This is a genomic window from Variovorax sp. Root411 (assembly GCF_001425205.1).
In the GTDB taxonomy this organism is placed as follows: Bacteria; Pseudomonadota; Gammaproteobacteria; order Burkholderiales; family Burkholderiaceae_C; genus Variovorax.
In genome coordinates, this window is sequence record NZ_LMDW01000001.1 from 619,321 (window position 1) to 730,043 (window position 110,723).

Annotated in this window: 113 protein-coding genes and 4 tRNA genes (2 of these 117 only partly in view); 73 read left to right on the plus strand and 44 right to left on the minus strand. The window is 67.0% G+C overall.

Features of this window, described 5'->3' with window-relative positions; translation table 11 throughout:
• The 12 genes from leuB to ASC92_RS02820 form a co-directional block, all read right to left on the minus strand.
• Positions 1–220, minus strand: the 5' portion of a protein-coding gene (gene leuB / locus ASC92_RS02765; RefSeq protein WP_056510068.1) for a 3-isopropylmalate dehydrogenase. Its footprint begins 869 nt before the window's first position; 220 of the gene's 1,089 nt are visible here — the first part of the coding sequence; the start codon lies at positions 218–220; its stop codon lies off the left edge, out of view.
• Positions 221–257: 37 nt separating this feature from the next.
• Positions 258–908, minus strand: a complete 651-nt coding sequence (leuD, locus tag ASC92_RS02770; RefSeq protein ID WP_056510071.1) for a 3-isopropylmalate dehydratase small subunit — start codon at positions 906–908, stop codon at positions 258–260.
• Positions 909–925: 17 nt separating this feature from the next.
• Positions 926–2,347, minus strand: a complete 1,422-nt coding sequence (gene leuC / locus ASC92_RS02775; protein ID WP_056510074.1) for a 3-isopropylmalate dehydratase large subunit — start codon at positions 2,345–2,347, stop codon at positions 926–928.
• Positions 2,348–2,392: 45 nt separating this feature from the next.
• Positions 2,393–3,346, minus strand: a complete 954-nt coding sequence (locus ASC92_RS02780; RefSeq protein ID WP_056510076.1) for a LysR substrate-binding domain-containing protein — start codon at positions 3,344–3,346, stop codon at positions 2,393–2,395.
• A 116-nt stretch (positions 3,347–3,462) separates the two neighbouring features.
• Positions 3,463–3,603, minus strand: coding sequence for an entericidin A/B family lipoprotein (locus ASC92_RS02785; RefSeq protein ID WP_056510077.1), 141 nt, complete (start codon positions 3,601–3,603; stop codon positions 3,463–3,465).
• Positions 3,604–3,724: 121 nt separating this feature from the next.
• Positions 3,725–5,035 carry a citrate synthase gene (gltA, locus tag ASC92_RS02790; RefSeq protein WP_056510080.1) on the minus strand — a complete coding sequence of 437 codons (1,311 nt, stop codon included), beginning with the start codon at positions 5,033–5,035 and terminating at the stop codon, positions 3,725–3,727.
• 24 nt (positions 5,036–5,059) lie between these two features.
• A complete protein-coding gene (locus ASC92_RS02795) occupies positions 5,060–5,374 on the minus strand; it encodes a succinate dehydrogenase assembly factor 2 (RefSeq protein WP_056510082.1) in 315 nt (104 codons plus the stop codon).
• 23 nt (positions 5,375–5,397) lie between these two features.
• A complete protein-coding gene (locus ASC92_RS02800) occupies positions 5,398–6,099 on the minus strand; it encodes a succinate dehydrogenase iron-sulfur subunit (RefSeq protein ID WP_056510083.1) in 702 nt (233 codons plus the stop codon).
• Positions 6,100–6,115: 16 nt separating this feature from the next.
• Positions 6,116–7,924, minus strand: coding sequence for a succinate dehydrogenase flavoprotein subunit (gene sdhA, locus ASC92_RS02805; protein ID WP_056510086.1), 1,809 nt, complete (start codon positions 7,922–7,924; stop codon positions 6,116–6,118).
• Between the two features lie 7 nt (positions 7,925–7,931).
• Positions 7,932–8,297 (minus strand): succinate dehydrogenase, hydrophobic membrane anchor protein, encoded by a 366-nt coding sequence (gene sdhD / locus ASC92_RS02810; RefSeq protein ID WP_007830510.1) that lies wholly within the window; start codon positions 8,295–8,297, stop codon positions 7,932–7,934.
• 13 nt (positions 8,298–8,310) lie between these two features.
• Positions 8,311–8,757 (minus strand): succinate dehydrogenase, cytochrome b556 subunit, encoded by a 447-nt coding sequence (gene sdhC / locus ASC92_RS02815; protein WP_056510088.1) that lies wholly within the window; start codon positions 8,755–8,757, stop codon positions 8,311–8,313.
• Positions 8,758–8,990: 233 nt separating this feature from the next.
• Positions 8,991–9,749: a GntR family transcriptional regulator gene (locus ASC92_RS02820; RefSeq protein ID WP_056510090.1), complete on the minus strand. Its 759-nt coding sequence runs from the start codon at positions 9,747–9,749 to the stop codon at positions 8,991–8,993.
• Between the two features lie 185 nt (positions 9,750–9,934).
• On the opposite strand from ASC92_RS02820, the gene ASC92_RS02825 reads away from it, so the two are divergent.
• The 5 genes from ASC92_RS02825 to ASC92_RS02845 all read left to right on the plus strand — a co-directional run bounded on the left by ASC92_RS02825 (position 9,935) and on the right by ASC92_RS02845 (position 15,963).
• Positions 9,935–10,921, plus strand: coding sequence for a malate dehydrogenase (locus ASC92_RS02825; protein ID WP_056510093.1), 987 nt, complete (start codon positions 9,935–9,937; stop codon positions 10,919–10,921).
• Between the two features lie 14 nt (positions 10,922–10,935).
• Positions 10,936–11,718 carry a trans-aconitate 2-methyltransferase gene (gene tam / locus ASC92_RS02830; RefSeq protein WP_056510095.1) on the plus strand — a complete coding sequence of 261 codons (783 nt, stop codon included), beginning with the start codon at positions 10,936–10,938 and terminating at the stop codon, positions 11,716–11,718.
• Complete coding sequence (locus ASC92_RS02835) at positions 11,715–12,713, plus strand: HpcH/HpaI aldolase/citrate lyase family protein (protein WP_056510098.1); 999 nt, start codon at positions 11,715–11,717, stop codon at positions 12,711–12,713. The genes tam and ASC92_RS02835 overlap by 4 nt, the downstream gene beginning before the upstream one ends.
• Positions 12,714–12,749: 36 nt before the next feature.
• On the plus strand, positions 12,750–13,301 hold the full coding sequence (locus tag ASC92_RS02840) for a hypothetical protein (RefSeq protein WP_056510100.1): 552 nt from the start codon (positions 12,750–12,752) through the stop codon (positions 13,299–13,301).
• Positions 13,302–13,377: 76 nt separating this feature from the next.
• Entirely contained in the window at positions 13,378–15,963 is a 2,586-nt protein-coding gene (locus ASC92_RS02845) for a bifunctional aconitate hydratase 2/2-methylisocitrate dehydratase (RefSeq protein ID WP_056510102.1), read from the plus strand.
• Between the two features lie 119 nt (positions 15,964–16,082).
• On the opposite strand, the gene ASC92_RS02850 is transcribed toward ASC92_RS02845, so the two are convergent.
• Positions 16,083–16,709, minus strand: a complete 627-nt coding sequence (locus ASC92_RS02850) for a DUF2827 family protein (protein WP_414820388.1) — start codon at positions 16,707–16,709, stop codon at positions 16,083–16,085.
• On the opposite strand from ASC92_RS02850, the gene ASC92_RS02855 reads away from it, so the two are divergent.
• From ASC92_RS02855 to ASC92_RS02870, 4 genes are all read left to right on the plus strand, one after another.
• Positions 16,654–17,847: a YadA family autotransporter adhesin gene (locus ASC92_RS02855; protein WP_235505649.1), complete on the plus strand. Its 1,194-nt coding sequence runs from the start codon at positions 16,654–16,656 to the stop codon at positions 17,845–17,847. The genes ASC92_RS02850 and ASC92_RS02855 overlap by 56 nt on opposite strands.
• A gap of 83 nt (positions 17,848–17,930) precedes the next feature.
• A complete protein-coding gene (locus ASC92_RS02860) occupies positions 17,931–19,082 on the plus strand; it encodes a DUF2827 domain-containing protein (protein WP_056510104.1) in 1,152 nt (383 codons plus the stop codon).
• The gene (locus tag ASC92_RS02865; protein WP_056510107.1) at positions 19,079–20,227 is read left to right on the plus strand and encodes a DUF2827 domain-containing protein; all 1,149 of its coding nucleotides are present in this window, start codon (positions 19,079–19,081) and stop codon (positions 20,225–20,227) included. The genes ASC92_RS02860 and ASC92_RS02865 overlap by 4 nt, the downstream gene beginning before the upstream one ends.
• 8 nt (positions 20,228–20,235) lie before the next feature.
• Entirely contained in the window at positions 20,236–20,850 is a 615-nt protein-coding gene (locus tag ASC92_RS02870; protein ID WP_056510109.1) for a hypothetical protein, read from the plus strand.
• A 15-nt stretch (positions 20,851–20,865) separates the two neighbouring features.
• Here the strand turns inward: ASC92_RS02870 and ASC92_RS02875 are convergent, their stop codons facing one another.
• A complete protein-coding gene (locus ASC92_RS02875; protein WP_056510111.1) occupies positions 20,866–21,711 on the minus strand; it encodes a helix-turn-helix domain-containing protein in 846 nt (281 codons plus the stop codon).
• A gap of 233 nt (positions 21,712–21,944) precedes the next feature.
• Between ASC92_RS02875 and ASC92_RS02880 the strand changes: the two genes are divergently transcribed.
• The 6 genes from ASC92_RS02880 to ASC92_RS02905 all read left to right on the plus strand — a co-directional run bounded on the left by ASC92_RS02880 (position 21,945) and on the right by ASC92_RS02905 (position 29,126).
• The gene (locus ASC92_RS02880) at positions 21,945–24,809 is read left to right on the plus strand and encodes an aconitate hydratase (RefSeq protein WP_056510113.1); all 2,865 of its coding nucleotides are present in this window, start codon (positions 21,945–21,947) and stop codon (positions 24,807–24,809) included.
• A gap of 6 nt (positions 24,810–24,815) precedes the next feature.
• The gene (locus ASC92_RS02885; protein WP_056510115.1) at positions 24,816–25,277 is read left to right on the plus strand and encodes a metallophosphoesterase family protein; all 462 of its coding nucleotides are present in this window, start codon (positions 24,816–24,818) and stop codon (positions 25,275–25,277) included.
• A 151-nt stretch (positions 25,278–25,428) separates the two neighbouring features.
• Positions 25,429–25,731 carry a FeoA family protein gene (locus tag ASC92_RS02890; protein ID WP_056510118.1) on the plus strand — a complete coding sequence of 101 codons (303 nt, stop codon included), beginning with the start codon at positions 25,429–25,431 and terminating at the stop codon, positions 25,729–25,731.
• On the plus strand, positions 25,724–27,619 hold the full coding sequence (feoB, locus tag ASC92_RS02895) for a ferrous iron transporter B (RefSeq protein ID WP_056510119.1): 1,896 nt from the start codon (positions 25,724–25,726) through the stop codon (positions 27,617–27,619). The genes ASC92_RS02890 and feoB overlap by 8 nt, the downstream gene beginning before the upstream one ends.
• Before the next feature lie 27 nt (positions 27,620–27,646).
• Positions 27,647–27,937 (plus strand): DUF6587 family protein, encoded by a 291-nt coding sequence (locus ASC92_RS02900; protein ID WP_056510121.1) that lies wholly within the window; start codon positions 27,647–27,649, stop codon positions 27,935–27,937.
• Between the two features lie 4 nt (positions 27,938–27,941).
• Entirely contained in the window at positions 27,942–29,126 is a 1,185-nt protein-coding gene (locus ASC92_RS02905) for an FAD-dependent monooxygenase (protein ID WP_056510123.1), read from the plus strand.
• Between the two features lie 292 nt (positions 29,127–29,418).
• Here the strand turns inward: ASC92_RS02905 and ASC92_RS02910 are convergent, their stop codons facing one another.
• From ASC92_RS02910 to ASC92_RS02945, 8 genes are all read right to left on the minus strand, one after another.
• The gene (locus tag ASC92_RS02910; protein ID WP_056510124.1) at positions 29,419–30,657 is read right to left on the minus strand and encodes a hypothetical protein; all 1,239 of its coding nucleotides are present in this window, start codon (positions 30,655–30,657) and stop codon (positions 29,419–29,421) included.
• Between the two features lie 99 nt (positions 30,658–30,756).
• On the minus strand, positions 30,757–31,593 hold the full coding sequence (kynA, locus tag ASC92_RS02915) for a tryptophan 2,3-dioxygenase (protein WP_157608967.1): 837 nt from the start codon (positions 31,591–31,593) through the stop codon (positions 30,757–30,759).
• 17 nt (positions 31,594–31,610) lie between these two features.
• Entirely contained in the window at positions 31,611–32,096 is a 486-nt protein-coding gene (locus tag ASC92_RS02920; protein ID WP_056510128.1) for a hypothetical protein, read from the minus strand.
• A 13-nt stretch (positions 32,097–32,109) separates the two neighbouring features.
• A complete protein-coding gene (kynU, locus tag ASC92_RS02925) occupies positions 32,110–33,396 on the minus strand; it encodes a kynureninase (RefSeq protein WP_056510130.1) in 1,287 nt (428 codons plus the stop codon).
• Between the two features lie 10 nt (positions 33,397–33,406).
• Positions 33,407–34,060 (minus strand): arylformamidase, encoded by a 654-nt coding sequence (gene kynB / locus ASC92_RS02930; protein WP_056510132.1) that lies wholly within the window; start codon positions 34,058–34,060, stop codon positions 33,407–33,409.
• A 74-nt stretch (positions 34,061–34,134) separates the two neighbouring features.
• Positions 34,135–34,461 carry a YkgJ family cysteine cluster protein gene (locus ASC92_RS02935; RefSeq protein ID WP_056510134.1) on the minus strand — a complete coding sequence of 109 codons (327 nt, stop codon included), beginning with the start codon at positions 34,459–34,461 and terminating at the stop codon, positions 34,135–34,137.
• A gap of 34 nt (positions 34,462–34,495) precedes the next feature.
• Complete coding sequence (locus ASC92_RS02940) at positions 34,496–35,914, minus strand: sensor histidine kinase (RefSeq protein ID WP_056510136.1); 1,419 nt, start codon at positions 35,912–35,914, stop codon at positions 34,496–34,498.
• On the minus strand, positions 35,911–36,567 hold the full coding sequence (locus tag ASC92_RS02945) for a response regulator transcription factor (protein ID WP_056510138.1): 657 nt from the start codon (positions 36,565–36,567) through the stop codon (positions 35,911–35,913). Before ASC92_RS02945 ends, ASC92_RS02940 begins: the two co-directional genes overlap by 4 nt.
• A gap of 84 nt (positions 36,568–36,651) precedes the next feature.
• On the opposite strand from ASC92_RS02945, the gene ASC92_RS02950 reads away from it, so the two are divergent.
• The gene (locus tag ASC92_RS02950) at positions 36,652–38,604 is read left to right on the plus strand and encodes an alpha/beta hydrolase family protein (protein WP_157608968.1); all 1,953 of its coding nucleotides are present in this window, start codon (positions 36,652–36,654) and stop codon (positions 38,602–38,604) included.
• A 19-nt stretch (positions 38,605–38,623) separates the two neighbouring features.
• Here the strand turns inward: ASC92_RS02950 and argF are convergent, their stop codons facing one another.
• Together argF and ASC92_RS02960 are read right to left on the minus strand one after the other, a co-directional pair.
• Positions 38,624–39,589 (minus strand): ornithine carbamoyltransferase, encoded by a 966-nt coding sequence (gene argF, locus ASC92_RS02955; protein ID WP_056510143.1) that lies wholly within the window; start codon positions 39,587–39,589, stop codon positions 38,624–38,626.
• Positions 39,586–40,794 carry an aspartate aminotransferase family protein gene (locus ASC92_RS02960; RefSeq protein WP_056510145.1) on the minus strand — a complete coding sequence of 403 codons (1,209 nt, stop codon included), beginning with the start codon at positions 40,792–40,794 and terminating at the stop codon, positions 39,586–39,588. Before ASC92_RS02960 ends, argF begins: the two co-directional genes overlap by 4 nt.
• Before the next feature lie 161 nt (positions 40,795–40,955).
• On the opposite strand from ASC92_RS02960, the gene ASC92_RS02965 reads away from it, so the two are divergent.
• Entirely contained in the window at positions 40,956–41,279 is a 324-nt protein-coding gene (locus tag ASC92_RS02965; protein ID WP_056510147.1) for a DUF3579 domain-containing protein, read from the plus strand.
• Positions 41,280–41,426: 147 nt separating this feature from the next.
• Here ASC92_RS02965 and rpsT read toward each other — a convergent pair whose 3' ends face one another.
• Entirely contained in the window at positions 41,427–41,741 is a 315-nt protein-coding gene (gene rpsT / locus ASC92_RS02970) for a 30S ribosomal protein S20 (protein ID WP_007831346.1), read from the minus strand.
• A 119-nt stretch (positions 41,742–41,860) separates the two neighbouring features.
• Here rpsT and murJ point away from each other — a divergent pair, with 119 nt between their 5' ends.
• The 6 genes from murJ to ASC92_RS03000 all read left to right on the plus strand — a co-directional run bounded on the left by murJ (position 41,861) and on the right by ASC92_RS03000 (position 47,099).
• Positions 41,861–43,414 carry a murein biosynthesis integral membrane protein MurJ gene (murJ, locus tag ASC92_RS02975; protein WP_056510149.1) on the plus strand — a complete coding sequence of 518 codons (1,554 nt, stop codon included), beginning with the start codon at positions 41,861–41,863 and terminating at the stop codon, positions 43,412–43,414.
• A gap of 84 nt (positions 43,415–43,498) precedes the next feature.
• A complete protein-coding gene (locus tag ASC92_RS02980) occupies positions 43,499–44,350 on the plus strand; it encodes a SirB1 family protein (protein ID WP_056510152.1) in 852 nt (283 codons plus the stop codon).
• Position 44,351: 1 nt separating this feature from the next.
• A complete protein-coding gene (locus ASC92_RS02985) occupies positions 44,352–44,780 on the plus strand; it encodes a bleomycin resistance protein (RefSeq protein WP_056510153.1) in 429 nt (142 codons plus the stop codon).
• Between the two features lie 143 nt (positions 44,781–44,923).
• Positions 44,924–45,355 (plus strand): YciI family protein, encoded by a 432-nt coding sequence (locus ASC92_RS02990; RefSeq protein ID WP_056510155.1) that lies wholly within the window; start codon positions 44,924–44,926, stop codon positions 45,353–45,355.
• Between the two features lie 26 nt (positions 45,356–45,381).
• Positions 45,382–45,807 carry a YciI family protein gene (locus ASC92_RS02995; protein ID WP_056510157.1) on the plus strand — a complete coding sequence of 142 codons (426 nt, stop codon included), beginning with the start codon at positions 45,382–45,384 and terminating at the stop codon, positions 45,805–45,807.
• Positions 45,804–47,099 (plus strand): RNA polymerase sigma factor, encoded by a 1,296-nt coding sequence (locus ASC92_RS03000; RefSeq protein ID WP_056510160.1) that lies wholly within the window; start codon positions 45,804–45,806, stop codon positions 47,097–47,099. Before ASC92_RS02995 ends, ASC92_RS03000 begins: the two co-directional genes overlap by 4 nt.
• Positions 47,100–47,102: 3 nt before the next feature.
• Here ASC92_RS03000 and ASC92_RS03005 read toward each other — a convergent pair whose 3' ends face one another.
• The 5 genes from ASC92_RS03005 to purM all read right to left on the minus strand — a co-directional run bounded on the left by ASC92_RS03005 (position 47,103) and on the right by purM (position 51,543).
• Complete coding sequence (locus ASC92_RS03005) at positions 47,103–48,098, minus strand: GlxA family transcriptional regulator (RefSeq protein WP_056510162.1); 996 nt, start codon at positions 48,096–48,098, stop codon at positions 47,103–47,105.
• Positions 48,068–48,682 (minus strand): DJ-1/PfpI family protein, encoded by a 615-nt coding sequence (locus tag ASC92_RS03010; RefSeq protein WP_056511808.1) that lies wholly within the window; start codon positions 48,680–48,682, stop codon positions 48,068–48,070. The genes ASC92_RS03005 and ASC92_RS03010 overlap by 31 nt, the downstream gene beginning before the upstream one ends.
• 5 nt (positions 48,683–48,687) lie before the next feature.
• On the minus strand, positions 48,688–49,248 hold the full coding sequence (locus ASC92_RS03015) for an isochorismatase family protein (RefSeq protein ID WP_056510164.1): 561 nt from the start codon (positions 49,246–49,248) through the stop codon (positions 48,688–48,690).
• A 119-nt stretch (positions 49,249–49,367) separates the two neighbouring features.
• The gene (locus tag ASC92_RS03020; protein ID WP_056510166.1) at positions 49,368–50,450 is read right to left on the minus strand and encodes an AI-2E family transporter; all 1,083 of its coding nucleotides are present in this window, start codon (positions 50,448–50,450) and stop codon (positions 49,368–49,370) included.
• A 52-nt stretch (positions 50,451–50,502) separates the two neighbouring features.
• Positions 50,503–51,543 carry a phosphoribosylformylglycinamidine cyclo-ligase gene (purM, locus tag ASC92_RS03025; RefSeq protein ID WP_056510168.1) on the minus strand — a complete coding sequence of 347 codons (1,041 nt, stop codon included), beginning with the start codon at positions 51,541–51,543 and terminating at the stop codon, positions 50,503–50,505.
• Positions 51,544–51,682: 139 nt separating this feature from the next.
• Between purM and hda the strand changes: the two genes are divergently transcribed.
• The 5 genes from hda to ASC92_RS03050 all read left to right on the plus strand — a co-directional run bounded on the left by hda (position 51,683) and on the right by ASC92_RS03050 (position 56,398).
• Positions 51,683–52,369, plus strand: coding sequence for a DnaA regulatory inactivator Hda (gene hda / locus ASC92_RS03030; RefSeq protein ID WP_235505650.1), 687 nt, complete (start codon positions 51,683–51,685; stop codon positions 52,367–52,369).
• 26 nt (positions 52,370–52,395) lie between these two features.
• Positions 52,396–53,994, plus strand: coding sequence for a polynucleotide adenylyltransferase PcnB (pcnB, locus tag ASC92_RS03035; RefSeq protein ID WP_056510170.1), 1,599 nt, complete (start codon positions 52,396–52,398; stop codon positions 53,992–53,994).
• Positions 53,995–54,143: 149 nt separating this feature from the next.
• The gene (folK, locus tag ASC92_RS03040; RefSeq protein ID WP_056511811.1) at positions 54,144–54,602 is read left to right on the plus strand and encodes a 2-amino-4-hydroxy-6-hydroxymethyldihydropteridine diphosphokinase; all 459 of its coding nucleotides are present in this window, start codon (positions 54,144–54,146) and stop codon (positions 54,600–54,602) included.
• 126 nt (positions 54,603–54,728) lie between these two features.
• Complete coding sequence (locus tag ASC92_RS03045; RefSeq protein ID WP_021006205.1) at positions 54,729–55,373, plus strand: DUF47 domain-containing protein; 645 nt, start codon at positions 54,729–54,731, stop codon at positions 55,371–55,373.
• Positions 55,374–55,387: 14 nt separating this feature from the next.
• The gene (locus ASC92_RS03050; RefSeq protein ID WP_056510172.1) at positions 55,388–56,398 is read left to right on the plus strand and encodes an inorganic phosphate transporter; all 1,011 of its coding nucleotides are present in this window, start codon (positions 55,388–55,390) and stop codon (positions 56,396–56,398) included.
• A 3-nt stretch (positions 56,399–56,401) separates the two neighbouring features.
• Here the strand turns inward: ASC92_RS03050 and ASC92_RS03055 are convergent, their stop codons facing one another.
• Both ASC92_RS03055 and ASC92_RS03060 read right to left on the minus strand, forming a co-directional pair.
• Complete coding sequence (locus ASC92_RS03055; protein ID WP_056510174.1) at positions 56,402–56,848, minus strand: TM2 domain-containing protein; 447 nt, start codon at positions 56,846–56,848, stop codon at positions 56,402–56,404.
• A gap of 7 nt (positions 56,849–56,855) precedes the next feature.
• Positions 56,856–57,380, minus strand: a complete 525-nt coding sequence (locus ASC92_RS03060) for a GNAT family N-acetyltransferase (protein ID WP_056510177.1) — start codon at positions 57,378–57,380, stop codon at positions 56,856–56,858.
• A 180-nt stretch (positions 57,381–57,560) separates the two neighbouring features.
• On the opposite strand from ASC92_RS03060, the gene rpsP reads away from it, so the two are divergent.
• The 8 genes from rpsP (at position 57,561) to ASC92_RS03100 (ending at position 63,700) form a co-directional block, all read left to right on the plus strand.
• Positions 57,561–57,824 (plus strand): 30S ribosomal protein S16, encoded by a 264-nt coding sequence (gene rpsP, locus ASC92_RS03065; RefSeq protein WP_056510179.1) that lies wholly within the window; start codon positions 57,561–57,563, stop codon positions 57,822–57,824.
• A 16-nt stretch (positions 57,825–57,840) separates the two neighbouring features.
• Positions 57,841–58,395 carry a ribosome maturation factor RimM gene (gene rimM / locus ASC92_RS03070; protein ID WP_056510181.1) on the plus strand — a complete coding sequence of 185 codons (555 nt, stop codon included), beginning with the start codon at positions 57,841–57,843 and terminating at the stop codon, positions 58,393–58,395.
• A gap of 16 nt (positions 58,396–58,411) precedes the next feature.
• The gene (trmD, locus tag ASC92_RS03075) at positions 58,412–59,158 is read left to right on the plus strand and encodes a tRNA (guanosine(37)-N1)-methyltransferase TrmD (RefSeq protein ID WP_056510183.1); all 747 of its coding nucleotides are present in this window, start codon (positions 58,412–58,414) and stop codon (positions 59,156–59,158) included.
• Between the two features lie 109 nt (positions 59,159–59,267).
• The gene (rplS, locus tag ASC92_RS03080) at positions 59,268–59,645 is read left to right on the plus strand and encodes a 50S ribosomal protein L19 (RefSeq protein ID WP_056510185.1); all 378 of its coding nucleotides are present in this window, start codon (positions 59,268–59,270) and stop codon (positions 59,643–59,645) included.
• 124 nt (positions 59,646–59,769) lie between these two features.
• On the plus strand, positions 59,770–60,510 hold the full coding sequence (locus ASC92_RS03085) for a CoA pyrophosphatase (RefSeq protein WP_056511814.1): 741 nt from the start codon (positions 59,770–59,772) through the stop codon (positions 60,508–60,510).
• 41 nt (positions 60,511–60,551) lie between these two features.
• Positions 60,552–61,553 carry a CobD/CbiB family protein gene (locus tag ASC92_RS03090; protein WP_056510187.1) on the plus strand — a complete coding sequence of 334 codons (1,002 nt, stop codon included), beginning with the start codon at positions 60,552–60,554 and terminating at the stop codon, positions 61,551–61,553.
• Between the two features lie 16 nt (positions 61,554–61,569).
• Complete coding sequence (gene hisC / locus ASC92_RS03095; RefSeq protein ID WP_056510190.1) at positions 61,570–62,661, plus strand: histidinol-phosphate transaminase; 1,092 nt, start codon at positions 61,570–61,572, stop codon at positions 62,659–62,661.
• A gap of 13 nt (positions 62,662–62,674) precedes the next feature.
• Entirely contained in the window at positions 62,675–63,700 is a 1,026-nt protein-coding gene (locus ASC92_RS03100; protein WP_056510192.1) for a hypothetical protein, read from the plus strand.
• Between the two features lie 12 nt (positions 63,701–63,712).
• Here the strand turns inward: ASC92_RS03100 and rsgA are convergent, their stop codons facing one another.
• The 3 genes from rsgA to ASC92_RS03115 form a co-directional block, all read right to left on the minus strand.
• Positions 63,713–64,663, minus strand: a complete 951-nt coding sequence (gene rsgA, locus ASC92_RS03105) for a ribosome small subunit-dependent GTPase A (RefSeq protein ID WP_056510194.1) — start codon at positions 64,661–64,663, stop codon at positions 63,713–63,715.
• Positions 64,664–64,675: 12 nt separating this feature from the next.
• Positions 64,676–65,029 carry a 4a-hydroxytetrahydrobiopterin dehydratase gene (locus ASC92_RS03110; protein WP_056510196.1) on the minus strand — a complete coding sequence of 118 codons (354 nt, stop codon included), beginning with the start codon at positions 65,027–65,029 and terminating at the stop codon, positions 64,676–64,678.
• 122 nt (positions 65,030–65,151) lie between these two features.
• Positions 65,152–66,405: a M48 family metallopeptidase gene (locus ASC92_RS03115; RefSeq protein WP_056510198.1), complete on the minus strand. Its 1,254-nt coding sequence runs from the start codon at positions 66,403–66,405 to the stop codon at positions 65,152–65,154.
• Positions 66,406–66,464: 59 nt separating this feature from the next.
• On the opposite strand from ASC92_RS03115, the gene orn reads away from it, so the two are divergent.
• From orn to ASC92_RS03145, 6 genes are all read left to right on the plus strand, one after another.
• Complete coding sequence (gene orn, locus ASC92_RS03120; protein WP_056510200.1) at positions 66,465–67,061, plus strand: oligoribonuclease; 597 nt, start codon at positions 66,465–66,467, stop codon at positions 67,059–67,061.
• 253 nt (positions 67,062–67,314) lie between these two features.
• Positions 67,315–69,225 carry a DEAD/DEAH box helicase gene (locus ASC92_RS03125; RefSeq protein ID WP_056510202.1) on the plus strand — a complete coding sequence of 637 codons (1,911 nt, stop codon included), beginning with the start codon at positions 67,315–67,317 and terminating at the stop codon, positions 69,223–69,225.
• Positions 69,226–69,436: 211 nt separating this feature from the next.
• Positions 69,437–70,510: an NAD/NADP-dependent octopine/nopaline dehydrogenase family protein gene (locus tag ASC92_RS03130; protein ID WP_056510204.1), complete on the plus strand. Its 1,074-nt coding sequence runs from the start codon at positions 69,437–69,439 to the stop codon at positions 70,508–70,510.
• Positions 70,500–71,504, plus strand: a complete 1,005-nt coding sequence (locus tag ASC92_RS03135; RefSeq protein WP_056510206.1) for a 3-hydroxybutyryl-CoA dehydrogenase — start codon at positions 70,500–70,502, stop codon at positions 71,502–71,504. Before ASC92_RS03130 ends, ASC92_RS03135 begins: the two co-directional genes overlap by 11 nt.
• Entirely contained in the window at positions 71,501–72,298 is a 798-nt protein-coding gene (locus ASC92_RS03140) for an alpha/beta fold hydrolase (RefSeq protein WP_056510208.1), read from the plus strand. Before ASC92_RS03135 ends, ASC92_RS03140 begins: the two co-directional genes overlap by 4 nt.
• The gene (locus ASC92_RS03145; RefSeq protein WP_056510210.1) at positions 72,295–73,179 is read left to right on the plus strand and encodes a quinone oxidoreductase family protein; all 885 of its coding nucleotides are present in this window, start codon (positions 72,295–72,297) and stop codon (positions 73,177–73,179) included. The genes ASC92_RS03140 and ASC92_RS03145 overlap by 4 nt, the downstream gene beginning before the upstream one ends.
• An 18-nt stretch (positions 73,180–73,197) precedes the next feature.
• Here the strand turns inward: ASC92_RS03145 and ASC92_RS03150 are convergent, their stop codons facing one another.
• On the minus strand, positions 73,198–73,680 hold the full coding sequence (locus tag ASC92_RS03150) for a MarR family winged helix-turn-helix transcriptional regulator (RefSeq protein WP_056510212.1): 483 nt from the start codon (positions 73,678–73,680) through the stop codon (positions 73,198–73,200).
• Between the two features lie 144 nt (positions 73,681–73,824).
• On the opposite strand from ASC92_RS03150, the gene ASC92_RS03155 reads away from it, so the two are divergent.
• The 22 genes from ASC92_RS03155 (at position 73,825) to ASC92_RS03260 (ending at position 99,009) form a co-directional block, all read left to right on the plus strand.
• On the plus strand, positions 73,825–76,011 hold the full coding sequence (locus tag ASC92_RS03155; RefSeq protein WP_056510213.1) for an indolepyruvate ferredoxin oxidoreductase subunit alpha: 2,187 nt from the start codon (positions 73,825–73,827) through the stop codon (positions 76,009–76,011).
• 99 nt (positions 76,012–76,110) lie between these two features.
• Positions 76,111–77,634 (plus strand): indolepyruvate oxidoreductase subunit beta family protein, encoded by a 1,524-nt coding sequence (locus tag ASC92_RS03160; RefSeq protein ID WP_268810460.1) that lies wholly within the window; start codon positions 76,111–76,113, stop codon positions 77,632–77,634.
• 16 nt (positions 77,635–77,650) lie between these two features.
• Complete coding sequence (locus ASC92_RS03165) at positions 77,651–78,643, plus strand: PDR/VanB family oxidoreductase (RefSeq protein WP_056510218.1); 993 nt, start codon at positions 77,651–77,653, stop codon at positions 78,641–78,643.
• 16 nt (positions 78,644–78,659) lie between these two features.
• A complete protein-coding gene (locus ASC92_RS03170) occupies positions 78,660–79,973 on the plus strand; it encodes an aromatic ring-hydroxylating dioxygenase subunit alpha (protein WP_056510220.1) in 1,314 nt (437 codons plus the stop codon).
• A gap of 119 nt (positions 79,974–80,092) precedes the next feature.
• Positions 80,093–80,575 (plus strand): aromatic-ring-hydroxylating dioxygenase subunit beta, encoded by a 483-nt coding sequence (locus ASC92_RS03175; protein ID WP_056510222.1) that lies wholly within the window; start codon positions 80,093–80,095, stop codon positions 80,573–80,575.
• Positions 80,576–80,582: 7 nt separating this feature from the next.
• Complete coding sequence (locus ASC92_RS03180) at positions 80,583–82,208, plus strand: AMP-binding protein (protein ID WP_056510224.1); 1,626 nt, start codon at positions 80,583–80,585, stop codon at positions 82,206–82,208.
• Entirely contained in the window at positions 82,205–83,377 is a 1,173-nt protein-coding gene (locus ASC92_RS03185) for a thiolase family protein (RefSeq protein ID WP_056510227.1), read from the plus strand. The genes ASC92_RS03180 and ASC92_RS03185 overlap by 4 nt, the downstream gene beginning before the upstream one ends.
• On the plus strand, positions 83,374–84,627 hold the full coding sequence (locus ASC92_RS03190) for an SDR family NAD(P)-dependent oxidoreductase (protein ID WP_056510229.1): 1,254 nt from the start codon (positions 83,374–83,376) through the stop codon (positions 84,625–84,627). The genes ASC92_RS03185 and ASC92_RS03190 overlap by 4 nt, the downstream gene beginning before the upstream one ends.
• A 15-nt stretch (positions 84,628–84,642) precedes the next feature.
• Positions 84,643–85,455 carry a cyclase family protein gene (locus tag ASC92_RS03195; protein WP_056510231.1) on the plus strand — a complete coding sequence of 271 codons (813 nt, stop codon included), beginning with the start codon at positions 84,643–84,645 and terminating at the stop codon, positions 85,453–85,455.
• Positions 85,456–85,594: 139 nt separating this feature from the next.
• On the plus strand, positions 85,595–86,329 hold the full coding sequence (locus ASC92_RS03200) for an SDR family NAD(P)-dependent oxidoreductase (RefSeq protein ID WP_056510234.1): 735 nt from the start codon (positions 85,595–85,597) through the stop codon (positions 86,327–86,329).
• Positions 86,330–86,381: 52 nt separating this feature from the next.
• Complete coding sequence (locus ASC92_RS03205; protein WP_056510236.1) at positions 86,382–87,548, plus strand: ABC transporter substrate-binding protein; 1,167 nt, start codon at positions 86,382–86,384, stop codon at positions 87,546–87,548.
• A 330-nt stretch (positions 87,549–87,878) separates the two neighbouring features.
• Positions 87,879–89,024 (plus strand): ABC transporter substrate-binding protein, encoded by a 1,146-nt coding sequence (locus ASC92_RS03210; protein ID WP_056510238.1) that lies wholly within the window; start codon positions 87,879–87,881, stop codon positions 89,022–89,024.
• Positions 89,025–89,047: 23 nt separating this feature from the next.
• Positions 89,048–90,367 carry an aromatic ring-hydroxylating dioxygenase subunit alpha gene (locus ASC92_RS03215; RefSeq protein WP_056510240.1) on the plus strand — a complete coding sequence of 440 codons (1,320 nt, stop codon included), beginning with the start codon at positions 89,048–89,050 and terminating at the stop codon, positions 90,365–90,367.
• Entirely contained in the window at positions 90,364–90,828 is a 465-nt protein-coding gene (locus ASC92_RS03220) for an aromatic-ring-hydroxylating dioxygenase subunit beta (protein WP_056510242.1), read from the plus strand. The genes ASC92_RS03215 and ASC92_RS03220 overlap by 4 nt, the downstream gene beginning before the upstream one ends.
• Before the next feature lie 40 nt (positions 90,829–90,868).
• Complete coding sequence (locus ASC92_RS03225) at positions 90,869–92,032, plus strand: ABC transporter substrate-binding protein (RefSeq protein WP_056510243.1); 1,164 nt, start codon at positions 90,869–90,871, stop codon at positions 92,030–92,032.
• Between the two features lie 34 nt (positions 92,033–92,066).
• Positions 92,067–93,122, plus strand: a complete 1,056-nt coding sequence (locus ASC92_RS03230) for a branched-chain amino acid ABC transporter permease (protein WP_056510245.1) — start codon at positions 92,067–92,069, stop codon at positions 93,120–93,122.
• Complete coding sequence (locus ASC92_RS03235; RefSeq protein ID WP_056510247.1) at positions 93,119–94,906, plus strand: ABC transporter permease subunit; 1,788 nt, start codon at positions 93,119–93,121, stop codon at positions 94,904–94,906. Before ASC92_RS03230 ends, ASC92_RS03235 begins: the two co-directional genes overlap by 4 nt.
• On the plus strand, positions 94,903–95,634 hold the full coding sequence (locus ASC92_RS03240) for an ABC transporter ATP-binding protein (protein ID WP_007831224.1): 732 nt from the start codon (positions 94,903–94,905) through the stop codon (positions 95,632–95,634). The genes ASC92_RS03235 and ASC92_RS03240 overlap by 4 nt, the downstream gene beginning before the upstream one ends.
• The gene (locus tag ASC92_RS03245; RefSeq protein ID WP_056510249.1) at positions 95,624–97,216 is read left to right on the plus strand and encodes an ATP-dependent acyl-CoA ligase; all 1,593 of its coding nucleotides are present in this window, start codon (positions 95,624–95,626) and stop codon (positions 97,214–97,216) included. The genes ASC92_RS03240 and ASC92_RS03245 overlap by 11 nt, the downstream gene beginning before the upstream one ends.
• A gap of 22 nt (positions 97,217–97,238) precedes the next feature.
• A complete protein-coding gene (locus ASC92_RS03250) occupies positions 97,239–98,015 on the plus strand; it encodes an SDR family NAD(P)-dependent oxidoreductase (RefSeq protein ID WP_056510251.1) in 777 nt (258 codons plus the stop codon).
• Complete coding sequence (locus ASC92_RS03255; protein WP_007831218.1) at positions 98,012–98,545, plus strand: MarR family winged helix-turn-helix transcriptional regulator; 534 nt, start codon at positions 98,012–98,014, stop codon at positions 98,543–98,545. The genes ASC92_RS03250 and ASC92_RS03255 overlap by 4 nt, the downstream gene beginning before the upstream one ends.
• 2 nt (positions 98,546–98,547) lie before the next feature.
• A complete protein-coding gene (locus ASC92_RS03260) occupies positions 98,548–99,009 on the plus strand; it encodes an acyl-CoA thioesterase (RefSeq protein ID WP_056510253.1) in 462 nt (153 codons plus the stop codon).
• A 5-nt stretch (positions 99,010–99,014) separates the two neighbouring features.
• On the opposite strand, the gene ASC92_RS03265 is transcribed toward ASC92_RS03260, so the two are convergent.
• Entirely contained in the window at positions 99,015–99,407 is a 393-nt protein-coding gene (locus ASC92_RS03265) for a hypothetical protein (RefSeq protein WP_056510256.1), read from the minus strand.
• A gap of 730 nt (positions 99,408–100,137) precedes the next feature.
• On the opposite strand from ASC92_RS03265, the gene ASC92_RS03270 reads away from it, so the two are divergent.
• The 4 genes from ASC92_RS03270 (at position 100,138) to ASC92_RS29185 (ending at position 100,941) form a co-directional block, all read left to right on the plus strand.
• Positions 100,138–100,214 (plus strand) — tRNA-Arg (locus tag ASC92_RS03270).
• Between the two features lie 39 nt (positions 100,215–100,253).
• A complete protein-coding gene (locus ASC92_RS03275) occupies positions 100,254–100,460 on the plus strand; it encodes a hypothetical protein (protein ID WP_056510258.1) in 207 nt (68 codons plus the stop codon).
• Between the two features lie 28 nt (positions 100,461–100,488).
• A tRNA-His gene (locus ASC92_RS03280) sits at positions 100,489–100,562 on the plus strand.
• A gap of 196 nt (positions 100,563–100,758) precedes the next feature.
• Positions 100,759–100,941 carry a hypothetical protein gene (locus ASC92_RS29185; protein ID WP_235505651.1) on the plus strand — a complete coding sequence of 61 codons (183 nt, stop codon included), beginning with the start codon at positions 100,759–100,761 and terminating at the stop codon, positions 100,939–100,941.
• An 85-nt stretch (positions 100,942–101,026) separates the two neighbouring features.
• Here ASC92_RS29185 and ASC92_RS28875 read toward each other — a convergent pair whose 3' ends face one another.
• Positions 101,027–101,494, minus strand: a complete 468-nt coding sequence (locus ASC92_RS28875; protein ID WP_162245696.1) for a hypothetical protein — start codon at positions 101,492–101,494, stop codon at positions 101,027–101,029.
• Here ASC92_RS28875 and ASC92_RS03290 point away from each other — a divergent pair.
• Complete coding sequence (locus ASC92_RS03290) at positions 101,478–101,930, plus strand: hypothetical protein (RefSeq protein ID WP_056510259.1); 453 nt, start codon at positions 101,478–101,480, stop codon at positions 101,928–101,930. The genes ASC92_RS28875 and ASC92_RS03290 overlap by 17 nt on opposite strands.
• A 51-nt stretch (positions 101,931–101,981) precedes the next feature.
• Here ASC92_RS03290 and ASC92_RS03295 read toward each other — a convergent pair.
• Positions 101,982–102,057, minus strand: a tRNA-Lys gene (locus ASC92_RS03295).
• A 139-nt stretch (positions 102,058–102,196) separates the two neighbouring features.
• Here ASC92_RS03295 and ASC92_RS03300 point away from each other — a divergent pair.
• A complete protein-coding gene (locus ASC92_RS03300) occupies positions 102,197–102,904 on the plus strand; it encodes an SDR family NAD(P)-dependent oxidoreductase (RefSeq protein WP_056510262.1) in 708 nt (235 codons plus the stop codon).
• A gap of 51 nt (positions 102,905–102,955) precedes the next feature.
• On the opposite strand, the gene ASC92_RS03305 is transcribed toward ASC92_RS03300, so the two are convergent.
• A tRNA-Ala gene (locus ASC92_RS03305) sits at positions 102,956–103,031 on the minus strand.
• Between the two features lie 87 nt (positions 103,032–103,118).
• Between ASC92_RS03305 and ASC92_RS03310 the strand changes: the two genes are divergently transcribed.
• The gene (locus tag ASC92_RS03310) at positions 103,119–103,985 is read left to right on the plus strand and encodes an alpha/beta hydrolase (protein WP_056511817.1); all 867 of its coding nucleotides are present in this window, start codon (positions 103,119–103,121) and stop codon (positions 103,983–103,985) included.
• A 16-nt stretch (positions 103,986–104,001) separates the two neighbouring features.
• Here ASC92_RS03310 and ASC92_RS03315 read toward each other — a convergent pair whose 3' ends face one another.
• Entirely contained in the window at positions 104,002–104,979 is a 978-nt protein-coding gene (locus ASC92_RS03315; protein ID WP_056510263.1) for a GMP reductase, read from the minus strand.
• Positions 104,980–105,185: 206 nt separating this feature from the next.
• On the opposite strand from ASC92_RS03315, the gene ASC92_RS03320 reads away from it, so the two are divergent.
• Positions 105,186–107,600: a UvrD-helicase domain-containing protein gene (locus ASC92_RS03320; RefSeq protein ID WP_056510266.1), complete on the plus strand. Its 2,415-nt coding sequence runs from the start codon at positions 105,186–105,188 to the stop codon at positions 107,598–107,600.
• Between the two features lie 36 nt (positions 107,601–107,636).
• Here ASC92_RS03320 and ASC92_RS03325 read toward each other — a convergent pair whose 3' ends face one another.
• The 3 genes from ASC92_RS03325 to ASC92_RS03335 are packed head-to-tail and all read right to left on the minus strand — an operon-like array spanning position 107,637 to position 109,962.
• Positions 107,637–108,464, minus strand: a complete 828-nt coding sequence (locus ASC92_RS03325) for a BPSS1780 family membrane protein (protein ID WP_056510268.1) — start codon at positions 108,462–108,464, stop codon at positions 107,637–107,639.
• A gap of 9 nt (positions 108,465–108,473) precedes the next feature.
• Complete coding sequence (locus ASC92_RS03330; protein WP_056510270.1) at positions 108,474–109,532, minus strand: homoserine kinase; 1,059 nt, start codon at positions 109,530–109,532, stop codon at positions 108,474–108,476.
• Positions 109,533–109,590: 58 nt separating this feature from the next.
• Positions 109,591–109,962, minus strand: a complete 372-nt coding sequence (locus ASC92_RS03335; RefSeq protein WP_056510272.1) for a hypothetical protein — start codon at positions 109,960–109,962, stop codon at positions 109,591–109,593.
• A 97-nt stretch (positions 109,963–110,059) separates the two neighbouring features.
• Here ASC92_RS03335 and polA point away from each other — a divergent pair, with 97 nt between their 5' ends.
• Positions 110,060–110,723: the beginning of a DNA polymerase I gene (gene polA, locus ASC92_RS03340; RefSeq protein ID WP_056510273.1), read on the plus strand. Its footprint extends 2,153 nt past the window's final position; only the first 664 of its 2,817 coding nucleotides appear in the window; its start codon is at positions 110,060–110,062; its stop codon lies off the right edge, out of view.

Consider the following 110,723-nt stretch of genomic DNA (forward strand, 5'->3'; position numbering starts at 1 on the left):
CGTACTTCCAGTCGCCGACCGCGCCGAACAGCACCGCGTCGGATTCCTTCGCGAGCTTGAGCGTCGAATCGGGCAGCGGATGGCCGTGCGCCTCGTAGGCCGCGCCGCCGACCAGCGCCGGCTCCATCTCGAACTTCAGGTCGAGCACATTGAGCACCTTGACGGCTTCCGCCACGATTTCGGTGCCGATGCCGTCACCTGGGAGAACTGCGATTTTCATAAGTTGATCTGAGGTTTGAATACGGAAATGCGGACGTTCAGGAAATCATCGTATGCGCGAGCCAAGGCTTCTGCGCCAGGCGCTCGGCCTCGAAGGCCTTGATCTTGTCCTTGTGGCGCAGCGTCAGGCCGATGTCGTCCAGTCCGTTGATCAGGCAGTACTTGCGGAAGGCCTGCACGTCGAACGCGAACTCGCCGCCGTCCGGCTTCACGACCACCTGGCGCTCCAGGTCGATGGTCAGCGAATAACCCGGGAAGGCGAAGGCCTCGTCGAACAACTGCGAGACCTGCGCTTCGGGCAGCACGATCGGCAGCAGGCCGTTCTTGAAGCTGTTGTTGAAGAAGATGTCGGCGTAGCTCGGCGCGATGATCGCGCGGAAGCCGAACTGGTCGAGCGCCCAGGGTGCGTGCTCGCGCGACGAGCCGCAGCCGAAGTTCTTGCGCGCCAGCAGCACCGAAGCGCCCGCGTAGCGCGGCTGGTTCAGCACGAAGTCGGGGTTCGGCTTGCGGCTGGCCGGGTCCTGGCCCGGAAAGCCGGCGTCGAGGTAGCGCCACTCATCGAACAGGTTCACGCCGAAACCGGTCTTCTTGATCGATTTGAGGAACTGCTTCGGAATGATCGCGTCGGTGTCGACGTTCTCGCGGTCCATGGGGGCCACGAGGCCCTTGTGCACGGTGAATTTCTGCATGTGAATCTCTTGTGGGTTCAGGCGAACGTACGGACGTCGACGAAGTGGCCGTGCACCGCGGCGGCGGCGGCCATGGCGGGGCTCACGAGGTGGGTGCGACCACCCGCGCCCTGGCGGCCTTCGAAGTTGCGGTTCGAGGTCGATGCGCAGCGCTCGCCGGGTTCCAGGCGGTCGGCGTTCATCGCCAGGCACATCGAGCAGCCGGGCTCGCGCCATTCGAAGCCCGCCGCCTTGAAGATCAGGTCGAGGCCTTCGCGCTCGGCTTGTTCCTTCACCACGCCCGAGCCGGGCACGACCAGCGCGAGCTTCACGTTCTTCGCGACCTTCTGGCCGAGCTTCTTCACCACGGCCGCGGCTTCGCGCATGTCCTCGATGCGGCTGTTGGTGCACGAGCCGATGAACACCTTGTCGATGAAGATGTCGTTCATCGCCTTGTTCGGCTCCAGACCCATGTAGACCAGCGCGCGCTCGATGGCGCCGCGCTTGCTGGCGTCTTTTTCCTTGTCGGGATCGGGCACGCGGCCGTTGATGTCGACCACCATTTCGGGCGAGGTGCCCCAGGTTACTTGGGGCGAAATTTGCGTGGCGTCGAGCTCGACCACGGCATCGAACTTCGCGCCCGGGTCGGACTGCAGCGTGCGCCAGTAGGCCACGGCCTGGTCCCACTCCACGCCCGCGGGTGCGAGCGGGCGGCCCTTCACGTAGGCGATGGTCTTCTCGTCGACCGCCACCAGCCCGGCGCGCGCGCCGGCCTCGATGGCCATGTTGCAGACAGTCATGCGGCCTTCCATGCTCAGGTCGCGAATGGCAGAGCCCGCGAATTCGATGGTGTAGCCCGTGCCGCCGGCAGTGCCGATCCTGCCGATGATGGCCAGCACGATGTCCTTGGCCGTGCAGCCCAAAGGCAGCTTGCCCTCGACCTTCACGAGCATGTTCTTCGCCTTCTTGCCGAGCAGCGTCTGCGTGGCCATCACGTGCTCGACCTCGCTGGTGCCGATGCCGTGTGCCAGCGCGCCGAACGCGCCGTGCGTGGAGGTGTGCGAGTCACCACAGACCACGGTCATGCCCGGCAGCGTCGCGCCCGACTCGGGGCCGATCACGTGCACGATGCCCTGGCGCCTGCTCAGGAACGGAAAGAACGCGGCCGCGCCGAACTCGGCGATGTTGTGGTCCAGCGTCGTGACCTGTTCCTTGCTGGTCGGATCGGCAATGCCTTCGTAGCCGCGCTCCCAGCCGGTGGTCGGCGTGTTGTGGTCGGCCGTGGCCACGACCGAGCTGATGCGCCACAGCTTGCGGCCGGCTTCGCGCAGGCCTTCGAAGGCCTGCGGGCTGGTCACTTCATGCACCAGGTGGCGGTCGATGTAGAGGATCGCGGTGCCGTCTTCCTCGGTGTGGACGACGTGTTCGTCCCAGATCTTGTCGTAGAGCGTGCGTGCCATGTCGGTCTCTTCTGTCTTTCGTGGGGAGGTGAATTGTCTTGTGTTCTATGCGGCGAGCGGTTCGGCTGCATTGGGGGCGCCCGCCGACGTGCGCAGATGGTTGACCAATGTGCGCGCGGCCACCGGCAAGGTGGAGAAGTCGCGTGCCACCAGCCGGATCTCGCGCCTGGACCAGGCGTCGTTCAGCGCCACGCTGCGCAGGCGGCTGCCGATGCCAGCCTGCAGCAGTTCGAATGCGCGCTGCGGCATCACGCCGATGCCCAGCCCGTTGTCGATCATGCGGCACATGGCGTCGAGGCCGGTCACGTGGATGCGCAGCTTGACGCTGCGGCCCGCCTCGAGCGCGGCCTGGTGCATGGCCACGTAGATCGAGCTGTTCGTGTGCAGGCCGACATGGTCGAAGTCCAGCGAAGCGGAGAAGTCGATCGGCTCCTGCGTGGCCAGCGGGTGCCCGGCCGGCACGATCAGCACGAGCCGGTCGTCGCGGTAGGGCAGCGTCTGCAGTTCGTGGGTGCCTTCGGGAATGTGGCAGATGCCGAGATCGGCCGCGCCTTCCTGGACCGCGCGCACCACTTCGTTGCTCAGATGCTCTTCGAGGTCGATCTTGATCGCGTCGTGCTCGCGCGTGAAGGCGCCGAGATCCTCGGGCAGGAATTGCACGATCGCCGAGATGTTGGCATGCACGCGCACATGGCCGCGCACGCCCTCGGCGTATTCGCTGAGTTCGCCCTGCATTTTCTCGAGGCTGTAGAGCACCGAGCGCGCATGGTGCAGCAGGCTCTCGCCCGCGGGGGAAAGATCGACACCGCGCGCGTGGCGGTAGAGCAGGGTGGTGCCGAGGGTGGCTTCCAGATCCGACAGCCGCTTGCTGATGGCCGAAGCGGCAATGAATTCGCGTTCCGCCGCCCGCCCGATGCTGCCGAGTTCGCAAACGGCCACGAAAAGCTGCAGCGACGTGAGGTCGATGCGCCGGGCGAAGTTGCGTTCGGAAGAGGTCATACGGGTTCTGGCATCTCATATGGAGATGGAAGCCCGTATTTTCCCCTTGTTTTCAGGTCCTGGTCATCGCGATGCGCGATGACATCACTGTCGTCGCGCGATGAGCGAAGGAGGCCTCACTGGTTCTTCTTGGGCGTGTTCTCCATTTTTTCCCCTGCCTTCTGCACGTCCTGGCCGGCTCCTCTCCAAGTGTTGCAACCCGACAGTGGCACGGCAAGCGTAAATGCGACAGCGAACAATGCGACGAGCGACTTCATGATGAAACTCCTTCGACTAAGTGCGTTGCAGGCTATCGCCGACTTCCCGGTGCCGGATGTCAGCCAAGACGCAAAAAAGCTGCCCGAGGGCAGCTTTCTGTCTTGAGCGCAAGCAGCGCGATCAGCGCTTGCCGATGGGCTGCACGTCGCGCTTGGGCGAGCCTTCGAACAGCTGGCGCGGGCGGCCGATCTTGTACTCGGGGTCGCCGATCATTTCGTTCAGCTGGGCGATCCAGCCGACCGTGCGGGCCAGTGCGAAGATCGCGGTGAACAGCGGCACCGGGATGCCGATGGCGCGCTGCACGATGCCCGAATAGAAGTCGACGTTCGGGTAGAGCTTGCGCGACACGAAGTACTCGTCTTCCAGCGCAATCTTCTCGAGTTCCTTGGCGAGCTTGAACAGTGGGTCCTGTTCCAGGCCCAGCTCGGTCAGCACTTCGTTGCAGGTTTCCTGCATCAGCTTGGCGCGCGGGTCGTAGTTTTTGTACACGCGGTGGCCAAAGCCCATGAGCTTGACGTTCGAGTTCTTGTCCTTGACCTTCTTGATGAACTCGCCGATCTTCTCCACGCCACCTTCCTTCTGGATGTCGTAGAGCATGTTGAGCGCCGCTTCGTTGGCGCCGCCGTGGGCAGGGCCCCAGAGGCAGGCCACGCCGGCCGCAATGGCCGCGAAGGGGTTGGTGCCCGACGAGCCGCACAGGCGCACGGTCGAGGTCGAGGCGTTCTGCTCGTGGTCTGCGTGCAGGATGAAGATGCGGTCGAGCGCGCGCTCGAGCACCGGGTTCACCTTGTACTCCTCGCACGGCGTGGCGAACATCATGTGCAGGAAGTTGCCCGCATAGCTCAGGTCGTTCTTCGGGTACATGTAGGGCTGGCCGACGGTGTACTTGTAGGCCATGGCCACGAGCGTGGGCATCTTCGCGATCAGGCGGATCGCGGCGATCTCGCGGTGCTCGGGATTGTTGATGTCCGTGCTGTCGTGATAGAAGGCCGACAGCGCACCCACGAGGCCGGTCATGATGGCCATCGGGTGCGCATCGCGGCGGAAGCCGCGCAGGAAGAACTGCATCTGCTCGTTCACCATCGTGTGGTTGGTCACGACCTTGGTGAAGCTGGCCTTCTTGGCGGCGTCCGGCAGTTCGCCGTACAGCAGCAGGTGGCAGGTCTCGAGGAAGTCGCAGTTGGTCGCGAGTTGCTCGATGGGGTAGCCGCGGTACAGCAGTTCGCCCTTGTCGCCGTCGATGTAGGTGATGGCCGATTGGCAAGCCGCCGTCGACATGAAGCCCGGGTCATAGGTGAACATGCCGGTCTGTGCATACAGCTTGCGGATATCGATCACGTCGGGACCGACGGTGCCCTTGTAGATCGGTAGCTCGACGCTGTCGCCGCCGTTGCTGAACGACAGCGTGGCCTTGGTATCGGATGCTTTCATTTCGGTTTACTTTCAGAGGTGGATTCAGGACGAAGGAGAGATTGCGGGGCGCTGCGCGCCGTCGGTGCGCATCAGCTGCAGCAATGCGACCACCTCGGCCCCGGCCCATTCGGGCTCGGGCTCCTTTCTGCGCAGAAGGAGGTCGAGGAGATCGTTGTCCGACAGGTCCATCAATGTCTCCATCGCTCCCGCCTGACCGACGGTCATGCGGGATTCGTGCCGCTCGAAGAAGCGGGCGATGAACAGGTCGTTCTCGAGCAGGCCGCGCCGGCAGCGCCACTTGAGCTTGCTCAGCGCGCGTTCGCTGAGCAGTTCTTCGGGGGCGGCGGCGGTTGGCATGGTGGGCTTCTTTGGCGAAAAGTTCAGATGGCGCGGCGCACCATCAGTTCCTTGATCTTGCCGATGGCCTTGGTCGGGTTCAGGCTCTTCGGGCACACGTCCACGCAGTTCATGATCGTGTGGCAGCGGAACAGGCGGTACGGATCTTCCAGGTTGTCCAGGCGCTCGGCGGTGGCTTCGTCGCGGCTGTCGGCGATGAAGCGGTAGGCCTGCAGCAGGCCGGCCGGGCCCACGAACTTGTCGGGGTTCCACCAGAAGCTCGGGCAACTCGTGGAGCAGCTCGCGCACAGGATGCACTCGTACAGGCCGTTGAGCTCGTCGCGCTCCTCGGGCGACTGCAGGCGCTCCTTCTCGGGCGGCACGCTGTCGTTCTGGAGGTACGGCTTGATCGAGTTGTACTGCTTGAAGAACTGCGTCATGTCCACGATCAGGTCGCGGATGACGGGCAGGCCCGGCAGCGGCTTGAGCACCACGGTGCCCTTGAGCGTGTTCATGTTGGTCAGGCAGGCCAGACCGTTCTTGCCGTTGATGTTCATCGCATCGGAACCGCAGACGCCTTCGCGGCACGAGCGGCGGAACGACAGCGTGGGATCTTGCGCCTTGAGCTTCATCAGGGCGTCGAGCAGCATGCGCTCATGGCCGTCGAGTTCGATCTCGATCGTCTGCATGTAGGGCTTGGCGTCCTTGTCCGGGTCGTAGCGGTAGATCTGGAATGTGCGCTTCATCGTATGTTCCTAATTTTTAGAATGTCCGGACCTTCGGGGGCACCGATGCGACCGTCAGGGGCTGCAGCTTGACCGGCTTGTACGAGAGGCGGTTGTCCGCGCTGTACCAGAGCGTGTGCTTCATCCAGTTGGCGTCGTCGCGGCCGAGCGGCGCGACCGGATCGTCGGCCGGGCGTTCGTAGTCTTCCACGGTGTGGGCACCGCGGCATTCGCGGCGGGCGGCGGCCGAGACCATCGTGGCCTGCGCCACTTCGATCAGGTTGTCGACTTCCAGCGCTTCGATGCGGGCGGTGTTGAACACCTTGGACTTGTCCTTCAGGCCGATGGCCTTGACGCGCTCGCGCACGGCGGCGATCTTGGTCACGCCTTCGTCCATCGAGGCCTGCTTGCGGAACACGGCGGCATGCTGCTGCATGACGGCGCGGATCTCGCCGGCCACGTCCTGGGCGTATTCGCCGGTGGTGGTCGACTCCAGGCGGTTCAGGCGCTCCAGCGTGCGGTCGGCCGCATCCTTCGGCAGGTCCTTGTGTTCCTTGAGCTTGTCGTTGAACTCGACGATGTGGTTGCCGGCCGCGCGGCCGAACACCAGCAGGTCGAGCAGGGAATTGGTGCCCAGGCGGTTCGCGCCGTGCACGCTCACGCAAGAGCATTCGCCCACGGCGTAGAGGCCGTTCACCACAGCGCTGTTCTCTTCGCCCTTCTGGATGACGACCTGGCCGTGGATGTTGGTCGGAATGCCGCCCATCTGGTAGTGGATGGTCGGCACCACGGGAATCGGTTCCTTGGTGATGTCGACGTTGGCGAAGTTGACGCCGATCTCGTACACCGAGGGCAGGCGCTTGTGGATCGTGTCGGCGCCCAGGTGGTCGAGCTTGAGCAGCACGTAGTCCTTGTTGGGACCGCAGCCTCGGCCTTCCTTGATCTCCTGGTCCATCGAGCGCGAGACGAAGTCGCGCGGTGCCAGGTCCTTCAGCGTGGGCGCATAGCGCTCCATGAAGCGCTCACCGTTGCTGTTCAGCAGAATCGCGCCTTCGCCGCGGCAGCCTTCGGTCAGCAGCACGCCCGCGCCAGCCACGCCGGTCGGGTGGAACTGCCAGAACTCCATGTCCTGCAGCGGGATGCCCGAGCGGGCCGCCATGCCGAGGCCGTCGCCGGTGTTGATGAAGGCGTTGGTCGAGGCCTGGAAGATGCGGCCCGCGCCGCCGGTGGCCAGCAGCACGGTCTTGGCCTGCAGGATGTGCAGGTCGCCGGTTTCCATTTCGAGCGCGGTCACGCCGACCACGTCGCCTTCGTCGTCACGGATGAGGTCGAGCGCCATCCATTCGACGAAGAACTGGGTGCGGGCCTCGACGTTCTTTTGATAGAGCGTGTGCAGCATCGCGTGGCCGGTGCGGTCGGCCGCGGCGCAAGCGCGCTGCACGGGCTTCTCGCCGTAGTTGGCGGTGTGGCCGCCGAAAGGACGCTGGTAGATGGTGCCGTCGGGGTTGCGGTCGAAGGGCATGCCGAAGTGTTCGAGCTCGTACACGACCTTGGGGGCTTCGCGGCACATGAACTCGATCGCGTCCTGGTCGCCGAGCCAGTCGGAGCCCTTGATCGTGTCGTAGAAGTGGTAGTGCCAGTTGTCCTCGCTCATGTTGCCGAGCGATGCGCCCACGCCGCCTTGTGCAGCGACAGTGTGCGAACGCGTGGGGAACACCTTCGAGAGCACGGCCACGTTGAGGCCGGCGCGTGCGAGTTGCAGCGAGGCGCGCATGCCGGAGCCGCCGGCACCGACGATCACGACGTCGAACTTGCGCTTGGTGATTTGTTCTTTTGTGTAGGTCATGGTGAGGTCAGATCTTCCAGAGCACTTGAATGGCCCAACCCGCACAACCGACAAGCCAGACGATGGTGAAAATTTGCAGGGCGAGGCGAATGCCGACGGGCTGGACGTAGTCCATCCACACGTCGCGCATGCCGACCCACACGTGATAGAGCAGGGCAGCGATCACGGAGAAGGTCAGCACCTTCATCCACTGCGCGGCGAAGATGCCGGCCCACAGGTCGTAGCCGATGGGGCCGCGCGAGAAGATCAGCTGTGCGAGCAGGATGATCGTGAAGAGCGCCATCAGGCCGCCCGTGATGCGCTGGCTGAGCCAGTCGCGCAAACCGTAATGAGCGCCGACGACGATACGCTTGGAGCCGTAATTCACAGACATGGTGGGCTCCTTCTCAGTACAGGCCGAACAGCTTGGCGCCGAGCACCAAAGTGAGCAGGATGCTCAGTGCCAGCGTGACGACGGCCGAGGTATGGCCGAACTCCTTGGTCACCGCGGCGTGGCTCACGTCCATCCAGAGATGGCGCAGGCCGGCGATGAAGTGGTGCAGGTAGGCCCAGATGAGCGCGAGCGCGACGAGCTTGATAAACCATCCCGGAACGAAGCCAAGGCCGCTGTTGAAGGCGGCCTTGAACCTGGCGAACGAATAGTCCGACGAGAGCGACGTGTCGAACATCCAGATGATGAACGGCAGCAGCAGGAACATCAGCACGCCGCTGACGCGGTGCAGGATCGACACGATGCCCGCCGGCGGCAGCCGATAGGTCGTGAGGTCCGTGAAGGCATTGATGTTGCGGAATTCGCGACGCGGTGGCCGGGGAGGGGTTGCAAGCTCTGTCATTGGGGGGATTGCTTTCGTGGCTTTGTGACTTGTTGGCTTGTTCTGAGAGCGAACGCTTTTGTTTCTTCTGCGGAAATGCAAACAACGCAAAATTCTATTGCAATGCACCATCGGGCAGCGGACGCGTGCGAGTCAGTGCACCGTTGCAGTCGGATGCTCTTGACTTCGCAGCGCTTCGCACGCGTTGTGTGCGCACGCTGGCGCACCGGTATCCGGCTTTCGTCTGCATCGGGTCAGCCCAACTGGTTTCTGTAGTGGTGGGTGTCGGTGCGATAGAGCCCGCGGCGAAGCTCCATCGGCATGTCATGGTAGGTGTGCGCCACGCGCTCCACGCTCAGCAGGGGCATCTGCGGTGTCATGTCGAGCAGCGCGGCCTGTTCGGCATCGGGCAGCACGGCGCGGATCTTTTCTTCGGCACGCACCATGCGCACGCCGAACTCCGTCTCGAACAGCGCGTACATCGGGCCGGGCCATGCGCGCAGCCGCTCGGCGGTGAGTCCCTTGAAGGGTGTGCCGGGCAGCCAGAGGTCTTCGAGGATGGTCGGCACGCCGCCGTAGGCGAGCACGCGCCGCACCTGCAGCACCGCGTCGCCCGTGCGCAGGCCGAGCGCGCGCGCCACGTCGGCCGATGCGCGCAGGCGTTTGCAATCGACGATGGTGCGCACCGCGGGACCCTCGGTGTTCGGGTCGCCGGCATCGGGCACGAGCTTGAGGAAGCGGTACTGCACATGCTGCTCGGCATGCGTGGCAACGAAGGTGCCCTTGCCCTGGCGGCGCACCACCAGGTTTTCGGCTGAGAGCTCGTCGATGGCCTTGCGCACCGTGCCCTGGCTCACGCGAAAGCGCACGGCCAGTTCCATCTCGCTCGGGATGGGCTCGCCCGGTTTCCACTCGCCCGCCTGCAGGCTCTGCAGGATCAGGGTCTTGATCTGCTGGTAGAGCGGACTGAAGGACGGCGTCGGGGGCTCGTCGAGTGGGGTGGGCGTGTTCATGGCAGCGGTGGGGTGCGCCTTGGCGGACCCCAGGAGGATATCTTATATAAGACATAAGATGAGGTTCATCGAATCGGCTTAAAATGCGGCCGGTCTCGCGCTGCGGGAAGGTATTCCGATCCCGCAGGACCCTGGCGCCCCACGAGAGCGCCAACACCGTTTTCATCACCTTCTGGAGTCTTCCCATGAGCAAAAAGCCCGTCCGCGTTGCCGTCACCGGTGCCGCCGGTCAAATCGGTTACGCCCTGTTGTTCCGTATCGCCTCCGGTGAAATGCTCGGCAAAGACCAGCCGGTCATTCTTCAGTTGCTCGAAATCCCCGACGAGAAGGCCCAGAAGGCGCTCAAGGGCGTGATGATGGAACTCGACGACTGCGCGTTCCCGCTGCTGGCCGGCATGGAAGCCCACGGCGACCCGATGACCGCCTTCAAGGATGCCGACTACGCACTGCTCGTCGGCTCGCGTCCCCGCGGCCCCGGCATGGAACGTGCCGAACTGCTGGCCGTCAACGGCGCCATCTTCACCGCACAAGGCAAGGCACTGAACGCTGTCGCCAGCCGCAACGTCAAGGTGCTGGTGGTCGGCAACCCCGCCAACACCAACGCCTACATCGCCATGAAGAGCGCGCCGGACCTGCCGCGCAAGAACTTCACCGCCATGCTGCGCCTGGACCACAACCGCGCTGCCAGCCAGATCGCCGCCAAGACCGGCAAGGCCGTGGCCGACATCGAGAAGCTCACCGTCTGGGGCAACCACTCGCCCACGATGTACGCCGACTACCGCTTTGCCACCATCAACGGCCAAAGCGTCGCCAAGATGATCAACGACCAGGAATGGAACGCCAACACCTTCCTGCCCACCGTCGGCAAGCGCGGCGCCGCCATCATCGAAGCGCGCGGCCTGTCGTCGGCTGCCTCGGCCGCCAACGCCGCCATCGACCACATGCGTGACTGGGCCCTGGGCACCAACGGCAAGTGGGTCACGATGGGCATCCCGTCGGACGGCCAGTACGGCATTCCGAAGGACGTGATGTTCGGCTTCCCGGTCACCTGCGAAAACGGTGAATACAAGCTGGTCGAAGGCCTCGAGATCGACGCATTCAGCCAGGAGCGCATCAACAAGACGCTCGAAGAGCTCGAAGGCGAACGCGCCGGCGTCGCCCACCTGCTGTAAGCAACTCCCGCAGCATGCTCGACTGGAACCCCGCGCTCTACCGTCGCTACGAGGACGAGCGCACCCGCCCCGCACAGGAACTCCTGGCGCGGGTGCCGCTGTCCGAAGCCGACCGCGTGGTCGACCTCGGTTGCGGGCCGGGCAATTCCACCGAGCTGCTGGTCCAGCGGTTCCCGAAGGCGCAAGTCCTCGGAACCGACAACTCCGAAGCCATGCTGGTCAGCGCGCGCGAGCGGCTGCCGCAGGCAAGCTTCGAGTTGAGCGACATCGCGACCTGGGCGCCGCAAGGCCAAGCGCCCGACCTCATTTACGCCAACGCATCCCTGCAATGGGTGCCCGATCACGAAAAGCTGATCCCGCGCCTGTTCGACGCGCTGGCCCCGGGTGGCGTGCTCGCCATCCAGATGCCCGACAACCGCCAGGAGCCCACGCATCGCCTGATGCGCGCGCTGGCGGCCGAAGCGCCGTGGGCCGAGCCCATCGGCGATGCCGACAGGCTGCGCACCATGCTGTTGCCGCTTGGCGGCTACTACGACCTGCTGGCGCCGCATGCCGCCAGCGTCGATGTCTGGCACACGATCTACCAGCACCGCATGGCCGATTCCGCTTCCATCGTCGAATGGGTGCGCAGCACCGGCCTGAAGCCTTTCGTCGACCGCCTGCCGGCCGACCTACAGGCGAGCTATCTCGCCGAATACCAGCGGCGCGTGGACGAGGCGTATCCCGCCCGCGCCGACGGCAGGCGGCTGCTCGCCTTTCCGCGCATGTTCATCGTGGCGCAAAAGAGCAAGGCATGACCCAAACCGCCCATCCCGCTGAAGTGCTGCTGGGTGCACAGGCTGGCGCCGTGACGCTGCCCGTGTGCGACCACTACAGCGGCGTTGAGGCGCGCATGAAGAAGAGCCTCACGCTCCAGGCCGAGATGGCCGAGGAGTTCGGCGCCTGCGTGTTCGACGTTACCCTCGATTGCGAAGACGGCGCACCCGTGGGCGGCGAGGCCGAGCATGCCGCGCTCGTTACCGAACTGGCGCTGGCCGCGAAACCCGGCATGCGCGTCGGCGTGCGCGTGCACCCCGTCGACCATCCCGCCTTCGCCGGTGACGTGGTCACCATTGCCGGCCGCGCCGCCGAGCGCCTGAGCCACCTGATGGTGCCGAAGGTCGAATCGGTGGCCGATGTGTTGCAAGCTGTCGCAGCGCTCGAGGCGGCGGATGCCGATGCATTGCCGCTGCACGTGCTGATCGAATCGCCGCTCGCCGTGCACAACGCCTTCGAGATTGCCGCCCATCCGCGCGTGCAGTCGCTGAGTTTCGGCCTCATGGATTTCGTCTCGGCGCATGCCGGCGCAATCCCCGCCGACGGCATGGGTGCGGCAGGGCAGTTCAGCCACCCGCTGGTGGTGCGCGCCAAGCTGGCCATCGCGTCGGCCGCACATGCCTACGGCAAGGTGCCGTCGCACTGCGTGGTGACCGAATTCAACAACACCGATGCCATGCGCACGGCGGCGCGCAAGGCGGCCGACGAATTCGGCTACACGCGCATGTGGAGCATCCACCCGAACCAGATCCGCCCCATCCTCGAGGCCTTTGCGCCGGACGAGGCGCAGATTCAGATCGCCTCACAAATCATTGCAAAAGCCGCGGCCGCGGATTGGGCTCCGACACAAATTGATGGCACATTGCACGACCGCGCGAGCTACCGCCACTTTTGGCAGGTCTTGACGCGTGCCCACGCAACAGGGCGCGCGTTGCCCCCCGAGGCGAAAGCCTGGTTTGCGCTCGCGGCCTCCTGAAACCACCCCTGAATCCAGCCTCAAGGAAACCCACACATGAAGAAAATTGCCCTGATTGCCGCTGTCGCGCTGGCGCTCCCTATCGCCACGATGGCCCAGGATGCAGCCAAGCCCGCCGCGAAGTCGGCGACGGCCAAGAAGACGCCTCCCAAGAAGCAGGTCACCCGCCGCGCTGCCAAGGCAGTGGAAGAAGTCACGCCCGTCAACACCGACACCGACGTGGCGCTCAACGAAGCCGACCTGGCCGTGGCCCAGCGCGTGTCGACCGGCCGCGCCCAGTGTGAACTCGGCGCCGACGTGACCGTCACGCCCGACGAGAAGAAGCCCGGCTTCTTCACCGTGACCACCAAGGGCCTGAAGTACCGCATGCACCCGGTCGAAAGCCGCACCGGCGCCATCCGCCTCGAAGACCCGCGCGCCGGTGCCATGTGGCTCCAGCTCGGCAACAAGTCGATGCTGATGAACCAGAAGGCCGGCCTGCGTATCGCCGACGAATGCCAGACGGCCGCCCAGGTCGCGTTTGCCGAAGAAATGAAGAAGAACCCGCCGAAGGCCCTTTTCGAAGGCGCCGACGGGGCCAAGAAGTAAGTAACGAAACGGCGTGCGGCGCGGCTCTTGCTTGCCGTGTCGCACGCCCGCCAGCCCAGTTTCCGGAGAAAAGAAGATGTTGCAAGCCTACGTTGACCATGTTGCCGAACGCGCCGCGCTCGGTATCCCGCCGCTGCCCTTGAGCGCGAAGCAGACCTCTGAAGCCATCGAGCTCCTCAAGAGCGCGAATGCCAAGGACGGTGCCTTCCTGCTCGATCTGCTCACCCATCGCGTTCCCGCCGGTGTGGACGATGCAGCCAAGGTCAAGGCCAGCTATCTCGCCGCCGTGGCCCACGGCACCGAGAAGAGCGAGTTCATCTCGCGCGCTCGCGCAACCGAACTGCTCGGCACCATGCTCGGCGGCTACAACATCAGCCCCATGATCGACCTGCTCGACGACGCCGAAGTCGGCGCCGTGGCGGCCGAAGGCCTGAAGAAAACCCTGTTGATGTTCGACCAATTCCACGACGTCAAGGAAAAGGCCGACAAGGGCAATGTGCACGCCAAGGGCGTGCTGCAGAGCTGGGCCGACGCCGAGTGGTTCACCAGCCGTCCCGAAGTGCCGAAGAGCATCACCGTCAGCATCTTCAAGGTGGCTGGCGAAATCAACACCGACGACCTGTCGCCCGCACCCGACGCGACGACCCGTCCCGACATTCCGATGCACGCGCTCGCGATGCACAAGAATGCGCGCCCCGGCATCGTGCCCGAGGAAGACGGCAAGCGCGGCCCGGTGAAGTTCATCGAAGACCTGCGCGCGCGCGGCCACCTCGTGGCTTACGCGGGCGACGTGGTCGGCACGGGTTCGTCGCGCAAGAGCGCCACCAACTCGGTGCTCTGGTTCACCGGCGAAGACATTCCCTTCGTGCCTAACAAGCGTTTCGGCGGCGTCTGCCTCGGCGGCAAGATCGCTCCCATCTTCTACAACACGATGGAAGACTCGGGCGCGCTGCCGATCGAGCTCGACGTGGCGCAGATGAACATGGGCGACGTGGTCGAGCTGCGTCCCTACGAAGGCAAGGCGCTGAAGGACGGCAAGGTCATCGCCGAATTCCAGGTCAAGAGCGACGTACTGTTCGACGAAGTGCGCGCTGGCGGCCGCATTCCGCTGATCATCGGCCGCGGCCTGACGACCAAGGCACGCGAGGCGCTGGGCCTGCCCGTGTCGACGCTGTTCCGCCTGCCGACCAGCCCGGTCGACACCAAGAAGGGCTTCTCGCTCGCGCAGAAGATGGTCGGCCGCGCCTGCGGCCTGCCCGAAGGCCAGGGCGTGCGCCCGGGCACGTACTGCGAACCCAAGATGACCTCGGTCGGCTCGCAGGACACCACCGGCCCGATGACGCGCGACGAGCTGAAGGACCTGGCTTGCCTGGGCTTCTCGGCCGACCTCGTGATGCAGTCGTTCTGCCACACGGCGGCATACCCCAAGAAGGTCGACGTCAAGATGCACCACGAACTCCCCGAGTTCATGGCCAACCGCGGCGGCGTGTCGCTGCGGCCGGGCGACGGCGTGATCCATTCCTGGCTCAACCGCCTGCTGACGCCCGACACCGTCGGCACCGGCGGCGACAGCCACACCCGCTTCCCCATCGGCATCAGCTTCCCTGCAGGTTCGGGGCTCGTGGCCTTCGCAGCTGCTACCGGCGTGATGCCGCTGGACATGCCTGAGTCGGTGCTCGTGCGCTTCAAGGGCAAGATGCAGCCCGGCGTCACGTTGCGCGACCTGGTCAACGCCATTCCGCTGTACGCCATCAAGGCCGGTCTGCTGACCGTGGCCAAGCAGGGCAAGAAGAACATCTTCTCGGGCCGCATCCTCGAAATCGAAGGCCTGCCCGACCTGAAGGTGGAGCAAGCCTTCGAGCTGAGCGACGCTTCGGCCGAGCGCTCGGCCGCTGGTTGCACCGTGCACCTGAACAAGGAGCCGATCGCCGAATACATCAACAGCAACATCACGCTGATGAAGTGGATGATTGCCGAAGGCTATACCGACGCGCGCACGCTGCAACGCCGCATCGCCGCGCAAGAGGCGTGGCTGGCCGACCAGCAACTGCTCAAAGGCGACGCCGACGCAGAATATGCCGCCGTCATCGAGATCGACCTCGCCGAGATCCACGAACCCATCGTGGCCTGCCCGAACGACCCCGACGACGTGAAGACGCTCAGCGACGTGGCCGGAGCCCAGATCGACGAAGTGTTCATCGGTTCGTGTATGACCAACATCGGCCACTTCCGCGCCGCGTCGAAGCTGCTCGAAGGCAAGCGCGACATTCCGGTCAAGCTGTGGATCGCGCCGCCCACCAAGATGGACGCACACCAGCTCACCGAAGAAGGCCACTATGGCGTGTTCGGCAATGCCGGTGCCCGCACCGAAATGCCGGGCTGCTCGCTGTGCATGGGCAACCAGGCGCAGGTGCGCGAAGGCGCCACGGTGATGTCGACCAGTACCCGCAACTTCCCGAACCGCCTGGGCAAGAACACGAACGTGTACCTGGGTTCGGCCGAACTGGCCGCCATCTGCTCGCGCCTGGGCCGCATCCCGACGCGCGAGGAATACATGGCTGCCACGGGCGTGCTCGATGCGTCCAGCGCGCAGATCTACCAGTACCTGAACTTCGACAAGATCGAGGACTACAAGGGTGTGGCGGACACGGTCGCGGCCTGATCTCTTTCGGTTCGCATCATGAAAAGGCCCCGCTTCGGCGGGGCTTTTTCATGGCCGGACGACAGGTTCAGGTCGGAGGTGGCTTCGGATGAAATCCGCATGCCGGGGGCGGAGGAGGCCTATCGGGCAGGGCGCTGCATCAGGCCGAGCAGCAGGGTGTTGTAGAGCTCGGTGGCCGCGGCGTTGCCGGGCAGATAACGATCGATCAGACCGCGCTGGCGCGCACGGTAGTCAGCCGCGTTGGCGTCGTGCGTGTCGATGGCTTCCAGCACGCGGGCACTGCCGCCGGCTACGTCGTTGCCTTCGTAGTAATAGCCGAGGTCCGCGCACAGGTGCGCGTTGTGAACCAGCGGATAGCCCTGCCAGCAGGTCTCGAGGTAGAAGTAGTTGAGCGGGTTCTCCCCCTGGTGCGAGACCACGATGTCCGTGTTCAGCGCCAGGAAGACCGGCGTTTCGTGCCGACCGAGGAACACCGCCTTGTGCTCGCGGACGAGGTCGAGCTGGTTCATCAGCGTGATGAATTCCATGTTCTCCCTGGCCAGCCGCTCGGCGTTGGTGACCTGCAGCAGTGCGATGGCGTCGGGCCGCGCGCGGTAGGCCAGTTCGGCGATCAGCACGGGGTAGAGGCAGAACTTCACCACATTGATGTTCGGCTCCATCACGCTCAGACGGCGCGGCCCGGCGTGCGGTGTGAGCAGCCTGTCGACGTCGACCTCGACGGGCCTGAGCACAGCAACCAGCGGCATTGCCAGCCTGTCGACCGGTGGCGGCAGCCTGTCGACCAGCCTGAGCACGACCAACGTCAACGTCAGCAGCCTGAGCACGTCGGTCAACAACATCTACAACACCGGCACCAAGTACTTCCATGCCAACTCGACGGCGGCGGATGCCCAGGCCTCGGGCCAGGAAGCCGTGGCGATCGGCCCGCAGTCGGTGGCCAGCGGCGCCAACTCGTTTGCTGCCGGCAACGGCGCCCGGGCCACGGCCGACGGCGCGGTGGCGGTGGGCTTCGGCGCCCAGGCCACGGGTGCGAACGCGATCGCCATCGGTACCGGAGCGCTGGCCACGGGCTCGCAGGCCATTGGTGTGAACTCCCGCGCAGGCGGCGGTGGCGTGGCGCTGGGCGACAACGCCGACGCAGGCGGTACGGCGCTGAGCCAGGCGCAGAACATCTCCAAGGGCACGGCCATCGGCTTCGGCGCCATCGTGCAGCAAAGCGGCGGCGTGGCGCTGGGCGCGGGCTCGGTGGCTTCCACCGCGGCAGGTGTGGCCGGCTACGTTCCGGGCAGCGCGACGGCGCAGCAGGCGGCGGCCATCAGGGCAACCACCAGCACGCAGGCCGCGGTGTCGGTGGGCGATGCGGCCTCCGGCCAGTTCCGCCAGATCACCGGCGTGGCGGCAGGTACGGCCGACAGCGACGCCACCAACGTGGCGCAACTGAGGGCCACGGCGAATGGGGTTGCGGCCAGCAGCGTGCAGTACGCGACCAACCCGGACGGCTCGGTCAACTACAACCAGGTCACGCTGGGCGCCGGCCAGGCCCCGGGCGGCACGCGCATCAGCAACGTGGCGCCGGGCGTGCTGCCGACCGACGCCGTGAACCTGAACCAGCTGAACCAGGTGCAGGGCCAGGTCGGCGACGTGGCGCGCATCGCCTACTCTGGCACGGCCATGGCCTTCGCGATGTCGGGTACCTACCTGCCGACGCTGTACCCCGGCGAAAAGACCGTGGGCGTGGGCCTTGGCAGCTACAAGGGCTACAGCGCCGTGGCGCTGACCTTCAAGGCGCTGTCCGACGACGGCAAGATGTCCTGGGGCGCGGGCCTGACGAGCACGGGCAAGGAATGGGGCGTCAACGCCGGCATCGGCTGGAAGTGGAAGTAAGCAAGCCGCTGAATCGCCCCTGACCGGGCGGCTCCCGTGCTGACGGTGCGGGAGCCGTTTTTTTTGATACACACTTCGCCCCCATGCGCATTGGTATTTCAGTCCTCACCCACGAGGGGCAGAACATCTGGGAAAACGGAATGGGGCAGAACGTCCTGTTTCTCGCCCGGTTGCTGCAACGCATCGAGTTCGTCGAATCCGTGACCCTGGTCGACGCCGGCGACCAGCCGAGCATGCCGCCCCAGGTCGACCTGGCCGCCATGGGCCTGGCTTTCGGGCGGGCCCGCGACCTGACCGATGCGCTGGACGTGGTCATCGAGATGGCCGGCGCGCTCGACGTGCAATGGCTCTCCTATTTCCGCGCATGCGGCGGCCGCGTGGTGTTCCATTGCGTGGGCCAGCCCTTCGCGGCGCTGGCCGAGCCGATCGTGTTCACCGACAAGGGCCACTTCAGCAAGCCCGGCCGCTGCGACGAGGTTTGGCTGCTGCCCAAGGACGCGGTGTTCGCGCCGATGATGCGCACCATGCACCGCTGCCCGGTGTTCGAGGTGCCGTATCTCTGGTCGCCGCAGTTCCTGGCCCAGCGCGTCGCGGAGGTCGAGGCCGCGGGCCACCGCTTCGGCTACACGCCGCGCACGGCCGAGCAGCCGGGGTTTCGCGTGGCGATCTTCGAGCCCAACATCTCGGTGGTGAAGTCCAGCAGCGTGCCCATGCTGATCTGCGACGGGGCCTACCGCGCCGACCCAACCGCCGTGGCCTCGATGCAGGTGCTCAACACCCTGCACGTCAAGGACCATCCGACGATGCTGTACCTGGCGAACTCGCTCGACATCGTGCGCCAGCACAAGGCGATCTTCCACGGCCGGCACGACTTCGCGGGCTTCATGGTGCAGTTTGCCGACGCGGTGGTTTCGCACCAGTGGCAGAACGACCAGAACTACAGCTACCTCGATGCGCTCTACGGCAACTACCCGCTGGTGCACAACTCGCCCTGGCTGCGCGATGCCGGCTACTACTACCCCGACTTCGACATCGCCGCCGGTGCCGCGCAACTGCTGCAGGCCGTGCGCAGCCACGACCGGCAGCTGGATGACTACCGCGCGCGCTCCCTGCGGGTCTTCGAGACGCTCGATCCGCTCCATCGGGCGAACGTCGACGGCTACGCGCAGCGCCTGCTGCAGCTGGCGGGCGGCAATGCCGCATTCCGTGCCGACGGCGTGAGGAGCGCCGCATGAGCGAAGCGCAGAAAAAGACCGCCATGCAGGCCAAGCTGAAGGTTGGCGTTTCCATCTTCATCCGCAAGGGCGAGCAGAGCCTGTGGGAGAACGGCGTCTACCAGAACTGCCTGTTCCTCGTGATGCTGCTGCTGCGTTCGCCGCGCGTGGAAAGCGCCGTGCTGGTGGCCGGCGGCGGCGACGGCGGTCCTGCGGATGCAACCAATTTCCTGGCCGACTCGCCGGTGCCCATCATCGACATGGCCACGGCCGCACAGGAGCTCGATCTCATGATCGAGATGAGCGCCCAGCTGGCCATGTCGTGGTCCGTGGCGTTTCGCGAACGCGGCGGCAAGATCGTCTCGATGCGCGTGGGCAACGACTACGTGATCGACATCGAGCGGATGATCTTCGACAAGCCGCACGGCCTGCTGGTCTCCGGCGCACCGTACGACGAGGTCTGGACGATCCCCGAGTACGAGGTGTCGTGCAAGCCCTACTTCGAGAGCACCTTCCGCGCACCGGTGCGGCTCATGCCTCACCTCTGGAGCCCGATGGTGCTGGAGCGCGCCATGGCCCGCGCGCCGCAAAGCCCGCCGTTTGCCTACGAACCCGGTCGCAAGCAGTGGCGCGTGGCCATCTTCGAGCCCAACATCTGCATGGTGAAGACGAGCTTCATCCCGATGCTCGGCTGCGAGGCGGCGCACCGCGCGCAGCCGCGGCTGATCGAGAAGATGTGGGTCTACAACAGCTTCCATCTGAAGGACAAGCCGCTGTTCGTCGGCTTCGCGCAGAGCCTGGACATCGTGCAGCACGGGCTGGCCGCCTTCGAGGGACGCTTCCCGGTCTACCAGGTGATGCCGGGCAAGATTGACGCGGTGTTCGCGCACCACTGGGAGAACGCGCAGAACTACCTCTACTACGAGGCCCTGTACGGCGGCTATCCGCTGATCCACAACTCGCACCTCATCGGCGACTGCGGCTACCGCTATCACGGCTTCGACTGCGAGGAGGGCGGCCGCGCGCTGCAGCGCGCCTTTGCCGAACACGACGCCGACCTGCCGGCCTACCGCGAGCGCGCGCGCCGCTTCATCGCCACGCTCGACCCCGAAGGCGAGGACAACGTGCGCACCTACACCGCCGCCATCGAAAACCTTTACGCATGAGGACCGGGATGAAGCCGACCCAACGATTCATCCGCCTGCTGCTCGCCGCCCTGTCGTGGCCCGCCGCCAGCGTCGCATTCGCGCAGGGCCTGCTGGTGCCCCAGGCGCCACCGGCGGCGCCGCAGGACACGCTCACGCGCGCGGCAACCAGCGTGGGCATCAAGCGCTGCCTGCCCGCCATCACGCGGCTTTCCTCGCTCACCGTGCAGGGCAGCCGCAGCCACGACGTGCTGCTCGACTGGGACCGCAAGCGCCCCGACGCCGGGCCGGTGTTCTCGCTGATCGGCATGGAGTTTCCGAACGCCGGCGTGGCCGCGTCGATCACCGCCATTCCCGACGACAGCGGCGCCTGCACCGTGTCGGCCGAGCGCATCTCGGTCGCGCCCTTCACCTGCGCGAGCGTGGGGCAGCAGGAACTCGCGAGCTACAAGATGACGCGGCTGCTGCCCAACTACGCGGTCTATACCGACGAGAAGGAGCCCACCTCGTCGGTCTCGCTGATCGATTCGCCGCCGGGCTGCCTGATCATCCGGCGCTATGTCGAATACGGCTGGCGGGACCCGGCCGCAGTTCCTGGCGCAGCCCCGGCCACTGCCGCGGGCCAGCCTCCGAAGAAGCGCTGAGCCAGTCGCAGGCTTTCAAGCCGTCGCCTGCGCCGCCAATGCCGTCAGCGCAGCAGCGGTCTGCTCATCGGCCGGGAAGAACGATTCCACCGCCAGTTCCTGCAGCGTGACGTCCACCGGCGTGCCGAAGATTGTGGTGGTGCTGATGAAGCTCAGCACCCCGTTCGGCGTCACGAACTGGATCGGCACCGCAATGGCCGACAGTGCCGTGTCGATGGCGGGCAGGTCGTGGCTGACCGCGGGTGGAGGGTAGGCCTCCAGTTCGTCATGCAATTCCTGCAGCACCGCGTCGCCGGTGGCGGCGATCTGCTGCTGCAGCCGTTCCAGCAGATGGGTGCGCCACTGCGCGAGATTGGCGATGCGCGCAGCCACGCCGTCGGGGTGCAGGCTCAGCCGCATCACGTTGATGGGCGCCTGCATCAACTCGGGCGCGGCGCCTTCCATCAGCATCGGCACCAGCGCGTTGTGCGCCACCAGGTTCCAGTGGCGGTCCACGGCCAGCGCGGGAAAGGGCTCGTGCCCCTTCAGCACCAGGTCGACAGCGCGGCGCGCGGCGGCCATCGCCGGATCGTCGAGCGAGCGCTGCCGGTACATCGGCGCAAAGCCCGCGGCCACCAGCAGTGCATTGCGCTCGCGCAGCGGCACCTCGAGCCGCTCGGCCAGTCGCAGCACCATCTCGCGGCTGGGCGCGGCGCGGCCGGTTTCCACGTAACTCAGGTGGCGGGTCGAGACCTCGGCTTCCTGCGCCAGGTCGAGCTGGCTCAGGCGGCGGTGGGTGCGCCAGTGCCGCAGGTGGGCGCCGAACGGGTCGCGCGCGCCGGGCTGGCTGGCCTTGGGTGGGTGGGAGCGGGTGGTGTTCATGGGGCTGCATTCTGGCGTGTCGGCGGCGCGGCGCGATGACCTCCCAGGTCATCGACGCGATACCCGGTGGCCGGAATCGCCGGCTCCGGCGCGGCAGGAATTCGCTCGCGGTGTAGCCACCCAGACCCCGAATCCGGAGACACCGGGGGCCGAGCTTTAGTCCCCTGACTACAGCGGCCGACATGGTTCCCTGATATCTTGAGGAGCTTCCACGAATCAACAGGAGTTCCTCCATGGCCAAAGCACCGGCGCATGCCTTTGCGTCCACCCTCAAGACCTTCAAGACCGCATCGGGCAAGTCCGGCAAATACTGGTCCCTGAAGGAGCTGGCCAAGCAGTACCCGACCATCGACCGCCTGCCGGTTTCCATCCGTATCGTGCTCGAATCGGTGCTGCGCAACTGCGACGGGCAGAAGGTCTCGGCCAAGCATGTCGAAGAGCTGGCCCACTGGGCGCCGAACGCCGAGCGCACCGACGAGATTCCTTTCGTCGTCACCCGAGTGGTGCTGCAGGACTTCACCGGGGTGCCGCTGCTGGCCGACCTGGCCGCCATGCGCAGCGTGGCCGCCAAGCTGGGCAAGTCGCCCAAGACCATCGAGCCGCTGGTGCCCGTCGACCTGGTGGTCGACCACTCGGTGATGGTCGACTACTACGGCACGCCCAAGGCGCTCGACCTGAACATGAAGCTGGAGTTCCAGCGCAACAACGAGCGCTACCAGTTCATGAAGTGGGGCATGCAGGCCTTCGACACCTTCCGCGTCGTGCCGCCGGGCTTCGGCATCGTGCACCAGGTCAACCTCGAATACTTCGCGCGCGGCGTCTACAAGAGCCCGGGCGACGCGAACGACGTGCCCACCTACTACCCCGACTCGCTGGTCGGCACCGACAGCCATACGACCATGATCAACGGCATCGGCGTGGTCGGCTGGGGCGTGGGCGGCATCGAGGCCGAGGCGGCCATGCTGGGCCAGCCGGTCTACATGCTCACGCCCGACGTGGTGGGCTTCGAGCTCACCGGCAAGCTGCGCGAGGGCGTCACGGCGACTGATCTCGTGCTGTACGTCACCGCGATCCTGCGGGCTGAGAAAGTGGTGGGCAAGTTCGTCGAATTCTTCGGCCCCGGCGCCGCTTCCATCGCCGTGCCCGACCGCGCGACCATCGGCAACATGGCACCCGAATACGGCGCGACCATGGGCTTCTTCCCGGTCGACGACATGACCGTGGCGTACTTCGAAGGCACCGGCCGCACCCAGGAAGAGGTCGAGCGCTTTGCCGCCTACTACAAGGCGCAGGGCCTGTACGGCATGCCCAACCCGGGCGACATCGACTACACGAAAATCGTCAGGCTCGACCTCGGCACCGTGTCCCCGAGCCTGGCCGGCCCGAAGCGCCCGCAGGACCGCATCGACCTTGGTCACCTTTCCACCAAGTTCTCGGAGCTGTACAGCAAGCCCAACGACGCCAACGGCTTCAACCAGCCGGCCGACAAGCTCAAGCTGCGCTACCCGCTGAGCGTGAACGGCGTGCGCGACGACGACGAAGCCGCGGCGCCGCCGCCCGGTGCGCCGCGCGACGTGGTCGAGATGGTGGCCAACCGCTCGACCCATGCCGCGGCACACACCAGCGCCACCGCACCGCCGGCGCCCAAAGGCGATGTCACCATCGGCAACGGCGACGTGCTGATCGCGGCCATCACCTCGTGCACCAACACCTCGAACCCGAGCGTGATGCTGGCCGCCGGCCTGCTCGCGAAGAAGGCGGTGGAGGCGGGGCTCACGGTCAAGCCGCACGTCAAGACCTCTCTGGCACCCGGCTCGCGCATCGTCACCGAATACCTCGAGAAGGCCGGCCTGCTGCCGTACCTCGAAAAGCTCGGCTTCTACCTCGCGGGCTACGGCTGCACCACCTGCATCGGCAACGCCGGCGACCTGACGCCCGAGATCAACGAGGCGATCACGAAGAACGACCTGATCGGCGCCGCCGTGCTGTCGGGCAACCGCAACTTCGAGGCGCGCATCCATCCGAACCTGAAGGCCAACTTCCTCGCCTCGCCGCCGCTGGTGGTGGCCTTCGCCATCGCCGGCAACGTGATGACCGACCTGATGACCGAGCCCGTGGGCAAGGGCCGGAACGGCAAGGACGTGTACCTGGGCGACATCTGGCCGACGCCGAAGGAAATCGACGAGAACCTGCGCTACGCGATGGATGCGAAATCGTTCCGCGAGAACTACGACAAGGTCAAGACCGACCCGGGCAAGTTCTGGAGCAGCATCGAGGGCACCAACGGCCAGGTGTACGACTGGCCGAAGTCGACCTACATCGCCGAGCCGCCGTTCTTCGAGGGCTTCAGGATGACGCCGCACGCATCGGACGCGGGCTTCAAGGGCGCGCGCGTCATGGCGCTGTTCGGCGACTCGATCACCACCGACCACATCTCGCCGGCCGGCTCCATCAAGGAAAGTTCGCCCGCGGGCATCTGGCTCAAGGCGCATGGCGTGGCCAAGGCCGACTTCAACAGCTACGGTTCGCGCCGCGGCAACCACGACGTGATGATGCGCGGCACCTTCGCCAACGTGCGCATCAAGAACCTCATGATTCCGCCGGACGCCAATGGCACTCAGGAAGAGGGCGGCGTCACGCTGTTCCAGCCGGGCAACGAGAAGATGTTCATCTACGACGCCGCCATGAAGTACATGGCGCAGGGCGTGCCGACGGTGGTGTTCGGCGGCGAGGAATACGGCACCGGCTCCTCGCGCGACTGGGCAGCCAAGGGCACGCAGCTGCTGGGCATCAAGGCCGTGGTGGCGCGCAGCTTCGAGCGCATCCACCGCGCCAACCTGGTTGGCATGGGCGTGCTGCCGCTGCAGTTCCGCGGCGCCGATTCGTGGCAGACGCTGGGCCTCGCTGGCGACGAGAAGATCGACGTGGTGATCGGTAGCGAGTTGAAGCCGCAGATGGACGTGAAGCTGGTCGTGCACCGCCCCGACGGCACGCACCAGGAGGTGACGGTGCGCCTGCGCATCGACACGCCGATCGAGGTCGACTACTACAAGCACGGCGGCATCCTGCCGTTCGTGCTGCGGCAGTTGCTGGAATAGCCCGGGGTGCTCCGCATCGGCCTCATTTCCGACACCCACGGGCTCCTGCGGCCCGAGGCCGTCGCTTTCCTGAGAGGCAGCGATTTCATCGTGCACGGCGGCGACATCGGCAGCGCCGGCATCCTCGAAGCGCTCGCGGCCATCGCGCCGCTGACGGCCGTGCGCGGCAACAACGACCGCGAGCCCTGGGCCGAGGCGATCGCTGAAACCGAACTGCTGGAGTTCGGCGATGTGCAGATCTACGCCATCCACGACCTCGCGCAACTCGGCATCGACCCGCCGGCGGCCGGCGTGCGCGTGGTCGTCTCGGGCCATTCGCACCAGCCGAAGATCGTGGAGCGCGGCGGCGTGCTGTACGTCAACCCGGGCAGCGCGGGCCCGCGCCGGTTCAAGCTGCCCATCGCCGTGGCCGAACTGTTGATCGACGGCGATGCCGTCACCGCACGCGTCGTCGAATTGGCCGTTTGAGCCCCGTACGGGCGACCGAACCCAGCGAAAACCCGCTGATTTGCCGGGCTTCCAGGCTTTTGAGGGGGTTGGTCAGGTTTTTGTGAGTGAGAATTGCTAGCATCTAGCCTTTGCTTACCGGCGCGCCCGATATTCCGGGCGTCATCTCACCGTGCGAACCACCGATTTCGGCGCAGCGCCGACCACCGCCGTCGCCCTGCGCCTCGACCAGCTTCCGAACAACCAGTGGGCGACCGTGCTCGACGTGGCGCGCCCCGAGGATGCGGACGGCCGCGAACTGGTCCTGCGCCTGACGGAAATCGGCTTCGTGCCCGGCGAGGCCGTGCGCATCGTCGCCAGCGGCATTCCGGGCCGCGAGCCGCTGGCGGTCCGCCTCGGCCACACCACCTTCGCGCTACGCCGCCACGAAGCCGCGCTGATCCATGTCACGCCCGGAGCCGCCAACCATGGTTGAAGCCGTCATCCAGGGCCCCGGCCGTCTCGCGGCCACTGCTCAGCCGGGCCGCATCGCCCTGCTGGGCAACCCCAACTGCGGCAAGACCGCGCTGTTCAACCTGCTCACCGGCAGCCGCCAGAAGGTGGCCAACTACGCCGGCGTGACGGTCGAGCGCAAGGAAGGCACGCTGCGCACGCCGTCGGGCCGCCGTGTGTTCGTGCTCGACCTGCCGGGTGCCTACAGCCTGAACGCACTGAGCGCCGACGAGGCCGTCACCCGCGACGTCGTCACCGGCCAGAGCAAGGAAGCCTTGCCCGACCTGCTGGTGTGCGTCACCGATGCCACCAACCTGCGCCTGAACTTGCGGCTGGTGCTCGAGGCCAGGCGGCTGGGCCTGCCGATGGTGGTGGCACTCAACATGACCGACATGGCCCGCAAGCAGGGCATCGCGGTCGACGCGGCGGTGCTCTCGCGCGAACTGGGCGTGCCGGTCATCGAGACGGTCGGCGTGCACACCGGTGGCGCGCAGGGCCTGCTCGAAGCGCTCGACACGCCCGTGGCCGCCGCTGCGCCGCAGCCCTGGCAGGCACCGGGCCTCGACGACGTGCTGGCCACGCAGCGCGAGGTGCGCCGCATCCTCGGCCTGGCGGTGAAGGAGCCGGCGGGCAGCCTCGCCACCAGCGACCGCATCGACCGCGTGGTGATGCATCCGCTGTGGGGCATGCTGGTGCTCGCCGTCACCATGTTCCTGATGTTCCAGGCCGTGTTCAGCTGGGCCAATGTGCCGATGGACGCCATCAAGGCCGGCACCGAGGGGCTGGGCAGCCTGCTCAAGGCGCACATGCCGGAGGGCATGCTGCAGAGCCTGCTGGTCGACGGGGTCATCGCCGGCGTGGGCGGCGTGATCGTCTTCCTGCCGCAGATCCTGATTCTTTTCCTCTTCATCCTCGCGCTGGAAGACTCGGGCTACCTGCCGCGCGCGGCCTTCCTGCTGGACCGCGTGATGGGCACAGTGGGCCTGTCGGGCCGCTCGTTCATTCCGCTGCTGTCGAGCTTCGCCTGCGCCATTCCCGGCGTGATGGCCACGCGCACCATCAGCAACTGGCGCGACCGCATCACGACCATCATGATCGCGCCGCTCATGACCTGTTCGGCGCGGCTGCCGGTGTATGCGCTGCTCATCGCTGCCTTCATTCCGGCGCGCACGGTGGGCGGCGTGTTCAACCTGCAGGGCGTGGTGCTGTTCGCGCTCTACGTGTTCGGCATCGTCTCGGCCATGGCCGTGGCCTGGGTGATGAAGCGCTTTCGCGACAGCACCTCGCAGTCGCCGCTGCTGATGGAGCTGCCTGCCTACCGCTGGCCGAACCCGCGCAACCTGGCGCTGGGGCTGTACGAACGCGCATGGATCTTCATCCAGCGCGTGGGCACGATCATCCTCACGCTGACGATCCTGCTGTGGTTCCTGTCGACCTTCCCCTCGCCGCCGGAGGGCGCGACCGGGCCGGCCATCCAGTACAGCCTGGCCGGCATGATCGGCCGCGGGCTGGAGCACATCTTCGCGCCCATCGGCTTCAACTGGCAGATCTCGATTGCGCTGGTGCCGGGCATGGCAGCGCGCGAGGTGGCCGTGGGTGCGCTCGGCACGGTGTACGCGCTGTCGGCCACGGGCGACGACGTGGCGGGGCAGCTGGAGCCGCTGATCGCGGGCAGCTGGTCGCTGGCTACCGCACTGTCGCTGCTGGTCTGGTACGTGTTCGCGCCGCAGTGCATCTCGACGCTCGCGGCCGTGAAGCGCGAGACGGGCTCGTGGAAGTACGTCTGGATCATGGCCGGCTACCTCTTCGCGCTGGCCTACATGGCGTGCTTCATCACTTACCGCGTTGCACTGGCACTGGGAGCGGGTTAAAACCCGCCACGAAAGGTTGAAGAAGAAATGGCACAGCAACTGATCGTCGGATTGATCGTCGCGGCAGCCGCGCTCTACGCGGTCTGGCGCTGGATGCCCGCGGGCTGGCGCCGCGGCGCGGCACGGAAGCTCGCGGCCGGTACGCACCGCGCGGGCTGGGTCGACGAAGCCCGCGCGAAGGAGCTGGCCGCCTCGCTGGCAAAGACCTCGGGCTGCGGCTCCTGCGACAGCTGTGGAAGCTGCGCTCCCAAGACTCCCCTGAAGCAACCCGAAGCCGACCAGGGCACCATCGCGCCGTCGTCCACGCACAGCCGCTGAGCCGATGCCCGCGCACATCCTCGTCGCCGGGGGCGGCATCGGGGGGCTGGCCACTGCGCTGGCGCTGTCCCGCCGACGGCACCGCGCCGACGTCTTCGAACAGGCCGCGGCCTTCGGCGAAATCGGCGCCGGCGTGCAGCTAGGCCCCAACGCCACGCGGCGCCTTCAGCAACTCGATCTGGGCTCCGGGCTCGCGGCCATTGCGGCGCGGCCCGACGCGCTCGCGGTGCACAGCGCCGAAAGCGGCTCGGAGCTGGCCCGCATGCCGCTAGGAGAGGTCATGCAGCAGCGCTACGGCGCTCCTTATTTCTGCGTGCATCGCGCCGACCTGCACGGCCTGCTGCTCGATGCCGTGCGCGCACGCGGTACTGGCACGCTCGTCACCGCGGCGCACATCACGCAGGTGGAAACCAGCGACGACCTTGTCTGCCTGTCGAGCACCGATGCGCGCGCCTGGGAAGGCGAAGCCGTCGTCGGGGCCGATGGCCTCTGGAGCATGGTGCGGCAGCAGCTCGACTCCGCGTCCGCCGCGCAGCCGCCGCGCGTCACCGGCCACACGGCGTGGCGCGCGCTGATCCGGCAGGCCGACCTGCCCGCCGCATTGCGCCGCGGGCAGGTCGACGTCTGGCTCGGCCCGCGCCTGCATGCGGTGGCGTATCCGGTGCGCGGCGGCGATTGGCTCAACGTGGTTGTCATCGCCGAGTCCGCCCCCGCCGGCGATGCGCGCGACTGGGACCAGGCCGGCAGCGTCGGCGCGCTGAAGCAGGCCATGGGCCGCAGCTGCGCCGGCCTGCAGGCGCTGCTCGATGCCATGCCCGGCTGGCGCGCATGGTCGCTTGGCGACCGGGCGCCCCTGACCGGCGCTGCTGACATGGCGCACGAGCGCGTCGCACTGGTGGGCGATGCGGCGCATCCGATGGTGCCGTACCTCGCGCAGGGCGCGGGCATGGCCATCGAAGACGCGGTGGCGCTGGCCGAGGCGCTGGGCGACGGCAGCGCCGCCGGCGTGCCCGCGGCGTTCGCGCGCTATGCCGAGGCGCGCTGGGCACGCAATGCACAGGTGCAGGCGCGCGCGCGCCGCAACGGCGAGATCTTCCACGCCACGGGCGCAGTGCGGTTGGGGCGCGACATGGCGATGCGCTTGTTGGGAGCAAAGCTGCTCGACCAGCCGTGGCTGTACGGCGGTTGATGCTTCTGCCCCCGGGTGTGTGCACAGGCCACCGGGTACTCCCCTCCGCGAATGTCCCCCGGCCTGCGGCCTCCTCCTTTATTTCGCTGCGGGGAGCACCCGATGCCCTGTGCACGAGGGCACGCTCTGGGTGCACCGCTGATCAACGACTGTTCTGTCCAACGATCACGCCGATGGGGTGCCTTTGCGCAGCGAAATAAAGGAGGAGCCCGAAGGGCGGGGGACATTCGCGGAGCAAGGTACCCCATCGGCGTGAGCGCGCGCACCAAGCGTCACGCACAGAGAGCCAGTTTCACAGCCGAAAGGTCTGCAGGTGCTCGATGCGCTCTGCAAGCCCTTCCTGTCCCAGGTAGTGGCCCTGCTTGCCGGCGAGGCTGGTCTTCAGTTCGAGCAGCATCGCATCGCGGTCCGCGGTGAAGGCCGGCTGCACGTCGATGCCCGCCCGCGCACAGGCATCAGCGATCAGGTGCGCGCTCGCGGGCGCACCGCAGGCCGCGCACTTGACGATGGCAGCCACGTTGGGCTCCGCGCCGTTGGCCAGCAGCGCGCTCGTGAGTTCGGGCGCGATCTGTCCGTCGATGTTGCGCAGTGCATCGGCCGCCACTGGCGCACCCGCACGCACCAGCGCCGCGGCTGCGGCGAAAGCGCCGTGCCCCACCGCGACGTCGGTCGCGAGCGCACTACCTTGCAGCGGCCCGTCGAAGTCCACGCCCGCGGCGGCGAGCTCGGCGACCAGCTCGGCATCGTCGGTCGCGATGGCATGGCGCAGGGCCACGCGCGCGAGCGAGGGCTGGTGGCGCAGCGTACCTTCGGCCAGCGGCGTGCGCCAGTCGGCCACGGCACGGGAATAGAAGGCGACCAGCTTGTCCATCAGGTCGAGATCGAGCCCGTGCTCCTCATGGCGGTCGTCGAGGTATTCGAGCAGCGTCTGCCCCGAGAAGTAGTCGCTGGTGGGAGCCAGCGGGTCTTCTTCCAGATGCAGAGCCGCGAAGGCGCCCATGAGGCCGGGTGCGATGGTGTTCACGCTGTCTTCGTGCAGCGCATGCGTCCATGCCGGCGGCAGGCCCTTCTTCCACGCGATGACCTGCCCGTGACCGGCGCCGGGCTCCACCACCGTGTAGATGCGGTCGGTGTATTCGAAGCCGCCGAAAGGCAGGTGCGTGAGCTTGCCGCTCCACGGGGCGCCGCCTTCTCGCGCGGCTTCCTCGGCCAGTTCGAGTTCGTGCGCGATCCAGCCCTGCAGGTCGTGGTAGCCGTCGCTGCCGTTCCAGAACAGCTCGTTCCAGCTGATGGATTCGAGATTGCCGTTCATCTCGAGCGACAGGTCGTAGTCGAGCCGCCCGCCCGCGGTCTGTTGCCACAACGCGAGCAGCGCCTCGGGGATCGAGCCCGCGCACTGGGCCTGCACGGCATCGATCTGCTGCCGCGGCATCGGCGGCTGTGCGTCGAAGATCACGCGGTCGGCGAACAGCACGACGCCATGTTCGCGCAAGGTGGAAAGCTCGTCGGGTGTGAACCGGATGTCGTTCATGGCGGTGGCCTCCGTTGTTTCCAAAAATGTAGCGCTTTGTGCCAGCGGAGCAATCCGGACCACCCCAGCTTTATTAGGGCGTTTGCGCGGCTTGAGCGGCTACAGATCGGTGCGCAACTTCCAGATCTCGGGAAACAGCACCACGTCGAGCATCTTGCGCAGGTAGCTCACCCCGCCCGTGCCGCCGGTGCCGCGCTTGAAGCCGATCACGCGCTCGACCGTCGTGACGTGGCGGAAGCGCCAAAGGCGGAATGCATCTTCGAGGTCGGTGAGCTTTTCGCCGAGCTGGTACAGGTCCCAGTGATCGTGCGGGTTCCGGTAGACCGTGAGCCACGCGGCTTCGACGCCGTCGCTCGCTTCGTAGGGCTGGGTCCAGTCGCGCTCGAGCCGGTCGGCGGGCATCGGCAGGCCGCGGCGCGCCAGCAGGCGCAGCGATTCGTCGTACAGCGAAGGCGCGCGGTAGGCCGCATCGACTTGCGCGAGCAGGTCGGCCCGGTGCGCATGCGGCTTGAGCATCGCGGCGTTCTTGTTGCCGAGTGCGAATTCGATGCAGCGGTACTGCGCGCTCTGGAAGCCGCTGGAGTTCGCCAGGTACGGGCGCATCGCCGTGTATTCAGGCGGCGTCATGGTCGAGAGCACGGTCCATGCGCTCACCAGCTGTTCCATGATGCGGCTCACCCGCGCGAGCATCTTGAAGGCGTCGGCCAGCTTCTCGCTGGCGACGCAGCTGGTGGCTGCGCGCAACTCGTGAAGCATGAGCTTCATCCAGAGCTCGCTGGTCTGGTGCTGCACGATGAACAGCATCTCGTCGTGCGCGGGCGAGAGCGGGTGCTGGGCGTTGAGGATCTCGTCGAGGTGCAGGTAGTCGCCGTAGCTCATGGACTTGCTGAAGTCCAGTTGCGCCTTTTCTTCGTGGACGATTTTTTCGGTGCTCATGATGTTTTGCTGGTTGGTCATCGCCAGACCACGGCGGTGTAGGAGGGGAGGCCCATGCCGGACTCTTTCCTGGGGTAGACGAAGCGCACGGCTTCGTCCTTGCGCTTGAACTGCTGGTAGGTTTCGCCGCCCGGGATGCGGCCCTTCTCGGCCGGCGCGTAGCCGGCGTCGCGCACTTCCTTCACAAGGCGATCGAAGGCGGCCTTGTCGGTCAGCGAGAGCTGGATGCTGTTCTCGCTGCCGCGGCTTTCCACATAGGTGGACTTCATGAGGTGCGTGGTCTGGCCGTCGACGAACTTCTCGTACTCGATCATGCTGACCTCGTCGGTCACGGTCTTGTCGGCATACGAGAAGCCTTGGCGCTTGACCTCCTGGCGGAAGGCGTCGGGCGACAGGACGACGAAGGCCTTCAGTTGCGGCAGCGTGAAGTTCGGCTGCTGTGCAAGGGCGGGGGCTGCCGCCATCAGCAGCGTGGCGGAAAGAGCGAACAATGCGTGTTTCATGATGCGGCGCCGCTCAGGTGACGGCGTTCTTGCGGTTGAACTCTTCGCGCTTCCACTCGCCCGTCTCGAGCACCTGCACGAGGTGCTCGACCGAGTTCCACACGTCCTCGAAGCCGATGTACAGCGGCGTGAAGCCGAAGCGCAGGATGTCGGGCATCTGCGAGTCGCCGGCGCGGTAGTCGCCGATGACGCCGCGCGCGATCAACGCCTGCACGATGGCATAGGCGCCTTCCTCGCGGCTCAGGCAGACCTGCGAGCCGCGTTGGGCGTGATCGCGTGGCGTGATGAGCGAGAGGCCCTGGCCGGCGCAACGTTCTTCCACCAGCTTGATGAAGAGATCGGTCAGCGCGAGCGACTTGGTGCGCAGCGCTGCCATCGCGCCGTGATCGCCGTTGAAAGCTTCGGCCGCGAGCACGGTGTCGAGCCCGCATTCCAGTCCGGCCAGCGCAATGATGGGCTGCGTGCCGCAAAGGTAGCGGCCCACGCCCGGCGCAGGGCGGTAGTGCGGCGTGAATTCGAAGGGCGCAGCATGGCCCCACCAGCCCGACAGCGGCTGCTCGAACTGGCCCGCATGCTTCGTGTGCACCCATGCGAAGGCCGGCGCGCCGGGGCCGCCGTTGAGGTACTTGTAGCCACAGCCGATCGCGTAGTCGGCGTTGCTCTCGTTGAGCGCGACCGGCACCGCGCCCGCGCTGTGCGCGAGGTCCCACACCGTGAGCGCGCCCGCGGCGTGCGCGGCGGCGGTGACGGCCTTCATGTCGTGCATCGCGCCGGTGCGGTAGTTCACGTGCGTCAGCATCAGCACGGCCACTTCTTCGGTCAGCACCGAATCCGGGCCTTGCAGTTCGCTCGCATCGATCAGCTTGAGCGTGAAGCCGCGCTCGCGGCACAGCGACTCGGCGATGTAGAGGTCGGTCGGGAAGTTGCTGCGTTCGCTCACCACCAGCTTGCGTCCGCTGTCCTTGTGCTGCGACAGCGCAGCGAACAGCACCTTGTAGAGATTGACCGAGGTGCTGTCGGTGCACACCACTTCGCCGGGCGCGGCGCCGATCAGTCGGGCCACCTTGTCGCCCAGGCGTTGCGGCAGGTCGAACCAGCTCGCGGTGTTCCACGAACGGATCAGGCCTTCGCCCCATTCCTTCGTCACGACTTCGGCGATGCGCGCCGCGGCGGCCGTGGGCATTACGCCGAGCGAGTTGCCGTCGAGGTAGAGCACGCCCTCGGGAATCGTGAATTGGTCGCGCAAGGCGCGCAGCGGGTCTTGCGCGTCGAGCGCGCGGCAGTCTGCAAGAGTCGTCATGGTGGAAGTTTCAGCGGGGGAGTTCGCGCAGCACGGCGCGAACGGGGGAGGCATCGGCGCTGACCAGCTTGAGCGGCAGGGCGATGAGTTCGTAGTCGCCCTCGGGCACGTCGTCGAGCACGAGGTTCTCCAGCACGCGCAGGTCGAGGCGGCGGATGCGTTGGTGGCTGTCCAGCGTCTTGCTGTCGGCCGGGTCGATGCTGGCGGTGTCGATGCCGATGAGCTTCACGCCCATGGCTGCGAGGCGCTCGACGGTGGCGGGGGCGTAGGCGGCAAGCCGAGGGTCCCATAGGTCCACCGGCATGGCGGTGTAGGTGCGCACCAGCACGCGCTGGGGCAGGGTGCTGTCGACGGCGTGGGAGATGTGCTCCCACTCGATCAGCGGGCCCGTGTCGATCGCATGGATCACGCGGCAGGGGCCGAGGAAGGGCGTGAGGTCGACGTTGCCGATGCTCTGGCCGGCGGGGTCGTAATGCAGCGGCGCGTCGGCGTGCGCGCCGACGTGGGGCGAGAGCTTGATCTCGCTGACGTTCACCGGGCAGTCCGGCGAGATGGTCGCTGCCCAGCGCTGCTGGTAGGGCGTGTCGCCGGGAAACACCGGCGTGCCTTCATGCACGGGCGGCGAGATGTCCCAGATCCGGGGGCGGGGTTGCTTTGAACGCATGGCGCGAAGTTAGCGCCCGGCGAGCGGTCGTGGTGTCGGTTATTTCCAACACCTTATGTGACGAGTTGAAGCCGTCAATGAAGCGACGACAGCACGGGCAGTCCGTGCCGGGCGCGCGCCCGCTCGCAGGCGTCGCTGCCGGCCTGCAGTTCGTGGCACGGATTGGGGCGCCATTCGTAGATGCCGCAGCCCACGGCCTGTCCGATCTTGCCGGTGAGCGCTGCGCAGCGCATGGGCGTGTGGTCGGTGCCGCGCATGCGGCAAATGGCGTCGTTCACCTCGACCGCGAGCCCGGACGGCACGCTGCCGCCGTTGTCGTCGAGCTCATGGACGCTGAAGTCGACGCGGTAGCTCGCGCAGCAGGCGCCGCATTGCTGGCATGGAGAGGTGGTGCGGCTCATCGCGTGATGGTAGCGGCGTGGTTCAAGGCGTCTGCTAGTCGCCCGCCCGTGGCAGGCGGACACGGAACCCCACGCCGCGCCCCTGCAGCCCGTCGACGATCTCGACGCTGCCGTCCAGGCGTAGCGCGGCCTGTCGCGCGATCGCCAGGCCGAGGCCGGCGCCGCTGGCGCGCGGCTCGGTGCCGCGGTGGAAGCGCTCGAAGACATGTTCGCGCTGCGAGGCCGCGATGCCGGGGCCATCGTCGCGCACTTCGAGCAGGAGTTGCCCGTCGGCATCGCGCAAGTCCACGGCGACCATGCTGCCCGGCACGCCATGGCGCAAGGCGTTGTCGACGAGGTTCTGGACGATCGACTCCAGCGCGCCCAGGTCGATGCGGCAGGGCAGGGCGTCCGGTGCATCGAGTGACAGTTCGCGCCCTTCGCGTATCGCGGCCTGGGCGGCTGGGCCGAGCAGCGCGCGCAGCCAATGCGCCACGTCGACGCGGCTTGCACTGCGCGGGCCGGCGCGGTCCAGCGCAGCCAGCTCGAGCAGTTGCCGCGCCAGGTGCGAAGTCCGCGCGATGGCCTGGTTCAGCTGCCTCTCGGCCAGGGCGCGCTCCGCCGGGTCCTGGGCGTGCGCGAGCACATGGGCCTGCGCGTTGATCACCGCCAGCGGCGTCCGGATCTCGTGGGCCGCGTCTTGCACGAACGCGCGCTCGCGCTGCACCGTGCCGCGCAGGCGCGACAAGAGGGCGTCGAGCGCCTGCACCAGCGGCTTGAGTTCGCGGTAGCGCGCAGGCACGCCGACGGCGTTCAGGTCGTCGCTCGGCCGCTCTTCGATGCGCCGCGCCAGTTGCTGAAGCGGACGCAGGCTCGCGCGCACCGTGAGCCAGACGGCCAGCAGGACGAACGGAAACGCCACCAGCAGATAAGGCAGGATAAAGCCGGCGTTGTAGCGCAGGAAGGCGCTGCCGGTCCGGCGCGGATTGAGGATCTGCAAGCGCCAGTGCGCGCTGGTCCGGTCGTAGCGCCAGTAGCGTTCCGACCAGTCAGCGGCGGATGCATCGGATGTCTCGGATGGCCATCCCTCGGACGCGAAGACGCGGCGATCGCGGCTGTCGCGCAGTTCGTAGAGCACGATCCCGCCCAGGCGTTTGTCCTGGGTGCGGCGGATCGCAGTCCAGCGTTCGGTGGCTGCCATCACGGCGCGTGCGTGCGCCTGATCCGGCGTTTCGTCCAGCGCCACCAGCAAGGCATCGCCGAACTGCTTGAGTCCGGGTGCCTCGGCGAGGTACTGACGATTCTCGGCATAGAGATAGCCCAGCAGCGCAACCCAGATCAGCAGGAAGACGAGCAGCGTCGACCAGGTGCCGCGCCGAACAAGCGACGGCTCGGACAGGTGCCGCCACAGCGCATGCCGCGCGCTCGCCGGAGCCGGAGCGCGAGCCCCTTCGGGCGGCCGTGCGGGGTTCATGGTTCGAGCAAATAGCCGATGCCGCGCACGGTGCGCACGCGCTCGGTGCCGATCTTCTTGCGTAGGTTGGAAACATGCACTTCGATGGCTGCAAAGTCGACCGGATCGCCTAGCGGCTCGAGGCGTTGCGACAGCACATCTTTGGCCACCACGGCACCGGGTTCGCGCGCCAGTTCCAAGAGCAGCTGGAATTCGCGCGGCGAGAGCGCCAGCGGCGCGCCCTGCAGCTTCGCTTGGCGCCGGCCCGGCTCGATCTCCAGCGCGCCCACGGTCCAGTGCTCGCTGGCTTGCTGCGCGCTGCGCCGCACTACGGCGCGCACACGTGCCACGAGTTCAGCGGTGTCGAAAGGCTTGATGACGAAATCGTCCGCGCCGCCGTCGAGGCCGGCCAAGCGGTCGTCGATGGCGGAACGCGCGGTGATCACGATGACCGGCACCCGAACGCCGCCGCGCCGCCAGCGCCGCAGCAGATCGAAGCCGCTGGCATCGGGCAGGTTCAGGTCGAGCAGCATACAGTCGACCCGCGCGGCATCGACGACATGCGGCGCATCCGCGGCGCGGCGCACCCACTCGCTGGTGAAGTGCTCGACCTTGAGGCTGGCCTGGAGCGCGCGCCCGAGGTCGAGATCGTCTTCGATGAGCAGGATGTGCATGGCTTCGCATTGTGGCGCGCGCACCTTTGGGAAAGCCAAAGGTTGGCCTGCCCACAATGCGGCATCCAACAAGGAGGAGAACCCGTGACATTGAGAATTCCGATCGCGATCGTCCTGGCGGGCCTGCTGGGAGGCTGCGCGGTGGCGCCGACGCATCCGGCGCTGCAGGACCAGGTCTTGCCGCCGTTGATTCCGGTCCGAGAGTTCGTCGCGAACGTGGAGGGTACGGGCGTTTATCGCGTGTCGCCCGACGGCGCGTCGCTTGCGTGGAAAGGCATCAGCGGATTGAAGCCGGCCGTGTGGGTGAAGGCATTGGCCAGCGGCGCAACGCGGTCGATCCCGCTGCGTGTGCAATCCATCGTCTGGTCGGGCGACAGCCGCTTTCTCTTCCTGATGGTGGACCCCACGGGCGACGAAGACACACATGTGTTTGCCGTCGATATGGCGCGCGCCGACGCGCAGCCCGTGGACCTGACGCCGTTCAAGGGCACGCGTTCGCGGATTCAGCGGCGCATCGAGAACAGTTCCGAGGTTCTCGTGTTCTCCAACGCGCGCGACAAAAAGGTGTTCGACCTTTACCGGATCGACCCCGCCACGGGCACGCGGGCGCTCGTTGCGCAGAATCCGGGCAACGTCACCAGCTGGTCGGTGGACCGCGATGGCCGCCTGCGGGCACGTTCGGTGCAGGACGGCGATGAGCGGTACCTGCAGGTGCCTGACGGCGACACATGGCGCACGACGCTGCGCTGGCAGAAGGAGGAAAGCTGGTGGATCGCGGATTTCGTGCCCGGGACGAACACCGCCTGGGCGGTCTCGAACCGCGGGCGCGACAAGGAGGCCCTGGTGCGCATCGATCTCGAATCGGGCGCCGAGGAAGTGGTCTACCAGGATGCGGAGGTCGACATCGAGCAGGTGCTGATGAGCCGCCGCAGCAATGCGCCGCTCGCGGCCTATTCGATGCCGGGCCATCCGCGCAACAGGTTTTTCGACGCTGCGCTTGCGGCGCGGCTCGAACCCCTGGCTGGCGGCGAACCTGCGGCGGTCCATGTGACCAGCATGGCCGATGACGAACAGACCATGACCGTCAGCGTCGGCACCGACCGCGGCTGGAAGTACTACCTGCTCGGCAGTCCCTCCACGGCGCCCGTGCTGCTCGGCGAAAGCAGCACCAGTGGCCTTGCTTCGTCGCTGGCGCCGACGCGGCCGGTTGCCTACGCTGCGCGCGACGGCCTGCAGATCCATGGCTACCTCACGCTGCCGCCGGGCGTGCAGGCGCGCGCGCTGCCGATGGTGCTGCTGGTTCACGGCGGTCCCTGGGCGCGCGACGTGTGGACCTACCAAGGCACCAACCGGAGCGTGCAGCAGTTTTTCGCCAATCGAGGCTATGCGGTGCTGCAAGTGAACTACCGGGGCTCCAGCGGCTACGGCCGCGCCTTCATGGAAAAGGCGGTCGGTGAATTCGCCGGCAGGATGCACGACGACCTGATCGACGGCGTCCGCTGGGCGGTGGCGCAGGGCGTGGCCGATCCGGCGCGGGTGGCCATCTACGGCGCGAGCTACGGCGGCTATTCGGCGCTCGTCGGCGCCACGATGACGCCCGAGACCTTCGCTTGCGCAGTGGATGTGGTGGGCATGTCCGACCTGTCGCGGCTCGTCGAGAACGCGCCCGCCTACTGGGCGCTGGGCATGCCTTGGTGGAAGCGCTATGTGGGCGATCCGGCCGATCCGGCACAGCGAAAAGTCATGGACGCCAAGTCACCGATCAACCATGTCGCCAAGGTGCGCGCGCCGGTGCTCGTCATGCATGGCGTGAACGACCCGCGTGTGAAGTTCGATCAATCCGAGCGCATGGTGGCGGCGCTGCGCGCTGCCGGCAAGCAGGTCGAGTTCGTGAGCTTCCAGGGCGACGGCCACGGCAACCAGAAATGGACCAACAACCTCGCCATGTACCGCCACACGGAGGACTTCTTCGCCAAGTGTCTTGGCGGCCGCAGCAGCGGCTTCGACTACTACCAGCTGGGCGCCTGGGCCTTCTGACCGGCCCGGGCGCTGGCGCCTACAGCCGCCCCAGCAGCAGAAACTCCATCAGCGCCTTCTGCGCATGCAGCCGGTTCTCGGCCTCGTCCCACACCACCGACTGCGGCCCGTCGATGACCTCGGCCTGCACTTCCTCGCCGCGGTGCGCCGGCAGGCAGTGCATGAAGAGGGCGTCGGGCTGCGCGATGCGCATCATGTCCTCGTCGACGCACCAGTCGGCAAAGGCCTTGCGGCGCGCCTCGTTCTCGGCCTCGTAGCCCATGCTGGTCCAGACGTCGGTGGTGACGAGGTCGGCGCCGCGGCAGGCTTCCATCGGGTCCTGGAAGACCTTGTAGCTGTCGCCCGAGCGGATGCCGGCGATCGACTGGTCGACCTCGTAGCCGCTGGGCGTGCTCACGTGCACCGTGAAGCCCAGGATCTCGGCGGCCTGCAGCCAGGTGTTGGCCATGTTGTTGCCGTCGCCGACCCAGGCCACGGTCTTGCCCTTGAGGCAGGAAAGTGCGTCGCCTCCGGCGTCGCGTGAACCGCGGTGCTCGATGTAGGTGAAGATGTCCGCGAGGATCTGGCAGGGGTGGAACTCGTTGGTCAGGCCGTTGATGACAGGCACGCGCGAATGCGCCGCGAAGGCGTCGATCTTGGTCTGCTCGTACGTGCGGATCATCACGAGGTCGACCATGCGGCTGATGACCTTGGCGCTGTCTTCGATGGGTTCGGCGCGGCCGAGCTGGCTGTCGCCGGTGGTCAGGTGCACCACGCTGCCGCCCAGCTGGTACATGCCGGCCTCGAAGCTCACGCGGGTGCGCGTGCTGGCCTTCTCGAAGATCATGGCCAGCGTGCGATCGACCAGCGGCTGGTGCTTCTCGTAGGTCTTGAACTTCTTCTTGATGATCGCCATGCGATCGAAGAGGTAGGCATATTCGTCGGCCGTGAAGTCCGAGAACTGCAGGTAGTGCCGGATGGCGTTGGGCGTGGCGGCGGTCGTCATTGCGCTGCAGGCTCCGACAGGAAGGTTTTCACGATGGGCGCGAGGATGGCGACGATCTCGTCGGCTTCGGCCGTGGTCAGGATGAGCGGCGGCACGAGGCGGATCACCTTGTCGGCCGTCACGCTCAGCAGCAGGCCGGCATCGCAGGCGCGGTTCAGGATCACGCCGCAGGGCCGGTCGAGCTCGATGCCCAGCATCAGGCCCTGGCCGCGGATTTCCTTCACGCCCGGCAGGCCGCCGATTTCGCGCTCCAGCGCGGCCTTGAGATGTGCGCCCACGGCGGCGGCGTTCTCGAGCAGCTTGTGCTCTTCCATGATGCGGATGGTTTCGATGCCGGCGCGCATGGCGAGCGGGTTGCCCCCGAACGTGGTGCCGTGGTTGCCGGGCCCGAAGATGTTGGCGGCCTTGGGGCCGGCCACCACGGCGCCGATCGGCACGCCCGAGCCCAGGCCCTTGGCCAGCGGCATGACGTCGGGCAAGATTCCGGCCCACTGGTGGGCGAACCACTTGCCGGTGCGGCCCATGCCGCACTGCACCTCGTCGATCATCATAAGCCAGTCGCGCTCGTCGCACAGGGCGCGCACCTGCTTGAGGTATTCCCAGCGCATCGGGTTGATGCCGCCTTCGCCCTGGATGGTTTCGAAGAACACGGCCACCACGTTGGGGTTGCCCTCGGTGGCCTTCTTCAGTGCCTCGATGTCGTTTAGCGGCACGCGGATGAAGCCCTCCACCAGCGGGCCGAAGCCGGCCTGCACCTTGGGGTTGCCGGTGGCCGACAGCGTGGCGATGCTGCGGCCGTGGAAGGCGGCTTCGTAGACGACGATCTCGGGGCGCTCGATGCCCTTGTCATGGCCGAACTTGCGCGCCAGCTTCAGCGCGGCTTCGTTGGCTTCGAGGCCGGTGCAGCAGAAGAAGGCGTTGGTGAGGCCGGAGATTTCGGTCAGCTTGGTGGCGAGCTGCTCCTGGCCGGTCACGTGGTAGTAGTTGGAACTGTGGATCAGCTTGGTCAGCTGGTCCTGCAGGGCGGGCACCAGCTCGGGGTGGTTGTGGCCCAGGGTGTTCACTGCGATGCCGCCGAGGCCGTCGAGGTAGGCCTTGCCCGCGGTGTCCCAGACTCGGCAGCCCTGGCCGTGCGACAGCGCGATCGGCAGGCGACCGTAGGTGTTCATGACGTGGGGCGAGGTGGGCTGGGCGGTAGCGCTCATTCGGGTTCTCCAGATAGGGAACGCGAATTCTAGGCGTGCGGTTTGACGGCTTCGTTGAGGATTCCGCATTACAGCAATGCCCCGTGTTCAGGATGCAAAAAGTGCCGCGGATAGAATCGCTTGTTGCACCGCAGCACCCGCTCCGGTCGCCTGATTCAACGATGATTTCCTCCACTGCCAAAGAAATCTTCATCCAGGGAATTACCAAGGATGGCCGGACTTTTCGCCCGAGCGATTGGGCCGAGCGCCTGGCCGGCGTGATGTGCTCTTTCCGTCCCGGCGGCGCCTATCCGGGCAGCCACCTGAGCTATTCGCCCTGGTGCATCCCGACGACCATCAATGGTGTGAAGTGCGTGGTCGTGAACCGTGCGCTGCGCGACGCGGAGCCGATGGCCTGGGATTTCTGCGTGAACTTCGCCAGGGACAACGATCTGCAGGTCGCCGAGGCCTGTCTGGTTCCCGACGCCCCACCCGCAAAGGCCTGACCGGCCTTTTTTCTTGTCCGCGGCCTGGCTTCGCGAACCAAGCGGGCATGAAAAAACCGCCCGAAGGCGGTTTTTTACACTTTGCTGCAGCGCACCCCGATCAAACGGCGGACCGGAGAATTCCGGTCCGGGCTTGCCTGACAGGTGTCAGGCGGCGGCCTTTTCAGGCGCCAGGGCGAGGGCCTTGACCTTGGCCGACAGGCGGCTCTTGTCGCGGGCGGCCTTGTTCTTGTGGAAGATGCCCTTGTCGGCGACGGTGTCGACGATGCTCTGGGCCTTCGCGAACAGTTCGCTTGCCTTGGTCTTGTCGCCAGCCAGAACAGCCTTTTCGACGTTCTTGACAGCGGTACGGTATTTGGAGCGCAGCGAGGTGTTCGCAGCGTTGAGCTTGGTGTCCTGGCGGACGCGCTTACGGCCGGAGGCGAGGCGCGGGTTCTTCTTCTTGGGCTTGGCGGATGCCATATTTAATGTTCCTTAGGTGTCTGAGGATGATGCAGCAAAGCCCTCGATTATAGGCCGGGTTGCCTTTTCCGCCGAATCGGCCCGTTTCAGGGGTTTGGCGGGCCCTACACTCGGCCCCCGTGTCCCTGCTCAAATCCGCCTCCACCGTCTCCCTGCTGACCCTCGCCTCGCGAATCACGGGCCTCGTGCGCGACGTGCTGTTTGCCTCGGTTTTCGGCGTCAGCGCGCTGACCGACGCGTTCAACGTCGCATTCCGCATCCCCAACCTGTTCCGGCGGGTCTTCGGCGAAGGCGCCTTCAGCCAGGCCTTCGTGCCGGTGCTGGCCGCGCGCAAGGCCGAAGCCGGAGAGGAGGGCGCCAGGCAGCTCATCGACCACGTCGCCACGCTGCTGACCTGGACGCTGGTGATCGTCTGCGTGGCAGGCGTGGCCGGCGCGCCCCTGCTGGTCTGGGCCATGGCCAGCGGGCTGCCCGGCTTCGACGCCGCCATCGTCATGACGCGTTGGATGTTCCCCTACATCGGCTTCATGTCGCTGGTGGCGCTGGCGGGCGGCATTCTCAACACCTGGCGCAAGTTCGCGGTGCCGGCGGCCTCGCCGGTGCTGCTCAACGTGGCGCTGATTTTGTCGATCCTGGTCGGGGCGCCGCTTTTCCGGCACTGGGGCATCGAGCCGATTTATGCACAGTGCGTGGGCGTGCTGGTGGGTGGCGTGCTGCAGCTTGCGCTGCAGATTCCGGCACTGCGCAAGCTGGGGCTGATGCCGCGCGTGGGAACCAGCCTTCGGGCGCTGCGCACCGCCTGGACCGACCCGAACACGCGCAAGGTGCTCAGCCTGATGTTGCCCGCGCTGCTGGGCGTGAGCGTGGCGCAGATCTCGCTGCTCATCAACACGCAGATCGCCTCCCATCTGGCGGTGGGCAGCGTCACCTGGATCACCAACGCCGACCGGCTGATGGAGTTTCCCACCGCGATGCTCGGCGTCGCCCTCGGCGTGGTGCTGATGCCGCAGCTGGCCGGCGCCCGCGCCGCCAAGGACGACGCGCGCTATTCCTCGCTGCTCGACTGGGGCCTGCGCCTCGTGGTGCTGCTGTCGGCGCCGTGTGCCGTCGCCTTGCTGCTGTTCGCAAAACCGCTGGTGGCGGTGCTCTTCCACAACGGCGCCTACTCGGGCGAGGACGTGGGCCGCACCACCCTGGCGCTGATGGGTTACGGCGTCGGGCTGGTCGGTATCGTGGCCGTGAAGGTGCTGGCACCCGGCTACTACGCCAAGCACGACACGCGCACGCCGATGCTCATCGCCGTGGGCGTGCTGGTGCTGACGCAGATCCTCAACATCTTCCTGGTGCCGGTGCTGCAGCACGCCGCGCTGACCCTGACCATCGCCATCGGCGCGCTGGTCAATTCGACCTGGCTGCTGGTCGGCCTGGTGCGCCGCGGCAGCTACAAGCCCGAACCGGGCTGGGGCAGGTTTACGCTGCAGGTGCTGGCCGGCACGCTGGTGCTGGCGGCCCTGCTGGTCTGGGGCTCGGCGCATTTCGACTGGATCGCCCTGCGCGACCAGCGCCTGCTGCGCATCGGCCTGCTCGCCGCGCTGATCGCCGGCTCGGCGTTGCTTTATTTTGGGGTGCTGGCGGCAGTGGGCGTGCGGCTGCGCAGCTTCATCCGCCGCTGAAGCGCCGTGCGGGAGGTGTTCGTGCGTGCGCAATACGCGTGTGCCCTGCCTTGACGCTCCCGGCGGGCTCCTCTACAAAGACACATGACGTTCAGCTTTCAGGTTCCCACCGCACTGGAGTATTTCGAATCGCTGGTCTGCAGCGACGATCACTTTCCGCTGCTCGAAGCCGCCGCCAGCCTGGCGCAGGACGAATACCCCGAGCTCGACGTGCAGCAGGTACTGGGCGATGTCGACCAGCTCCTGGCTCGCCTCAAGCGCCGCCTGCCGGCCGACGCCGCGCCGCTGGCTCGCCTGCGCGCCCTGAACCAGTTCTTCTTCAACGACCTGAGCTTCGGCGGCAATGTCAACGACTACTACGACCCCGACAACAGCTACCTGAACGCCGTGCTGCGCACCCGCCGTGGCATTCCGATCTCGTTGGCGGTGCTGTGGATGGAGTTGGCGCAGGGCCTGGGCCTGCAGGCGCGCGGCATCGGCTTTCCGGGGCATTTCATGCTCAAGGTGACGCTGCCCAAGGGGCAGGTGGTGATCGATCCTTTCACCGGCAAGTCGCTGTCGCGCGAGGAACTGGGCGAACGGCTCGAGCCCTACAAGCGCAGCAACGGACTGGTCGGCGATTTTGACGTGCCGCTGGGCCTGTACCTGCAGCCTGCCAGTCCGCGCGAAATCATCGCCCGCATGCTGCGCAACCTGAAGGAAGTGCACCACGCGCAGGAAGACTGGCAGCGCGTCATCGCCGTGCAGGACCGCCTGATCGCGCTGTTGCCCAGCGCCTGGGGCGAGTACCGCGACCGCGGCATCGCGCATGCCGAACAGGGCAACACGGCGCAGGCCGTGCGCGACCTGGAAACCTACCTGGCGAAGGCTGAGGACGCCCTCGACATCGACGCGATCGCCGAGCGCGTCGCCACCCTTCGCCGCTTGGCCAATTGAAATGGACGCCAAGGCAGGCGTGAGCCCGGCGCCCGACCTGGGCACCCTGCATGAATTCCATGGCGTTCAGCCGGTGCTGCCAGTGTCGGATGTCTCGCGCGCCGCGCGGTGGTTTCGCGACGTGCTGGGCTTCGAGCTCGATTTCATCGCAGGGGAGCCGCCCAGCTACGCCCGGGTGAAGAAGGGCGACCGCAGCTACGGCGACCCGGTCTACCTGCGGCTGTGGCAGTGCAGCACGCGCGAGGCCAGGCCTTGGCGCGGCGAAATCGTGATCCATGTGGGCAAGGACATCGACGGCCTGCATGCTGCGTACGTGAAGCGCGGCGTGACTGTCATCGAGCCGCCGGTCTCCCAGCCCTGGGGCTTGCGCGAATTCGCGATCCGCGAGCCCGACGGGCATGTGCTGCGCTTCTGCGGCTACCTGCCCTGAAAGCCTCGAATTCCTGAAACGCAAAATTACAAATAGATCGACGCGAGCGTGTCGATCCGTCTTCCGCTCGTCCGACGTGTGAACAGGAGCAGGCAAATTTCCTCCAGCCGCTCCCAAGCTCATCAACCTTCAGGAGAAACGACATGCGATTCATGATTCTGGTCAAGGCCAACGCCGATTCCGAAGCCGGCGTGATGCCCAGCACCGAAATACTCACCGCCATGGGGAAGTTCAACGAGGAGCTGGTCAAGGCCGGTGTGCTGCTGGCTGGCGAAGGCCTGCATCCCAGCTCCAGGGGCGTGCGCGTGCGCTGCGAGGGCCCGACCAGGCGCACCGTCATCGACGGACCGTTTGCCGAAACCAAGGAGCTGCTGGCCGGCTTCTGGCTGTTCCAGGTCAAGTCGAAGGAAGAAGCCATCGAATGGATCAAGCGCAGCCCGTTCCAGGAAGGCGAGATCGAGATCCGCCAGGTGTTCGAGGCCGCTGATTTCGGCGACTCGATGACGCCCGAGCTGCTCGCCCAGGAAGACCGCCTGCGCGCCGAGACCGAAGCCCGCGCCAAAGCCGGCAACTGAAGCAACCGCACGGAAGGAGACCCACCATGCGATTCATGCTGCTGATGATTCCCCACGGCTACGAAACCGCCGCGCCCGGCACCATCCCCGACGACGTCGAAGCGGTGTCGGCCATGATGGCCTACAACGAGTCGATGCAGAAAGCAGGCGTGCTGATCAGCTGCGATGGCCTGCATCCCCCCTCGATGGGCGCGCGCGTGAGCTTCAAGGACCGCAAGCCCACCGTGGTCGACGGCCCCTTCGCCGAGGCGAAGGAAGTGCTCGGCGGCTTCTGGATCATCGACGTGCCCTCGCGCGCCGCCGCCATCGAATGGGCCAGCCGCTGCCCCGGCGGCGACAACGAGGTCATCGAGGTGCGCCAGATCCAGGAGATTGGCGATTTCCCGCCCGACGTGCAGGCCGTGGCTACCGAATTCACATCGATGCAGACGGTGAAGAAGACCGACGCATGAGTCACGGCGAGGGCCGCGCGGACACCGCCGCCATCCGCCGCACCATCGAGGCGGTGTGGCGCATCGAGTCCGCGAAGATCGTCGCCACTGTCGCGCGCATGGTGCGCGACGTGGGGCTGGCCGAAGAGCTGGCCCAGGACGCGCTGGTTTCGGCCCTCGAGCAATGGAGCGAATCGGGCGTGCCCGACAACCCGGCGGCCTGGCTCACGGCAGTGGCCAAGCGCCGCGCCCTCGACCGCCTGCGCCACCTGCAGCTGGCCGAACGCAAGGCCGGCGAGATCGGCCGCGAACTCGACGCCCGGCACGAGATGGCGCAGCACAGCTTCGCCGAAGCGGTCGATGCCGCGCTCGACGACGATATCGGCGACGACCTGCTGCGCCTCGTGTTCACCGCCTGCCACCCGGTGCTGTCGACCGAGGCGCGCGTGGCGCTCACGCTGCGGCTGATGGGCGGCCTCACCACCGACGAGATCGCCCGCGCCTTCCTCGTGCCCGAAGCCACCGTGGCGCAGCGCATCGTGCGCGCCAAGCGCACGCTGGCCGAGGCGCGTGTGCCTTTCGAGGTGCCGCGCCGGCATGAGCTCGAGGCACGGCTCGCCTCGGTGCTGGAAGTGCTCTACCTGATCTTCAACGAAGGCTATTCGGCCACCGCCGGCGACGACTGGATGCGTCCGGCGCTGTGCGACGAAGCGATGCGTCTGGGCCGCATTGTGGCCGAGCTGATGCCCGACGAATCCGAGGTGCACGGGCTCGTGGCGCTGATGGAAATCCAGGGCTCCCGCTCGGCCGCGCGCGTCGGCGCCTCGGGTGAACCGGTGCTGCTGCTCGAACAGAACCGGGCGCGCTGGGATCAGATGCTGATCCGCCGCGGCCTCGCGGCGCTCGCGCGCGCCGAGTCGCTCGGCGGCGCGCTCGGCCCCTATGCGCTGCAGGCCGCCATCGCCGCCTGCCACGGCCGCGCGCGCACCGCCGACGAAACCGACTGGGGCCGCATCGCCGCGCTCTACGACGCGCTGGCCGGACTCGCGCCGTCGCCCATCGTCGAACTCAACCGCGCGGTGGCGCTGTCGATGGCCTTCGGGCCGGCCGCGGGGCTCGAGGTGGTCGATGCGCTCGTGGACGAGCCCGCGCTCAAGGGCTACCACCTGCTGCCGACGGTGCGCGGCGACCTGCTGTTCAGGCTCGGCCGCCGCGACGAGGCGCGCAAGGAGTTCGACCGCGCCGCATCGCTCACGCGCAACAAGCGCGAGCAAGCGCTGCTGCGGGCGCGTGCGCGGGCCTGCACAGGCTGACCGTCAGGCTTTCGACGCCGCGTTCGCTTCCGAGGGCGAACCGGGCAGCCCGAACTGGTGCCACGCCCGGCGCAGTTGCGTGTCGGAGCCGAAGCCCGACAGCTCCGCCGCCCGTGTCACGCTCGCGCCTGAGGCCAGCGCCAGCTGCGCGGCCGCGAGCCGCAGCCGCCGCAGATACGCCAGCGGCGCCACGCCCGCATGCTCCATGAAGAGCCGAGTGAGATGCCGCGCCGAGGTGTGGGCCACGTCGGCCATGCGCGGCACGCTCCAGTCGGCCTGTGGTTGTTCGCTGACGGCGTCCTGCACGCGGTGCAGCGCGGCATGCAGGTGGTTGCGGTAGGCGAGAAAGGGCGAAAGCTCCGGGTCTTGCGGGCCGCGGCGCAGCGCCACCACCATGCTCTGCGCGACCTGCGCCGCGAGCGCCTCGCCGCACAGTTCGGCGATGCGGTGCAGCACGAGGTCGATGCCGGTCGTCACGCCCGCGCTGCTGTAGAGCGGCGGATCGATCACGAACACCCGGTTGCTCACTACGTCGCAGCGCGGCGCCACCGTACGCAGTTCGCCGAGGTGATGGTGGTGCGTGGTGGCGCGCCGGCCCGCGAGCGCGCCGGCATGCGCAGCCAGCAGGGCGCCGGCGCAGATCGTCACCAACTCCAGCCGGCCGCGCTCGAAGCGCAGGCCGCGCAGCCAGTGCAGCAGGTCCTGCGCCTCGGGGTTGTCGATGGCGATGGTGTCGCCAGGCTGGCCGACCAGCACGACCCAGCCGGGACCGTCCCACTGCGCGGGCAGGGGCGACAGGCCGGCGAGGACGACGCCGACCGAGCCTATCGCCGTCGGCCGGGGGCTCGCGAACTCGATCGCGAAACGCTCGGGCTGGCCCATGGCGCGCAGCCGCTGGTTGGCGATGCGCAGCGCCTCGGCCGGACCGGCCCAATCGAGCACGAGGCTGCCGGGGAGCAGCACGAAGACTACGCGGATGAGGTCTCGTTGCGGGTCCATGCGTAGTCCATCTGTCTCGCGGTGCGCTCGGCCAACTCGCGGCCGGCCAGCCGCTCGACGAGGTGCAGGCTCATGTCGATGCCGGCGCTGATGCCGGCGGAGCTGACGATGCGGCCGTTGTCGACCCAGCGCACGCCGTCGCGCACGTCGAGCGAGGGAAAGCGTTCGCGCAGGTCGGCGATGTCCTCCCAGTGGGTGGTGACGGCATCGCTCGTCACGACGCCGCTCTCGGCCAGCAGGAAGGCCCCGGTGCAGACCGAGGCAACGATCCGCGCGCCGGCTGCCTGGTGCGCGATCCAGCGCAGCGTGTCGGCACTGGCCATCGGCGCATCGACCACGCCGCCGGGGACGATCAGCACGTCGGCCGCCGGGCTGTCGGCGAGCCTGTGGTCGGCCAGCAATTGCAGACCGGCGCGCGCCTGCACGGGCTGGCCGAGGGCTGCAGAGGCGACGTGGAACGGCGCCGGTGTGCCCGGCTGCATCCGCTGGCTGACCCGGCTCGCGGTGGTGAACACCTCGAAGGGGCCGGCGAAGTCCAGTGCCTCCACGCCGTCGAAGGCAAGGATGAGTACGCGCAGGCTCATGTCGTTCACGCCGCGGCCCGTTCGAGCGCCTGCGCCACGGTGCAGACGGTGGCGAACCGGCCCTGCAGCACGGTGGAGGTGCGGGCCTTGATGTCGGCGGCCGAGAGCGGTCGGCCGTCGGGTTGCGCCATGTCGAAAGTGAGCGTGGCGTCGGTCACGTAGTCGACCTCCCAGCCCAGGTCCGAGGCGTGGCGGGTGGTGGTTTCGCAGCACTGTTCGGTGCGGATGCCGCTCACGATCAGCCGGCCGATGCCGTTCTGCGTGAGCCAGACATCCAGCCCGCTGTTGACCAGCGCGCTGTGGCGGTGCTTGGTGAAGGTGGCCGCGGCCGTGAAGGGCGCGAGGCCGCCGATGGGATGCACATGGCCAGATTCGACTGCGAAGGGGTTGCTTGCATCGGCCGGTCCATCGACATGGAAGACCCGCACGACCGGCACGCCGGCGGCGGCGCAGCCTTCGATCAACGCGTTCTGCGCGGCGAGGTACGGCGCGGCCTGGCTCTCGTTCCAGTAGGCGCGCTGGCGGAACGATTCCTGGGCGTCGATCACAATCAGACAGGTTTTCATGGCGGGGCTTGCAGCAGCAAAGTGGATGATGCCGCCTATTCTTCTACCTTGCCACCCCGAAGTCCGTTCGCGGTCGGACCAGAATCGATCAAATCAGGACATCGATGCCGCCGGTCTCGTCAGACCAGCGACGCCGCCTGCAGCTCTTTCTTCAGGTACGCGTAGTACAGCGGCGCCGCCACCAGCCCGGCCGGTCCGAACACCGCCTCGGCCACGAACATCACGGCCAGCAGCTCCCACACGCTCATCTGCGTGCGCGCGCCGACCACCTTGGCGTTGATGACGTACTCGGCCTTGTGGATCACGATCAGGAAGATCAGGCAGGCCAGCGCCGTGACCGGGGACACCGAGAGGCCCACCAGCGTGATCACCGAGTTGCAGACCAGGTTGCCCACGATCGGCACCAGCCCGGCCAGGAAGGTGAGGGTGATGAGCGCCGGCGTGTACGGCAGGTGCGCGCCCCACAGCGGCATGACGAACAGCAGGAAGATGGCGGTCAGCAGCGTGTTGAAGGCCGCGATCCAGAACTGGGCCGCCACGATCTGGCCGAAGGCCTCGCCGAAGGTCTGCACGCGCTGGTGCAACTGCTCGGCCAGCGGCAGCCGGCGCATCGGCGCGTGCGACACGGCGGCCAGGCTGCCAACGATCAGGCCCACGTACGAAAACAGGATGCCGTGCAGCCAGGCCCGCCCGGCCACTGCCAGCGAACCAGCTTGCGCGCGCAGGTAGTTGGCAATCACGCGCTGGATCTCGGCGGCGCCTTCGGGCAGGTAGACCGCGATCTCGACCGGCAGCTTGGAGCGAAGCTCGAGCACCGTGCGCGCCGTGTAGTCGAGCAGTTCGCGGTACTGGTCGGGCGCGTCCACGATGTATTCGCGGGCCTGCGACAGCAGCAGCGTGATCAGCGCGATCGGGCCCACCAGCACGAGGACGACGGCCAGCACGCCGGCCCAGCCATCGGTGCGCTGGCCGAGAGCCGGAACGCGCCGCGTGCTGTCAGCCAGCAGCCGCGCGAACCACCGCGTGGCCAGGAAGCCGATGCACACGCAGAGCAGCCCTGGCAGCAGGTGCTCCCACATCACCAGAAGCAGCGCTGCCAGCATCAGCAGGTAGCTTGCGATCGTCACGCCGCGCGAGGCTGCGGCACGTTGGATGGGGGCCGTCGGAACGGCGGTGGTGACGGGTTGCGGCTTCTTGGCCATCCGGGGGGGGTGTCGGGCGCTCTGTTCGGGAAAGTGGAGGTGCAGCCGGCACTCAGCCGACGACCACCGCGGCGCCTTCGCCGCGCGCGGCGATTGCGCCGATCTCGTGCACCGATTCGCCCGCGGCGCGCAGCGTGGCGGCGCAGGCGGCGGCTTCTGCCGCATCGATCACCACGACCATGCCGATGCCGTTGTTGAAGGTGCGGTTCATCTCGATGTCGTCGATGCCGGCCACCTTCTGCAGCCAGGCGAACAGTTCGGTCTGCGGCCAGCTGCCCTTCTTGAGATGGGCGGCCGTGCCTTCGGGCAGCACGCGCGGGATGTTCTCGAGCAGGCCGCCGCCGGTGATGTGGGCCAGCGCCTTGATCGGGTGCTTGGCCAGCGCCTCGAGCACCGGCTTCACGTAGAGGTGCGTGGGCTCCATCACGGCTTCGCGGAAGGGCTTGCCGTCGAGGGTGGCGGGGAGGTCCGCGCCCGCGCGCTCGATCACCTTGCGCACCAGGCTGAAGCCGTTGGAATGCACGCCGGCCGACGCCAGGCCCAGCACCACGTCGCCGGGCTTGACGTTCTGGCCCGTGAGGATCTTCGATTTTTCGACCGCGCCGACCGCGAAGCCCGCGAGGTCGTATTCGCCCGCCGGGTACATACCGGGCATTTCAGCGGTTTCGCCGCCGATCAGCGCGCAGCCCGACAGCTCGCAGCCGCGCGCGATGCCGCCGATGACGGCCGCGGCCGTGTCCACTTCGAGCTTGCCGCAGGCGAAGTAGTCGAGGAAGAACAGAGGCTCGGCACCCTGCACCAGCACGTCGTTGACGCTCATGGCCACGAGGTCGATGCCGACCGTGTCGTGCATGTTCCATTCGAAAGCCAGCTTGAGCTTGGTGCCCACGCCGTCAGTGCCGCTCACCAGCACCGGCTCCTTGTAGCGCTTGGGCACCTCGAACAGGGCGCCGAAGCCGCCGATGCCGGCCAGCACGCCTTCGCGCAGGGTTTTCTTGGCAAGGGGCTTGATGCGGTCGATCAGTGCGTCGCCGGCATCGATGTCGACACCGGCGTCCTTGTAGCTGAGCGGGGTGGGCGTGGAGGAGGTCATGGGTGGTCGAGGTCGGGGGGGCGCGAAAGGATGCGGAGAGTAGGAGCGGAAGGCGGCCCCGGTAACCATGTTGGCCGGGCCGATAGAATTCCTCACGATTTTAAGGGCCCTCGCGGCCCCCTCCATGAACCTTCCCGGGATGAAACAGCTCGCGCTCGATATCGGCATTGCGACGGGCCCCAGCTTCGACGCCTTTTTTGCCGGCCCCAACGAGGCGGCGCTGCGGCACCTGCAAGTGTGGGTGGGCGGCGCCGGCAGCCCTGCGCTGCACTCGCCGGTGCCCACCTACCTGTGGGGCGAAGGCGGCAGCGGCAAGACCCATCTGCTCGAATCGGTGCGTGTCGCACTGCGCGAGCAGGGCGCCAGCGTGGGCTGGCTGCATGCCGGCCTGCTGGAGCCGCCCGAGTTCGACGAGCGCTGGGGCGCCGTGCTGCTCGACGACGTGCACCTCTATACCGCCGTGCAGCAGCACGCGGCCTTCAACTGGTTCGTCAACGCCCAGACCCTGCAGCGCGGCGTGGTCGCCGCCGGCGCCCTGCCGCCGGCCGACCTGCCGCTGCGCGAAGACCTGCGCACCCGCCTCGGCTGGGGCCACGTGTTCCACTTGCAGGTGCTGAGCGAAAGCGAACGCCGCGCGGTGCTGCGCCAGGCCGCCGACGCGCGCGGCGTGATGCTGTCCGACGAAGTGCTCGACTACATGCTGCACCGCTTCAGCCGCGACCTCGGCAGCCTGATGGAACTGCTCACGCAGCTCGACGGCTATGCCCTGCAAACGCAACGCGCGATCACCATTCCGCTGATCCGCTCCATGCTCGAGAACGAATAAAGAGCGAACAAGGCTTTCAACCAACAATGATCAAGAAATTCATCGACAAGCTGCTCGGCAAGAACGCCGGCAGCGCACAGGGCAAGAGCCGCTTCGGCAAGCGCCAGGAGGTGCCGGCAGAGGTTCACAAGATCGATCCGGCCCTGGTCGACGAACGCGCGAAGAACGTGGTCACGACGCTGCAGCAGGCCGGCTACGAGGCCTACGTGGTGGGCGGCGCGGTGCGCGACCTGCTGCTGGGGCTGCGACCGAAAGACTTCGACGTGGCCACCAATGCCACACCCGAGCAGGTCAAGTCGCTGTTCCGCCGCGCCTTCATCATCGGGCGGCGCTTTCGCATCGTGCACGTGGTGTACGGCCGTGGGCGCGAGCACGAGGTGATCGAGGTCTCGACCTTTCGCGCCTACATGGACAACGCCGCCGCCGAACAGGTGGCCGGCAACGAGCGCACCAGCAAGGGCGAGCTCGCGAGCATGAAGCACGCGGTGGACGCCAGTGGCCGCGTGCTGCGCGACAACGTCTGGGGTCCGCAGGAGGAAGACGCGGCGCGCCGCGACTTCACCGTCAACGCCATGTACTACGACCCGGCCAACCAGGTCGTGGTCGACTATCACAACGGCATCAAGGACGCCCAGAAGCTCACGCTGCGCATGATCGGCGACCCGGCCACGCGCTACCGCGAAGACCCGGTGCGCATCATTCGCGCCATCCGCTTCTCGGCCAAGCTCGCCGCGCTGGGCTTCAAGATGGAAGCCAAGACTGCGGCTCCGCTGGTCGAATCGAGCAAGCTGCTGGCCGACGTGCCGCAGAGTCGCCTGTTCGACGAGATGCTCAAGCTGCTGCAGACTGGCCATTCGATTGCGACCGTCGAGCAGCTGAACAAGCTCGGCCTGGCCCGCGGCATCTATCCGCTGCTCGACGTGGTGGTCGAGCGCGCCGACCAGCCCTTCGTGAAGGCTGCCCTTCAGGACACCGATCGCCGCGTCGGCGAAGGCAAGCCCGTGGCGCCCAGCTTCCTGCTGGCCTGCGTGCTGTGGGCCGACGTGCGCGACGGCTGGGCCCAGCGCCAGGAAGGCCGCCATGGCCAGCGCCCGCAGCCGCCTTTCCCTGCACTGCAGGATGCCATCGACGACGTGTTCAACGCCCGCATCGGCGACGTCTCGGGCCGCGGCAAGCTGGCCGCCGACATGCGCGAGATCTGGATGATGCAACCGCGCTTCGACAAGCGCACCGGCTCCACGCCCTACAGCCTGGTCGAGCAGGCGCGCTTCCGCGCCGCCTTCGACTTCATGCGCCTGCGCGCCGACGTGGGCGAGGTGAGCGAGGCGATTGCCGAGTGGTGGCAGGAATTCACCACGGCCGACGACCTCCGCCGCCAAGACCTGCTGGAGCAGGTGCGCGAAGAGCAGAAGGTGCGCCAGCGCGTGCGGGTGCGCGAAACCCCGCCGCCGAAGCCGCGCAGCGTGCCGGTTGCGCGCCAGGACGCCGATTCGGACGCCGAGGACGAGGTTGAAGTCGAAGCCGGCGCCGTGCCGCCCGATGGCGAGGCCGTGCCGCGCAAGCGCCGGCGTCGCCGCAAGCCGCGTTCCGCGGGTGGGGGCGGCGAGAGCGCCGCAGGCGCATGAGCACGTCCGGCAAGCCGAAGGACGGCAAGAAAAGCGGTGCTCCCACGGGCAAGCCGGCAGGGGCCAAACCCACGGGGGGCAGGGGCGCGCCTCCGGCACGGCGAGCGCCCACCCGGCCCCCGGGCCGCGTGCGGGAGGACTATCCGACCGTGCAGGCTTTCGTCGCCATCGGCGCCAACCTCGGCGATGCTCAGGCGGCCGTCAAGGCGGCCATGGATGCTCTGGGCGCATTGCAGCGAACCCAGGTGACGGCCCGCTCGTCGCTCTATCGCAGCGCGCCGGTCGACGCCACGGGCCCCGATTTCATCAACGCCGTGGTGGCCTTGCGCACCGGGCTCGACGCCGAGCAGTTGCTTGTCGCCATGCAGCGCCTCGAGACGCAGGCCGGGCGCGAGCGGGCTTTCCCCAACGCGCCGCGCACGCTCGATCTCGACCTGCTGATGCACGGCAATTCGGTGATGGACACGCCCGAGCTGACCCTGCCGCACCCCCGCATGCGCGACCGCGCCTTCGTGCTGAAGCCGCTGGCCGAGATCGCGCCCGACAAGGTGCCGCGCGCTGCGCTGGCCCGTGTGTCGGGCCAGGTGATCGAACGCATCCGGAACTGACCGGGCAAAGGACCCGGAACCCCGGCGAAGCGGTCCGGTTCCGGGCTCCCATTACACTTGCGCGGTTTTTCACGACTCTGTCACACGTTTGTGGCTGGGCGAGACCCGAGATCCCAGGAGAGCGCCATGTTCGGCAAGCTGCTGCCCCGCGAGGGGAATTTTTTTGAGATGTTCAACCAGCACGCCGAGCGCATCGTCGAGGCGGCGCGCGCGTTCGAGCAATTGGTCGCCAACTACAACGACGTGCACCTGCGCGAGCAGTACAACCGCGACGTCGACAACGCCGAGCGTGCCGCCGACCGCGTGACGCACGACGTCAACCGGCTGATCCACAAGACATTCATCACGCCCATCGACCGCGAGCAGATCCACAAGCTCATCAATACGATGGACGACGTGGCCGACCTGATCCAGGACTCCGCCGAGACCATGGCGCTGTACGACGTGCGCCACATGACCGACGAAATCGTGCGCCTTACGGCCCTGAGCGTGAAGTGCTGCGACCGCCTGAAGGACGCCGTCAAGTTCCTCGGCAAGATCGCCGACCCGGCCGTGGCCGAGGCCACGCTGAAGACCTGCGAGGAAATCGACCGTCTCGAGTCGGACGCCGATCGCGTGATGCGCAGCGCCATGAGCAAGCTGTTTCGCGAGGAGCCCGACGTGCGCGAGGTGATCAAGCTCAAGGCGATCTACGAGCTGCTGGAAACGATCACCGACAAGTGCGAGGACGTGGCCAACGTGATCGAGGGCATCGTCCTCGAGAATTCCTGAGCGGGTAGCGACCGATGGCAACGGTTCAGGTCGCCCTCTGGGTGGTGATAGTGCTGGTCGCGCTCGCGATCCTGTTCGACTTCATGAACGGATTTCACGACGCCGCCAATTCGATCGCGACGGTGGTGTCCACCGGGGTGCTCAAGCCGGGGCAGGCGGTGGTGTTCGCGGCCTTCTTCAACCTGGTCGCGATCTTCGTCTTCCACCTGAGCGTGGCGGCCACCGTGGGCAAGGGCATCGCCCAGCCGGGGGTGGTCGACGTGCACGTGGTGTTCGGCGCGCTCGTCGGCGCCATCAGCTGGAACCTCGTGACCTGGTACTACGGCATCCCGAGCAGTTCGTCGCATGCGCTGATCGGCGGCATCGTGGGCGCGGTGATTTCCAAGACCGGCACCGGCGGCCTGGTGGCTTCCGGCATCTGGAAGACCGTGGCCTTCATCTTCGTTTCACCGTTTCTCGGATTCGTATTGGGTTCCATGATGATGGTGCTGGTGGCATGGGGCTTCCGGCGTGCCACGCCTTCGCGGGTGGACCGCTGGTTCCGGCGGCTGCAGCTGGTTTCGGCCGGCGCCTACAGCCTGGGCCACGGCGGCAACGATGCGCAAAAGACCATCGGCATCATCTGGATGCTGCTGATTGCCACCGGCTATGCCAACGCCGGCGACGCGAGCCCGCCGACCTGGACCATCGTGAGCTGCTACGCCGCGATCGCGCTGGGCACCATGTTCGGCGGCTGGCGCATCGTGAAGACGATGGGCCAGAAGATCACCAAGCTCAAGCCCGTCGGCGGCTTCTGCGCCGAGACCGGTGGGGCGCTGACGCTGTTCCTCGCGACGGCGCTGGGCATTCCGGTGTCGACCACCCACACCATCACCGGCGCGATTGTCGGCGTCGGTTCCGCGCAGCGTGCGAGCGCGGTGCGCTGGGGCGTGGCGGGCAACATCGTGTGGGCGTGGATCTTCACGATCCCCGCTTCGGCCTTCGTCGCCGCGATTGCCTACTGGATCAGCCTGCAGGCGTTCTGACCGCTACTGGGATATTTTTCGGCCCTCTTCGATCTGGTGTTCGAAGTAGCGCTGGAAGCTGAACACGATGCTGGCCATCAGGATCGTGCTGCCGAAGAAGAGCGACAGCACCACGGCGCCGATCGTGAGCCAGTTCGTCTGGCCCGGCGCGGCGTCGGCCGGCGCGCTTGCGTTGAAGCGGGCGTTCCACTTTTCGGGCGTCATCAGGCCATAGACGATGGCCGTCAGCGCGCAGCCCGCGATGGTGAAGCCCAGCAGCGGGATCAGCGCCCAGCTCAGCCCGTCGTCCACGCCGTACATGCGCACGCGCTCGATGCCGTAGATGCCCAGTGCCGTGGGGATGGGCAGCAGCCAGCCGAACCAGTCGCCCATCCCGCGCAGGTAGAAGCGGTGCAGGCCCAGTGGGCCTCCGAGGAAGGAAAGCCAGGCGGCGGTGGTCTTGTTTTTCATTCGGGTGTCACTCGGGGCGGGTGGTGCTGCCTTCGCCAAGCACTTTCTCCATCAATACGACGTCGCGCCATTCGCCGAACTTCCAGCCGCAGTCTTTCAGCACGCCCACGTGCGTGAAGCCCTGGCTGCGGTGCACGCCGACCGAGCCCGCATTGGCCGAGTCGCCGATCACCGCGATCAGCTTGCGCACGCCCGCCGCTTCGGCGGCCTGCGACAGCGCTGCGAGCAGCTTGGCGCCCAGGCCCTTGCCGCGTGCTGACTCCGACATGTAGATCGAGTCTTCGGCCGAAAAACGGTAGGCCGGGCGCGGCTTGAACCAGTTGCAGTAGGCAAAACCCAACACTTCGCCATTTTCTTCGGCCACGAGGTACGGCAGGTTCTTGCCCAGCACATCGGCACGCCGGGCGCTCATGTCGGCAGGGGAGGGAGGCTCTGTTTCGAAGGTGCCGGTACCGTGCAACACGTGATGGGCATAGATTGCGGTGATGGCTGCGATGTCTTCTTCGCGGCTGGGGCGGATGGCGAGGGGCATGCGTGTGGAAGCGGGTGGCGCAAGGCCGGAATTCGGAGAAAACGCGGGACGGGCTATAATCGTAGGCTTTTCAGCGTGTCGCTGGCCGGGTGGCCATGTCGCGTGTCTCGACGCTGGAAGAACATTGTGAGCGGGCCTTTTCTTCATCCACAAGGCCTGCTGACCACCCAAGGATAAATCATGGTCGTCATTCGACTCTCCCGCGGCGGCTCCAAAGGCCGTCCGTTCTTCAACATCGTCGTGTCGGACAAGCGCGTTCGCCGCGATGGCCGTTTCATCGAGCGCCTGGGTTTCTACAACCCGACCGCCAAGGAAAACGAAGAAAGCATCCGTATCGCCCAGGACCGCCTGGCGTACTGGAAGAGCGTTGGCGCACAAGCTTCGCCCACCGTTCTGCGCATCATCAAGCAAGCTGCAGCAGCAGCTCCCAAGGCGGCTGCCTAAGCCGTCCCGCACGGCGATGCTGCCCGCACTCGAAACCGCCGAATTGCCGGCGGATGCGATTGAAGTAGGGCGCATCGCCGATGCATGGGGCATCAAGGGCTGGTTCAAGGTCCTGCCCCACAGCGCCCAGCCCGAGGCGCTTTTTTCTTCCAAGCGCTGGTTCCTGCAAGCTCCCGGAGCTTCTGCGAACGGCGCTTTCCGGCTCGCGATCCGCGAAGCCAAGGAACATTCCGACTGCATCGTCGCCACGTCCGACGATGTGCCAGACCGCAACGCAGCCGAGGCGCTGCGCGGTGCGCGCGTGTTCGTGCCGCGTTCGAGCTTTCCAACGGCCGGCGACGACGAGTACTACTGGGTCGACCTCATTGGCCTGTCGGTGGTCAACCGCGAAGGCGTCGTGCTCGGCGCGGTGCGCGAACTGCTCGCGACCGGTCCGCAGACCACGCTGGTGCTGACCGCCGAAGAAGACGGCAAGGCCATCGAACGCATGGTGCCTTTCGTCTCGGTCTTCGTCGACAAGGTCGACCTGCCCGGCCGGCTCATCACGGTCGACTGGCAACCCGAATACTGAACGGCGCTCGCGCGGCATGCGCTTCGACGTCATCACCCTGTTTCCCGAACTGTTCGCGCCTTTCATGGCCAGCGGCGTGACGCGCCGCGCCTACGAATCGAAGCAGGTCGAAGTCGTTCTGTGGAATCCGCGCGACTTCGCGCAGGGCAACTACAAGCGCGTGGACGACCGTCCCTTCGGCGGCGGTCCGGGCATGGTGATGATGGCGGAGCCGCTCGCGGCCTGCCTCGATGCGGCGCTGGCGGCGCGCGGCGCCGAAGCTCCCGTGGTGCTGTTCTCGCCCATCGGCGAGGCATTGCGCCATGAATCGGTCGAGCGCTGGTCGGCGAGCGAGGGTGCGGTGCTGATCTGCGGCCGCTACGAAGGCATTGACCAGCGCTTCATCGACGCGCGCGTGACCCATCAGGTCAGCCTTGGCGATTTCGTGCTGTCCGGCGGCGAAATCGCTGCCATGGCGCTGCTCGATGCCGTGGCCCGGCTGCAGCCGGGCGTGCTGGGCGACGTGGCCAGCCACGTGCAGGACAGCTTCAATCCAGCGCTCGACGGCTTGCTCGACTGCCCCCACTACACGCGGCCCGAGCAATGGAACGGGCAGGGCGTGCCGGCGCCCCTGCTCTCGGGCCATCATGCCCAGATCGAGCGCTGGCGGCGCGACCAGCGGCTGGCCATCACGGCTGCGCGGCGCCCCGAGCTGATCGATGCGGCGCGGGCGGCGGGGCGTCTTGGCAAGGCCGATGAGGCCGCGCTGAAAAAAAAGCTATAATTCCCGGTTCCCCGATCCTCTGCCCGGCCGCGCCCGGTCTTCTTGCGGTTGTTCCGCGAAAGTCCAAGGCGCCTTTTGTGTAGCCCGGCACGATCGACATCAGGAAATCATGAACCTCATCCAGACCCTCGAGCAGGAAGAAATCGCCCGCCTCGGCAAGACCATCCCCGCCTTCATGCCCGGTGACACGGTCATCGTCAGCGTGAACGTCGTCGAAGGCACCCGCAAGCGCGTGCAGGCTTACGAAGGCGTCGTGATCGCCAAGCGCAACCGTGGCCTCAACAGCGGCTTCACCGTGCGCAAGATCTCCAGCGGCGAAGGCGTGGAGCGTACGTTCCAGACCTACAGCCCGCTGATCGCCGGCATCGAAGTCAAGCGCCGCGGCGATGTGCGCCGCGCCAAGCTGTACTACCTGCGCGAACGCAGCGGCCGTTCGGCACGCATCAAGGAAAAGCTGCCGAGCAAGTCGACGGCTGCTGCCAAGTAAGCAGTTCGCCTTCGTGCAAGAAAAGCCGCCGCTCTGGCGGCTTTTTGCATTCTTGCTCCCGCTCAAAGACAACTTTCCATTTTTCCGCTCTACTTCTTCCATCCGCTCCGGTACCTTTCATCTCTTGACCAACTCATCCGCTCCCCTGCAGGCCACCTCCGTCGAACCCGTCAATGCCGTGGTGCCGCCCGCGCTGCTGCAGTTCGACCCGCGCAAGGCGCCTTTCGTGGCCGGAGCCGAGGGATTGCCGGCAGTGCCGCCTGCGCAGCTGACGGCGCAGGCATTGCGGGCGCGTTTCGCCACGCCGCCCGACTGGACGCCCGAGCTGCGCCACGAACCGCGAATGACCGATCGCATTCCCGCGCAGGCCGCGGTGCTGGTACCGATCGTGCAGCGTCCGCAGGGCGCGGCCGTGCTGCTGACGGAGCGCACCTCGAACCTATCGACCCATTCGGGGCAGGTTGCGTTTCCCGGCGGCCGTGTCGATCCGGAGGACGCCAACATCGCGGCAGCCGCATTGCGCGAGGCCTGGGAAGAGGTTGGCCTTTCTGCGCAATACATCGAAGTGCTCGGCAACCTGCCGACCTACACGACGGTGACCTCGTTCATCGTGACGCCCGTGGTTGCGCTGGTGCAACCGGACTTCGAGCTCACCATCAATCCCTACGAAGTGGCGGAGGCCTTCGAGGTGCCGCTCGCGTGGCTGATGGACCCCGCCAACCACCGCCACCACACCGTGCCCGCGCCCGATGGCACCCGGCGCCAGTGGTACTCGATGCCCTACCAGGACGGTGCCGACGAGCGCTTCGTATGGGGCGCGACCGCCGGCATGCTGCGCAATCTTTACCGTTTCCTGAGCGCCTGAATCCCGCCTGAATCTCCAGGCGCCCTCGCTATCATCGAAGGATGAGCTTTTTTGCCATCCTGTGCGCGCTGCTGATCGAGCAGGTGCGGCCGCTGGGCCCGCACAATCCCGTGTATGGCGCGGTGCTGGCGTGGACACGCTGGACCAGCCGCAACTTCGACGCGGGCAAGCCGCATCATGGATGGATCGCCTGGGGGCTCGCGGTGTTCGTGCCCACGCTGGGCGCGCTGGGCGTGCACTGGCTGCTTGTGCTCACGCTGGGGCTGCCCTTCGCGGTGCTCTGGAGCATCGCGGTGCTCTACGTGACGCTGGGCTTCCGGCAGTTCAGCCACCACTTCACCGACATCCGCGATGCGCTCGACGAAGGCGACGAGCCGCTCGCGCGCTCGCTGCTCGCGCATTGGCAGGGCGTCGACGCGGCCGACCTGCCGCGCAGCGAGATCGTGCGCCACGTCATCGAGCATTCGGTGATCGCCGCGCATCGCCATGTGTTCGGCGTGCTCGCGTGGTTCTCGATCGTCGCGGCCATCGGCCTCGGGCCGGCGGGCGCGGTGTTCTATCGCATGAGCGAGTTCGTCTCGCGCTATTGGGCGCACAAGAACGGCGCCGCGGTGCAGCCGTCGAGCGTCTCGGTTCAAGAGGCCGCGGACCGCGCCTGGCATGCGATCGACTGGCTGCCCGCGCGCATCACGGCGCTGGGTTTCGCGGTGGTCGGCAGCTTCGAGGAAGCGATCGATTGCTGGCGCAACGACGCACAGCGCTTTCCCAACGAGAACGACGGCGTGATCCTTGCGGCCACCTCGGGTGCGGTCAACGTGCGCCTGGGCGGCGGCTCGCTGAGTCCGATCCCGGTTGCCGATCCGCTGCCCCGCGCACAGGCCGGCGAATCGCTGGCCGATGGCCGCCGCACCGACAGCGGCAGCACGCCGGGGCGCGAGCCCGAGCCCGGTCATCTGCGCAGCGTGGTGGGCCTGGTCTGGCGCTCGGTCGTGATGTGGATGGTGCTGCTGGCCTTGCTCACATTGGCTCGCCTGCTGGGCTGAGCAAAAAAGAACCCCAATGGCAAATCCCGTTCCGGCTTTCTGGAGCCCGCGCATCGGCGCGCTCGAACCCTATGTGCCCGGCGAGCAGCCGCGTATCGCGAACCTCGTCAAGCTCAACACCAACGAGAACCCGTACCCGCCGTCGCCGCTCGCCATCGAGGCTATCCGGCGTGCGGCCGAGAACGGCCTGGAGCTGTATCCCGATCCCACCTCGCTCGCGCTGCGCGAAGCAGTGGCACGGCGGCACGGCCTGCAAGTCGATCAGGTGTTCGCGGGCAATGGTTCGGACGAGGTGCTCGCGCACGCCTTCTTCGCGTTCTTCCAGAAGGCCGAGCCGCTGTTGATGCCCGACGTGAGCTACAGCTTCTACAAGGTCTATGCGCAGCTCTATGGCATCGCGTGCGAGCTGCAGCCGGTCGACGACGGCCTGCGCATCGACGTCGATGCCCTCGCGGCGCGCGCCCGCAAGGGTTGTGCGGGCGTCGTGATCGCGAACCCGAACGCGCCGACCGGCATCGGGCTGCCGCTCGCGCGCGTCGAGCAACTGCTCGAAGCCTGCCCCGATCGCGTGGTGCTGGTCGATGAGGCGTACGTCGATTTCGGCGGCGAGAGTACGCTGCCGCTGATTGGCAAGTACCCGAACCTGCTGGTGGTGCAGACCCTTTCCAAGTCGCGCTCGCTGGCCGGCCTGCGGGTCGGCTTCGCCTGCGGCCAGGCGCACCTGATCGACGCGCTGGTGCGCGTGAAGGACAGCTTCAATTCGTACCCGATCGACCGCCTGGCCTCGGCCGGTGCCGTGGCCGCGCTGGAAGACGAAGACTGGTTTCGCAGCACCCGCGACAAGGTCGTCGACACCCGCGAGGGCCTCGCCCTCCAGCTCGAAGACCTGGGCTTCGAGGTGCTGCCGTCGCAGACCAACTTCATCTTCGTGCGCCATCCGCAGCGCGATGCGGCCGAACTGGCGGCCCTGCTGCGCGAGCGCGCGGTGCTGGTGCGGCACTTCAGGCAGCCGCGCATCGCGCAGTACCTGCGCATAAGCATCGGCACGCGCGAGCAATGCAGCTTGCTCGTGCAGCGCCTGCAGGACATTCTTGACTCGACTCCCTGAAGGAACCCTGGCGATGCCGACCCACGACACCGACCCGCGCGCGGCGGCCTGCGCAGGCTTCTGGCAAGCAGTGAGCGATCGGCTCGAGAGCCTTCGCGCCCTGCCTGCCCGTGAACTGATGGAGGGGCTCAACGAACTGCTGGAGCCTTTCTATCCCCGGTTGTCGGCCGAGGTGGCGGGCGAGCCGCCCGCGTTCAAGCTCGTGCTGACCGCGCATGGTTCGGTGGACGACTTCGAGGACCTGATGGCGCTGGTGCAAAGCAGCCCCAGGCTGCCGCAGCTGGAGGTGGAGGCTTTCCGCCAGCGTTCGAGCGATGGTTTCGGCATGCGCATGGACGACTTCGAACTGGCGAGCTCCGAAGTCCTCGTGAAGCATGAGCCCTACCGGGGCCGGGTGGCGCTGGAGATCGGCTTCGCCAAGCCCATTCCGATGGACATGCAGGACCACGCGCGCCACATGAGCCTCATCATGCTCGACCACATCCTGGGCGAGTACGACTTTGCGGTGAAAGTCGGGGCGGTCGACCACGTCGAGGTCGATGCGCAGGCGGATTTCGATGGCGTGCCACTCGACGATTTCGTGCCGCTGTTCGACGCCTGCTGGCGCGACGAGCTTGGCCACACCGGTGTGTTTCCTCCGGGCGAGCACGCGTGGTCGGGCGTGAGCGCGACGCGCGAGGCCGAAGACGGCCGCGAGGTCGAGGTGATCGTCATGCGCAATGACGCGGCCACCGCACTGGTGGGGCGCGCCGACCTGTGCCACCGTCTGTCGGTCGCCACGCCGGTCGAATCAGGCGAGGAACTGGAAGAAGCGCGCAACCACGAAGACCGGCTGACAGCGCGGCTGCAGACGCACGAAGCGGGTTGCTGCACGCACGTGGTGCTGGAAGAGGGTGTTCGCACCGTGCACTTCCAGGTGGCCGATCCGGAAGCTGCCATCTCGCATGCGCAATCGCTGCAGGACGAGATGGACCTGCCGGTGACGCTGGACCTCGTCTTCGACCCGACCTGGAAGTCCTACCGGATCTGGCTGCGCTGAAGCAGCCCTGCGTCAGTACCGCTTCTGGCTCAGCTCGGCGAACAGTTCGCCGTAGATCCTGTAGCGGCTCGCGCTGATGGCGCCCGGTTCGCTCGCGGTCTCGACGTTTGCGATCACGCCGCAGCCCGGCTCGTGCAGGTGCGTGCAGTTGTAGAACTTGCAGTCGTTCGCATGCTCGGCGATGTCGGGCATGAGCCCTGCGAGCTGCATCGGCGCGATGTGGTTCAGGCCGAATTCCTGGAAGCCCGGCGAGTCGATCAGACCGGTGGTGCGGGCCTCGTCGATCCAGTACCAGGTGGTGCTCGTGGTCGTGTGCTTGCCCGAGTTCAGCGCCTGCGAAATCTCCTGCGTCAACACGGTGGCGCCCGGCACCAGCAGGTTGGTCAAGGTGCTCTTGCCCGATCCGGACGGACCGAGCACGAGGGTGGATTTGCCGGCCAGGAGCTTCATCAGCGATGCGTAGTCCGCCTCGCCCGACGCCTTGAGCGACAGCGGCAGCACGCCGTGGTGCATGCGGCGGTAGGGTGCCAGCTTGTTCCACGCGCGCTCGAAGGGCTCGACCAGGTCGCTCTTGTTGAGCGCGATGATCGGTGCGATGCGCTCGGCCTGGGCCGCGATCAGCGCGCGCGCCAGCTGATGTTCGGAGAATTCCGGCTCGGCCGCGATCAGGATCAGCACGTGGTCGAGGTTGGCCGCGAACGACTTGGTGCGGATCTCGTCCTGCCGGTAGAACAGATTGCGCCGCGGCAGCACCTGCTCGATGGTGCCTTCGTCCTCGCTGGCCTGCCAATGAACGCGGTCGCCGACCACGGCTTGGCTCTTCTTGCCGCGCGGATGGCAGATCAGCCGTTCGCCCGTGGGTGTTTCGACCAGGCAGTGGCGTCCATGGCTGGCAACGACAAGGCCCTCGCGGAGTGCCTTCGCAGCGGTTGCCGTGGGCGCGGCGCGGCCGGGCTTAGCCAAGGGCGTGGTCCGTCATGCGGCGGGGCTGGCGACCAGCGCGTCGGCCTGGCGCGCGCAGTCGAAGTCGGTGACCGACAGGCCACCCACGTCGTGCGTGTTGAAGCGCACCACGCAGCGGTTGTAGTGCACCGACAGGTCGGGGTGGTGGTCCTGCGTGTGCGCCACGAAAGCCAGCGCGTTCACGAAGGCGATGGTCTCGAAGTAGTTGGCGAAGGTGAAGGTCTTCTCGATGGCGACATTGGCGCCGTCGCCGGTGAGCTTCCAGCCGTCGAGCTTGGCGAGGCCCGAAACGATTTCGGTGGCGCTCAGCGCCTTGCGGGGAGGAAGGTTCTTCCAGTCTTTGGGCTTGAACATGCTCTGATTCATGGGTGTTCCTGTTTGGGGCAGATCGCGGAACACCGCGGAACCGGCTTTGCCGGGCCGCAGGTGTTGCCCCCTGCAAGGGGGAAGGCGCGCGCGACACGAAGTGCGCGAAGACTGGGGGTGAGTCATGTCATCCGCGCAAGGCGCTCGGAAGCCGGCGGGTGCGAATAGTAGAACTTGACGAACACCGGATCGGGCGTGAGCGTCGAGGCGTTGTCCTGGTAGAGCTTGAGCAGTGCGGCCGACAGGTCGGCTCCGCTGGTCTGCGCCACCGCATAGGCATCGGCCTCGAACTCGTGCTTGCGCGACAGGCGCGCGGGCAGCGGCGCAACGAAGAAGCCGAACACCGGCACGGCGACCATGAACAGCAGCAGCGCCAGCGCGCTGTTGGGTGCCGTCATGTTGGGCTGCACGCCCAGGCCCGTGTAGAACCAGACCTGCGTCGACACCCAGCCCAGCAGCGCAAAGCCGGCCAGGCTGAGGGCGAACATCGCGACCAGCCGCTTCACGATATGGCGATGCTTGAAGTGGCCGAGCTCGTGCGCGAGCACGGCTTCCACCTCGCCGGCGTTGAGCTGGCGCAGCAGCGTGTCGTAGAACACCACGCGCTTGCTGGCACCGAAGCCCGTGAAGTAGGCATTGGCATGCGCGCTGCGCGTGCTGCCGTCCATCACGAAAAGGCCCTTGGCTGCGAAGCCGCAGCGCTTCATCAGTGCCGTCACGCGCTCCTTGAGCGTGGGGTCGTCGAGCGGCTTGAACTTGTTGAAAAGGGGCGCGATGAAGGTCGGGTAGATCAGCATCAGCAGCAGGTTGAAGCCCATCCATGCGCCCCAGGCCCAGAGCCACCACAGCTGGCCGGCCGCGCCCATGAGCCAGAGGATCAGCGCCGCGATGGGCAGGCCGATCACCGCGCCCAGCAGCGTCGACTTGAGCGTGTCGACGAGCCAGAGCTTCCAGGTCATCTTGTTGAAGCCGAAGCGCTCTTCGAGCCTGAAGGTCTGCCAGAGCGTGAAAGGCAGCTCAAGCAGGCCGCCGATGGCCGCGAAGGCGGCCAGCAGCGCCAGCTGCTGCGCCATGCCGCCGCCGATCCACGCCAGCAGCAGCTTGTTGAGCAGGTCGAGCCCGCCGAGCAGGGTCCAGCCCAGCAGCAGCGTCGCGCTCCAGGCCATCTCGACCAGGCCGAAGCGTGCCTTGGCGATGGTGTAGTCGGCCGCCTTCTGGTGGGCGGCGAGGGTGATGGTCTGCGTGAAAGCGGCTGGCACGGCGCCGCGGTGCTGCGCCACATGGCGCACCTGCCGCGAGGCGAGCCAGAACTTCACGATCAGGCCTGCAACCAGTGCGGCCGCAAAGGCCAGGGTGAAGATGAGCGAGTAGGACATGAAGCAGTGAGTTTAGCCCTCGGTATCTGGCGCTGCGGGCCTTCGACGACAATCCTGCGATGCCCGAATCCCTTGACCCGACGCCTCCCGCCGCAGTGCCCACCCTGAAGAAAAGCGACCAGAACCTGGTCTGGCTCGACTGCGAAATGAGCGGCCTCGACCCTGAAAAAGAGTTCCTGCTCGAAATCGCCGTGGTCGTCACCGGCCCCGACCTCACGCCCCGCATCGACGGCCCTGTGCTCGTCATCCACCAGAGCGACGCCGTGCTCGACGCCATGGATGCCTGGAACAAGGGCACCCATGGCCGCAGCGGCCTGATCGACAAGGTGAAGGCCTCGACCCTCGACGAAGCCGCCGCGGAGCAGCAGCTGCTGGAATTCATCGCCAAGTACATTCCGCGCAGCGGCTCGCCCATGTGCGGCAACACCATCGGGCAGGACCGCCGCTTCCTGGTCAAGTACATGCCCAAGCTGGAGGCGTATTTCCACTACCGCAACCTCGACGTCAGCACGCTGAAAGAGCTGGCCAAGCGCTGGAAACCCACGGCCTACAACAGTTTCAAGAAGCAGCAGGCGCACACCGCGCTGGCCGACGTGCACGAATCCATCGAGGAACTGGCGCACTACCGCGAGACCTTCCTGCGCCTCACGGATTGAGAAACCCGGAAATTAGGTAAAAACCCGAGTCCATGCCATAATCGCAGGCTTCGCTGATCGGGCGGGTATTTCAAGCCCGGCCAGCGTCTCTTGCATCTCCCTATCTTGCACACCGCGCCCGATCGCATTCGCTGATCAAAAAGGGCCGCAGCCTTGGGCACCAGCCTGAAGTTGAACGTCGTTGGATGGTTGATGTTTTTAACCACCAACGGGGCGCCGCCTACGGCAGCGCTCGCGTTTGAGATTGATATTCATGACCGACGCTTTTGAAGCGCAGGGCGAGTTCGCGCCTGTGCAATCCGCTACCCATAACGAATTCACCGCTGTTTCGGACACCGTGTCCGAATCGCCCATCCTCGAAGCGCTGGATGCAGCCGCTCCCGAAGTGGCCGCGGCCGAAGAACCCGCCCAACCCAACGGCTTCATCAAGCTGGGCCTCGCGCCCGAACTGATCGCCGCCGTGGCCGACCTGGGCTTCACCCAGCCCACGACCGTCCAGGAAAAGGTCATCCCGATCGCCATGGGCGAGCAAGAGGGCGCCGCCCAGACCGCTCGTTTCGTCGACCTGATGGTTTCGAGCCAGACCGGTTCGGGCAAGACCGCCGCCTTCCTGCTGCCCGTGCTGCACACGCTGCTGAAGCGCCAGGCCGAAGCCGAAGCCGAAGCCAAGGCCGAATTTCAGCGCCTCGCCGCCGAAGCCGCTGCCCGCGGCGAAGCCGTGCCGAAGAAGCCGAAGCGCAAGGACCCGACCAACGCCCGTCATTTCAAGCCCGCCACCCCTGGCGCGCTGATCCTGTGCCCGACGCGCGAACTCGCGCAGCAAGTCGCGCACGACGCCATCGAACTGGTTCGCCACTGCCGCGGCCTGCGCATCGCCAACGTGGTGGGCGGCATGCCCTACCAGCTCCAGATCGCCCGCCTGCAGAACGCCGACCTCGTCGTCGCCACGCCGGGCCGCCTGCTCGACCTGCAGCGCTCGTCGCAAATCAAGCTCGACCAAGTCAAGTTCCTGGTGGTCGACGAAGCCGACCGCATGCTCGACCTCGGCTTTGCCGATGACCTGGCCGAAGTCAACCAGCTCACCATCGAGCGCCAGCAGACGATGATGTTCAGCGCCACCTTCGCGCCGCGCATCCAGCAGCTGGCCCAGCGCGTGATGCGCGAGCCGCAGCGCGTGACCATCGACAGCCCGCAAGAAAAGCACGCCAACATCAAGCAAGTGCTGTTCTGGGCCGACAACAGCCAGCACAAGCGCAAGCTGCTGGACCACTGGCTGCGTGACACCACCATCAACCAGGCCATCGTGTTCGCGAGCACGCAAGTCGAGTGCGACGGCCTCGCCAACGACCTGCAGCAAGACGGCTTCAGCGCCGTGGCGCTGCACGGCGCCCTGAGCCAGGGCCTGCGCAACCGCCGCCTGATGGCGCTGCGCCAGGGCCAGGTGCAGATCCTGGTGGCCACCGACGTTGCCGCCCGCGGCATCGACGTGCCGACCATCACCCACGTCTTCAACTTCGGCCTGCCGATGAAGGCCGAGGACTACACCCACCGCATCGGCCGCACCGGCCGCGCAGGCCGCGACGGCATTGCCGTCACGTTCGCCGAGTTCCGCGATCGCCGCAAGATCATGGACATCGAGCACTACAGCCGCCAGCAATTCAAGGCCGAAGTGGTGCCGGGCATGGAACCGCAGCAGCGCATGCCGCAATCGCGCCCGCCGCAAGGCGAGTTCCGCGGCGGCCGCGGCGACAACCATTCGCGTGACCGCAAGTTCGGCGGCGGCGGTCATCGCGGTGGCAATGGCGGCGGCTTCGGCGGCGGCAACAGCAACTACGCAGGCGCCAGCGGCTTCAACGACCGCGGTTCGCGTCCTCCGGCACCGCGCGGCGGTGGCTTCGGCGGCCAGGGCCACGGCCATGGCGGCGGTCACAACGCCGGTTTCGGCGGCGGCCGTGACGAAGGCGGCTACGGTCGCAAGCCGGGCTGGGGCGACAGCGCCCCGCGCGGCGGCGGCAACGGCGGTGGCCGTGACTTCGCTCCCCGCGAAGGTTTCGCACCGCGTGAAGGCTTCGCGCCCCGCGGCAATGGCGCAGGCCATGGCGGCCAGGGCAAGGTGTTCGTGCCCCGCGACGCGCAGAAGCGCTCGTTCAAGCCCAGCCGCTGATCCTTGCCGAGCGGCCTGACCGCCGCCTCGCCCCCTCGAAAGCCCGCGCTTCTCACGAACGCGGGCTTTTTCATTTCGGGTTTCCGAGCAGGCTGGTGTTGTCGAATTTGATTGACACCTGAATCGATGAAAAGTAATGTAATAGCGCATTGCTTCCCCGGGTCCGTCCTGCGGCCACCGGTTCATCGACACCTGCTTTTCGGCTTTCGACATGAAAATTGCGATTCTTGGGGGTGGTCATGGCGCCTATGCGGCCGCCGCCGACCTGTCTGAAACCGGCCACGAGGTGCGCCTGTGGCGCCGCGATGCCGCAGCTCTGGAGCCCGTCGTCCGTGCCGGCGCGATCACGCTGAAAGACGCCGCCGGCGCCCGCGAGGTGCCCATTGCGCTGGCCACCGCCGACATCGGCGCTGCCTTGAGGGGCGCCGAGCTGATCGTCATTCCCACGCCCGCCATCGCACAGCACGACATCGCGCTCGCGATGGCGCCGCACCTGGTCGATGGCCAGGTCGTGTTCCTGCCGCCGGGCACCTTCGGCAGCTACGTGATGGCGAGGGCGGTGAGAGAGGCCGGAAGCCGCGCCGACGTCGCCTGGGCCGAGACCGGCACCTTGCCCTACCTCGCGCGCAAGCACGGCGAACGCGAGGTGAACGTCACCATCCGCGCCATCCGCCTGCCGACCGGCGTCTACCCGGCGCGCAAGGAAGCCGACGCGATCGAGGTGATCCGCAAGGCCTACCCGGCCGTGCACGGCTGCGGCGACGCGCTCTCGGGCGCGTTGATGAATGCTGGCCCCGTCATCCATCCGCCGCTGATGGTGATGAACGCCGCGCCGCTGCAGCACTTCGAGCGCTGGGACATCCACAACGAAGGCACCCAGCGCGCCGTGCGCGACGTGACCGACCGGCTCGACCGGGAGCGCATCGCCGTGCGCGAAGCCTTCGGGCAGGGCGCGCCGCACTATCCGCTGGCCGACCATTACAACAACGACCAGTGGATGTACGGCGACGCGCACAAGCAGCTCGTCAAGTCGGGCGACTGGCGCGAGAACATCGACCTGCACACGCACCGCTACATCACCGAGGACACCGAACTCGGCCTTGCCTTCCTGGCCTCGGCTGCGCGCCATGCGGGCGTGGACGCGCCCATCGCGCACGGCCTGCTGGCCATCGTCGGCGGCTTTCTCGGCCGCGACCTGCGGCGCGGGCCGCGCACTTTCGAACGCCTGGGCCTCGCCGGCCTGAGCGCGGCGCAACTCAAGCAGAGGCTGCACGATGGCGAATGAGGCCGTGCTGCCGCGCTTCGCCGCCGTCGGCGCGGGCCGCATGGGACGCGGCATCGCCATCGCGTTCGCCTATGCCGGCCGGCGCATCTCGCTGATCGACCTGCGCCCGCGCAGCGACGAGGCGTGGCAGCGCCTGCGCGACGAGGCCGGGGCGGAGATCGAAGCCAGCCTTTCGGGTCTCGCACAGCTTGGCGTGATCGATGCCTCGCAGGTCGAATGCATCGCTGCGCGCGTCGATTTCGTCAACGCCGCCGCCGCGCCGCAGGCGCTCGCCGCCGCCGAACTCGTGTTCGAAGGCGTGCCCGAGACCATGGAGGCCAAGCGCGAGGCTTTCGAGCATCTCAACCGCCATTGTCGCGACAACGCCATCCTCACCTCGACCACCAGCAGCATCCTCGTGACGCAGCTGGCCGCACTCGTGCGGCTGCCAGAGCGCTTCCTCAACATGCACTGGCTCAACCCGGCCTATGTGATCCCGGTGGTGGAGCTCAGCTGCCATCCGGGCACCGACGCCGCCGTGCTCGCGCGCACCAAGGCGCTGATGGAAGAGATCGGCAAGCTGCCCGTGGTCTGCGGCGCCTCGCCCGGCTACATCGTGCCGCGCCTGCAGGCGCTGGTGATGAACGAAGCCGCGCGAATGATCGAGGAGGGCGCCGCCACCGCCGAGGAGATCGACAAGGCCACGCGCTACGGCCTCGGCCTGCGTTTCGCAGCGCTCGGCGTGGTCGAGTTCATCGACTTCGGCGGCTGCGACATCCTGCATCATGCGAGCCGGGAGATGTCGGCCTCGCTCGACGCAGGCCGATACACCGCGCCCGCCATCGTCGGGCGCATGGTCGAGCAGGGGCGGCTCGGCCTCAAGAGCGGCAGCGGCTTCTACGATTACGCGGGCCGCGACGTCGCAGCCTACCGGCGCGACGTGCTCTCGCGCACGCTCGGCGAACTGCGGCACGCGGGCCTGTGGCGCGCGCCGGCCGACGAGACCTTGCCATGAGCATCCGCCGCGCCTTTGCCGACCTGTCGGTGGGGCAGGTGCACTATGCGGAATGCGGCGACCGCAGCGCGCCGGTGGTGCTGCTGCTGCACCAGTCGCCGCGCAGCTGGGCCGAGTACCGCGCCGTGCTGCCGCTGATCGGCGCGCAGCGCCGGGCCATCGCGATGGACACCGCCGGCTTCGGCGACTCTGCGGACGGCGGCGTGCCCGCGAGCATCGGGCAATGGGCGCGCGTGGCGTGCGAACTGCTGGACGTGTTGAACATCGCGCAGGCCGACGTGGTGGGCCACCACACCGGTGGCGTCGTGGCAGTGGAGCTTGCAGCCGCGTTTCCCGATCGCGTGCGCAGCCTGGTGCTGTCTTCGACGCCTTGCACCGACGAAGCTTTTCGCCGCGCCCGCGCGCAGCGCCCGCCCATCGACGAAGTTACGCCGAGCGAAGATGGCTCCCATCTCGCTGCGCTATGGCAGAAGCGCCAGGGCTTCTATCCACCGGGGCGGCCCGAACTGCTCGAGGCCTTCGTGCGCGATGCGTTGAAGGTCGAACGCGTCGAAGAGGGCCATCGCGCCGTCGCGTCGTACCGCATGGAAGAACGGATCGGCCTCGTCGCGCAGCCCACGCTGATCGTGCGCGCCACCGACGATCCGTTCGCGGCGCCGCATGCGGCGGAGCTGCGGCATCACTTGCCGCACGCGCGCATCGTCGACATCGAAGGCGGCATGGTGCCGTTGCCCGATCAGATGCCCGATACCTTCGCGCGCACGGTACTCGACTTTCTGGCGACGCTGCCATGAAGGCCGTGCGCATCCACGGCTTCGACGCAGTCCCCGTGCTGGAAGAGGTGGCCGATCCCGTCGCAAGGCCGGGCCGCACCATCGTGCGCATGGAAGCCGCGACGGTCGGCCACATCGACCGCACCGTGTGGCGCGGCAGTTTCCTGCGGCACCCGCCGTTGCCTTACACGCCCGGCGTGGAGGCTGCGGGCACCGTCATGGCGAGCGAACGTTACGACGTCGGCCAGCGCGTGTGGCTGCGCGGCGGCGGACTGGGCACGCTCTTCGATGGCACCTGGTGCGAACTTGTCGATGCGCCCGACGAAGCGTTGGGACTCTTGCCTGACGGCGTTCCGATGGCGCTGGGTGCCGCGTTCTTTTCCCCATGCACCTCGGCCTGGGTGGCGCTGCACGACGTCGCGAAGCTGCGGCCCGGTGAACAGGTGCTGGTGACCGGCGCGAGCGGTGCCGTCGGCTCGCTCGTGATGCAGCTGGCAGGCAGCCTGGGCGGCGCATCGACGGCCGTCGATGCGAATGCCGAAGCACCGCCCGCGGCCAGCGCCGACCTGCTCATCGACACCGTCGGCGGCGACGTCCTTGCGAAAGTCCTGCCCGCGGTGCGCCCCGGTGGGCGCGCGGTGCTGATCGGCTACACCGCCGGCCCGACGCTGCAGCTGGACATTGCGCATTTCCTGCAACGCGATGTCGCGCTTCTGCCGCTCAACATGTTCCGGCGTGAATCGGCCGGCCGCGCCGCTGCCCCCGAGTTGCTCGCAAGGCTGGCCGACGGCCGCCTGCATCTGGACGTTCGGCCCTTCGCATTCGACGATGCGGCCGGCGCGCTCGACTGGATTGCGCAACGCGGCCACCGCGGGCGGGCTGTTCTCGTGCCTCGCCTTTGACCAACGAGGCCCGGGGGCTCAGTCTTCCTCCGGCCCCTCGACCGGCACGTGCACATGCAGGTCGATCATCTGCCGCAGCGTCTGCTTGAGCTCTTCGGCGCGCCGCAGCCCGAAGGGTTCGAGCACGCGCCGCTCGTGGTCGCGCGCGAGTTCCATCAGGTGTTCGACCGCCTTCAGCCCCTTGCGCGTGATGCGCACCAGCGTGATGCGGCGATCACTTTCGTGGGGCAGGCGCTCGACCTGTCCGCGCGATTCCATGCGGTCGAGCAGCCGCGTCACCGTCGGCTGCTTGGTGACAGTCACCTGCGCGAGCTGGCCGATGCTGATCGGCTCGCTGCCCGCAAGCGATGCCATCACGCGCCATTCCGACACGGAGAACCCCTGCTGCCGCGCAACCTCGTGGAACTCCGAAGAGATCAACTGGCTGGCCTGTGCCAGCAGCGCCGGCAGGTAGTCGTCGACGAAGCGATGCGACTCGGTGGATGGATCTGGGTCAGCCATGAAGGCACCTCACAGTCGCCGCGGGCACGCCGCTTGCATGTCTAGGGTAATTCATGATTGTGGATACATTCATTTGTCAACATTATAGGAAGCGTGATGTGGCACCTGAAGCGCATCCTCCCACGCGAAGGAAGAAGGACCCCAATGGCTGAGCGTTCGTTCGTCGAAGAAGTCAAGAAGCTGAGGCTTTCTGGCGGAGATGTCTTTCGTGGGGAGGGCATTCTGGCGGTCACCAAGGCCTTGCTCGAATCCGGAGTTTCCTATGTGGCCGGCTACCAGGGCGCGCCCATCTCGCACCTGATGGATGTGCTGGCCGACGCACAGGACATCCTTGCCGAGCAGGGTATCCGCTTCGAGAACAGTGCAAGCGAAGCCACTGCTGCAGCCACGCTTGCGGCGTCGGTCAACTACCCCTTGCGCGGCGCCGTCACCTTCAAGGCCACCGTGGGCACCAACGTCGCGTCCGATGCGCTGGCCAACCTGGCATCGGGCGGCGTCACCGGCGGTGCGCTCATCATCGTGGGCGAGGACTACGGCGAAGGCTCGTCGATCATGCAGGAGCGCAGCCATGCGTTCGCCATGAAGTCGCAGATCTGGCTGCTCGATCCGAGGCCCAACCTGCCGAGCATCGTCGATGCGGTGAAGCAGGGTTTTGATCTCTCGGAGGCGAGCAACACGCCCGTGATGTTGCAGCTGCGCATCCGCGCTTGCCATGTGCACGGCCACTTCATCGCCGGCGACAACAAGCGCGCGAAGTTCACGCTGAAGGACGCGCTCGAGAACCCGCAGCGCGACGTCGGCCGCATCGTGCTGCCGCCCGCGAGCTTCGTGCACGAGCAGGAAAAGGTGAAGGACCGCTGGCCCGCCGCCGTGCGCTTCATCGAGGAGCGCAAGCTCAACGAGTTCTTCTCCGAAGACGCCGACGACATCGGCATCATCGTGCAGGGCGGCAGCTACAACACGCTGCTGCGCGCGCTCGAGCGCCTGGGCTTGGCCGATATCTACGGCAACACCCAGGTTCCGCTCTACGTGATGAACGTGGCCTATCCGGTCATCGAGAGCGAGGTGATCCGCTTCTGCGAAGGCAAGCGCGCGGTGATGATCGTGGAAGAGGGGCAGCCCAACTTCGTCGAGCAGAACCTTGCGACCATCCTGCGGCAGGCCGGTTCGACCACGGCGCTGCATGGCAAGGACATGCTGCCGGTGGCCGGCGAATACACCGCCGCCGAACTGCTGAAGGGCGCGCGCAGCTTCTGCGAGCGCTACGACCGCCTGGCGCCACTGCCCGCGCCCGTGCGCAAGGTGATCCCGCTGATGGAGGTCGCCGCGGTCGGCGTCGATGCGGCACCCGAGCCTGCATTGCCGTCCACGGCGCTGGGCGAGGTGGTGCACGCCCGCCCGCCGGGCTTCTGCACCGGCTGCCCCGAGCGCCCGATCTTCAGCGCCATGAAGCTGGTCGAGCGCGAACTGGGCCCGCACCACGTGAGTGCCGACATCGGCTGCCACCTGTTTTCCATCCTGCCACCGTTCAACATCGGCAACACCACCATGGGCTACGGGCTCGGCGGCGCAGGTGCTTCCGCCCTCAACGCACCCGCCGGCAAGCGCGCGATCTCGATGATGGGCGACGGCGGCTTCTGGCACAACGGCCTCACCAGCGGCATCGCCAACGCGGTCTTCAACAAGAGCGACAACCTCACCATCGTCGTCGACAACAACTACACCTCGGCCACGGGCGGGCAGGACATCCTCTCGTCAAATGCCGTCAACAAGACGCGCAGCACCGGCCACGAGATCGAGCGCGCCGTGCGCGGCGTGGGCGTCGAGTGGGTCAAGACATTGCGCCGAACCTACGACGTCGCCGGCATGCGCGATGCGCTGAAAGAAGCGCTCACCACCAAGACCCGGGGCCCGAAGGTGCTGATCGCCCAGTCGGAATGCATGCTCAACAAGCAGCGCCGCGAGAAGCCGCTGGTGCGCAAGGCCATCGCCGACGGCAAGCGCGTGGTGCGCGAGAAGTTCGGCGTCGATGCCGACACCTGCACCGGCGACCACTCGTGCATCCGCCTGTCGGGTTGCCCGTCGCTGTCGATCAAGCCCAACCCCGATCCGCTGCGCACCGACCCGGTCGCGACTGTGCTCGACAGCTGCGTGGGCTGCGGCGTGTGTGGCGAGGTTTCGCATGCCGCCGTGCTGTGCCCTTCGTTCTACAAGGCGCAGATCGTGAGCAACCCGAGCCGCCGGGACCTGCTGCGCGAGCGTGTGCGCGCTGCCGTCATCGGCTGGCTGCAGCGCGGCGAAGCGCGCCGCCGCGAAGCCTATGCGTTCTGAATAAAGTTCCCTTATGCGACGCAACGAGACATCGGGAATTGGCCAGGGATACCGCGGAACCGGCTTTGCCGGGCCGCTGGTGTCGCCCCCGGTAGGGGGTTGGCGGCTACACGAAGTGAGCAAGACTGGGGGCGAGCCATGAGCCCGATCAAGATCGCGATCCTCGCCATGGGCGGGGAGGGCGGCGGCGTTCTGGCCGACTGGATCGTCGACATGGGCGAGGCCAATGGCTATGTGGCGCAGACCACGTCGGTGCCAGGCGTGGCGCAGCGCACGGGCGCAACCATCTACTACGTCGAGCTCTATCCGACGGCACAGGCAGACGCCGATGGCGGCAAGCCGGTGCTGGCGCTGATGCCATTGCCGGGCGATGTCGACGTGGTGCTGGCGTCCGAACTCATGGAAGCGGGGCGCGCCGTGCAGCGCGGCCTTGTCACGCGCGACCGCACCACCTTGATCGCCTCCACGCACCGCGTGTTCTCGATCGCGGAGAAGAGTGCGCTGGGTGACGGCCGCGTCGACAGCGACCAGTTGCTCGCGCACACGGCACGGGCCGCCAAGCGCTTCATCCGCTTCGACATGGCGCAGGCTGCCGAAGCCTCCGGCAGCGTGATCAGCGCTGTGCTCTTTGGTGCATTGGCAGGATCGGGCGTGCTGCCTTTCAGCCGCGCGCAGTTCGAGGCGACGATCGAACGCGGCGGCGTAGGTGTGAAGCCCAGCCTCAAGGCCTTCGGCGCCGCATTCACCCGCGCACAGGGCGGCGACGACGGCGAGCCGGTGAAAGAGGCCCCGCTCGCCACGCCGGCTCCGCAACCCCGCCACCCGGCCGTGCGTGCGCTGGTCGAGCGCGTGCAGCGCGACTTTCCGGCTGCCGCGCAAGACTTCCTGCTCGAAGGCGTGCGCCGCCTCATCGACTACCAGGACCCGGCCTACGCCGGCCTGTACCTCGACCGGATGGCGGCCTTGCCGGCCGGCGACCACCGCCTGCTGCGCGAAACCGCGCGCCACCTTGCGCTCTGGATGTCCTACGAAGACACCGCCCGCGTCGCGGCCCTGAAGACCCGCGCCACCCGCTTCGAGCGCGTGCGCGGCGAGGCCCGCGTGCAAGCCGGGCAGGTGCTTGCCATCAACGAATACATGCATCCGCGCCTGCAGGAAATCTGCGAGACGCTGCCGGGCGGCATCGGCCGCTGGCTCATGGATTCGACGCTGCCGAAGAAGCTCGTCGAGCGCTTCACGCAGCACGGTCGCGTGATCCGGACCAGCTCGCTGCGCGGCTACCTGATGTTGCGCACGGTGGCAGCCATGAAGCGCTGGCGCCTGTCGACGATGCGCTATGCCGAAGAGAACCGCCGCATCGAGGAATGGCTGCAGCGCATCGCCGCGACTGCGCAGCGCAACACGGAGCTCGCCGTCGAACTCGCGCAGTGCCAGCGGCTCGTGAAAGGCTACAGCGACACGCACGAGCGCGGCGTTCGCAACTACGACACCGTGATGCGCGCCGTCGAGCGCGCCGGCGCGGGGCTGGCACCGGCCACGCTGCGCGAACTGCGCGACGCGGCGCTGGCCGACGAACACGGCCACAAGCTGCAAGCTGCACTGGCGCAGCACGCACTGGCCTGACGAAGAGACATCGAAGATGACCGCACCCTCCGCCACCCTCTCGCTGCGCGTCGTCGAAGCGCGGGCACTGAATCCGCTGATCCGCATGCTGCGCTTGCGCGCCGAGGACGGCCGCGCGCTGCCCGGCTTCGCGGCCGGCGCTCACATCCGCGTGCAGGTGTCGCTGCCCGATGGCAAGACCGACTGGCGCCACTACTCGCTCATCAACTTCGCGACCGCGCGCAATGCCACCAACGCGCCAGCCGAGTACGTGATCGCCGTGCGCAAGGAGGCCGAAGGCCGTGGCGGCTCGCGCTTCATGCACGAGCAGCTGAAAGAGGGCGACACGGTCGCCATCGAGGCGCCGAAGAACGACTTTCCGCTGCATACCGGTCCCGGCGGCACCGTGCTGGTGGCGGGTGGCATCGGCGTCACGCCGCTTGCCACCATGGCCGCGCGCCGCCGCGCCGAAGAGGCGCCAGTGCGCATGCACTACGCCGGCCGCAGCCGCGAGCTGATGGCCTTCCTGCCCGAGCTGCAGGCGCTGCTCGGCGAAGACCTGCGCGTACACGCCGATGCCGAAACCGGTGCGCCACTCGACATCGACGCGCTGCTCGACGGCGTGCCCGCCGGGGACCGCCTCTACGTCTGCGGCCCCAAGGTCATGCTGGACGCCGTGCTGGCCCGCACCCAGGCGCGCGGCTGGGAACACGACCGCGTGCACTTCGAACTCTTCACCGAACCCGTCGCGGAAGCGGGCGACCAGCCCTTCGAGGTGGAACTCGCCCAGTCGGGCCAGCGCTTCACCGTGCCGGCCGACCAGAGCATCCTCGATTGCCTGATCGCGCATGGCTGCGACCCGATGTTCGACTGCAAGCGCGGCGAATGCGGTGTGTGCGCCGTGCCCGTGATCGAAGGCGAGATCGAGCATCGCGACTACGTGCTCAGCGCCCGCGAGAAAGCGGCCGGCAACGTCATCCAGATCTGCATCTCGCGCGCCAAGGGTGCGCGCCTGGTGCTCGACCTTTGAAGGAGCCACGAGAACCATGCCTTCATACCGAGACAACCCTGAAGCCGTCCGCGCGCTGGTGCGCAACGATCAGGTGCACCGCGACCTGTACACCAGCCAGGAACTGTTCGAGCTGGAGCAGGAGCACTTCTTCGCCAACACCTGGAACTATGTCGGCCACGAGAGCCAGTTGCCCAAGCCGGGCGACTGGATCAGCAACGAGATCGCGGGACGCCCGCTGATCGTCGTGCGCCACGCCGACGGCAGCGTGCGCGCGATGATGAACCGCTGCGCCCACAAGGGCTCGCGGCTCGTCAACGGGCCGTGCGGCAACACCGGCAAGTTCTTCCGCTGCCCGTACCACGCCTGGACCTTCAAGACAGACGGCTCGCTGCTCGCCATTCCGCTCAAGACCGGCTACGAGAACACCGCCTTGCACGAGTGCGAATCGGCCAAGGGGCTCACCACGCTGAAGCACGTGCGCAGCCATCGCGGCTTCATCTTCGTGAAGATCAACGACGCCGGGCCGGACTTCGACGCGTACTTCGGCGATTCGTTGAGCTCCATCGACAACATGGCCAACCGTTCGCCCGAGGGCGAGCTGGAAATCGCCGGCGGGTGCCTGCGCTTCATGCACCAGTGCAACTGGAAGATGTTCGTCGAGAACCTCAACGACACGATGCACCCCATGGTGGCGCACGAGTCCTCCGCAGGCACCGCCAAACGCATGTGGGCCGACAAGCCCGAGGACGAGCCCAAGCCCATGGCGGTCGAGCAGTTCGCGCCCTTCATGTCCGACTACAAGTTCTTCGAGGACATGGGAATCCGCACCTACGACAACGGCCACAGTTTCACGGGCGTGCACTTCAGCATCCACAGCAAGTACAAGGCGATCCCCGCCTACGACGATGCGATGAAAGCGCGCTACGGCGAAGAGAAGGCTGCGCAGATCCTCGGCATGGCGCGCCACAACACCGTGTACTACCCGAACCTGACGATCAAGGGCGCGATCCAGGCGATCCGCGTGGTGAAGCCGATCTCGGCCGACAGGACGCTGATCGAGAGCTGGACCTTCCGCCTGAAGGGCGCGCCGCCCGAGCTGCTGCAGCGCACCACCATGTACAACCGGCTCATCAACTCGCCGTTCTCGGTGGTGGGGCACGACGACCTGCAGGCCTACCGGGGCATGCAGGCCGGCCTGCACGCGAGCGGCAACGAGTGGGTCAGCCTGCATCGCAACTACGACGCGTCGGAGTTGAAAGGTGGCGAGATCACCACGGGTGGCACCAACGAGCTGCCGATGCGCAACCAGTACCGCAGCTGGGTGCAACGCATGACGGAGACAATGTAAATGGCTAACCCCCAGGCTTCGCGCACTTCGTGTCGCTTCTCCAACCCCCTTGCAGGGGGCAACACCTGCGACCCGGCAAAGCCGCTTCCGCGCTTTTCCTCGAATGAAGAGGTACTCAAATGACATCGGTGACGCATCAGGATCTGATCGACTTCGTCGTGAACGAAGCGCACCTGCTCGACACGCGCCGCTATGAAGAATGGAACGCGCTCTTCACCGACGATGCCTTCTACTGGATTCCGCTGGTGCCCGACCAGGAAGACGGCCTCAACCACACCTCGCACCTCTACGAGGACAAGCTGCTGCGAGAGCTGCGTATCGAGCGTCTCAAGAGTCCGCGTGCCTTCTCGCAGCAGCCGCCGAGCCGCTGCCACCATCTGCTGCAGATGCCGGTGGTCGAGCAATTCGACGCCGAGGCGAACCGCTACGTGGTGCGCACCGGGTTCCACTACACGGAGTCGCAGGGCGACGAACTGCAGTTCTACGTTGGCACCTTCTTCCATCACCTCACTGTGCAGGACGGCGCGCTGCGCATGACGCTCAAGCGCGTCAACCTGCTCAACTGCGACGCGGCGCTTCCGGCCGTGCAGCTTTTCATCTAGGGACGCGATGACACACGCGACCGTCCATCGAGTCTTCGCGGCCACCGCGGCGCGCACGCCGCAGGCCGAATTCCTGTTCACCGAATCGGTGACCGCGGCTGCCTACGGTATTTCAGCCGGCGCCATTCGCTGGGGCGAGGCCGCGGCCGAGGTCGAGCGTCTGCGCGCGGCCTATGCGCAAGCCGGGTACGGCCACGGCCACCGTGTCGGGCTGCTGCTGGAGAACCGCCCTGCATTCCTCTTTCACTGGTTCGCGTTGAACGCCCTGGGCGTGAGCGTGGTGCCGATCAACGCCGAGATGCGCTCGGCGGAACTGATCTATTTGATCGGCCACAGCGAAATCGGCCTGGCCGTGACGCTGCCCGAGCGTGCCGGTGATCTGCGCGGTGCGGCTGCGCAGGCCGGCGTGGCCTTCGAGACGATGGGGCCCGACGATGCGGTGCCCAGTGCGAAGACGGCCGCGCCGCGCGCCGGGGAGCCCATCGGCATCGATACCGAGTGCGGCCTGCTCTACACCTCGGGCACCACGGGGCGCCCCAAGGGCTGCATCCTGAGCAACGCCTACTTCCTGCGCGCCGGCGAGTGGTACGCGGCGCTCGACGGCGTCTGCAGCATCCGCTTCGACGCCGAGCGCGTCATCACGCCGCTGCCGCTCAACCACATGAACGCGATGGCCTTCTCCACCATGGTGGTGCTGGTCGCGGGCGGCTGCCTTGTGCAGCTCGACCGCTTCCATCCGAAGACCTGGCTGGCCAGCGCGCGCGAAAGCGGCGCGACCATCGTGCATTACCTCGGCGTGATGCCCGCGATGCTGCTGTCGGCATCGCCGTCTGCCGCCGACCGCGACCATGCAATCCGCTGGGGCTTCGGTGCCGGCGTCGATCGCAAGAACCACGCACCTTTCGAAGAGCGCTTCGGCTTCCCGCTGGTCGAGGCCTGGGCCATGACCGAGACCGGCGCGGCCGCCTGCATCATGGCCAACCGCGAACCGCGTCTCGTGGGCACCAGCTGCTTCGGACGGCAGGAAGACTTCGTGCAGACCCGCCTCGTGGGTGAAGACGGCAACGATGTCGGCATCGATGCGCCAGGCGAACTGCTCGTGCGTTCGGCCGGCGACGACCCGAAACGCTACTTCTTCTCCGGCTACCTGAAAGACGAGGAAGCCACGCGCGAAGCCTGGGCCGACGGCTGGTTCCACACCGGCGACCTCGTGCGCAGCGATGCCGAGGGCAACTTCTTCTTCGTCGACCGCAAGAAGAACGTGATCCGCCGCAGCGGCGAGAACATCTCGGCCGTCGAGGTCGAGAGCGTGCTCAACCAGCATCCGGCCGTGAAGACCTCGGCCGTGGCCGCTACGCCCGATGCGGTGCGCGGCGACGAAGTGCTGGCCTGCATCGTGATGCGTGAAGGCGTCGACGCATCGCAGCGTGAACAGATCGCAGCCAGCATCGTCCAGCACGCGCTCGCGCAGCTGGCGTACTACAAGGCGCCGGGGTACGTCGCGTTCGTCGACGCGCTGCCGCTTACGCCTTCGCAAAAAATCCAGCGCGGCCAGTTGCGCGAGATGGCGCATGCGCTGCCGGGGCAGGGCCATTGCATCGACACCCGCGCGATGAAGAAAAGGCAGTCATGACCCGCAACCGGCTTTCCTACGAAGGCGTCGCGGTGGCCGTGCCCATCACGGTGCCTTATGTGCGCTATTCCACCCGCACCGCGCACTGGTTCATCGGTCAGGCCGTCGAGGCGCTGGTCCAGGCCAGCGGCGTGTCCAAGGAACAGATCGACGGCCTGTGCCTCAGCAGCTTCTCGCTCGCGCCCGACACGGCCGTGGGCGTCACGCAGCACCTGGGCCTGTCGCCGCGCTGGCTCGACCACGTGCCCACCGGCGGCGCCTCGGGCGTGATGTGCCTGCGCCGCGCCGCGCGGGCGGTGCAGGCGGGCGATGCCGACATCGTGGCCTGCGTGGGCGCCGACACCAACCATGTCGACTCCTTCCGCCAGACGCTCGGCAGCTTCAGCAACTTCGCGCGCGACGCGAGCTACCCCTACGGCTCGGGCGGACCGAACTCGATCTTCGCCTTCATCACCGCCAACTACATGCGCACCTACGGCGCGAAGCGCGAAGACTTCGGCCGCATCTGCGTGGACCAGCGCACCAACGCGCTCGGCAACCCGAACGCGATGTTCAAGAAGGCGCTCACGCTCGACGAGTACATGGCCGCACGCCCCATCTCCGACCCGATCCACCTGTTCGACTGCGTGATGCCCTGCGCCGGCGCAGACGCCTTCCTCGTGATGAGCGAGGAGCGCGCACGCGACCTGGGGCTGGCGCACGTGGTGATCCGCGGCGCCATCGAGCGCCACAACGCCTATGCCGAAGACCCGGTGATGGTGCAGGGCGGCTGGCGCAAGGACCGCGATGACCTCTATGCGCAGGCCGGCGTGCAACCCACCGCGCTCGATTTCGTGCAGACCTACGACGACTACCCGGTCATCGTGATGATGCAGTTCGAGGACCTGGGCTTCTGCGAGAAAGGCGAAGGCTCGGCCTTCGTGCAGTCGCACACCATGACCTTCGACGGCAGCTTCCCGAACAACACGAGCGGCGGGCAACTCTCGGCCGGGCAAGCCGGCGCGGCGGGTGGCTTTCTCGGCATGGTCGAGGCGATCCGGCAACTGACCGATCAAGCCGGAGCGCGCGCGGTGCCCGACGCGCAACTCGGCCTCGTTGCCGGCTTCGGCATGGTGACCTATGACCGCTGCCTGTGCACGGGTGCGGTGATTCTGGGGAGATCCGAATGACCATGCCCCTGATGCGCCCCCCGCGCAAGAACCCGGTGCTGCGAACTCGGCAGATGAACCTGCCGCCCGGTGCGCGCGGCCGCGTGGCGCTCGGCCTTACGGCGGCCGCCGCCGAAGGCCGCTTCGAGCTGCAGACCTGCGAGGACTGCGGCACGGTGCAGTACCCGCCGCGCGAGGTCTGCCACAAGTGCCTGTCGGCCGCGCTGCGCTGGCGGCAGCAAAGCGGCGAGGGCGAGCTGCTCGGCAGCACCACGCTGCACCACAGCAACGACCTGTTCTTCCGCGAGCGGCTGCCCTGGCGGTTGGGCTTGGTGCACCTGGATGCCGGCCCGACGCTCATGGTCCACCTGCACAGCGAGGTGGGCGAGGCGCCGCAGCGCGTGCGTGTCGGCGCCCGGCTCGACCGCGCGGGACAGGCCGTTCTCATTGGTTTTCCGAATGAAGGGAGTGCCCACATGGCCGACGACAAGATGCTGCGAGAAATGACCAGCGACCCCAAGTTCCGCAAGGCGCTGGTGACCGACGGCAAGACCGAGACCGGACAGGCCATCGTGCGTGCGCTGGTGAAGGCCGGGGCCGACATCGTCTGGGTCGGCCACGCCGAGCCCTGGAAGAAGATGGGCGACGGGCTCGACGACATCTCGGCACTGCCGCAGGTCACGCTGGTGCCGCTGGACCTGACCAACGGCCGCCAGGTGACAGAGCTCGCGGGCTCCATCGGCGGCAAGGTCGACATCGTGATCAACAACGCTGAAGTGCACCGCACCTTCGGCATCGGCGCGCGCCGCGGCACCGACGTGGCCAAGGCCGAGATGGACATCAACTACTTCGGCCTGCTGCGCCTCGCGCAGGAGTTCGGTCCCGCGCTGAAGGGCCGATCGGCCGATGGCGAAACGGGTGCGACGGCTTGGGTCAACCTGCTGTCGATCTACGCGCTCAGCAACTTCCCACCGCATGGCACCTTCAGCGCCTCGAAGGCTGCGGCGCACTCGTTGGCCCAGTGCCTGCGTGCGGAGATGCGGCCTGCGGGCATCCGCGTGATCAATCTGTTCCCCGGCCCCATCGACGATGAATGGAACCAGCACACGCCGCCGCCCAAGCTGGCGCCGGCGGCCTTGGCCAATGCCATCGTGAAGGCGCTGCGCGATGGCGTCGAAGACGTCTACCCGGGCGACGTGGCGCAGGAATGGCTGGAACGCTGGCGCGACAACCCCAAGGTGCTGGAACGCGAACTCGCGGCGGGCGGCTGATTGAGGAACACCACGATGACAACCACCACCGAACTGATGTCCACCGCCGAAATCCTCGGCAGCCTCGTGACCGCCATGGCCAGCGGCCGCATCCGCGTGATCGACCTCACGCAGACGCTCACGCCCGAGTTTCCGCAAATCGCCTTGCCGCCCGAGATGGGCCAGTGCTGGCCCTTCCGCATCGAAGAAGTGTCGAAGTACGACGAGCGCGGCCCCGGTTGGTACTGGAACAACTTCTCCTGCGGCGAGCACACCGGCACGCACTTCGACGCGCCGATCCACTGGATCTCCGGGCGTGACCTGCCGAACAACTCGGTCGACACGATTCCGGTGCAGCACTTCGTGGCGCCAGCCTGCGTGATCGACTGTTCGCCACAGGTCAAGGACGACCCCGACTATCTGCTGACCCTGGAGGACATCGAGGCCTACGAGGCGGCGCACGGCCGCATCCCGAAGGGCGCGTGGGTGCTGATGCGCACCGACTGGTCCAAGCGCACCGACCCCGAGGCGTACCAGAACTTCGACGAGACAGGCCAGCACACGCCCGGCCCGAGCACCGAGGCCGTGCGCTTCCTGGTCGAGCAGCGCGACGTGCTGGGCTTCGGCTCCGAGGCCATAGGCACCGATGCCGGGCAGGGCTATCACCTGCGCCCACCGTACCCGTGCCACTACTACATGCACGGTGCGGGGCGCTATGGGTTGCAGTGCCTGAGCAACCTCGACCTGCTGCCGCCGGCGGGTGCGGTGCTGATCTGCCCGCCGCTGAAGATCGAGAAGGGCAGCGGCAGTCCGCTGCGCGTGCTGGCATTGGTGGGAGCTTCGCTATGACTCGCTGTTCCCGCATTGGCTTTGGCTCCTTCTCCCGCTCGCGGGAGAAGGCGGGGGATGAGGGCTCTTCGCCTTGCGCGCAGCCTCGCCCCAACCCTCTCCCGCGCGCGGGAGAGGGAGCAAGACGGGGAGGCCAGGCATGAGCAGCAGGGTACCCAAGGTCGCTGCCGTCACCGGCGGCAGTGCCGGCATAGGCAAGGCCATCTGCGAAGACCTGCTGGCGCAGGGCTACGAGGTGATCTCGCTCGCGCGCCGCAAAGCCGAGATCGATCATCCCAAGCTGCACAGCATCGAGGTCGACCTGAGTGACCGCACCGCGACGGGCGAAGCCGTGCAAGAGTTGGTGAAGCGTTTCGCGCCCACCACCATCGTCCACAACGCCGGCGTCATCCGCGCCGCGCTGCTGCCCGATGTGAAGCTCGACGACCTCGATGCGCTTGTCGACCTGCACCTGGGCTGCGCGATCCAGCTCGTGCAAGCTGCGCTGCCCGCGATGCGCGCACAGCGCTTCGGCCGCGTGGTGCTGCTGTCGTCGCGCGCCGCGCTGGGCCTGGCCACGCGCACCAGCTACTCGGCCACCAAGGCCGGCATGCTGGGCATGGCGCGTACCTGGGCACTGGAGCTTGCGGCCGACGGCATCACGGTGAACGTGGTGGCCCCGGGGCCGATCCGCACCGACATGTTCTACGACGTGGTCGAGGCCGGCAGCGAGAAGGAACGTGCGCTCGCCGCCTCGGTGCCCGTCAGGCGCCTCGGCGAATCGGCCGACGTGGCACGCGCCGTGCGCTTCTTTGCCGATGCCGACAACAGCTTCGTCACCGGCCAGGTGCTGTACGTGTGCGGCGGTACCAGCGTCGGCAGTCTGGCCCTCTGAATTCTTCTTTCGCTTTCCCACGTTCATCCCAAACCATCCCTGGAGCATCGCCATGAAAGTCCTGAACCAAATTCGCACGCTTGCGGCCATCGCCGCGGGCCTTGGTGCCCTGAGCGCCGCGGGCGCATGGGCCGCCGATCTCAAGGTCGGTTTCATCACCTCGATGTCGGGACCGGTGTCGTCGCTCGGCATTCCCTACGACAAGGGCATGAAGGCCGCGCTGGCCTACAAGTCGGAAGTCGGCGGCCGCAAGGTGCAGGTGATCCAGCTCGACGATGCGTCCGACCCGTCCACGGCCGCGCGCAATGCGCGCAAGCTGATCGAGGAAGACAAGGTCGACGTCATCATCGGCACGGCCGGCGCACCGGGTTCGCTGGCCATTGCCGGCGTGGCGCGCGAGACGAAGACGCCGCTGATCTCCATCGCAAATGCCGATCTGGCCGGCGAGGAGGGCGCCTGGATGGTGACGCTGCCGCAGCCCGCACCGTTGATGATGGGCGCGATGGTCGAGAAGATGAAGCAGGCCGGCGTGAAGACGGTGGCCTACATCGGCTACTCCGACGCCTGGGGCGACCTGGTGTACGACGCGCTCATGAAGTCGGCGCCCACGGCCGGCATCAAGGTGGTGTCGAACGAGCGCTATGCACGCAGCGATTCATCGGTGGCCGGGCAGGTGCTGAAGATCGTTGCGCTGCGGCCTGATGCGGTGATCACTGGAGCCTCGGGCACGCCGGGCGCGTTGCCCTACCTTGCGCTGACCGAGCGCGGCTACAAGGGAAAGATCTACGGCATGCACTCGCTGATCAACCCTGACTTCATCCGTGTCGGTGGTCCGTCGGTCGAAGGCCTGCTGGCGCCGACGGGTCCGGTGGTGGTGGCTGAGCAGCTGCCCGACAACAACCCCATGAAGAAGATCGCGATGGACTTCCGCGCCGCCTATCAGAAGGCGAACGGTGCGGCGCCCACCGACACCTTCTCGGCCTACAGCTTCGATGCCTGGCTGATCTATCTCGACGCGGCGCAACGCGCGCTGGCCAGCAAGGCCGAGCCGGGCACGCCGCAGTTTCGCGTGGCGCTGCGCGATGCCATCGTGAGCACCAAGGAGCTGGTCGGAACCCACTCTGTCTACAACTTCAAGCCGACAGATCGATATGGGTCGGACGATCGCTCGCGCGTTGTCGTGAAGCTTGAAAAGGGTCAATGGAAGTTGGTGCCTTGAGATGACGCGCTGCTTTCTCACTTCGATGCACCGGGGGCATTGTTCAGGGCGCGCTCACGCCGACGGGGTGCCTTGCTCCGCGAATGTCCCCCGGCCTGCGGCCTCCTCCTTTATTTCGCTGCGCAAGGCACCCCATCGGCGTGAGCGTTGGACGCAGCGCTTGTGCGACCGGCACTACGGCAACGCCCATCGTGCACAGGGCACCGGGTGCTCCCCGCAGCGAAATAAAGGAGGAGCGAAGCGGGGGACATTCGCGCAGGGGAGTACCCGGTGGCCTGTGCGCGCACCCCGAACGAACTCAGTCAAAACGCCCAGCAATGGAGAATTGAGATGAAGAAAAAAGTCACCCACATCCTCGGCGCCACAGCACTGGCTTTGGCAACAGCGCAAGCCATGGCGGCCGACCTGAAGATCGGCTTCATCAGCTCTCTCTCGGGGCCCGTGGCAGCGCTGGGAATTCCGTACGAAAAGGGCATCCGTGCCGCCATTGCCGAGCACCCGGAAATCGCCGGCCGCAAGGTCCAACTGATCGTTCTCGACGATGCCTCCGACCCCACGACCGCCGGGCGCAACGCGCGCAAGCTCGTGACCGAGGACAAGGTCGACGTGCTCATCGGCACCTCGGGCGTGCCCGGCGCCATGGCCATCGCCGCGGTGGCCAAGGAACTCAACACCCCGCTGATCTCGCCCACGCCGGTGACCATCGCCGGCCCCGAGGGTGCGTGGACCGTGACGGTGTCGCAGCCATTCCCGCTCATGGTCGCGGGCGTGGTCGAGCGTATGCAGAAGTCTGGTGTGAAGACGGTCGCCTTCATCGGCTTTTCGGACGCACTGGGCGACCTGGCCTACGACTCGCTCGTGAAGAGCGCCGATGCCGCCGGCATCAAGGTGGTGGCCAACGAGCGTTATGCGCGCAGCGATTCGTCGGTGGCCGGGCAGGTGCTGAAGATCGTCGCGGCTCGGCCCGACGCCGTGTTCGCGGGCAATTCCGGCACGCCCGGTGCGTTGCCCTACCTCGCACTGGCCGAGCGCGGCTACAAGGGAAAGATCTATGGCACGCACGGCCTCATCAACGCCGACTTCGTGCGCGTGGGCGGCGCCTCCATCGAAGGCCTGCAGGTGCCCAGCGGCCCGGTGCTGGTGGCCGACCAGTTGCCCGACAGCAACCCGATCAAGAAGGTGTCGATGGGCTTTCGCAACGCCTACCAGAAAGTGAACGGCGCGGTGCCGACCGACGCCTTCTCGTCCTACACCTACGACGCCTACCTGCTGCTGGCCGATGCCGCCTCGCGCGCCAAGGGCGAGCCGGGCACGCCGCCATACCGCATCGCCCTGCGCGACGCCATCGTGAGCACCAAGGAGCTGGTGGGTACGCACGGCATCTACACCTTCAAGCCCGGCGATAGCTATGGCTCCGACCGGCGCGGCGTGGTGATCGTGCAGATGAACAAGGGGCAGTGGAAGCTGGTTCCCTGAAAAAAAGACCCGGGCCCACGTCGATGACCAGTTACCGCCATCATCCCGAACGCGTTGCCGCCCTCGTGCAGCACGACCGCGTGCACCGCGACCTGTACCTGAGCGAGGAGATCTTCGCGCTCGAGCAGGAGCGCCTGTTCGCGAACACCTGGGTCTTCCTCGGCCATGCGAGCCAGGTGCCCGAGCCCGGCGACTTCGTGTCGCAGGACATCGCGGGCCGGCCGCTGCTGATGGTGCGGCAGCCCGGCGGCGACGTGCACGTGCTCTACAACCGCTGCGCCCACAAGGGCACGCAACTGGTGACGGACGAGAGCGGCAACACCGGCCGCTTCTTCCGCTGCCCGTATCACGCGTGGACCTACAAGCTCGACGGCGCGCCGCTCGGTGTACCGCTGAAGGCCGGTTACGAGGGCACGCAGCTCAAAGCATGCGAGTCGGGACAGGGGCTGTCGGTGGTGAGGCACGTGAAGGTGTACCGCGACTTCGTGTTCGTGCGGTTGTCGGACACGGGGCCTTCGTTCGAGGACTACTTTGGCGACGTGCTGGGCGCCATCGACAACATGGTCGACCGCTCGCCCGAGGGCAAGCTCACCGTGGGCGGTGGCGTGCTGCGCAACATCGTCCACTGCAACTGGAAGATGTACCTCGAGAACATCAACGACACGGTGCACCCGATGTCGACGCACGAGTCAGCCACCAAGGCGGCCGAGGAGCTGTGGGATGGCCGCGCGCCCACCGACCCCAAGCCCATGGCGATGGAGCAGATCCTGCCCTTCGGCTCGGGCTACGAGTTCTTCGACAAGATGGGCGGGCGCGTGTTCGCCAACGGGCACAGCGTGCTGGGCGTGAACTTCAGCATCCACTCCAACTATGCGCAGCTGCCGGAGTACGAGGCCGCGATGCAGGCGGCGCACGGCATTGGGCGCGCCACCGAAATTCTGCAGCGATCGCCGCAAAACTCCGTTCTTTATCCGAGCCTGTCGGTCAAGGGATCGCCGCAGGCCATCCGCGTGATCCGCCCGCTGGCCGCCGACCGCACGCTGATCGAGGCCTGGAGCTTCCGCGCGGCCGGCGCACCCGCTCTGCTGTTCGAGCGCGCCATGAGCTACAACCGGCTCGTGTTCTCTCCGATGTCGGTGGTGGCGCACGACGACGTGCACCTGTTCGAGAGCATCCAGCAGGGCCTGCGCGCGGGCGGCAACGAATGGGTGAGCCTGCACCGCAACTTCGATGCGGCCGAGCTCGCGCAGTCGACCATCACCACCAACGGCACCAACGAACTGCTCATGCGCAATCAGTTCCGCGCCTGGGCGAAGTCGATGGCCGTGGAGGCCGCGCCATGACCGATCCGCGCGATTTCGCCGCCCACGAAGCGGCCCTGCTCGACGAGCGGCGCTTCGACGACTGGCTGGCGCTCTTTGCCGGCGATGGCCACTACTGGGTGCCGCTGCTCGGCGCCGCGCAGGCCGATCCGTTCTCGCACAACTCGCTGGCCTACGAAGACCGGCTGCTGCTGCAGCTGCGCGTCGCCCGCCTGAAGAACCCGCGTGCGCATTCGCAGCATCCGGCCAGCCACAGCCAGCACGTTTTGCAGCCTTCGCGCATCGAGCACGAAAGCGGTGATGAAGCGCGCCTGCGCACGCCATTCCTGTACGTCGAAGCGCGAGGTGAATCCCAGATCCTGCTGAGCGGCACTGCGCGCCATCACCTCGTTCGCACGCCGGCCGGCTGGCGCATCCGCGAGAAGCGCATCGACCTGCTCAACGCCACGCGTGCGTTGCCGGCCATCCAGTTGTTCATCTGAGTTACCTGTCCATTCCAACCATCCTCACCGGAGCTACGACATGAAGAGCCTGATGCAGACCTTGACGCGCGGCACGCTCGCCGCGGCGCTGACCGCCTGTGGCATTGCCAGCGCATTCGCCGCCGACCTCAAGGTCGGCCTCAGCGTGTCGCTGTCGGGGCCGAACTCGTCCCTCGGTGTGCCTTATGCCAAGGGCATGCAGGCCGCGCTGGCCTACAAGCCCGAGATCAATGGCCGCAAGGTGCAACTCATCGTGCTGGATGACGGCTCTGATCCGACGACAGCCGGGCGCAACGCGCGCAAGCTGATCGAGGAGGAAAAGGTCGACGTGCTCATGGGCACCTCGGGCGTGCCGGCCGCCATCGCGATGGCGCAGGTCGGCAAGGAGGCGAAGACGCCGATGATCGGCCTCACGCCCATCCTGCTCGATCCGAACGAAAACCCGTGGGTCGTGACGGTGGCCCAGCCCACGCAGCTGATGATCGATGCGGTCGTCGAACGCATGAAGCGCAACAACGTGAAGACCGTGGGCTACATCGGCTTTTCCGACGCCTGGGGCGACCTGGTCTACGACGCGCTGATGAAGGCCGCGCCCGGCGCCGGCATCAAGGTGGTGAGCAACGAGCGCTATGCGCGCGCCGACGCGTCGGTGACGGGGCAAGTGCTGAAGATCGTGGCGCTGCGGCCCGACGCGGTGATGACCGGCGGCGCCGGCACGCCGGGCGCATTGCCGTTCCTCGCATTGCAGGAGCGCGGCTTCAAGGGCGGCGTGTACGGCCAGCACGGCTTGATCAACCCCGACTTCGTGCGCGTGGTCGGCGCGGCCGGCCAGAACGCGCTGATGCCCACCGGCCCGGTGATCGTGGCCGAGCAACTGCCCGACAACTACCCGACCAAGAAGATCGCGACCGAGTTTCGCGCCGTGTTCCAGAAGGCGAACAACGCGCCGACCGGCGACGCCTACTCGGCCTATTCGTTCGATGGCTGGCTGGTGTTTGCGGACGCCGCATCGCGTGCCATGAAGAAGGCCGAGCCGGGCACGCCCGAGTTCCGCGTGGCGCTGCGCGACGCCATCTTCAGCACGAAGGAAGTGGTCGGCACGCACGGCGTCTACACCTTCAAGCCCGGCAGCCTCTACGGCGTGGACGAACGCGCCCGCGTGATCGTCAAGCTCGACAACGGCCAATGGAAGCTCACACCTTGAACCGCTCGCCTTTGCTTTTTCGGAGGGCCACGCGATGACCTGGGACGTGGCGCTCATCCTCCTCACCGACGGCCTGGCCAACGGTGCCGTCTACCTGTTGGCCGGCCTCGGGCTGGTGCTGATCTTCTCCGTCACGCGGGTGGTGTTCGTGCCGTTCGGCGACATCGCGGCCTTTGCGGCGCTGACGCTCGCGGCCTTCGAGACCGGCCGCGTCCCGCCGACCATCGGCATGGTCGCCGTGCTCGCTGCCCTGGCGCTGGCAACGGAAATCGGCGGGCTGTTGCGGCGCGGCGAGGCCGCACGCATTCCCAAGGCGGTGCTGATGTGGGGCGTGCTGCCCGCGATTCCCTGCATGCTCGCGTGGCTTGCGGCACGGCCCGGTGTGCCGGTCGCGGTGCACATCGCGGTGGCCGTGCTGCTGGTGGTGCCCATCGCGCCGCTGCTGGCGCGCGTGGTGTTCCAGCCGATCGCCGACGCCTCGGTGCTGGTGCTGCTGATCGTGTCGCTGGCGCTGCACTTCCTGCTGTCGGGCCTGGGCCTGCTGTTCTTCGGACCTGAAGGCTCGCGCACCACGCCGCTCACCAGCGCCATGTTCACGTTGGGCGACGGCTTCACGGTCAGCGGCCAGGTGGTGCTGATGGTGGGCGCGGCCATCGTGCTGAGCGGGCTGTTCTTCCTGGTGTTCGAACGCACGGTGGCCGGCAAGGCGCTGCGCGCCACGGCGGTCAACCGCGTGGGCGCGCGGCTGGTCGGCATCCGGCCGGGGCGCACGGCGCTGCTGGCGTACGGCTGTGCTTCTCTGCTGGCAGGGCTGATCGGCGTGCTGATCGCACCGGTGACGACCATGTACTACGACTCGGGTTTCATCATCGGCCTGAAGGCTTTCGTGGCCGCGATCATCGGCGGGCTCGTGAGCTACCCGATGACTGCGGTGGGCGCACTCGCAGTTGGTGTGGTGGAGAGCTTTGCCTCGTTCTGGAGCGGTGCGCTGAAGGACGTGATCGTGTTCAGCCTGCTGATCCCGGTGCTCATGCTGCGCTCCTTCATGGCCACCCATGCCGAAGAGGAAGAAGACGAGGTGGACCAATGAAAGCCAACCGCAAACGCATGACGTGGATCGCCGCGGTGGTGGTCGTGCTGGCCCTGGTGCCGGTGGTGGCGGGGAGCTTCACGGTCTCGCTGCTCAACGACATCGGCATTGGCGCGCTGGTGGCGCTGGGGCTCGTGCTGCTCACCGGCGTGGGCGGCGCGACCTCGTTCGGGCAGGCGGCTTTCGTGGGCATTGCGGCCTACGCCACGGGATGGCTCACGACCACACAGGGCATGTCGCCATGGGTCGGGCTGTTGTTCGCGCTGCTGCTCACGGGGCTATCGGCGCTGGCCATCGGCATGCTCACGCTGCGCCTTGGCGGGCACTTCCTGCCGCTCAGCACCATCGCCTGGGGACTGTCGATCGCAATGCTGTTCGGCAATGTCGATGCGCTTGGGCGGCACACGGGCCTGTCGAACATTCCACCGCTGCAGGTCGCGGGCTGGTCGCTGGCCGATCCGCGTTCGATGTACTACCTGATCTGGGTGGTCGTCGGGCTGGCCTGCCTGTTCAGCCACAACCTGCTGCAGTCGCGGCCAGGGCGTGCGATCCGCGGGCTTCGCGGCGGTGCCACGCTGCTGGCGAGCGTGGGGGCGGACGCCTACCGTGTGCGGCTGTCGCTGTTCGTCACGGCCGCTCTGTTCGCGGGACTGGCGGGCTGGCTCTACGCGCACATGAACCGCTTCGTGAGCCCGTCGCCCTTCGACGTGCGCGCGAGCATCGAGTACCTGCTGATGGTTGTGGCCGGTGGGCTCGGCCAGCTGGCGGGCGCGCTGGTGGGCGCTGCGCTGGTGCTGGTGCTGAAGAACGGCCTGCAGGATGTGCTGCCGATGCTCACGCAGCGCGCCGGCCAGCTCGAGGCGGTGGCCTTTGCCGCGCTCTTCATCCTGCTGCTTCACTTTGCGCGCGGCGGGGTGATGGGCCTGCTGCGCCGCTGGACGCACCGACGCGGCGGCTCGCAGGAGCCTTCGCGCCACGAGGCCCCGCCGGTCGATCCGTTGCCTCACCGCACGCTGCCCGAACGCGGCTCGCAGGTGCTGTCGGTGAACGGCGCGGTCAAGCGCTTCGGCGGGCTGGTGGCCGTCAACGATGTGAGCTTCGACGTGAAGGCCGGCGAGATCGTCGGGCTGATCGGGCCCAACGGCGCGGGCAAGTCGACCATGTTCAACCTGCTGACCTGCACGCTGCCTATGAGCGCGGGCCAGGTGCGCTTCCTGGCGCACGACATCGCGGGCAAGCCGCAGCGCGAGGTGGCGCGGCTGGGGCTGGCGCGCACCTTCCAGCATGTGAAGCTGCGGCCGCACATGAGCCTGCTCGACAACGTGGCGCTGGGCGCACATTCGCGCACGCGCTCGGGCATCCTCAAGGCGGGGCTGCGGCTCGACCGCATGGAAGAAAGCCAGATCCTGCAGGAGGCGCAGCGCCAGCTCGACCGCATCGGCCTGGGCGACCGCGTGCACGAGCTCGCGGGCAGCCTGCCGCTGGGCACGCAGCGCATTCTTGAAATCGCGCGCGCACTGGCCGCCGACCCGGTGCTGCTGGTGCTCGACGAGCCGGCCGCCGGCCTGCGCCGCAAGGAAAAGATGGCGCTCGGCGACCTGCTGCGCAAGCTTCGCGAGGAGGGCGTGACCATCCTGATCGTTGAACACGACATGGACTTCGTGATGAAACTGGTGGACCGGCTGGTGGTGATGAACTTCGGCTCCAAGCTCGTGGAGGGTGTGCCGTCGGCGGTGCGCGCGGACGAGCGCGTGCAGGCGGCGTATCTGGGGAGCGTTGTATGACCGCGATGCTGGAGATTGGCGACCTGCATGTGTCGTACGGGCAGGTTGAGGCGGTGCGCGGCGTGTCGCTCGACCTGCAGCCGGGCCAAATCATTTCGGTGATCGGTCCCAATGGCGCAGGCAAGACCACGCTGCTGGCCGCCGCGATGGGCCTGCTGCCCTGCAAGGGCACGCTGCGCTTCGAGGGTGAAGACCTGCAAGGGCTCGACGTGGAGGCGCGCGTGGAGCGCGGCCTGTGCCTCGTGCCCGAGAAGCGCGAGCTGTTCGGCGAACTGACCGTGCTCGACAACCTGCAGCTCGGCGCGTACGCCAAGCGGCTGCGCGGCGATGCGATGAAGAAGCGGCTGCAGTCGGTGTACGACCGCTTTCCGCGGTTGGCCGAACGGCGTTCGCAGCGCGCCGACACGCTCTCGGGCGGCGAGCGTCAGATGCTGGCGGTGGGGCGCGCGCTGATGTCGGCGCCGCGCCTGCTGATGCTCGATGAGCCCAGCCTGGGCCTCGCGCCGCTGATCGTGCGCGACATCCTCACCATCGTGCGCAAGCTGCGCGAAGACGGTGTCTCGATCCTGCTGGTCGAGCAGAACGCGCGTGCGGCGCTCGAAAGCTCGGACGAAGGCTATGTGCTGGAGACCGGCGAGATCGCGCTGTCGGGTGCCTCGGCCGAGCTGGCGAGCGATCCGCGCGTGCAGGCGACCTATCTCGGCGGAGGCACGCACGATGACGAGTGACCCGCGGGCTGTGCCGCCCGTGCAGCGCACGCTGCCGGCGATGCTGCAGCGGCAGTCCGGGCTGTTCGGCTCGCGTCCGTTGCTTCGGATCGGTGGCGGCGAGTGGACGCATCGCGACGCTGCGCAGGCTGCGGCCGTTCGCGCCGGTGCGCTGGCCGCGACCGGCGTGGTGCGCGGCGACCGCGTCGCCGTGATGTGCGGCAACCGCATCGAGTTTCTCGAAAGCTTCCTCGGCGCGGGTTGGCTGGGCGCATCGATGGTGCCGGTCAACACCGCGTCGATGGGGCCGCAGATCGAGTACTTCCTCGCGAACAGCGAGGCGAAGCTGCTGGTGATCGAGGCGGGTTTTCTTGAGCGGCTCGCGACGGCGGATCTGGCGCGCACCGCGTTGCGCGAGGTCTGGGTGGTGGGCGAGGCGGAGTCCGCCGGCTGGCAGGCGCCCCAGGGCGTGCGCGTAACGCCTTACCCCGAGGGTGGTGAGGCGCTGGCGCCCGCAGCGGTGCAACCCGGCGACCCGCTCGCGATTCTGTACACCTCCGGTACGACGGGGCCAGCCAAGGGCGTCGTCTGCCCGCATGCGCAGTATTTCTGGTGGGGAGTGAACAGCGCGGAGGTGCTCGATGTCGGCGCCGACGACGTACTGTGCACCACGCTGCCGCTCTTTCACATCAATGCGCTCAATACCTTCGCGCAGGCTGCGTTGACGGGCGCAGAGGTGATGTTCGCGCCGCGCTTCTCGGCCTCGGGTTTCTGGCCGGCGATGCGCGCGAGCGGGGCGACGGTGGTCTACCTGCTGGGCGCGATGGTGCCGATCCTGCTCGCGCAGCCCGAAGGGCCTGGCGAGCGCGATCACCGGGTGCGCATCGGCCTCGGTCCGGGCGTGCCGTCCGCCGCGGGTGCGGCGTTCAAGGCGCGCACCGGCGTGCAACTGCTCGAAGGCTACGGCTTGACCGAAACCAATTTCGCCATTGCCACCGCGCCGGATTCGCCGCGCGACGGTGTCATGGGCTGGCTGCGCCCAGGCTTCCAGGCGCGCGTGGCCGACGAAGGCGATGCAGCGCTGCCACCCGGCGAGGCCGGCGAACTGCTGCTGCGCGCGGACGAGCCCCATGCCTTCGCAAGCGGCTACTTCAACATGCCGGAGAAGACGGTCGAGGCCTGGCGCAATCTCTGGTTCCACACCGGTGACCGCGTGGTGCAGGACGCCGATGGCGCCTTCCGCTTCGTCGACCGCATCAAGGACGCGATCCGCCGGCGCGGCGAGAACATCTCGTCGTTCGAGGTCGAGCAGGTGCTGCTGAGCCATCCAGGCGTGGCTTCGTGCGCGGTGTACCCGGTGCGTTCCGAACTGGCGGAGGACGAGGTGATGGCCGCGCTGGTGGCGCGCGACGGCGTGCCGATCGACCCGGCCGAACTCGTGCGCTTCTGTGAAGGCCGGCTGCCTTACTTCGCCGTGCCGCGCTACATCGACGTGCTGCCCGACCTGCCGCGCACCGAGAACGGCAAGGTGCAGAAGTTCAAGCTGCGCGAGCGCGGCGTGGGACCGCGGACCTGGGACGGCCGGCCCGCTCAGCTAAAATGATTCAGAACTAAAACATTCAGGTATGCAATCAAACTCACTGACCGGCCGCCATGCACTCGTCACGGGCGCGGCGCGCGGCATCGGCGCCGAGATCGCACGCACCCTGGCCGCCGAAGGCGCCGTTCTGACGCTGCTGGGGCGTGACCGCGAGGCGTTGGAGCGCGTGGCCGATTCGCTCGCGGGCAGCGGCCATGGCGTGGCCGCTGCCGACGTGGCGAATCCGGAGGCGGTGCAGGCGGCCTTCGCGGAGGCCCGAGCGGCGCGCGGCCCTGTCGCCGTGCTCGTCAACAACGCGGGTGCCGCCGAGAGCGCGCCCTTCCTCAAGACCTCGTTCGAGCTCTGGCAGCGCATGCTGTCGGTGAACCTCACCGGCAGCTTCCTGTGCGCGCAGGCTGCGCTGCCCGACATGCTCGATGCGGGCTGGGGCCGCATCGTCAACATCGCCAGCACGGCGGGGCAGAAGGGCTACGCCTACGTGGCAGCCTACACCGCGGCCAAGCATGGCGTGGTCGGGCTCACGCGTTCGCTGGCGCTCGAAGTGGCGCGCAAGGGCATCACGGTGAATGCCGTGTGCCCGGGCTACACCGACACCGACATCCTGCGCAACAGCGTCGCCAACGTGGTCGGCAAGACCGGGCGCAGCGAGGCCGACGCGCTGGCCGAATTCTCCAGCGTCAATCCGCAGCGCCGCATCGTGCAGCCGGCCGAAGTCGCCGATGCGGTGCGCTGGCTGTGCGGCGCGGGCGCTGCGTCGGTCACCGGCCAGTCGATCTCGGTTTCAGGGGGAGAGGTGACATGACGCGCGACAACGATGCCTCGCACGCCGTCCTGAGCGATGCGGAAGAACTGGGCCACGAAGCCCGCGCGGGCCACGAGGACCACGCGATGCTCAAGCTCTGGCTGCGCATGCTGGCCAGCACCACGCAGATCGAGGCCGAGATCCGGCGCCGGCTGCGCGAGCGCTTCGGCATCTCGCTCGCGCGCTTCGACTACATGGCGCAGCTCCATCGCTACAAGGACGGGCTCAAGATGCGCGTGCTCTCGCGCTACCTGATGGTGACCGGCGGCAACGTCACAGGCCTGACGGACGAACTCGAGCGCGAAGGCATGGTGGCGCGCGCGCCCAGCCCCGACGATCGCCGCGCGTGGATCGTGAGCCTCACGCCGACAGGGCGCCGCACCTTCGAGACGATGGCGAGCGAGCACGAACAATGGATCCTCGAGATGTTCTCGGGGCTCGACATGAAGACCGTCAAGCAGATGCACACCCAACTGGGCCTGCTGCGTGTGCACGTGATGCGCGGCGAGCCGCCGGCCGAGGAGGGCTGAGCATGAGCGCGGCCACCCCTGTCGATCTCCCGGCCCAGGGCAGCGAGTTCCGCCGCGCGCGGCTGATCCGCTTCTCGGACTGCGACCCGGCGGGCATCGTTTTCTACCCGCAGTACTTCGTGATGCTCAACGGGCTCGTCGAAGACTGGGTCAACGAAGGCCTGGGGCTGAGCTACCACGGGCTGGTGGCCGTGCGGCGCATCGGCCTGCCCACCGTGAAGCTCGAGGCCGACTTCCGTGCGGTGAGCCGCATGGGCGACCAGGTCGCGCTCGGCCTCACCGTGCAGCGGCTGGGGGCGCGCTCGATGACGCTGCTTGTGCGCTGCTTCGATCCGGCGACCGGCGAACTGCGCATGCAGATGCAGCAGGTGCTCGTGACCACGTCGCTCGAAACCCATCGCGCCGTCGCCATTCCGGACGACATGCGCGCTGCCATCCTGCGCAACGCGCCCGAGCTGGGCTGAGCGTCCTAGGGGGCGGGCTCGCTGCCCGCCGCGTCCTGCGCGCGCTTCTTCAGCCAGCCGCCGAGCTCCTTCTTTCCCTTGGCATTGGCGGTGCGCCATGCGTTTCGCGCGGTCGCAATGAAGCGCTCTTCCGCTGCGTCGGGTACTTCGCTGGGGCGGTCTTCTTCGTCGAGCCAGCCGGGCTCGACGTTGCAATGCCGTTCGATCTGCCGTGCCAGGTTGTCGCCGATGGGCCGCGAGCTCTTGATCTGGCTCCACATGCTCGGAGAGATTTCGACCTTCTTCGCAAACGCCTGGTCCAGCCCCTTGGCTGGCAGGCCCGCGGCGACGGCCTCTTCGAGAAAGCGGCGGTGCAACGCAAGGGCATTGCGGCGGCGCGCGACGGTGATATTGGGCACTGTTCAAAAACAACAACAAGACGAGAAAAGATTGTCCCGGTTGTTGACGCCGTCGTAAACACTATTTACAGTTGCCTTCATTCGCGGCCCAGGCCGTCCCTTTTTTCCAACCCCTTACAGCCGACAGCGGCAATTTTTTTGACTCAGGAACCATCGTGAACACTGCCTTGAACCTCACCAGCATTCGACCCGCCTCGGGTCGATCGCTCGTGCGTGTCTGGTCGTGCGGTGGTTTCGACAGCATGCCGTCGGTCCGACCGAATCAGCTCCAGAACCACGTGTATTCCACGAAAGCCGCAGCCAGCCTGCGCGTCGGAAAAGTCGAGGATCAGGTGCTACCGGGTGGAGGTTGCGCATAGGCGCACACCTTCCAATCTCTCTCATGCAGAGGCCCGGAAACCGCAAGGTTCCGGGCCTTTTTGTTTCTTGTCTGTCGTGCTTGTTTGCCATTTCGGGTGTGCCTTCACCACACCGCCAGAGCCCACCGCGTAGACGGTCTGGCGGGATGTGCAGGAACCGATCACTCCTGTGCAGCGACGTCGTACGGGACAGCGCCCAGCGCGCTGTCCGTCGCGTGAGGACACAACCGAAATGGAAAGCGGGCCACCGTTTTTTTTGAACCAAACCGAACCCGAGCGGGACCGGGCCATGCAGATGGCCCTCCCGCGGAAACCGGCCGCAAAGATTGGGCGGCGCCGGAACCCGTAACCGGACACTTTTTTGTTTTCGACCCGCGTTAGCTCAATGGATCAGAGCACTTGCCTACGAAGCAAGGGGTTGCACGTTCGAGTCGTGCACGTGGGGCCATTTTTTTGTTCGAGCTGTCACGCCAACCAAGGAGCCACCATGCGCAAGCGCAACACCCCGATCCGGATGATCACCGTACGTCCGGCACAGCCACGCAGCCGCATGGTGATGGCCTTGGCCCGCAGTTTCGGCATTGCCGTCGACGCGCGTCGCACAGGCGAATGCGCGGCGGACTCCGCGGGGCGCGAGCCGCTGCCGGAGGGACTCGACCCTGACCAACGCGTTCGCGCAGTCGGCGAATGGTAGGCCGGCCGCCTGTTCCTTGTTTTTCATGGTGCGCGTAGCTCAATGGCAGAGCCGCGGGTTGTGGTCCCGCTGACGACGGTTCGATCCCGTTCGTGCACCCCACTTCGTTTCATTCGACCTCATCACAACCATTGCCGCAAAAGGAGGCGAGACATGCATCCTCACCTCCTGCAACTCGATATTCAGGGCACGCCGCAAGCCTGGATTTCGCTGGAGCAGGCGGTGTTGCACTACGCGACCGGCTCGGTCGCATGGAGACGGCGGCCTGCCGCTCGCCACGCTGCGCGGTGGCTTCAACGTGGCGCCGATCGTTGCGCTGCGCGGGGCGTCGAAGATCAACCTCTTCGACATGATTCCGAGCGTCACCAAGAGCAAACTGCTGCGCCGCGACCGCCACTTCCTGCTCGAAGGCCGCAACATCCGTGCGGACGTGCACGAATGGCTGGCGAAGCGGCTGCCCAAGGGCTCGCGGCTTCAGTGAAGGCTGGGCCGTGATCCTCGCCTGTGCCCATGAAAAAAGCCCGCCGCCTTCCGGACAGCGTGCCTTCGTTCGTGGGGGGCGGTGGTCAGCGCCCCATGCCGAAGAGGCGATAGGCGACAAGGACCGCGGCTGCCAGTCCACCCACGACGGCGAGGATCACCCTGGCGGCACGGCCCGAGCCGCGTTTTGAGCGGGGCCAGTGGTCCGGCCCGATCAGGTCGATGGGGACGGTGGGTTTGCCTATGTCGGACGCCTTTTCCATGGGGGAAATATAGCTTACGCGCGAAAGCGGAGTCCCGGCCAGTTCGCATTCTGTGGCCTGTGGACATCGCAGCTGGCGTCGGATGGGGTTGGGCAAAAAAATACCCGCCTGAGCGGGTCGAACGAGCTTTATGGCTTCGAAGTTTGAGATCCCTGCGTCTTTGTTGTTGTGATGCGTGACAGCAGGTACAAGATGCCATGCCGGACGGCGGCCTTTGGCAGGTTGGGGCCAGCACGGGTTGTATATGGAAGGAGAAATCGTGAAATATTCCCGTATGAGCAAAGAAATCATTCTCGAAGGTTTGACGCGTGCACTTGAGAGCTGGGCTCGCAATGCTTCTGCAACGCAGCTCTGGTCCGTGCATCAGTCGGGCGGCCTCGGCGCTCTGATCGAGGCGGACGAGGAGGTGGTGCAGGTGCGCATCGTCCTCGGCGGCGCGCGCGACGTGTTGTCGGATCTCGGCAGGACTGACGGGCGACTGCCCGTCACCGAGGCTTTTCTCGGAGCCGGGGCCTGGGGTGCGCCGCCGGCGCAGGGGGGCCTTGCGCGCGAGCAGTGGTTCCTGTCGAGCGAACTGGCACAGGTGCACGCGCGCCAGTATCTGGTCGCCGAAGTTGGCGAGCGGCGCGATCTGCTTGAACGCTGCGTCGACGCCTGGATCGCGCGGCAGGAAACTGCTTCTTGGAGCCGGCGAGCCAAAGAAAAAGCCCCCTCGCGTGGACCGTGAGGAGGCCTTGACAAAAAAATAGCGCGAAGAACGCGCTATTTTTGGTGTTGGTGGTGGGCCCTGAGTGACTCGAACACTCGACCTACGGATTAAGAGTCCGCTGCTCTACCAACTGAGCTAAGAGCCCTTGCTTTGAAAACGTTTGGTGTTTTCTGGCAAGACCACGAGTATATCCCAGAATTTCTGCATGGCCACAATTTTTGTAGGCCGCAGCGTTAGGATTCGCCACGCCCGAGGGGCGCGGCCCTTCAACCAGGAGAACTTCGATGAGCGATGCGAACACCACGCCCAATGTCTTGATCACCGGCGCCGCAGGCGCACTGGGCCGCGCCGTGGCTCAGCATTTCATCGGCCAGGGCGCGCGCCTGGCGCTGGTCGACCACCATGCGGGCCGTCTTGCGGAAGTCTTTCCGGGCCTGGACAACTCGCAGCATCTCTTGCTGGCGGGCGACGTGACTTCCACCTCCGAGATGGCTGCCCTTGCGGAGCAGGCGCTCAAGTCCTTCGGCCGCCTCGACACGCTGGTCCACATCGCAGGCGGATTCGAAATGGGCGAGGCGACGCACGCGCTCACGCGCGCAAGCTGGGACCGGATGATGAATCTCAACGCATGGTCGTTCGTTGCCGTGACGCAGGCGGTGCTGCCCTCGATGATCGCGCGCCGCGCCGGCAGCGTCATCGCCGTGACGGCGAAGGTAGCGGCACGCGGCATACCGGCCATGGCCGCTTACATCGCTTCGAAGAGTGCGCTGCAGCGCCTGGTGGAAGCCATGGCAGCCGAGGCGTCACCGCACGGCGTCAACATCAACAGCGTGGCTCCGAGCGTGCTCGACACGCCAGCCAACCGGCAGGCGATGCCCGATGCGAATCCGGCCGACTGGGTGTCTACCTCGGTCGCGGCGCAAACCATTGGCTTCCTCGCGTCGCCCGCGGCCGTGGCGCTGCATGGACAGCATCTGACGCTGGATGCCTGAGCTTGAAAGAGAAAAGGCCCTGGCAGATGCCAAGGCCTTTTCTGTGTCGGTTGGTGGAGAGGATGAGGATCGAACTCACGACCTCCGCATTGCGAACGCGGCGCTCTCCCAGCTGAGCTACCCCCCCAACACAGGTCAATTTTAACCAAAACTCCGTCTCGGCGCACGCTGGCGTGCCAAGATGCGCGCCTCGCAAAACACGGAGAAAAAGCGCATGGCCCCGTTCGATCCCGCCTTGCTGGAGGGCATGTACAACAACCTCGCACGGGTCAAGGACCACCCCGCCTACTTCGAGCGCTGGGCACGCGAATCCGCCGCGGTGCGCGAGGCCTTGCCCGCGCGGATCGACGTGCCATATGGCCAGGGCGTGAACGAAACGCTCGACATCTTTCCGGCGCCCGTGCCCGACGCCCCTGTGCTGGTCTTCATCCACGGCGGCTACTGGCGCGCCATGGACAAGAAAGACCATTCCTTCATAGCGCCCGCGTTCAATGACCGCGGCATCTGCGTGGTCCAGCCGAACTACGCGCTGTGTCCCGGCACGCCGCGGCGGCCCGTCACGGTGCCAGGCATCCTGCTGCAGATGGTGCGTGCGCTCGAGTGGACATGGCGCCACGTCGCGGCCCATGGCGGCAATCCCTCGCGGATCACCGTCGCTGGCCATTCGGCGGGTGGGCACATGGCGGCGGCGCTGCTGGCCTGCGACTGGAAAGCGGTCGCCTCCGACCTGCCTGCGCAGCTCGTGCGCAATGCGCTGTCGATCTCGGGCCTCTATGACCTTCGCCCGCTGCAGCGCACGCCGTTCCTTGAAAACACACTGAAGCTGACCGACGCGGACGCCCTGCGCGCCAGCCCCGCCCTGTGGCCCGCACCGAAACGCGGGCAGCTCTACGCAGTTGCAGGCGGCGAGGAGAGCGAGGAGTTCATCCGCCACAACGCGATGATCCGCGAGGCGTGGGGGCGCAACACCGTGCCGGTGTGCGAGGTGCTTCCAGGGCTCGACCACTTCGGCGTGGTGGATGCGCTCGCCGATCCGGCTCACGCGCTGCACCGGCACGCGGTACAGCTGCTCGAGGCCTGACCGGCAGAGCCCGGGCTTACATCAACAGATGTTCGCCCGCGTTGTCTCCACCCAGGGTGACGTAGTTGACCTTGCGGATGTCCATCAGCGTGCGCCCGCCCGCGTAGCTGATCGAGCTCTGCACGTCCTGCTCCATCTCGACCAGCGTGTCGGCCAGCTTGCCCTTGATGGGTTCGAGGATGCGCTTGCCCTCGACGTGCTTGTACTCGCCCTTGTTGAAGTCGCTGGCGGAGCCGTAGTACTCCTTGAACAGCGCGCCATCGACCTCGACTGTCTTGCCGGGCGACTCCTCGTGCCCCGCGAACAGCGAGCCGATCATCACCATCGACGCGCCGAAGCGCACGCTCTTGGCGATGTCGCCGTGGTCGCGGATGCCGCCGTCCGCAATGATCGGCTTGGTCGCCACGCGCGCGCACCACTTGAGCGCCGACAGCTGCCAGCCGCCCGTGCCGAAGCCGGTCTTGAGCTTGGTGATGCAGACCTTGCCCGGGCCGATGCCGACCTTGGTCGCGTCGGCGCCCCAGTTCTCCAGGTCGATCACCGCTTCGGGCGTGCCGACGTTGCCGGCAATCACGAAGGTCTTCGGCAGCTTTTGCTTGAGGTAGCCGATCATGTTCTTCACGCTGTCGGCGTGGCCGTGCGCGATGTCGATCGTGACGTACTCGGGCACCAGGCCCTGCGCCACCATCTGGTCGACGGTGTCGTAGTCGGGCTTCTTCACGCCGAGCGAGATGGAGGCGAACACGCCCTTGCCCTGCATCTCCTTGACGAACTTCACGTTGTCGAGGTCGAAGCGGTGCATCACGTAGAAGTAGCCGTTCTGCGCCAGCCACAGGCAGATCGATTCGTCGACCACCGTCTTCATGTTGGCGGGCACCACCGGCAGGCGGAAGCTGCGCTCGCCCAGCGTCACGCTGGTGTCGCACTCGGAGCGGCTCTCCACGCGGCACTTGCGCGGGAGCAGAAGAATGTTGTCGTAGTCGAAGATTTGCATGACCAGGCTCCTGAAAGGAATCGTTGAGAAGAACGAAAGAGCGCTTGGTCCGGCCGGCTTTTGCGGCGTCTTTTGAAGAAAAGCCGGGCACAAAAAACCGGGCGCAAGAATCTTGGGCCCGGTGATTGATTTTACGCGGCCTCGCAAAGGCAGGTCTTCCGATTCTTCATATAACCCGCATACGCAGTGGTTTCTACAATCGCAGGATGTTGTTTCACGATCCTGCGGCTGACGCCCACCCTCCAGCGCTGCCGCTGCTCCAGAACCTGAACGCGGAGCAACTCGCCGCGGTCACGCTGCCCGAGGGCAACGCGCTGATCCTGGCCGGCGCCGGCTCCGGCAAGACGCGCGTGCTCACCACCCGCATCGCCTGGCTGCTGCAGACGGGGCAGGTCTCCGCCGGCGGCATCCTCGCCGTGACCTTCACCAACAAGGCCGCCAAGGAAATGATGACGCGCCTGACGGCGATGCTGCCCGTCAATGTGCGCGGCATGTGGATAGGCACTTTCCACGGCCTGTGCAACCGCCTGCTGCGCGCGCACTGGAAGCTGGCCAACCTGCCGTCGACTTTCCAGATCCTCGACACGCAGGACCAACTCTCGGCCATCAAGCGCCTGATGAAACAGTTCAATGTCGACGACGAGCGCTTCCCGGCCAAGCAGACGCAATGGTTCATCGCCGGCGCCAAGGAAGACGGCCTGCGCCCCGACGCCGTCGAAGTCCGCAGCGACGACGACCGCAAGAAGGTCGAGCTCTATCGCCTCTATGAAGAGCAATGCCAGCGCGAAGGCGTGGTCGACTTCGGCGAGCTCATGCTGCGCAGCTACGAGCTGCTGCGCGACAACGACCCGGTGCGCGAGCACTACCAGCGGCGCTTCCGCCACATCCTGATCGACGAGTTCCAGGACACCAACCGCCTGCAGTACGCGTGGATCAAGATGCTCGCGGGCAATACCGCCGCGGGCCAGTTCGAGCCGGGCCGCAACAGCGTGATCGCCGTGGGCGACGACGACCAGAGCATCTACGCCTTCCGCGGTGCGCGCGTGGGCAACATGACCGACTTCGTGCGCGAGTTCAACGTCACGCATCAGATCAAGCTGGAGCAGAACTACCGCAGCTACAGCAACATCCTCGACTCGGCCAACGAACTCATCAGCCACAACAAGAAGCGCCTCGGCAAGAACCTGCGCACCGACCAAGGCCCCGGCGAGCCGGTGCGCGTGTACGAATCGCCCACCGACCTCGCCGAGGCCCAGTGGATGGTCGAGGAAATGCGCCAGCTCGTGCGCGATGGCTTCGACCGGAAAGAGATGGCCGTGCTCTACCGCAGCAATGCGCAAAGCCGGGTGATCGAAACGGCGCTCTTCAATGCATCGGTGCCTTACCGCGTGTACGGCGGCCTGCGCTTCTTCGAGCGCGCCGAAATCAAGCATGCGCTGGCCTACCTGCGCCTGCTCGAGAACAAGGACGACGACACCAGCTTCCTGCGCGTCGTCAACTTTCCGCCGCGCGGCATCGGCGCGCGCACGCTCGAAACGCTGCAGGACGCGGCGCGCGCGGCCGGCCGTTCGCTGCACGATGCCGTGAGCGTGGTCGGCGGCAAGGCCGGCGCGAACCTCACGGGCTTCGTCGCCAAGATCGACGTGCTGCGCGAGCAGACCCAGGGCGTGAGCCTGCGCGAGATCATCGAGCTGGTGCTCGACCACAGCGGCCTCGTCGAGCACTACAAGGCCGACCGCGAAGGCGCCGACCGCATCGAGAATCTGGAAGAACTCGTGAACGCGGCCGAGAGCTTCGTCACGCAGGAAGGCTTCGGCCGCGACGCCGTGGCGCTGCCGGTCGACGAGCTGCGCCAGTCGCCCGCGAGCCAGGGCATCGACCTGACCCGCCCGGTGATCGACGAGCCGCTCGCGCCCGACGCCGAAACCGGCGAAACCCTGAGCCCGCTGGCCGCCTTCCTTACGCACGCCGCGCTCGAATCGGGCGACAACCAGGCGCAGGCCGGGCAGGACGCGGTGCAACTGATGACGGTGCATGCCGCCAAGGGCCTGGAGTTCGACTGCGTGTTCATCACCGGCATGGAAGAGGGCCTGTTCCCGCACGAGAACTCGATGAGCGACTTCGAGAGCCTCGAGGAAGAGCGCCGCCTGATGTACGTGGCGATCACGCGTGCCCGCAAGCGCCTGTACCTGAGCCATTCGCAGACGCGCATGCTGCATGGCCAGACCCGCTACAACGTCAAGAGCCGCTTCTTCGACGAGCTGCCCGAGGGTGCGCTCAAGTGGCTCACGCCCAAGAACCAAGGCTTCACGCCGTCGGCCTTCGGCTATGGCGGCGGCTACGCGAGCACGCGCGGCGGTGGTGGCGGCTACGGCGGTGGTTATGGCGGCGGCGGCAACAGCCGCGACAAGGAAACTTTCGCCAGCCCACCCGTGCCGCCGCAGAAGACCGCGCCGTCGCACGGCCTGCGTTCAGGCATGCAGGTGTTCCACAACAAGTTCGGCGAAGGCACGGTGACCGCGCTCGAAGGCACGGGTGACGATGCGCGTGCGCAGGTCAAGTTCGCGCGGCATGGCGTGAAGTGGCTGGCGCTGTCGGTGGCCAAGCTCACGCCGATCTGACCCGGCCGCCAAGGGTGCAGCGGCCGCTTGCGGCGCTCAGTCGGCCCTGAAGGTGTCGCGGAAGGTGAACCAGTTCGACGCCTGTGCCATGGCGGCGAGCGCCAGCAGCGTGCCGACCATCAACACGTTGCCGACGGCCATTGCGCCGGCATCCGAGCCCAGAGAGCCCACCCCGATCACGACGGTGGCGATCAGCGCCACGCAGGCAAGGCTGATCAGGACCACACCGCACCACACGAGCCAGAACAGCGCGTAGGCGCTGAAATTCCGGAACATCGCCACCAGGCTGAAGAAGATGCTCTTCACCGGCGCCACCTGGTGCCAGTGAACCAGCGCGGGGGCATGCCACATCGCCGCGACCAGCGGCAGCGTGAGGCACAGCTGAAGCATATTGGCCACCTGGAAGCGGCTGCTTTCCAGCACTTCCTTCGCAGGCGCTTCGCCGAGGAAGTAGCTGCGCAGGAACTGGCCGCCATCGACAACGGCCGTCGCGAGCACCGTCAGGAAGAAATACACCGCGGAAATCAGGCCGAGCACCACCAGCGAACGCCACTCAGCCCGCATGGCGCGCGCCACCGCCAGAAACATGAGCGCACCGGTCGGTTTTTTCACGTCGCCCGTGGCGTTGCCGTTGCCGGACGCGGAATCGGCCACCGACGCTGCGACCATGAAGGCGAGCGTTGAAAACGGCAGCAGCATGAGCGGAAGGAACCTGCCGACCAGCGGCAGCTGCGACACGCTGGAAATCACCGCCATGAACAGAAGAAACAGCGAGACGAAGGCCAGCGGCTGCCGCCAGAAATTCCGGAGCCCGAGGCGGACCCATTCGACGCCGGTTCGCGCCGGCACGAGGTTGAGTTTCATGTGTGTGGATCAGGCAGCCAGCAGCGGCTCGAAGGCCTGTGCCATGGCATGCGGATAGGTGGCGCGATCGCGCAGAACGCGTTCGAAGTGCGCGGGGTCATGGGGCTTGAGCATGCTCGCCTCGCGCGGCAGATGGAAGTCCCAGAGCCGGGAAATCCAGAAGCGCAGCGCCGCGGCGCGCAGCATTGCGGGCAGCAGGGCACGTTCGGCGGCGTTCAGCGTTCGCACGGTTTCATAGGCCGAGAGCAGCGCATCGGCGCGTTCGGCATCGTGGCGGCCAGTCGGCAGGTCGATGGCCCAGTCGTTCAGGCACACGGCCAGGTCGAACAGCCAGGTGTCGGTGCCGGCGAAGTAGAAGTCGAACACGCCGGTCAGGCGCGGCGCGGCACCAGCGTCGCCATCGGTCGCGAACATCACGTTGTCGCGGAACATGTCGGCATGCACCGGGCCGCGCGGCAGGGCCGCATAGGCCGACGATTCGGCGATGTGGTTCTGGTACGCCAGTTCGGCGCGCAGCAGGGCAGCCTGCGGCTCTTCGATGTACGGCAGCACCACCGGCACCGTTTCGTTCCACCAGGGCAGACCGCGCAGGTTCGGCTGGATACGGGGGTAGTCGCGCCCCGCGAGGTGCATGCGCGCCACCATTGCACCCAGTTCGGCGCAATGCGCCGCGCCGGGGGCCAGTTCGCTGCGGCCCGAGAGCTTCTGCACCACCGCCGCAGGCTTGCCGGCCACGATGTGCAGCAGGTCGCATGAGGCTTCGGCGGGCACGGGAGGCTGGCTTTTCCTGGGCTTCTCGGCGGCGACTGGCTCTGCCGCCGCCACGGGCGCAGGCACCGGCAGGCCGGCGACGGCCAGGTGCTGCATCAGGCAAAGGTAGTAAGGGAGCTGCTCGGCGCTCAGGCGTTCGAACAGCGTCAGCACGAACTCGCCGGACTCGGTGGTCGCGAAGTAGTTGGTGTTCTCGATGCCGCCTTCGATGCCACGGAGTTCGCGCAGCCGGCCCAGGCCCAGGCGTTGGACGAGCGCGTCTGCCTCGCCGAAACCGACTTCGGTGAAAACTGCCATGACGGTACTCAGCGTCGGATTGCGGGTTCGAAAACGGAAAGGGAAGAGCGCAGCACGGTCAGAACTTCATCACGTTCCATACGCGGGGGCCGTTGGCGCCCGTTTCGGACGAGCCCTGGCGCCCCGTGGCGGCGTCGGCGGGCAGCACTTCATAGCCCGGCACGTTCGACTTGGGCTTGACGTTGATGCTTTGCGTACGGCCACCGTAGCGGACTTCGTCGACCGACGCGCCGCTGTCCTCGGTGTGGAGGTTCTCGACCTTCTGGTTGCGTCGGCCTTCGGCTTTGGCCTGCTCCTGATTTTGTAGCGAATCGGCCGGAGCCGCCGCGGGGGCAGACGCGGGCTGCTGCGCCTGCACGGCGGCAAAGGGGGCTGCGAAAGCCAGCGCCAGCAGGATGCGGCGGGCGACCAGGAGTGTGGAGCTAGGCATGCATCGATTGTAGGCGCGCCCCCGGTTTCGAGGCGTCGGTTGCCACCTGACGTCGTCGTGGTTCTGAGCGCCGTACCGGGCACGGCAAAATGGCCCGATGACCGACAAGAAAACGCTGCTGCTCGTCGATGGCTCGAGCTATCTCTACCGCGCCTTCCACGCAATGCCCGATCTGCGGGCCGTGCCCGGCGACTCCAAGAGCCCGGCGACCGGCGCCATCCGGGGAATGATCAACATGATGACCGCGCTGCGCCGCGAGGTGCGCGCGGACTACGCAGCCTGCATCTTCGATGCGCCCGGCAAGACCTTCCGCGACGACTGGTACCCCGAGTACAAGGCCAACCGCTCGCCGATGCCCGACGACCTGCGCAGCCAGATCGACCCCATCCATGAAGTGGTGAAGCTGCTCGGCTGGCCCGTGCTCAGCGTGCCCGACGTGGAGGCCGATGACGTCATCGGCACGCTCGCCAAGATCGCCGCCGCGCAGGGTGTCGAGGTGATCGTGTCCAGCGGCGACAAGGACCTGAGCCAGCTGGTCGACGAGCACATCACCATCATCGACACGATGAACGGCAAGAAGCGCGACGTGGCGGGCGTGACGGCGGAGTTCGGCGTGCCGCCGAACCTGATGGTCGACTACCAGACGCTGGTCGGCGATTCGGTCGACAACGTGCCCGGTGTCGAGAAGGTCGGCCCCAAGACGGCAGCCAAATGGCTGCTCGAATACGGCTCGCTCGATGCGCTGATCGAACGGTCCGCCG

Coding starts and splice junctions, on each gene's coding strand:
- ASC92_RS03115 (WP_056510198.1), bottom strand. CDS start 66,405: ATGTCCTACTCGCTCATCTTCACCCTGGCCTTTGCGGCCGCACTGGTT.
- ASC92_RS03255 (WP_007831218.1), top strand. CDS start 98,012: ATGACGCGCGACAACGATGCCTCGCACGCCGTCCTGAGCGATGCGGAA.
- ASC92_RS03290 (WP_056510259.1), top strand. CDS start 101,478: ATGAGCAAAGAAATCATTCTCGAAGGTTTGACGCGTGCACTTGAGAGC.
- ASC92_RS03150 (WP_056510212.1), bottom strand. CDS start 73,680: ATGGCTGACCCAGATCCATCCACCGAGTCGCATCGCTTCGTCGACGAC.
- ASC92_RS03300 (WP_056510262.1), top strand. CDS start 102,197: ATGAGCGATGCGAACACCACGCCCAATGTCTTGATCACCGGCGCCGCA.
- ASC92_RS28875 (WP_162245696.1), bottom strand. CDS start 101,494: ATGATTTCTTTGCTCATACGGGAATATTTCACGATTTCTCCTTCCATA.
- sdhD (WP_007830510.1), bottom strand. CDS start 8,297: ATGTCTGTGAATTACGGCTCCAAGCGTATCGTCGTCGGCGCTCATTAC.
- kynB (WP_056510132.1), bottom strand. CDS start 34,060: ATGCGTTCAAAGCAACCCCGCCCCCGGATCTGGGACATCTCGCCGCCC.
- ASC92_RS03260 (WP_056510253.1), top strand. CDS start 98,548: ATGAGCGCGGCCACCCCTGTCGATCTCCCGGCCCAGGGCAGCGAGTTC.
- sdhC (WP_056510088.1), bottom strand. CDS start 8,757: ATGACAGAGCTTGCAACCCCTCCCCGGCCACCGCGTCGCGAATTCCGC.
- ASC92_RS03110 (WP_056510196.1), bottom strand. CDS start 65,029: ATGAATCAGAGCATGTTCAAGCCCAAAGACTGGAAGAACCTTCCTCCC.
- ASC92_RS03010 (WP_056511808.1), bottom strand. CDS start 48,682: ATGAGCCTGCGCGTACTCATCCTTGCCTTCGACGGCGTGGAGGCACTG.
- ASC92_RS03170 (WP_056510220.1), top strand. CDS start 78,660: ATGCCTTCATACCGAGACAACCCTGAAGCCGTCCGCGCGCTGGTGCGC.
- ASC92_RS03225 (WP_056510243.1), top strand. CDS start 90,869: ATGAAGAGCCTGATGCAGACCTTGACGCGCGGCACGCTCGCCGCGGCG.
- ASC92_RS03175 (WP_056510222.1), top strand. CDS start 80,093: ATGACATCGGTGACGCATCAGGATCTGATCGACTTCGTCGTGAACGAA.
- ASC92_RS03060 (WP_056510177.1), bottom strand. CDS start 57,380: ATGCCCCTCGCCATCCGCCCCAGCCGCGAAGAAGACATCGCAGCCATC.
- ASC92_RS03135 (WP_056510206.1), top strand. CDS start 70,500: ATGGCGAATGAGGCCGTGCTGCCGCGCTTCGCCGCCGTCGGCGCGGGC.
- ASC92_RS03145 (WP_056510210.1), top strand. CDS start 72,295: ATGAAGGCCGTGCGCATCCACGGCTTCGACGCAGTCCCCGTGCTGGAA.
- ASC92_RS02865 (WP_056510107.1), top strand. CDS start 19,079: ATGAGCGAAGCGCAGAAAAAGACCGCCATGCAGGCCAAGCTGAAGGTT.
- ASC92_RS03330 (WP_056510270.1), bottom strand. CDS start 109,532: ATGGCAGTTTTCACCGAAGTCGGTTTCGGCGAGGCAGACGCGCTCGTC.
- leuD (WP_056510071.1), bottom strand. CDS start 908: ATGCAGAAATTCACCGTGCACAAGGGCCTCGTGGCCCCCATGGACCGC.
- ASC92_RS03250 (WP_056510251.1), top strand. CDS start 97,239: ATGCAATCAAACTCACTGACCGGCCGCCATGCACTCGTCACGGGCGCG.
- argF (WP_056510143.1), bottom strand. CDS start 39,589: ATGACGACCGCCGCCACGCCCAACGCCATCCGGCACTACCTGCAGTTC.
- hda (WP_235505650.1), top strand. CDS start 51,683: ATGAAACAGCTCGCGCTCGATATCGGCATTGCGACGGGCCCCAGCTTC.
- ASC92_RS02825 (WP_056510093.1), top strand. CDS start 9,935: ATGAGCAAAAAGCCCGTCCGCGTTGCCGTCACCGGTGCCGCCGGTCAA.
- ASC92_RS02880 (WP_056510113.1), top strand. CDS start 21,945: ATGGCCAAAGCACCGGCGCATGCCTTTGCGTCCACCCTCAAGACCTTC.
- ASC92_RS03335 (WP_056510272.1), bottom strand. CDS start 109,962: ATGCCTAGCTCCACACTCCTGGTCGCCCGCCGCATCCTGCTGGCGCTG.
- ASC92_RS03215 (WP_056510240.1), top strand. CDS start 89,048: ATGACCAGTTACCGCCATCATCCCGAACGCGTTGCCGCCCTCGTGCAG.
- ASC92_RS02945 (WP_056510138.1), bottom strand. CDS start 36,567: ATGCACATCCTGCTCATCGAAGACGATCTCGACCTCGGGCGCGCGCTC.
- ASC92_RS03185 (WP_056510227.1), top strand. CDS start 82,205: ATGACCCGCAACCGGCTTTCCTACGAAGGCGTCGCGGTGGCCGTGCCC.
- ASC92_RS03015 (WP_056510164.1), bottom strand. CDS start 49,248: ATGAAAACCTGTCTGATTGTGATCGACGCCCAGGAATCGTTCCGCCAG.
- ASC92_RS02820 (WP_056510090.1), bottom strand. CDS start 9,749: ATGAACACGCCCACCCCACTCGACGAGCCCCCGACGCCGTCCTTCAGT.
- ASC92_RS02960 (WP_056510145.1), bottom strand. CDS start 40,794: ATGAGCGCTACCGCCCAGCCCACCTCGCCCCACGTCATGAACACCTAC.
- ASC92_RS03310 (WP_056511817.1), top strand. CDS start 103,119: ATGGCCCCGTTCGATCCCGCCTTGCTGGAGGGCATGTACAACAACCTC.
- ASC92_RS03205 (WP_056510236.1), top strand. CDS start 86,382: ATGAAAGTCCTGAACCAAATTCGCACGCTTGCGGCCATCGCCGCGGGC.
- ASC92_RS02780 (WP_056510076.1), bottom strand. CDS start 3,346: ATGACCTCTTCCGAACGCAACTTCGCCCGGCGCATCGACCTCACGTCG.
- ASC92_RS03050 (WP_056510172.1), top strand. CDS start 55,388: ATGGCAACGGTTCAGGTCGCCCTCTGGGTGGTGATAGTGCTGGTCGCG.
- orn (WP_056510200.1), top strand. CDS start 66,465: ATGCCCGAATCCCTTGACCCGACGCCTCCCGCCGCAGTGCCCACCCTG.
- ASC92_RS03180 (WP_056510224.1), top strand. CDS start 80,583: ATGACACACGCGACCGTCCATCGAGTCTTCGCGGCCACCGCGGCGCGC.
- ASC92_RS03190 (WP_056510229.1), top strand. CDS start 83,374: ATGACCATGCCCCTGATGCGCCCCCCGCGCAAGAACCCGGTGCTGCGA.
- ASC92_RS02920 (WP_056510128.1), bottom strand. CDS start 32,096: ATGAAACACGCATTGTTCGCTCTTTCCGCCACGCTGCTGATGGCGGCA.
- ASC92_RS02850 (WP_414820388.1), bottom strand. CDS start 16,709: ATGCCGCTGGTTGCTGTGCTCAGGCCCGTCGAGGTCGACGTCGACAGG.
- trmD (WP_056510183.1), top strand. CDS start 58,412: ATGCGCTTCGACGTCATCACCCTGTTTCCCGAACTGTTCGCGCCTTTC.
- ASC92_RS02795 (WP_056510082.1), bottom strand. CDS start 5,374: ATGCCAACCGCCGCCGCCCCCGAAGAACTGCTCAGCGAACGCGCGCTG.
- ASC92_RS03220 (WP_056510242.1), top strand. CDS start 90,364: ATGACCGATCCGCGCGATTTCGCCGCCCACGAAGCGGCCCTGCTCGAC.
- ASC92_RS02875 (WP_056510111.1), bottom strand. CDS start 21,711: ATGAACACCACCCGCTCCCACCCACCCAAGGCCAGCCAGCCCGGCGCG.
- ASC92_RS02990 (WP_056510155.1), top strand. CDS start 44,924: ATGCGATTCATGATTCTGGTCAAGGCCAACGCCGATTCCGAAGCCGGC.
- ASC92_RS03000 (WP_056510160.1), top strand. CDS start 45,804: ATGAGTCACGGCGAGGGCCGCGCGGACACCGCCGCCATCCGCCGCACC.
- ASC92_RS02835 (WP_056510098.1), top strand. CDS start 11,715: ATGACCCAAACCGCCCATCCCGCTGAAGTGCTGCTGGGTGCACAGGCT.
- ASC92_RS03245 (WP_056510249.1), top strand. CDS start 95,624: ATGACGAGTGACCCGCGGGCTGTGCCGCCCGTGCAGCGCACGCTGCCG.
- kynU (WP_056510130.1), bottom strand. CDS start 33,396: ATGACGACTCTTGCAGACTGCCGCGCGCTCGACGCGCAAGACCCGCTG.
- ASC92_RS03090 (WP_056510187.1), top strand. CDS start 60,552: ATGAGCTTTTTTGCCATCCTGTGCGCGCTGCTGATCGAGCAGGTGCGG.
- rpsT (WP_007831346.1), bottom strand. CDS start 41,741: ATGGCATCCGCCAAGCCCAAGAAGAAGAACCCGCGCCTCGCCTCCGGC.
- ASC92_RS02910 (WP_056510124.1), bottom strand. CDS start 30,657: ATGAACGACATCCGGTTCACACCCGACGAGCTTTCCACCTTGCGCGAA.
- ASC92_RS03130 (WP_056510204.1), top strand. CDS start 69,437: ATGAAAATTGCGATTCTTGGGGGTGGTCATGGCGCCTATGCGGCCGCC.
- ASC92_RS03315 (WP_056510263.1), bottom strand. CDS start 104,979: ATGCAAATCTTCGACTACGACAACATTCTTCTGCTCCCGCGCAAGTGC.
- ASC92_RS02995 (WP_056510157.1), top strand. CDS start 45,382: ATGCGATTCATGCTGCTGATGATTCCCCACGGCTACGAAACCGCCGCG.
- ASC92_RS03045 (WP_021006205.1), top strand. CDS start 54,729: ATGTTCGGCAAGCTGCTGCCCCGCGAGGGGAATTTTTTTGAGATGTTC.
- ASC92_RS02940 (WP_056510136.1), bottom strand. CDS start 35,914: ATGAACCCCGCACGGCCGCCCGAAGGGGCTCGCGCTCCGGCTCCGGCG.
- ASC92_RS03230 (WP_056510245.1), top strand. CDS start 92,067: ATGACCTGGGACGTGGCGCTCATCCTCCTCACCGACGGCCTGGCCAAC.
- ASC92_RS02985 (WP_056510153.1), top strand. CDS start 44,352: ATGGACGCCAAGGCAGGCGTGAGCCCGGCGCCCGACCTGGGCACCCTG.
- ASC92_RS02845 (WP_056510102.1), top strand. CDS start 13,378: ATGTTGCAAGCCTACGTTGACCATGTTGCCGAACGCGCCGCGCTCGGT.
- ASC92_RS03125 (WP_056510202.1), top strand. CDS start 67,315: ATGACCGACGCTTTTGAAGCGCAGGGCGAGTTCGCGCCTGTGCAATCC.
- ASC92_RS02800 (WP_056510083.1), bottom strand. CDS start 6,099: ATGAAGCGCACATTCCAGATCTACCGCTACGACCCGGACAAGGACGCC.
- ASC92_RS03200 (WP_056510234.1), top strand. CDS start 85,595: ATGAGCAGCAGGGTACCCAAGGTCGCTGCCGTCACCGGCGGCAGTGCC.
- ASC92_RS03195 (WP_056510231.1), top strand. CDS start 84,643: ATGACAACCACCACCGAACTGATGTCCACCGCCGAAATCCTCGGCAGC.
- ASC92_RS03165 (WP_056510218.1), top strand. CDS start 77,651: ATGACCGCACCCTCCGCCACCCTCTCGCTGCGCGTCGTCGAAGCGCGG.
- ASC92_RS03155 (WP_056510213.1), top strand. CDS start 73,825: ATGGCTGAGCGTTCGTTCGTCGAAGAAGTCAAGAAGCTGAGGCTTTCT.
- sdhA (WP_056510086.1), bottom strand. CDS start 7,924: ATGACCTACACAAAAGAACAAATCACCAAGCGCAAGTTCGACGTCGTG.
- ASC92_RS02965 (WP_056510147.1), top strand. CDS start 40,956: ATGATTTCCTCCACTGCCAAAGAAATCTTCATCCAGGGAATTACCAAG.
- rplS (WP_056510185.1), top strand. CDS start 59,268: ATGAACCTCATCCAGACCCTCGAGCAGGAAGAAATCGCCCGCCTCGGC.
- ASC92_RS03020 (WP_056510166.1), bottom strand. CDS start 50,450: ATGGCCAAGAAGCCGCAACCCGTCACCACCGCCGTTCCGACGGCCCCC.
- purM (WP_056510168.1), bottom strand. CDS start 51,543: ATGACCTCCTCCACGCCCACCCCGCTCAGCTACAAGGACGCCGGTGTC.
- ASC92_RS03320 (WP_056510266.1), top strand. CDS start 105,186: ATGTTGTTTCACGATCCTGCGGCTGACGCCCACCCTCCAGCGCTGCCG.
- ASC92_RS03055 (WP_056510174.1), bottom strand. CDS start 56,848: ATGAAAAACAAGACCACCGCCGCCTGGCTTTCCTTCCTCGGAGGCCCA.
- ASC92_RS02870 (WP_056510109.1), top strand. CDS start 20,236: ATGAAGCCGACCCAACGATTCATCCGCCTGCTGCTCGCCGCCCTGTCG.
- ASC92_RS02935 (WP_056510134.1), bottom strand. CDS start 34,461: ATGAGCCGCACCACCTCTCCATGCCAGCAATGCGGCGCCTGCTGCGCG.
- ASC92_RS03100 (WP_056510192.1), top strand. CDS start 62,675: ATGCCGACCCACGACACCGACCCGCGCGCGGCGGCCTGCGCAGGCTTC.
- ASC92_RS03235 (WP_056510247.1), top strand. CDS start 93,119: ATGAAAGCCAACCGCAAACGCATGACGTGGATCGCCGCGGTGGTGGTC.
- ASC92_RS03325 (WP_056510268.1), bottom strand. CDS start 108,464: ATGAAACTCAACCTCGTGCCGGCGCGAACCGGCGTCGAATGGGTCCGC.
- pcnB (WP_056510170.1), top strand. CDS start 52,396: ATGATCAAGAAATTCATCGACAAGCTGCTCGGCAAGAACGCCGGCAGC.
- gltA (WP_056510080.1), bottom strand. CDS start 5,035: ATGAAAGCATCCGATACCAAGGCCACGCTGTCGTTCAGCAACGGCGGC.
- ASC92_RS03240 (WP_007831224.1), top strand. CDS start 94,903: ATGACCGCGATGCTGGAGATTGGCGACCTGCATGTGTCGTACGGGCAG.
- rpsP (WP_056510179.1), top strand. CDS start 57,561: ATGGTCGTCATTCGACTCTCCCGCGGCGGCTCCAAAGGCCGTCCGTTC.
- ASC92_RS03140 (WP_056510208.1), top strand. CDS start 71,501: ATGAGCATCCGCCGCGCCTTTGCCGACCTGTCGGTGGGGCAGGTGCAC.
- leuC (WP_056510074.1), bottom strand. CDS start 2,347: ATGGCACGCACGCTCTACGACAAGATCTGGGACGAACACGTCGTCCAC.
- ASC92_RS02785 (WP_056510077.1), bottom strand. CDS start 3,603: ATGAAGTCGCTCGTCGCATTGTTCGCTGTCGCATTTACGCTTGCCGTG.
- ASC92_RS03210 (WP_056510238.1), top strand. CDS start 87,879: ATGAAGAAAAAAGTCACCCACATCCTCGGCGCCACAGCACTGGCTTTG.
- rimM (WP_056510181.1), top strand. CDS start 57,841: ATGCTGCCCGCACTCGAAACCGCCGAATTGCCGGCGGATGCGATTGAA.
- ASC92_RS02905 (WP_056510123.1), top strand. CDS start 27,942: ATGCCCGCGCACATCCTCGTCGCCGGGGGCGGCATCGGGGGGCTGGCC.
- ASC92_RS03275 (WP_056510258.1), top strand. CDS start 100,254: ATGCGCAAGCGCAACACCCCGATCCGGATGATCACCGTACGTCCGGCA.
- feoB (WP_056510119.1), top strand. CDS start 25,724: ATGGTTGAAGCCGTCATCCAGGGCCCCGGCCGTCTCGCGGCCACTGCT.
- ASC92_RS02980 (WP_056510152.1), top strand. CDS start 43,499: ATGACGTTCAGCTTTCAGGTTCCCACCGCACTGGAGTATTTCGAATCG.
- tam (WP_056510095.1), top strand. CDS start 10,936: ATGCTCGACTGGAACCCCGCGCTCTACCGTCGCTACGAGGACGAGCGC.
- hisC (WP_056510190.1), top strand. CDS start 61,570: ATGGCAAATCCCGTTCCGGCTTTCTGGAGCCCGCGCATCGGCGCGCTC.
- ASC92_RS03005 (WP_056510162.1), bottom strand. CDS start 48,098: ATGGACCCGCAACGAGACCTCATCCGCGTAGTCTTCGTGCTGCTCCCC.
- kynA (WP_157608967.1), bottom strand. CDS start 31,593: ATGAGCACCGAAAAAATCGTCCACGAAGAAAAGGCGCAACTGGACTTC.
- ASC92_RS02860 (WP_056510104.1), top strand. CDS start 17,931: ATGCGCATTGGTATTTCAGTCCTCACCCACGAGGGGCAGAACATCTGG.
- ASC92_RS02840 (WP_056510100.1), top strand. CDS start 12,750: ATGAAGAAAATTGCCCTGATTGCCGCTGTCGCGCTGGCGCTCCCTATC.
- ASC92_RS02900 (WP_056510121.1), top strand. CDS start 27,647: ATGGCACAGCAACTGATCGTCGGATTGATCGTCGCGGCAGCCGCGCTC.